We start from the raw sequence: 115,343 nt of genomic DNA, 5'->3' as shown, positions 1-115,343 counted from the left end.
TCCAACTATATTTACAAATCCTGCTTTGTGCATAAAAATATTATTACGAACTGCAAAGTTAGTAAAAACAAAATTGGTCTTAGAGTGAATCTCCATATTTAAAAAGAAAAAAGAGACTTATTTGGCTTTATGCAGCATTACAAAAAAGAATTTTTAAGGGGAACCTGATAAGAAAAATGACATTCCTCTGCTTATTGAGGCATCCGATTAATCATTAGATCAGCCAATGGACTATCATCCCAAGGATATAATACATCAAGAATTTTATCAACTTTTATTCTTCTTTATATTTCAAAAAAATTATAGGATTATTTTGCATTACATTACTTAAAACCGATACTTTTGAATATTAGAATTCATATGTATGAATATAGACCAGATTCTTGATCAGATTTACCTCCTTCCTGAAACCTCAAAAAAAAGTTTAAAAGAACATATTACCGAAGTTTCTCATCCTAAAGGTTTTTGCTTGATGGAAGCCAATAAAGTAATCCCTTACCTTTATTTTATCCGCAAAGGTATTGCCCGTGCTTATGCCAGTACTTCAGAAAATGACATTACATTTTGGTTTGGCAGTGAAGGTCAGTGTATCCTTTCCATGAAAAGTTATGTAGAGGATAAGCCTGGTTACGAGAGTATTGAACTTCTTGAAGACTGCGAATTGTACCAGCTGGAAACCGAAAGTTTAAGAAAACTGTTCAATGAGGATATCCACATTGCCAACTGGGGAAGAAAATTGGCGGAAGCTGAAATGATCAAATCTGAGGAACTGATTATTTCCAGACAGTTTAAAACATCTTTGGAGCGCTATAAAGATCTTATGTTTTATCAATCTGATTTACTCAAAAGAGTTCAGCTTGGCTATATTGCTTCTTACCTCGGAATTACTCAGGTAAGCCTGAGCCGGATACGGGCAGAGATCAAGTAGCTTAAAGAAGGAGTAAGCTACAAGTCCATCCTTTTCTTATTTCAGGTACTCAACTTTTTCATCATATTCCTCAATCCCGGAAGATTGAAATCAATTATTTAAAAAATCTATATACTTCCTTCTTCCAGTCTCCGACTTCTTTCTGTATAATATCCCCCGATCTCATTTTTTAACAATTGTAAAATTTTGTTTGCTTTAAAATTCTGAAATTTGCAGTAGAAAAATTAACAAAAATGAATTGGATCATATTAGTTATCGCAGGATTATTTGAAGTTGCCTTCGCGTCATGTTTGGGAAAGGCAAAAGAAACATCAGGAACGGAAATGTACCTTTGGTATACCGGATTTCTGATCACGATGACTATAAGCATGCTTTTGCTTATCAAAGCCACTCAGACCTTACCTATTGGAACGGCTTATGCCGTATGGACTGGAATTGGAGCTGTAGGAACAGCTTTAATGGGAATTTTCTTCTTTAAGGACCCTGTAAGCTTCTGGAGAGTATTTTTTATTGTAACGCTTATCGGTTCTGTAGTAGGATTGAAAGCTGTTTCTTCTTCACACTAAGATTCGACCTTAAAAAAGCACATAAACTTCTATCTATATTTAAAAATGGAACCGTCTTCTATATGAAGGCGGTTTCGCTTTTCTCACCCTTATTTTCAGTATTTTCATTTTAGCTTATCCATAAAAAAACCTGCCAAAGATAGGCAGGTCTTATTTATTTTTTGAAAACCAACGGTAAGATTTCGTTCTCTCTTAATCCGTATTTTTTGATTTCTTCCTGGGGAAATTTCTGAGAATAGAAATTCACTTCTGTTTCGAAACCTGCTTTTTGCAAACGATCAAAATAATCCATCCCATACCAGCGGACATGGTCATACTGCCCAAAATGTTTCTGGCGTTCTTTCGGATCTTTAATGGTAAAATCTTCATAGGTTTTTTCCAATGAATTTTTCATCGGAACCTGAAGTATTCCCCATCCTCCGGGTTTCATTACTCTGTACAATTCACTCATTGCTTTGGCATCATCTTCAATATGTTCCAAAACATGATTACAGAAGATAATATCAAAACTTTCATCCTCAAAAGGTAAGTTCAGGATATCCGCCTTTACATCTACAATCGGAGAATATAAATCCGCTGAAATATAATTCAGATTGCTCATTCTCTTAAATTTCCTTAGAAATTCCTGTTCAGGAGCAATATGCAGAACTTTATAGCTTTTAATAAAAAAATCAGTTTCATTCTGAAGGTAAAGCCACATCTGGCGGTGTCTTTCCAGACTCAGTGTTCCCGGAGAAAGAGCATTCTCTCTCTGCTTTCCATACCCGTAAGGCAGAAATTTCCGATATGACCTTCCGTCTATAGGATCAAAGAACTGATCTCCTTTAAAAAACTGATAAATAAGCGGCCTCGCCCAGATGCTCATTTTGATAAGCATAGGACGTGGAATTTTATTCAGTAAAAGTTTCGTTATTTTTTTCATTAAAAATCCAGCTGGAACTGCTTTTCTTCATCGCTTTGAATCCCTAAAGCTTCGTAAATATATTGGAATGTAGAAAGCAACACAGGTTTACCATTGATTACAGCCACATCATGTTCAAAGTGAGCAGAAGGTAAGTTATCTAAAGTAGTTACAGTCCATCCGTCATTATGGAATTTCACTTTTTCAGTTCCAAGGTTGATCATCGGTTCAATAGCAATAGCCAAACCGTCTTTAATCACTTTTCCGCTTCCTTGTCTTCCATAGTTGGGCACCTGTGGGTCTTCATGCATTTTTCTCCCTAAACCATGTCCTACAAGCTCTTTTACCACTCCATATCCTTCTTTTTCACAATGAGTCTGAATAGCATGGGAGATATCTCCGATTCTTTTCCCTCTTACACACTGTTCAATCCCTTTATAAAGAGATTCTTTACTCACCTTCAATAATTTTTTTACTTCCGGTTTTACTTCACCAATTTCAAAGGTATAGGCATGGTCTCCTACAAAACCATTCAGGATTACCCCACAGTCTACAGAAAGCACATCGCCTTCTTGTACGATATCATTGTTGGGAAAACCATGAACTACCTGATCATTCGGAGAAATACACAGTGAGTTCGGGAAACCTCCATATCCTAAAAATGCTGGTTCTGCCCCATGATCCTTAATAAAATCGTGAGCCAGTTTATCTAAATATAAAGTGTTTATTCCCGGTTTAATTTCTTTAGCCAACATTCCCAATGTTTTAGAAACCAATCGGGCACTCTCCTTCATAAGACGCAGTTCGTCTATCGTTTTTAATTGAATCATTGTTGTATAGATGTTAGATTAGATGTTGGAAGTCCGATTACAGCTTTGTAATGGTTGACTTCCCATGATCTATAAACTCTTCTGATAATACGTAGAAACTTTTAGTAATGACGTTATAATCTCGTGTTACTAAGTTCTATTCTACCAGAAAAGTCCTTTTTTCTTTTCTTTTTTTAGTTTTGAATAGGCAAGAACTTCTCTTCCTTCTACACGGAATTCTATTCTTTCCTGAATAATATTGTAGATTTCACCCCATCCAGGAAATCCTCCTAAGTTTCTGTCATCAATAAACCAGTCTGCATCCAGTTTTCTGGATTGATTTGCAGAATCGAAAACTTCTCCTTCAAAGCTTGAATTTACTGCATAAAACTCTACTCCGTTTTTTTTGCAGAATTCTACTGCTTCATCTAATGTTTTTCCGTGTCTGTATGTCCAAAGGATAAGTCTGTATCCCTCTGCCTGAAGTTTTTTTAAGGTTTCAAAAGCGAAAATTTTCGCTTTTCCAATTGCCGGATATGCATCATCTACAATCGTTCCGTCAAAGTCAACGGCAATCTTTTTATTATTTAACATTTTGTTCTTTTTTTAGCTTTGCAAAGATAAGAAATAAAAAAGAGTGCCAAAAAGAAAGGCACTCAATACTTTTATAATTTAAAAAATTCTATAGAATTTAGCTCTTCACCCAGTTAAACTGGAACTGAAGATCCGGTGTAGAAACTCTGTCTGTAATTTTCTGTAGTCTTGCAGGAAGTTTCATTAAATACTCCTGAGCTTTTTCTGCTTTTTCTGTAAGACCTTTTACGTGCTCAATTTTCCACTCATCCAACAGATCTTTCATAATATTGATATAATCATTACCTGTATACACCATACATCTTTGTGCAGCATCTGAAAAATGTCCCCAAAGTTCTCCTGCCTTTTGTCCTGACTGTCTCATCAAGTGAGCCGGCATTACAATTTTCTTACGCATCATATCTTCAAAGGCAAGAATCATTTCTGAAGGGTCAATTTCAAGAATTTTAGCCACGAAATGTTTGTATGCTTTAGCATGTCTTGCTTCATCTGCAGCAATTACACCACACATTTTAGCCAGTTTTCCGTTTCCAGATTGCTTTGCCAAAGTACCAACTCTTCTGTGAGAAATATTAGTTGCTGTTTCCTGGAAACTTGTATAAATGAAGTTTCTGTAGGGATCCATACTTGTTCCTAAGTCGAACCCGTCATTGATCAAATACTGAGTTGTGATCTCCACTTCTCTCATATTCACTCTTCCACACAGGTATAGATACTTATTCAGTAAATCTCCGTGTCTGTTTTCTTCTGCAGTCCAAGCTCTTACCCAATTCGCCCAACCTACTTTTTGTTCCTGGTTTACTCCGTCTACTCCCATCAACCAAGACTCATAAGAAGGAAGAGCCTCTTCCGTAATACAGTCTCCGATTAGAGTTACAAATAAGTCGTAAGGCATTTCACGGGCAAAAGTCTGAATTTCCTCTAAATCATGTTTAAAGTCATCGCTTGATGGATCTGGCAGGTAATCGGAAGGCTGCCAAATTTTTTCAATTGGCGTTAAAAATTTATCAAGAAAAGAACCTACTTCCTTTTCCAATATTCCCATTACTTCTTTCCTAACAAGCTTTTGATACATTTTACTATTCAGTTTTTAATTAACAAAGATATGATTTATTTATTATTTAACGCATAATAAAGTATGCAAGTCATACCTTATCTGATATATATCATAAAAAATGCCACTATATCATTATAACGGCATTTTTTTATGAATATTATTGAATTTTAACTAATCAAAACCTCTCCTGTCATAGCATCCGGTATTTTCACACCCATTACATTAAGGATGGTAGGCGCTACATCACCCAGTTTACCGGGTTTTAAATTCCAGGTATTGTCTTTATCCATGACGATAAAAGGGACAAGGTTGGTAGAATGCTGTGTGTTTGGAGTTCCATCAGGATTGATCATTACATCCGAGTTTCCGTGGTCTGCCAGTATAAAAACAGCATATCCGTTTTCATAAGCAGCTGTTGCCACTTTTTCAATGCACTGATCTACTACCTCAGCAGCTTTTACAGCAGCTTCAAAAACACCTGTATGACCTACCATATCTGTATTGGCAAAATTCAGGCAAACGAAATCCGCAGTTCCATTTTCTAATTCCGGTACAATAGCATTGGTAATATCATAGGCTGACATTTCCGGCTTTAAATCATAGGTAGGAACATCTTTTGGGCTTGGACAAAGTAATCTTCTTTCTTCCTTAAACTCTTCCTCCCGTCCTCCCGAGAAGAAAAAGGTAACGTGAGGATATTTTTCCGTTTCAGCAATTCTGATCTGAGATTTTCCGTTTTTCTCCAGTACCTCTCCCATTGTTTCTGTTAACACATTTTCGTCAAAAACAACCTGAACATTCTGGAATGTTTTATCGTAATTCGTCAACGTAATATAATAAAGGTTGAGTTTACGCATAGAAAAATCCGGAAAATCTTTTTGTGAAAGAACTTCTGTAATTTCTCTTCCTCTGTCTGTACGGAAATTGAAACAGATCACGACATCATTATCTATAATCTTCGCTACCGGTACTACATTTCCTGTAGCTGTAGTATTCACTAAAATAATAGGCTTCAGGAATTCATCCGTTACATTATGATCATAAGAATCTTTAATAGCGGCCAGGGCATCTGTAGTCTCTAATCCTACTCCATCCACAAGAGCATCATAAACTAATTTTACACGCTCCCATCTCTTATCTCTGTCCATTGCAAAATATCTTCCTACTACTGTGGCTAATTTCCCTGTAGTAGCTTCCATATGCTTCTGAAGCTCATCTATAAATCCCAGTCCTGAATGTGGATCACAGTCCCTACCGTCTGTAAAAGCATGAACAAATACATTTTCGTTCAACCCGAATTCTTTGGCAGCAGATAATAATCCTTTTAAATGATTGATATGGGAGTGTACTCCTCCATTGGATACCAATCCTATAAAATGTATTTTTTTATTCTCTCTTTTTGCATATTCAAAAGCATCCTGGATCACTTTTTCCTGTCCCAATGTTCCGTTTTCAACGGCCATATTGAGTTTTACCAGGTTTTGATACACTACTCTTCCGGCGCCCAGATTCATGTGGCCTACTTCAGAGTTTCCCATTTGTCCTGCAGGAAGTCCCACTGCTAAACCACTTGCTTCAAGTGTTGTGTGTGGAAATTTTTGATAACAGCTGTCTATAAATGGTGTATTTGCTTTATCTATGGCAGAAACATTTGGGTTGGTTCCCAATCCCCATCCGTCAAGGATTGCCAGTATTGCTTTTTTCGACATTTTGTATAACTTTTGTACTACAAATTTACCTAATTTCCTATGAATAGAAGAATTTGAAGGCTCGAATTTTATTGATTATTGATCATCAGGATGATATTGCACGTAATCCAACCATGTCAAGGTTTAAAACCTTGACATGGTGTATTAAATAATTCGGAAAATGATCAGATGAATTTCTATCGAATGAAAAAAGATCATTTTTATCATAAAATTTCAGCTTCAATTCCCTTCATAAATCCGTAAATCTTTTTAATTTTGCGGTATGGATTTACGAGATCAATTGAAGAATCTTTTTCCTGATCATGATGAGCAGGATTTTGAAATGCCTGAAGAACAGTTCAAGCAGAAAGAACCTTTGGTATGCAAGTTTGAAAAAAAGGGAAGAAACGGAAAGCCTGTAACAATTGTTGAGGGTTGGGAAGGCAGTGAAGAAGACCTGAAGAAAATTTCAAAGAAAATAAAAACCACCTTAGGAATAGGCGGTTCTGAAAAGGATGGGACAATTATCATTCAGGGTGATAACCGTGATAAAATCATGAGTATCCTTAAAGATATGGGCTATAAAACCAAACGTGTTGGCGGATAGGTTTAGAAATAAACCTGAGCTTCCGGCAATAAGGTTTTTAATTGTTCGATTTTAGATTTCTCTATAGGGTTTCCTATAAGAATCAGTGTTTTAAGATTTTTTAAGTGTTTAATTTCTACAGGAATATCTGTCAGGTTATTATGAGCCAGATTCATGCTGACTATATTTTTTAATCCTTTTACTTTGGATGAAATCTCGGTAATATGATTATCACTTACATTCAGAAATTCCAGATGCTGAGATTTATATAGATTTTCCGGTAATTTTGTAATGGCATTCTGCTGAAGTTCAAGATATTTTATATTCCTGGGAAAAGACAGATTTCCAAGATCATTGATCTGATTATCAGAAAGATTTAAAAATTTCAGATTTTTAATCTGATCCAGACGGTCTCTAATAAAACTGATCTGATTTCCCTGGAGATTGATTTCTTCTAATGTAGGAATTTCCATCAATGCTTCCGGAAAAACATTCAGGTTATTGGCATCAAGATGAATGGCTTTTAAATTTTGAAGTTTGGCTACATTAGGATTAACGCTTGTCAGGCTATTCAAATTGATAGAAAATGTAGTGAGCTTTGTAAGTTGGCCAATTTCATCCGGAATATATTTAATACTGTTTTCATTAACATTCAAAATCTCCAGTTCTTTGAGTTCAAACAGCTCCTGATCCATTTTTTCAAATTTATTACCCATTATATTCAGAAAAAATATTGAATTCAGCCGGGTGATCTGAGGAGGCAGATTAAATAATCCTTTTTCCCTGAAACTCATACTGTAAACTACTTTTTTGCTATTTAAAGCATCTTCAATATTCGTGAAGGTAGGATATTTAACGGGATCGATCTGGGCCTTTGCCAGAACGAGAGAGAAAATGGAAATAAACAGTATCGATTTTTTCATAGATAAAAATGTCCGCCGGCAATACTACCGGCAGACAAAAGTTTAATAATTTATTTCTTTAAAAGTTTTACCGTCTTCTGGAATCCTCCTTCTGCTTCAATATTTAAAATTAAAACACGGGATGCTTCCAGCTGTGATGTGAAGTCAAGGTCCAATACTTTGTTTAACCCGTTAAACTTCTTTGTATAAACAATTTTTCCGTCCATACTGTAAGCGGTCACAGCAATATCTTTCAATCCTTTTTCAGAGTTTATTTTAACAATTCCTGAAGTAGGGTTTGGAGCTACGTTTACTGTAGTTTCTGCAGTTTTATTCTCTATAGTTCCCAAAGATCCTTCTATTCCTAAGTTTTCTTTAAGTGCAATCACAATTGTTGCAGATTTTCCTTTATAGTTGATTGTATTTCCAGTCGCGTCAATATCTGTAGAAATAGTAGAATCCGGATGCTGGATAGAGAAGAATCCAAATTTGTGATCAGGTGTGAATGTAAGCCCTGTAGGTTCTGAACCAGACGGCATAGAAGCAAAGAGTTTTACTTTAGGATTAGCCTGTGTATGGTCAGGAGCAATAACCCAGATATAGTTTTTCCCACCATCCTGAAGAACCCAAAGGTTTCCAAGCTCATCAAAGGTAAGGTTATCATTTCCGTCTCCCCAAGCTTCAGACATTGTTCCCTGAGCTGTATTGAAAGAATATGATGTAGAAGCTCCTCCTACAAATGTTTCCACCTGAGAAGCTGTAGTTCCGTTATCCTGTAAACGGTATACTTTGTCTAATCCTTTTGCTGTAAAGTAAATCTTACCGTCTAATGGGCTGATATCTACATCTTCCACTCCATTGAATTTTGTTCCTCCATATGTTTGGGCAAGATTATTGGTATTGTTCTGGTCAGCCTTAGTTTTGTTTGGGATCTGAACCCATGTTGCTGTAGTGCCCACCGGATCTCCCGATGTACTAAGTCCCTGATCTAATTTCAATACATAAAGGTTTCCTGAAGCCAGGTTGTTCGGAGTATCCATTACATATTTGTATACCATGTGCGTTCCTCCATCTTCTCCGTAATAAGCAACAGTTCCGGCTGTGTTGATCACAACATTTTCATGGTTCATGATTCCCATCTGCCAAAGTTTACCCTTAGTTCCATCCTGATTTTTAGAAATCACCTGAGCTGTGGCAGGATCAATTTCCACAAGCCATCCGTAATCTTTATATCCGTCATTGTTCACATCACTGGAAGTAACAGATTCTTCAGCTGTAACCACTGTTCCCCATGGGGTAATTCCTCCTGAACAGTTTCTGATCGTCTGTACCAGACTAGGATCTGAAAAACTTACAGCTCTGGATTTTGTCAGCTGCCAAAGTTTGGTAGAAGCATTATAGTTGATTTCAGCCATAGTAACACCTCCAGGGTTGGTTTCATGGTTTACTGAAAGATATCCGTTTGTACTGCTTCCGGTTTTTGGAACATAAGCTGTAAAGTCGTTCTGTCCTCCTACGAATCCTCCTCCTTCGGTATAATTATCTCCTTCTTTCAGGATAAGCTGGTACTTATGCGCTGTAGGAATAATAAGCTTGTTGGTTTGTGCTGTAGGAACGATAGATGTAAAACAGCTGATATGGGTTCCGTTACAAGTGGTAGCAGCAGGTATTGTCTTTAAATAAGCATCAATTCTAAGATCAGAACTTCCTGTGCTTCTATTGTGTAACTCTACAGAAATTCTGTTCACTCCATTTACAAATTTCGACTTTGGAATAGAGAAAACATTGTATACACTTTCTGCAGCACCATCAACGATTGTACTTGAAAGTGTATTAAAAGTGATAGCACCAGCAGGCATATTATCTCTTACTACTTCTTCACCATTAAGATATACTACAATCCCGTCATCTCTCATTACCCCCAATTCCATATGATCAGAAAGCGTAGATAAATCAACGGTGAAATCTTTAGCAAAATAAGCCGTGGTAAGCCCTGTAGCACCATTATGTATGGTAGTGGTTACAGGATCACCATATCCTAAAGGACCATTTCCTGTGGCCCATGAAGAAATATCATATGTTTTAGTTTTCCATGCATCCGGCTGAGCCTGATCAAGGTCTTTATAGCTCCAGGACGAGTTTTTATTAAAAACAAAAGTCTGCGCCTGAACAGAGGAACCGGCAAGTAAGGCCAAAGCTCCCAATGTGAGTAATTTTCTCTTCATTTTAATTTGATTTATTAGACGTTGCAAAACTATTTTTTTAAAACTACCCTTCTGTTAATAGGACTTTAAATATAGTTCTGTCAATATTAATTAATCAATAACCCAATGTTAAGGGAGTTAAATTATCATTAAATAATGCAGGATAAGGGGTTATGGGGGTAATCGTTTTGCTAAACCTTATAGGTTTTTGAAACCTATAAGGTTATGGACTATACTAAACACTAACGATCAACATCTTACAACTTTTACCCCGAACTTCAAACTCTTATTCTTTCGCTTTACTCACATCAGTAAGAGCGTTCAGGAAAGCAATAATCTGTTTAATTTCTGTCGGGGTAAGATTCAGTTTATCAGGAGCTAATGTTTGATTTTTCATTTTTAATCCTAAGCCTTCTCCTCCACCTTCGTTATAAAAATCGAGAACTTCTTCCAGCGTATTGAAAGCCCCATTATGGAAATAAGGCTTGGTAAGGGCAATATTTCTTACTGTAACAGTCTTGAATGAATAATCATAAATCCATGATTTCTCTTTTTTCACCGGGCTTTTTCCTCTTCCAAGATCGGAGTCTAATTCTACAGGAAGCTGATTAACAGGTTTTGTTGTGATTCCTAATACTTCAGATTCATTTTCATTGAAAAGCGGTGGTACCAATCCTGAAAAATGAGGGGCAAAATGACAGGTCGCACAATTGGCTTTCCCCATAAATAAATTAAAACCTTTTTTAACATCTTCGGAAACCTCTTTTTCATTTCTCATAAAACGGTCAAAATCACTGTCAAAAGAATATAGCGAAGCCACATAAGAGCTTAAGGCTTTTGAGAAATTTTCTTTATTGATTTTACCGTCTTTAAAAGCATTACGGAATTTCTTTTTGTATTCAGGATCTGTTTTTAATTTGCTGATGATATTTTCATAGCTGGTATTAAATTCTTCTTCATTATAAATGACATGTTCAGCCTGCTGTTCAAGATAAAAAGCCCTAAGGTCATAGAAAAATCTTTTAGCAAAAACAGCATTATAAAGAGAGGGTGAATTTCTTAAGACTGTTTTTCCTTCGATATTGCTTGGAGATTTTGCCTTAAGGTCTGTAAACGCATTGTCCTGAAGATGACAGGTAGCACAGCTCATTTTTCCGTTACCACTAAGGTTCTGATCATAGAAAATGGATTTTCCAAGGTTTCTAAGGGAAGGATTGTCTTCCGAAGATTTTAATAAAGTATAGAAATAAGGATCTAAGAAATCACTGCTAAAGAGGTTTTTGTTACCTACATTCCAGCCTGAGAATTCTTTCAGATCGTCGGGTCTTCCGTCCCATCTCCCCAATTCTTCATATAAAGGCTGTATATATTTTTTGTAAAATTCTATCCTGTCAAAAGTTTCGAAATCTTTATGGGAAGACAGATAGCTGATCCCTTCAGCCAGAATCTGATGGGCTTTCTCTGTATTGTAATTTTTAAAATAGAGATCGTCACTGATATATTTTTTGATTCCCCAAAATGCTGAACGGGCTTCTTCAGAAGTATTCAAAGAACCTGGAGTATCAAATCCCGTCACTCCCAATGTATAAATTCTGATCAGCTCTATACGCAAAGGCAGAGTTTTATTATTTCCTCTGCTTACTCCATTTTTCACGGTACTCAGATAGAAATTTGAGTAGCTATTGTATAAAAAGTCAGTAATGGTTTTGATCTTTACTTTTTCATTCCCAGCATCTTCGGAGAATATAAGTTCATCCAAAACCTGCAGTCCTTCCGGCGGAAGTGTATAAGCCGATGTCCCAGCTGCTTCAATATGGAATAGAGGCGCTGCGTTAAGGTGAGTTTTTGTATATTCAGGGTAATGATAGGCAATATAAAATTCTATTTCTTTGAATGAATTTCTGGTACTGCTCAGAGATTTCTGCAGTTCTTCAAGGGAAATCTTATCTTCTGAAAACCGGTAAACATCTGATTTCAACTGTTCCAGCTTGCCTTTAAAGTCTGTTAAACCTTTATTGATAAATGTATTTTCGTTTTCCTTTCCTTTGTAAACCGGATTAAAAGACATTACTGCAAATCCTATTAAAAGGATCACAACAAGCAATGGGTAAGATCTCATTAATTTTTAACGGCAAAGCTATTCATCAAATATTATCTTAACTTTAATAGGAGATTAAAAAATGTTTATATTTTAGATAACGGATTTTTTACTAATTTTAAACCCCGAAATCAAATTCATTATTCTAAGGAAGACGGTTTATTCTAAAAACCAATAAAAAATAATGGTGAGGGTTATTGGGAGAGGATTTTTTAATTTAATTCAACAAATCAAAACTAAAATAATAATATGAAAACAAAGTTATTGTTTGCTTGTATGGCCAGCCTGCTTTCTCTTTCTGCTTTTTCGCAAAAGAAAAAACAACAGGAAATGGCTGTGTATGCAGAGAAGAAAGGTAATGATTATTACCTGGTCCGTCTGGAACAAGGCAAAGATATTCCCAATGTCTATGTTTATTCAAATGGAATCACAAAACCTTATAAAAATTATACTGAACTAAAAGATGTTGTTATGGAGTTTCCCGGAATGATGGAAACCAACAACTCAACTAAGGAGGAACTCGTTTCTGTTCTCAAAAAAGATGATCATTTCTATGAGGTTACCTCACAAAGGAAAGATCCTAAAAATTTTGAGAAAACAATTATTACGGTATACGAAGTAATTCAGGGTCAAAAAAGAATCGTTGAAGAATACGATACGATCTTCGATCTTGCCGGGTCTCCTTATAAAGACGCAATTTTCATTAATTAAAATATAAAAATATACATTATGCTCAATAAACTTGCTGCCTCAGAACTTGTTCTGAATGAAGACGGAAGTGTATACCACTTGAACCTTTTACCTGAAGATATCGCTGATAAAATCATCCTTGTAGGTGATCCCGACAGAGTAGCGAAGGTTTCAAAATATTTTGACACAGTAGAAATCAAAAAAAATAAGAGAGAATTTTATACGCATACAGGAACTCTTCGCGGAGAAAGAATTACAGTAATGTCTACAGGTATCGGAACTGAAAACATCGATATCGTGATGAACGAACTGGATGCTTTGGTTAATATCGATCTTAAAAATAAAGAGTTCAAAACTGAACACAAAGCTCTTGAATTATTCCGTATGGGAACTTGCGGAAGTGTAAACCCGGATGTGCAGGTTGATAATATGCTGGTTACCCAAAATGTAGTGGGACTAGACGGATTAATGCATTTTTACCAGGATTACAACTTTGAAAATGAGTTTTCTAAAAGCTTCATGGAAAAATTCCCTTATGAAAAAATTAAGCCAATGCTTTATTTCTCAGACTGGGCAGAAGAAATGGGAGACTATTATAAAGATGCCAAATATCACGGAAATACAGCTACATTCCCGGGGTTCTATGCTCCACAGGGAAGACAGCTTCGTTTAAAAGCAGTAGATGACAAATTCCTGGAAACTTTAAATGATCTGGGAATCACGAATTTCGAGATGGAAACTTCTGCCATCTATGCGCTTTCAAAATTATTAGGCCATAAAGCCATTACAGTAAATAACGTAATTGCTAACAGAAGACGTGGAGAATTCTCCGCAGATCACCATGCTTCTGAGAAAAACCTGATTGAATGGGTATTGGAAAGAATCATTAAATAGTTAAGATTATAACTATAATACATACAGAAAGCTATTCTCATTGAGGATAGCTTTTTTATTTTTATCAGGTTTTGGCTAAAGCTTTCTTTGGTAAACGGGCAAAGCTTCGTTTCTATTGAATATACTCTTATCCGTTCATCTTCTTCAGGATTTTTTCAAAAGTATTGGTATTCCTGCTTGTAAACCGGTCTTTAAGGCTTTTTTTGCCTAAAATCTTTCCAAAAGTAGAATCTAAGGTATTTCCTTTTGGAACCTGCCAGTAAAATATACTGTTGATAATTTCTGCCTTTTCATCTTCAGTATGGGAAGCTTTTTGAAATTCTTCCATCAAAACATCTTCCACACCTGAAACGCCCACAAAGGCATAAATATGAAGGTTCTCATTCTTTTCAAAAGGGATACCACTCCAGAATAATTCTACTTCCTCCTTTGCTTTAACAAACAGAAAAGCTTCATAAGAAAAATGTCCGGACATAGCTTTTTCCAGAATTTCCTTTAATTCTTCAACAGCCTTATCTGAAGAGAACACAATATTTCCGGAAGCAAGTATGGAACTTACCTCTTCCATTCCGGCATCTTTAAAAACCTGGCATACATCAGCCATTTTCATGTTTGTTCCTTTTACATTGACACCACGGAGAAAAGCACAGTATTTCATAGATTAGATTTTAGAGAGTAGGTTGCAGATACTGGATGGAGGGTTGGAGAGTCGGAGGGTTTTGGAGTTTGAGTACGTCTACCCTTTCAACTTCTTATTCTTTATTCTTTATTCTTTATTCTACCTTAATATATAAATTATAATCAGTTCCGGAAGGCTTCAGTTTATAGATTTTTTCCAGTATTTTATGGTCACTTTTCAGATGATCTTTCACTCTGAACTCTTTCAAAAGTTTATAGTGAGTCTGATAATACACAGCATTAGCATCATTCCCCTCATATAAATTTTTATAAGAGAGAAGATATTTCGGCTTTCTTGTTTTTACGGTATTGATCCAATAATTCACTTTATCCTTTTTGATTTCTTCCTGAATCTGTTTATCTACCAAACCTACTTCATCAATGGTTTTTAAGCCTGAGAAATAAGGGACATAGCCCGCCGGTTCCAATAAGATCCATTGATTTTTATCTTTTTCATATTGATTTAAAAATACACCGATTGTTCTGCGGTAATTCCATTCTCCGTTTCCTGTAGCAATAGCATGAATGGTTTGAAAGACAAGCATGGGAACAATATAAAATATAGTCAATAATGACAGCCACAGGTTTCTTTTCTCTTTCTGCTCTAAAATAAAAATAAGAACAGGTACGAAAAGCAGAAGCTGCGGAACCCAGTAATACCAATCGAATAAACTCTTCTGAGAGATAAAAAGAATCTGTTTTACCCATCCGAAAATAAAGATCATCCACAGGAAATAATTTCTGTTATTTCTCTGTCTGATCAAATAAATAAAACACAGGACTTCAAAAATCAGTACAACAACCGTTACGGGATTAAAATTCCCGGGTACTTTTAGCATTCCCCAGAAATTTCCAAAACTCACAAAGAAATAGCTGATGTGCTGCTGCAATGTAAAACTTTGCTCATATAGTAATTTCTTTGCTGTAATGGTATTATTAACAAGTTCACCAAAGTAGAACCAGTTGAAAGCCACAGTAAATAAAACACCCCAAATTCCCCCAAAAACATAAATCCATCTGATTTTTTTATTCCAGAAAAGGTCAACCAGAAAAACAATTCCCAGGAAGATCACCGTATCTATTCTTGTGAACATGATCAAAACAGGAAGCAGGGCCAATACCCATTTTTTTCCTTTGTAAAAACCATAATACAGTAATGACATCTCCAGAAAAAATAATAATCCATACTCCATTCCAAGGATTGAAATTTTAATGGAAGGTGGAAGAATACCTATTAAAAAGATGAAAATAGCTTTATGCCAGGGATTTTTAAGAACCAAATGAGAAAGAAACAATGTCCCTATTGTAAAAAGCAGGGAATTGAAAATCAAAAGAGGTTCAATAAAGTTTTCTTTTCCAAAAACAAAGTTGAAAATATAGGATACAAAAACATACAGATGAGTGGTAGAAGCTGAGATTTTAGTATCTCCGTTGAAACCGATCACTCCGTAGTCCAGTAAATTCTGGGCAACCCTCCAGGTGATAAATGCATCTTCCTGAATATAGTGCGTTAATAAAAAAAGGAGTTTAAAAAGTACTGTAAAAATTACAGCATAGATGGGGAACCTGCTATTCTTTGTTTCAGACATTCTGTATTTTTAGTTTCACAAATATAATCTTAAAATTCAGGATTCCCAATAATAAAAAAACGGAACCGAAGTTCCGTTTTTAAAATATTTTATTGTGTTACCTTGATAATTGCTGTGGTAATCTGATTTTCTTTTTCTTTCGAATAGGTAGAATCAAAAGGTTCCATGATATCAAATAGGTACTGATAGAATGGAGTGATCTGTTGAACATTTTCAGATTCCTTCATTGCTTTGTCTTTACCCATCTGCTGAAGTTCTTTTACAAAAACATTGAATTTCTTATCAATAGGTTCAATGGATTTTACCAGATAAGCATATGCTTTTTCTTTCTGTCCTATTCTTGTATAAGCATCCGTAACCGCAGAAACTACAAGAGAATATTCCATAGGTTTTGTTCTCATCTGTCTTCTCAGATAGCTCTGATCTGCTTTTGAAAGGCTTAAATAATAATCATATTCTTCAAAAATTCCTTTTTTAAGCACTTCTGCCAACTGAAGGCCTTTCTGCTCCTGCCCTGCAATAATGTATCCTGATACAATTGAACTTAGGGAACGGGGATCATTATATTTTTCTGCAGGAATTTCTTTAGCTGCAAGATCCAGAATTTCCAATGCCTTCGCTTTCTGATTGTTCAATGCAAGTGCTGAAGCAGCTCTGCTTGCTGACATTCTGTAGCTGATAATATTGGATGTAGCCGTCTCATCAAAGTGAGCATTTAAGTTTTTAAAGTTCCCCCATCTGAAGTTTTTCACTACGTTATAAAGAGAATTAGGATCTACTCTTCCCATATCTCCATCCGGAGTCTGAGGGGTGTGAATTGGTATTAGCCTGTAGCTGAATCCGTCAAACTGAAGATATTCGTTAAGGTAGAAAATATTTTCACTGTCATAGATTCCTCCTGAAGAGAAGTTAATCGGACGTTTCCAATCGAAGTTTGCCAATAGATCTAACAGGATCAGGTTGTTCTTATAAAGAGTGTTTCCTTTGTAAGTGATCATAATCTGATTCGCTACATTCGGAAGATCTTCCGGATTGATGATTCCTGCTTTCAATGCATTATCTTTATTGACAGGAAGGATAAATTTGTTAACCGGAAGAATATTATATTTTTCATATTTCTCCTCTCCGAAATACATTTTTAAAAGCTGGTCTTTTTCAGGAGACTTGAACTTAATAAACTCAATAGCCTGCTTCAATGTTAAAGAATCCTGTGTAAGATATTTTCTGAATGACTGGAATTCTGTTTCCGGAGCTCCCTGTTCTTTCAACATAGAGAAAACTCCTTCCCAATCTTCTTTCTTCATCATATAGATCTGGTCATTGACACCGTCTCTGTAATCATCATGTGTTAACTGACTTGGGATCCCCATTGCATTATACGTTCTTCTTTTCACCTGATCTAAGTTCCATGGTGTAGAGGCCAGGGTAAAGTTAACTACTTTCACATCATCTCTGAATCTCTCAGTTTCCTGAATCGCCCAAACCGGGTAAGTATCATTATCCCCATATACAAAAAGGATATCATTCTTAGGCAATGATTTTAATACAGAATAAGCATAGTCATACGCGGTATATCTATCGCTTCTGTCGTGAACATTATAGTTCTGGAAGCCCATCATAAATGGTACTCCCAATAAAACAACTCCTAATGCTATATTAGCTCCGTTAGATTTTATTTTGGATTGTAAGAACCATAGAATAGCTCCAGCTCCCAACCCTATCCAGATAGCAAAAGCATAGAATGAACCTACCATGGCATAATCTCTTTCTCTCGGTTCAAAAGGTTTTACTCCTGTATAGAAAACAATTCCTACACTGGTTAAAATAAATAAAGATAACAAAGCATAGAATCTTCCGAAGTCTCTGTTCAACTGGAAAAAGAATCCAATCAATCCTAAAATCAATGGAAGGAAGAAAAAGGCTACGGTACTTTCATTTTTAAACTTAGCAGGCATTTTATCCTGATTTCCTACTAATGCATTATCTATAAAAGGAATCCCTGAAATCCAGTTTCCTTTTGTGCTTTCCATATTTCCTTCAAGATCATTCTGTCTTCCCACGAAGTTCCACATCAGGTATCTTACAAAGTAATATCCATTCTGGAAAGAAATGAAATAATCCATATTCTGAAGTAATGAAGGCTTTTGAACATTGATCAGGTTATATGGTTTTACTTTCAGATAATCTGCCGCAGTAATTGATTTGTCTTCATATTTTGTTCTCATCTCATCGAAGATCTGCTTAGCCTGTGGGTTATCAGCAACATCTTCATTTCCGTAATTGAATGTAAAATCAGGAGCTCCGTACATAGCAATATAATTGGCCATTACATCTTTATCCTCACTAAACATTCTCGGCATTAAGCTTATCTGAGACTTATTGAATACATAATTGAACCGGTCTCCGGTTTTTCTATAGGTTCCGGTTTTTTCATCTTTTTCGTAGATTTCACCGGTTTTCGTTGTTTTAAAACTTCCGTCTTCATTTTTCTCAATACCGTTAGCATCAAGAAATGCCGTATAGTTTTGTCCGTAGATCGTTGGCCAGTCACCATACTGCTCTCTGTTATAATAATCCAACATACCAATAGCGGTATCAGGATCATTAAGGTTCATCGGCGGATTGGCATTTGCTCTGATGGGAATAACCATCCAGCAAGAAAACCCTATCATCATAAAAACCACAGATAAAGCTACCGTCTGGTATACGTTTTTCTTTGCTCTCCTTGCATATTTAATAATAAAATAGCAGATCGCTACCATTATGATAAATGCAACAATAGTTCCTGAGTGGAAAGGAAGTCCAAGCCCATTTACGAAGAAAATCTCCAGTCTTCCGAACATTGTCATGATCAAAGGGAAAATAATTTTGAAAACAATAATCAAAATTCCCAGGGTAATAAGGTTTGCCCAGATAAAGTTTTTCCAGGTAAACGTATAATTTCTTGCATAATATACAAGGCATACGGCAGGAATCGCCAGCATACACATCATGTGTACCCCAACAGAAAGTCCTAAAATAAAGAAAATAAGGATAATCCATCTCTCACTGTCAGCTGCTTTATACTCATTTTCCCATTTTGTGATCAACCAAACCAGAAGTGCGATAAACATGGAAGCCATTGAATACACCTCTCCTTCCACTGCAGAAAACCAAAAGGTATCTGAGAAAGTAAAGCAAAGTGCTCCTATTGCTCCAGCAAATAAAATAGAGATTTCCTGATGTTTAGTAATCTCTTCAAAGTCTTTGTTTAACAGTCTTCTTACAAAATGTGTAATGGTCCAAAACAAAAATAAAATAGTCAGCGCACTGAACAATGCAGACATCGCATTAATTACGATAGAATAATTTTCGCCTTTTCCTAATGCAAAAATGGCTGCCACGGCACCCACAATCTGGAATAAAGCCGCTCCCGGGGCGTGCGTTACTTCAAGTTTTACTGCAGAAGAAATGTACTCCCCACAATCCCAAAAACTAAAATTGGGTTCTATCGTGGACAAGTACGTAAAAAACGCAATGACGAAAATCACCCATCCTAAAGCGGTGTTCCATTGCCTAAAAGTCCAATTTTTCATAGTATTAAATCAATTATGCGAAAATAAGGCTTTTATATTATTTTATATTGTTTTTAACAAAATTTAAAAATTTGGCGTGGAATTTGCGATCGTACTCCTGCTAAAACTGTAAATAAGAAAATAGGTTTTCTAAAATAGACTCCTAGAATTCAAACAAAAGTTTAGTAATTATTTATTTTTTTGTATTTTTGCAGTCAGATTTTTATTGAAAATAACAAGTAATGAGTAATGTTTACGATAATATTCTTGGCCTGATAGGACATACTCCTATGGTGAAGCTAAATACCGTCACAAAAGATATTCCAGCAACCGTTTATGCCAAGTTAGAATCATATAATCCTGGACATTCCACCAAAGATAGAATTGCACTACATATTATAGAAAATGCAGAGCAGAGAGGTTTATTAAAAGAAGATTCTGTAGTTGTAGAAACTACTTCCGGAAATACCGGATTTTCTATTGCAATGGTATGTATCATAAAAGGATATAAATGTATTCTCGCAGTAAGCGACAAAACGAAGCCTGAAAAAATTGCTTATCTAAAAGCTTTAGGAGCAACGGTATATATATGTCCGGCCAATGTAGCAGCGGATGATCCAAGATCATACTATGAAGTAGCTAAAAGAATCGCTCAGGAAACCCCTAATTCCATTTATATCAATCAGTACTTTAATGAACTGAATATTGATGCCCACTATCAGACTACAGGTCCTGAGATTTGGGAGCAGACAGAAGGTAAGATCACTCACCTTTTTGCATGTACAGGAACAGGTGGTACCCTATCAGGTTCCGCGAAATTTTTGAAAGAGAAAAATCCGGATATTAAAATTATTGGGGTGGATGCTGATGGATCTATATTAAAAAGCTATCATGAGACGGGAGAAATCCATAAGGAAGATGTACATCCTTATCAGATTGAAGGTATGGGAAAAAATTTAATTCCTTCTGCCCTTCTTTTCGATAAAGTAGATGAGTTTGTAAGAGTAAATGATGAGATGGCTGCGTACAGAACCCGCGAAATTGCTTTAAAAGAAGCCATTATGGGTGGTTATACTACAGGAGCTGTAACGCAGGGATTAATTCAATATGCCCAATCTCACAACCTTACTGAAAATGATGTCATTGTTTTAATCTATCCTGACCACGGTTCAAGATATATTACTAAGGTATACAGTGATAAATGGATGGCTGAGCAAGGATTTGTTAATAATTGTGTTCACAATTATGATGAAGTCTTCAAGACAGAGTTTATCAAATAATAATATATAATCACAATATAAATTAAGCCTTTTGCGTGTTCTACAACAAAGGCTTTTTTACTTAAAAATTACGATATAATGTTGGATATTTTTGAAAGAATAAAAGAAAATCCAGGACCTCTTGGACAATTTGCAGATTATGGTGAAGGATATTTTATTTTCCCAAGGTTGGAGGGCCCAATTGGTCCGAGAATGCAGTTTCAGGGTAGAGAAGTAATTTTCTGGAGTGCCAATGACTATTTAGGTCTTTGTAATCATCCTGAAGTGAAAGAAGCGGATGCCAATGCAGCTGCAGAATATGGAATGTTTTATCCAATGGGTGCAAGGGCAATGTCCGGAGAGACAGATCAGCACCTTCAGCTGGAGAGAGAATTAGCAGACTTCGTACAAAAGGAATCAGCATATTTATTAAACTTCGGTTACCAGGGAATGGTGTCTACTATTGATGCTTTGGTCAACAGAAATGACGTTATTGTTTATGATGTAGACTCTCATGCCTGCATCGTGGATGGAGTAAGACTTCATTCGGGTAAAAGATTTACCTACAGACATAACGATATGGAGAGTCTTGAAAAAAACCTTCAGAGAGCTACCAAAGTTGCTGAAGAAACAGGAGGTGGTATTTTGGTAATTACCGAAGGAGTTTTCGGAATGAGAGGACAGCAGGGAAAAATTAAAGAGATCTGTGACCTTAAATCAAAATATAGCTTCAGACTTTTAGTAGATGATGCACACGGATTTGGAACACTGGGTACAACAGGTGCCGGAGCAGGTGAAGAACAAGGCTGTCAGGATCAGATTGATGTATACTTCTCCACTTTTGCCAAATCAATGGCTGGTTTCGGAGCATTCCTTGCGGGGGACAAAGAAATTATCAGATACCTGAAATTCAACCTGAGATCTCAGATCTTTGCCAAGTCTCTGACTATGCCAATGGTTATCGGAGGATTGAAAAGATTGGAGCTTTTAAGATCGAAACCTGAGATCAAAGCTAAACTTTGGGAAAATACCCACAAATTACAGAACGGATTAAGAGAGAGAGGATTCAACATCGGTGATACCAATACTTGTGTAACTCCGGTAATGATGCAGGGAACTCCGGTAGAAGCTACCCTTCTTGTAAAAGATTTAAGAGAGAATTACGGTATCTTTACATCAGTGGTGGTATACCCTGTAATTCCAAAAGGAATGATTCTATTAAGGTTAATTCCTACTGCCTCTCATACGGATGCAGAGATTAATGAAACTCTGACCGCATTTGAAGCTATTCATGATAAATTAGTAAGTGGTTACTATAAAGAGCAGGAACAGCTATTACTGCAGGAACAAGGATTAAGTTTTAAACCGATTTAATCATCAACATAAAAAAAACCACTGAATTACTTCAGTGGTTTTTTATTTAAAAACTATAAAAGCTATAAAAACGAAATGAAACTCAGAGGATATATGTTAGGAACACTGTCAGCTGTTTCCTATGGATTGATTCCTATTTTTATTCTGCCCATCAAACAAGCGCATTTTTCAGTAGATGTAACCTTATTTTACAGGTTCTTCTTTTCTGCTTTACTGGTAGGTGGATATCTCCTTTACTCCAAAGAGAGTTTCAAAATCAATAAGAAAGAAACACTTATATTAACCGTACTAGGAATCTGCTATGCATTGTCTTCAGAATTTTTATTCTTAGGCTATGACTTTCTTACTCCGGGTATTGCCTCTACTGTTTTATTCATTTATCCCGTTATCGTAGCTTTAATTATGTTCTTTTTTTATAAAGAAAAACTCAATAGACTGTCCATAGTATCCTTACTTTTTGCCTTTGCAGGAGTTATTGTTTTATGTTTAAAAGGAAGTGGCCTGGAAATCAATTTTACGGGATTGGGAATTGTGATGCTAAGTTCTCTTTTTTATGCATTATATATGGTTATTGTCAACAAATCAGATCTTAAGGTTTCCGGATTTAAGCTGTCTTTTTATTCCATGCTTTTTACATCCCTGTTTTTTATGACAAAGACAGGTCTGGAGGGACAGTCTTTAACGATAACTTCCCTGTCTCTATTTTTTAATTTTCTCATTTTTGCTTTTCTGACTACTGTTATATCCAGTTTATGCCTGGTATATGCCATTAAATATATAGGATCTACCCCCACAGCAATACTTGGAGCTTTGGAACCTGTAGTTGCCGTAATGGTAAGTGTGTTAATGTTCCATGAAAAGTTCACCCCCAATCTGTTCATAGGCATTACGCTGATTCTTTTAGGGGTTACGCTTAATGTGATTGCAGACAACAGGAAGGCGAAACTTAATCAGTGCACAAGCTAGAAATGGCCGATTGATCTATTAGTAGTTCATAACAAAATTTTTATACTATATTTACCCAACAAATTGATGGGTAAATATAATATGCAAATTATTCCAAAGATCATTTTTTCTCTTATTACAAGAATCTTCTTATGTCTAGTTTTATTGTTCTCAGAACCGGTATCATGGCAATTTAGATTTCTATGTGTGATCATTTTTTGCATTCCCTGGATCAGATTTTTCATAAATGACAGCGACAGGAAAAATATAGATCAGTCTATTTATTACAAGCTTTTATCTCTTACCACACCTATATTATATATTTTTATAGTTTGGAAAATCTTTGAACTGTATCATTTCAGTTTAATGACCCAGTTAGTTTTATTCTCTTTACCGGTAATAGCAGGACTTTTTATAGAATCGAAAGATAAAGATTTGTCAAGCAACACTCAACATATCTTACAGACTATGAGTTTCTATTCTATCCTTTTCTTTTTAGCGGTTAATGCATCTTTTGATTTTTCCAAGCCGTTATCCAAAGGATATTTAATTACCGATAAAGCCATTTATATAGAAGAAAAAATGGATTCGGATGGTTACTCTGAAATTACAAACTATCAGTTTAAGACAATTCCCAAGGAAAAAATGAACCCGGTTCCATTTTGGAAGCAAATATCAGCAGCGGAACATGCAGACATATATCCAAAGGCAGATCGTTACAATCCCTCCAAAGTATTTCTTAACATTCAAAATAAGAAATATGAAATTCTTGCCAGAAAATTTAAAATTATCCGGGATAAAAATAATGATGGATATTTACGCTTATACTATCTCAAAGAATATACAAAGCCTGATGTAATCAATGTAAGCCGCAAAACTTATAATCAATTTGGAAAAGGAGATTATCTCGATATTGAAACTTATTCCGGATTATTTGGTTTGGAATGGACCTACAATCACTGGAAACATAATCATTGATATGAATAAGGTATAAAAAAATACTTTTGAAGTTTTCGTCAAATAATCAGTAAAAATCTTTGCTCTTTTAGATTTAAAACTTATAACTTTGCAAAAATTTTCTGTTGAAAGATCTGCTTCTTATCACCCCACCTTTTACCCAACTCAATACTCCTTATCCCGCAACAGCTTATATCAAAGGATTTTTGAATACCAAAAATATTTCCAGTTATCAGCTTGATCTGGGAATTGATGTTATTTTAGAATTATTTTCAAGAGACGGGCTTCAAAAGGTTTTTGATAAAAAGATTGACCTTCCGACGACTACTGAAAATACACAGAGAATATTTGCTTTAAGAGAAGAATATTTAAAAACCATCGATCAGGTAATTTCTTTTTTACAGGGCAAAAATCCAACGTTAGCCAGACAGATCTGCAGCATGAATTTTCTGCCTGAAGCTTCCCGTTTCAACCAACTGGATGATATGGATTTTGCTTTCGGAAATATGGGTTTACAGGATAAAGCTAAACATTTGGCTACCTTATATCTGGAAGATATCTCAGACTATATTATCGAAAATAATGATGCTGATTTCGGGTTCAGCAGATATGCGGAACGCCTGGGGAAAAGTGCGAATTCTTTTGACGAGCTCTATTCAAAATTAGCAGGCCCACAAACATTTATCGATGATTTTACATTAAAAATTCTTCAGGATAAAATAGAAAATATACAACCTAAACTGATTTGTTTTTCAATACCTTTTCCCGGAAATTTATACTCTGCTTTTAAGTGCGCTCAGTTTATAAAAAAGAACTTTCCTCACATCAAAATCGCCATGGGAGGTGGATTTCCCAATACAGAATTAAGAGAGGTCAAAGACCAGAGAGTTTTTGAATTTTTTGATTTTATCACCTTAGATGATGGTGAACTTCCTATTGAGTTACTATGTCAAAGTGTATTGTATCCCACAGATGAATTGGAATATAAAAGAACTTTTTTACTTGAAAATCAAGAAGTTGTTTATAAAAACAATTCTAAAAGACATGATTATAAGCAGGCTGAAATTGGTACTCCGGATTATACCGATTTAAAATTAGATCAGTATATTTCCGTTATTGAAATCGCCAATCCCATGCACAGTCTATGGAGTGATGGGAGATGGAACAAACTGACAATGGCTCATGGATGCTACTGGGGTAAATGTACTTTCTGTGATATTTCTTTAGATTATATTAAAATCTATGAACCCATCTCTGCCAAAATTTTGGTAGACAGAATGGAAGAGCTCATCAAAACAACCGGCGAAACCGGTTTTCATTTTGTAGATGAAGCAGCTCCTCCAGCTTTAATGCGGGAAGTTGCCCTGGAAATTCTCAGAAGAAATCTTGTTGTAACATGGTGGACCAATATCCGTTTTGAGAAAAGTTTCACCAGTGATTTATGCTATCTCTTAAAATTATCAGGATGTGTTGCCGTTTCAGGTGGACTTGAAGTCGCCAGTGATCGCTTGTTAAAATTAATTGATAAAGGAGTTTCTGTAGAGCAGGTTGCCAAAGTAACGAAAAATTTTACCGAAGCAGGAATCATGGTTCATGCCTATCTGATGTATGGCTACCCTACCCAAACTGTTCAGGAAACAATAGACTCACTGGAGATGATTCGTCAAATGTTTGAAATGGGAATTCTTCAAAGTGGATTCTGGCACCAGTTTGCAATGACTGCCCATTCACCTGTAGGAATCAATCCCGAAGATTTCGGAGTTATTCCGGTAAAACAGGAAATTCTATTCGCAAACAATGACATCGACTTTAAAGATAAAACAGGAATCGATCATAATAGATTCAGCTTCGGATTAAAAAAATCCCTCTTCAATTATATGCATGGAATTAATTTTGAAATTCCCCTTCAGGAATGGTTCGATTTTAAAATTCCAAGAACAACAATTCATCCTGACCATATTCATGACTGTCTTTTAGAAGATGACGCATTTACTTTTAAAGGAAACTCAAAAATTGTATTTTTAACCAAAAATGTAATCGCTGAGAATCGCGTAAAAACAAAAAAGAAATATTCTGGTACGTACACATTAATTACATTCCATTTAAAAACCAATATTGTGAAGATCGAGCTGGAGCAAGATAAAGCAAACTGGTTACTGAATGTATTGGAGCAGAACTCTATAGAAAATCCGAAAAAGATTACAGCTCAACAACTTAAGAATCATTTCGAAGAAAATTTTGAGGATTTTGAACTATTCTGGTTTTCAAAACCTATGCAGCAACTAAAGGAAAATGGAGTGATTTTAAGTTTATAAAATTTTTTAGTTTTTTCTCAGGGATTTTAAAAATTCCACAGATTTTCCAATTGCCAATTAATTTTTGAAATTATTAACGAACGAGCTAAATTCTTATTGGATACAACTTTTGCAGATCAAGCAGTTTTTTATTACATGGTAAAAACGCTTAGTTTGTCATTCCGGAGGATCCAGATTATTTTTTCTTATAATAATATTGAGATTCCTACGGAATGACAAAGACTCTGCTAGGTTTTGGATAAAGTACAATTTTTACTGAAGATAATACGCTCGCAAATTTTGTGGAGCATGCTGATCTTTTTTATTACATGATAAAACGCTTAGTTTGTCATTCCGGAGGAATCCAGATTATTTTTTTATAATAATGACGTTGAGATTCCTACAAAATGACAAAGACTCCGGTAGGTTTTGGAAGAAGTTCAATTTTTACTGAAGCTAATACGCTCGCAAATTTTGCGGAGCATGCTGATCTTTTTTATTACATGGTAAAACGCTTAGTTTGTCATTCCAGAGGAATCCAGATTTTTTTTTATAATGAGGTTGAGATTCCTACGGAATGACAAAGGCTATGGTAGGTTTTGGATAAAGTTCAATTTTTACTGAAGGTAATACGCTCGCAGATTTTTGCGGATCCTGCAGATTTTTTTATTATACGATAAAAACATTTTGTTTGTCATTCCGGAGGAATCCAGATTATTTTTTTATAATAATGACGTTGAGATTCCTACGGAATGACAAAGACTCTGCTAGGTTTTGGAAGAAGTTCAATTTTTATTGAAGATAATACGCTCGCAGATTTTGCGGGGCATGCTGATCTTTTTATTATACGATAAAAACCTATTTCTATTGAATGTTTTCTAATTAGATGTATCTTTTACAACAGGGCCAACAGATACTTTTTCCTGCGTTTTAATAAAATTGGGATCCATAATAGCCATGCGTTCTGCAAGTGCTTTATAGGTTGGGAATTTTAAAATAGAGGCTCTGCCAGACATTTCCCGGTAAATCGTAAAAGATTTACCGCCAGCACTTTTCAATTGCTTTGTAGTTGTAATATACCGTCCGATATATTTACTTTTGGCATCGTAGATTTCGATATCTATAAAAGTTTTATCCATGATGGTATCATCCGACCCGAAACTTACTGGCAAATTAGTAAAATACCCTACCGGAACACCATTACTTAGGATCTCGCCTACTTTATTGACCTCAATATTCAGCTTATCAATCTTTTTTCTGATGGCATAAGCTTCTTTTGTCTTACTGTCCAGCTTTCTTTTCGGCATGTTCGAAAACAGCTCATCGAGATTCTTTACATTGATCCCTTTGTTATCAATTATTTTAAGACCATTCACGGAAGTATAAACGGCAGATTTTTCTTCCCCGGAAAATGCCGATGGTGAAATATAATCCAGTTCTATTACTTTATCCCTGTTATATACTCTATTAATTTCTATATAGCTGTCTCTCACAGAATCAACAATACTTTTATCTATAAATTTTATAGTGTATAATGGTGTCTCCTTTAAATCCATAAAAGTATAATTACTGGATTTATTGGAGAGTTTTGCTACCGGGATTCCGTCTAAGTTGATAATTCCTCTTTTGGTCTTAATATTCTGGGCATTGAGGAAAACTCCCAGAAGTGTAAAGAATATAATAATACTTTTCTTCATAGAACCAGCCTTTTACATAAAATAAAAAAAGTGTAACACAAAGTTACACTTTCTTGAAAATATATTTAGCTTTTCATTTAATTATTCACAAAGGATAATTCCTTTATTATGATTAAATTCTACAACACCGCTTTTGATAGAATAAGAAAAAACAGAGTCTTTCTCATTTTCTTTAGCAAAGTTTTTAGCAAAAGCATCATCAATTGAATTAGCAAAAAGCTTTACTTTACCACCGACTAAAGAAGAAACAATTCCTGCGTGGTTTTGCATGATGTGAAATTCACCATTTTTTCCAGGCAACAATACTGAGTTTACTTCTCCTTCAAAAACTACGTATTCTGGTGTTAAAATTTTTATATTCATTTTAATTTAGATTTGAAGATTTCAGATTTCAGATTTCAGACAACCTTAAAGTCTCATGTCTAGTATCTGATATCTTTATGTCTAATTTATTAAGCGTTTTCAGCTAACATTTTTTGTCCTGCTTCGATAGCTTCTTCGATTGTTCCTTTCAAGTTGAAAGCAGCTTCTGGTAAGTGATCTAATTCACCATCCATAATCATGTTGAAACCTTTGATAGTATCTTTGATATCTACCAATGATCCAGGAATACCTGTAAACTGTTCTGCTACGTGGAAAGGCTGAGATAAGAATCTCTGAACTTTTCTTGCACGGTATACTACAGATTTATCTTCTTCAGAAAGTTCTTCCATACCAAGGATTGCAATGATATCTTGAAGCGCTTTATATCTTTGAAGAATTTCTTTTACTCTTTGAGCACAGTCATAATGTTCGTGACCGATAACTTCCGGAGCAAGGATTCTTGAAGTAGAAGCTAGAGGATCTACCGCTGGGTAAATACCTAATGAAGCAATCTTTCTGTCAAGTACCGTTGTTGCATCTAAGTGAGCAAACGTTGTTGCAGGAGCCGGGTCAGTTAAGTCATCCGCAGGTACGTATACCGCCTGTACTGAAGTAATTGAACCATTTTTAGTTGAAGTAATTCTTTCCTGCATCGCTCCCATCTCAGAAGCAAGAGTTGGTTGGTAACCTACCGCTGATGGCATACGACCAAGAAGTGCAGATACCTCAGAACCAGCCTGTGTAAAACGGAAGATGTTGTCTACGAAGAAAAGTACATCTCTACCTTGTCCGCTTTCACCACCATCTCTATAATACTCAGCCAATGTAAGACCAGAAAGTGCTACTCTAGCTCTTGCACCTGGCGGCTCGTTCATTTGTCCGAAAACGAATGCTGCTTTAGAATCTTTCATAGCTTCTAAGTCTACTTTAGAAAGATCCCAACCTCCGTTTTCCATAGAGTGCATGAAATCATCACCATACTTGATAATTCCTGATTCCAACATCTCTCTTAAAAGGTCATTTCCTTCTCTCGTTCTTTCACCTACTCCGGCAAAAACTGAAAGACCTCCGTGTCCTTTTGCAATATTGTTAATCAACTCCTGGATCAATACTGTTTTACCTACACCGGCACCACCGAACAAACCAATTTTACCTCCTTTTGCGTAAGGCTCAACTAAGTCGATTACTTTAATACCTGTAAATAAAACTTCTGCAGAAGTTGAAAGTTGATCAAATTTTGGAGCTTCTCTGTGAATTGGAAGTCCTCCCTCTTTAGAAATATTCTGAAGTCCGTCGATAGCATCACCAACAACGTTGAATAGTCTTCCGTTTACAGCCTCTCCGATTGGCATAGTAATAGGATTTCCGTATCCAATTACTTCTTGACCTCTCTTAAGACCATCAGTAGCGTCCATTGCGATACATCTTACTGTATCTTCGCCAATATGTTGTTCTACCTCTAAAACTACTTTTTCACCGTTTTCTTTTGTAATTTCTAACGCGTCATAGATGCTAGGAACAGATTCCACATCTGTGAAGACAACGTCGATTACCGGACCAATAATTTGAGAAATTTTACCTTTAATTTGGTTTGCCATTGCTAAATTTTTTCTTGGTGCAAATATAGTGATTCTTCATAAACCTACAATTGGTAAAAAAAAGATTTTTATCATGCTTTTTTCAGTCATGTAGCAATATAACATTTTAGTAATGTAACAATATTTATCATTGAAATTATTGATACACTGTTATATTGATAGATTGGCACATTATTTCTATATTTGCAGTCAAAATTTTTCCGTTTTGAAAGTTTTCAAAAATTTTACAGATTATTCTTCTCAAAAGCCTTTAGCATTGTCTTTAGGTATGTTTGACGGGGTACATCTTGGGCATAAAAGCATCATTGATGAATTGATAACAATAGGTACAGAAAACAATCTGGAAACAGCAATTCTTACTTTTTGGCCACATCCCAGGTTTATTTTTAATCCTAATGAAGATCTAAAGCTTCTGAATACATTAGAAGAAAAGAAGCAGCTTATTGAAAAATATGGTATTGCTCATTTATTCCTGAAAGAATTTGATGAAGAGTTCAGAAATTTAACCGGCGAAGAATTTGTGCGTCAGATTTTAATTGACAAACTCAATGTTAAGTACCTGATTATAGGTTATGACCATTCTTTCGGAAAAAATAAAAGCGGAAATTTTGAATTGCTTCAAAAATTATCCAAAGAACTGGATTTTGAGGTTGAACAAATGGAAGCAATCAATATTCACGAAAATAATATCAGTTCAACGAAAGTACGTAATGCTCTTTTAACAGGACATATTAAAGAAGCCAATGAAATGCTGGGGTACTCCTACTCTGTTTCCGGAACTGTAGTTCACGGAAAAAAGATCGGAAGAACCATTGGTTATCCCACAGCCAATATCGACACAGAATCAATCAAGCTATTACCTAAAAAAGGAGCTTATATTGTTGAAGTTGAAGTAAAAGGAAATCAATATAAAGGGATGTTGAGCGTTGGAACCAACCCAACGGTAAACGGAGAAAAGTTAACTGTTGAAGTGTATATCCTTGATTTTGACGGAGATATTTATGATGAGAAAATTACAGTCAGGTTCAGAGACTTCCTTCATGATGAAATAAAATTTGAAGGGCTGGAAAAACTGATTGAAAGACTGGATGAGGATAAAAGATTAACCGAAGAATTTAATTTTTAAAATAAAAACTGTTTCATACAATGTGCATGAAACAGTTTAATAGATTTTATTTTAGTATTTTTAAATAGACCTTTTGTGGTTCACCGTTCAATTTCACATTGGGGAATTCTTTATCATGGTCTATATAGATATCTCTTTTTTCACCCGCTTTACCGTTTCCGTCAGAATCCCATTCTATTGAGACATAATATTTCATACCTTCTGCAGCTTTGGGGTCAATACGGCTTGCAGCATCTTTAGGTATAGGCAGGTCAATAGTAAAAGGAACCGATGTTTGCTCATACTCCTTTTCTGTAATTAATGTAGCGGGAGCATCAGCTAGAAGCGGATCATGGGCATATAAACTCACCTTCAATTTTGGGTTTTTGATGGTAAAATGATCTGTACCCGTAAATTCTAATTTTAAGTTTTCCTGATTCTCAGACGGATTTGATTTTTCAGATTTTGCCTCAGTATTCTCAGAAAGAGGTTTCTTATCACTCTTATTACAACTGAATAGTGTAACGGATAATACTCCTGCAGCCATTAGTAATGTAAGATTTTTTTTCATTTAAATTTTATTTTGTGAATATGATTTTCAAGTATTTACTGGGAAGCAGACAACAAAATGCATGCCTTAAAAAGAATATTGGACACCTTATTCTCCGTCTTATAAAGACTCATTAATTGCATTCTGAGCCTTCTTGGTTAAAGATTTAAATACCAATTCATAGGAATGATCTATTAACTTTAAGATGAGTTCTCTTTTTAAGCCATCTAGTGAAACGGAATTCCAATGGGTTTTATTCATATGATAAGCTCCTGTAATCTGAGGATATTGCTCACGAAGCTCTGCACTCCACTCAGGATCTGTTTTCACATTAATGGCTAATGGCTGTCTTTCAAGTCCCATAAGCAGAAACATTTTAGTGTCCACTTTCATCACAAGAGTTTCGTTATCAAAGGGAAAACTTTCCGTAACTGCTTTTTTGGCAAGACAATAGTCTAAAATTTCGTTGGCATCCATGTTTTTCGTTTATAGGTAGCAATATAATAAAAATGATGATGTTCTGAGATGTTATTTAATAACATAAAAAATGTATAAACTTTAAATCAAATTTAGTAAATTTAAGAAAGGAAAATACCATCACCTCAAAATAGATTGTTATGAAAGCTCTAGTAATCGGTGCTACAGGCGCTACAGGAAAAGATTTAGTCAATCAGTTACTCAATGACAAGGATTTTGAGGAAGTGGATATTTTTGTAAGAAAACCTGTTGATATTGAAAATGAAAGGCTTAAAGTTCATGTTGTCAATTTTGAAAAACCTGAGGAATGGAAAGAAATGGTGAAAGGAGATGTTGCATTTTCCTGTCTGGGAACTACTTTAAAGGATGCAGGAAGCAAGGAAGCCCAGAAAAAGGTAGATTTTGATTATCAGTATGAATTTGCCAAGGCAGCCAAAGAAAATAATGTAGAGGATTATATTTTGGTTTCTGCTTATGGAGCTAGTCCTAAGTCTAAAATCTTCTATTCCAAAATGAAAGGAGAGCTCGAAGAAGCTGTAAGGCAATTACATTTCAATAAAATCACCATTTTTAAACCCGGAATGCTTGAAAGAAAAAACTCTGGAAGAGCAGGAGAAGTCTTGGGCAGCAGAATTATAAAGTTCGCTAATAAACTTGGATTATTGGAAAGCCAAAAGCCCTTGCCTACGGATATTCTGGCAAAGGCAATGATTAATTCTTCAAAGATTAAAAGTAATGGGTACTCCAGTATAAAACTGGGTAATATTTTTTGTTTCGCAGAGAAAACTAATGAATAGCGATTATTAATTGAGGAGCCTTACGCATTATTTTGTCGTTTTACTCTTCATCTTTTGCCCCAATTTTTCATATTCAATGTCGTTAGGTTCCCAAAGCTCTATTTTATTTCCTTCAGGATCCATGATATGAACAAACTTACCGTATTCATAGGTCTCCATTTTATCAACGATTGTTACATTTTCTTTTTGAAGTTCTTCCACGAGTTTTTCAAGATTTTCTACCCTGTAATTAATCATAAAGTCTTTTTCCGAAGGTTGAAAATATTTAGTTTTTTCATTGAAAGGACTCCATTGACTAAATCCTTTTTTAGAGTTATCAGCTCCCTGATACCACTCAAAAACAGTTCCATATTCATTGGTTTCAAAACCCAAATGCTCTTTGTACCAGTCTCTCATTTTTTTAGGATCTTTGGATTTAAAAAAGATTCCGCCGATACCGGTCACTCTTTTCATATGATCAGATGTATTTTCTGTACCTGCTTTAAATGCAAATCCTAACATAAAGGAAGCCAGGATAGAAATGGTAAAGATTATTTTTTTCATGGAGGTATAAATTTATTTTAAAATAAAAAAAGTGGATGTTAACTCAACATCCACTTTGTAAAAATATACTTTTTTATCTTTATTTCAGATACTTTGTAATAGCATCATCTGTAGGTTTTGTAGTACTTACAAAAGTATCTACCAACTTTCCATTTTCATCAATTAAGAATTTTGTGAAGTTCCAGAGAATACTTGTATTTTTCACTCCATTTAATTCTTTTTCTGTCAAATATTTAAAGATAGGCGCTGTATCATCTCCTTTTACAGAAACTTTTGCTGCCAATGGAAAAGTTACTCCATAATTTTTCTGGCAGAAAGCACCGATTTCCGTATTGGTTCCCGGTTCCTGACCTCCAAAATTATTGGCAGGAAAACCTACGATTACCAATTTATCTTTGTACTGCTCATATACTTTTTCCAGATCCGCATACTGTGGGGTAAAACCACATTCTGAAGCTGTATTGACAATAAGGATTTTCTTCCCTTTGAAATCTGCAAAATTAATTTCTTTGCCATCCAGACTTTCTACTTTGAAGTCATATATTGTTTTTCCCATAAGTTCTTTGGTTTTAGCTTGAGAAAGTTCGCTTTTTTGATTCGTGCAGCTTTGCAGAAATGCTATAAAAGAAAGCATTAGTAAAAAAATATTTTTCATTTTTTATAGATTTTTTTGCAGCTAAACTGCGTTAATTTAAAACTTAAAAATATTAGCAGGAAAAACTTTGTTGATATCAATTTTATTGAGCAACATCACATAATCGCCATCTTTTTTAGAACTTGAAGATTCTATTCTGAATGGCATTGTAAGATTTCCTACTTTTTTATAATCTGAATATACCATCGTTTCATCTTTCTTAACTTCTTTTAGAAGCATATAAGTTTTTGCATCAAAATAATACATATTCTTATTGACATTCTTTGTAAGCTCAACTTTATGACAGTAGATCTCTCCTACTTTTTCTTTTCCCAGGTATTTAGCATCAAAACCTTTGCTTTCCCAATCAATGAAATCATTATCAAAACTTTCAGAAACATATTCAGGATATTCCTGAAGTTTGTTGGTCGCATAGTTCATTGCATACCCTTTATTCCCATCAAACCCTTCTATTGCCGTATCTTTTCCGTTGATGGTAATCACTGTTTTGGTGAGATTTGGGCGCTGTTGATAAATCTTTATAGCATATTCATCTTTAATTCCCAAAACTACTTTTCCCTGAAGCAACACTGAGTTTAAAAGTTTCCAATTGGTTAATCCTCCGGACAATTCAATGTTTTTATCTATAATTTCTTTTGCGGTCTGCGCAAAAGTAAAATGCGAGAATATCAGGGCAAATACAAAAAGTAATTTCTTCATTAATTTTATTTATAAATTCAAATATAAGGGGATTTGACCGAAAAAGCAAGAAGCCCAATAAAGCAGAGAAAGTGAATCAACTCATTGGAAATTCACTAATCCGCTGGTTTTCTTTATTCATTTTTCAAATGACTCGATTCTCAAATTTTAAATTAATTTTCTCGCTTTTTCCAAATCTTCAGGAGTATCAATGCCTACTCCAATGAAGTTGGTTTCTATCATTTTAATCTTCATTCCGTATTCAAGATAACGGATACATTCAATTTTTTCTGATATTTCAAGAGGTTTCATCTCCAGTTTTGAAAACTGCAGCAGCGCTTCTTTCCGGAATGCATATACTCCGATATGTTTAAAATAATCTATGTGATAAGAAATTTCTCTGTGAAAAGGAATTACAGATCGGCTGAAATACAAAGCAAAACCTTTATTATCTGTAATTACCTTTACATTATTGGGATTTTCAATTTCCTCTTTTTCCCGTAATTTTATTTTTAAAGATGCTAATGAGATTTCATGCTGATCATCATTTTTAAAGACCTCGATCAATTGCTGTAAAGGTTCCAGTTTTAGGAAAGGTTCATCACCCTGGACATTGATTACAATATCGCAATCAATAGCCTGTACTGCTTCTGCAATACGGTCGCTTCCCGTCTCATGCTGTCCTGTCATTACAGCTTTTCCTCCATTTTTTACAATTTCATCAAGGATAATTTGAGAATCTGTTGCTACAAATACCTCATCAAACAGACCTGTCTCCACAACATTCTGATAAGTTGTGGTAATAACGGTTTTTTCTCCTAAATTCTGCATTAATTTTCCCGGAAAGCGGCTTGCTTCATATCGGGCAGGAATGACAGCGATTATTTTCATTAAGTAAACAATTAAGTATTATTAAGAAGTTAACATCTCCCTTCTCAAGGAGGAAGAATAATAGTTTATATTCTGATCAAAAGTAATAAAAAACTTTCTTATGGCACTGTTTTTATGCAATAACTCAGCTTTATTAAATCAAAAAGAAACTTTCACTCCTACCATATTATATTCCCATTGGCGGGATGCAAGAAAATCGAGTTTATATCTTGTATTTTTAGCATGAGGATCCGAAACCGTAAATCTGCTTCTTGAAATTGTTTTTCCGATGAAATAGCCCATCAATAAGGCTAAAGGATAATCTGAGGCCCAGTGAACCTTACTCTGCATCATTTGAAAACATAACGCTCCTGCTAATGTATATCCTACAGGCTTTATCCATTTTGCATCGGGATAATTGTCTGCAATAACCGTTAACCCGGCCATAAATGTCGTTAAATGCCCGGATGGCATAGCATCATAGTTTGAGGTATATTTTCCAAATGCTGAGAAGCTTGGAAATGGATTCCAGGCACCTCCTTTATTGCCATTGGCTTCCGCTATAAATGGGCTCTCTCTTCCGGTAACTCTTTTGATTGTTTGGGTAAAGACTCCTGAGAGGATTAAACTTTCCATTAACCCGCTTGCCGTAGCCTGGGCCCGGTAATCATTTTTGATTACACCATAGACTCCAAAACCAATCCCTGCCAATACTACCGTAGACCCATTTCCTATCAGGTATAAGGTAGATCCAATATCTTTAGGAATTTTGAAAACACCCCCTACTTTGCTGTAGGTATTATCTTCGCTCATCCCCCATTTCTCGGCAATTTCTCTCGAATTATCCGTTAATTTCTGATCCACAGGTATCAGAATCAGGGTTGCTGCAAGTGCACCCCCTAAGTAATAGACATGATCTTTTGCGACAAAGTCTTTATTGGTATTGATAAAGTTTCGGGGTAATTTGGTTACAAAATCCAGCAGTTTAGGTTTTGGATAGGTTCTGACAGAACCGTCTTTTAAAGTATACGTTTGAACTTTTGCCCGTTCTTCAGGTAATTCCTGAATTTTTAAAGTATCAACCTCTTGTGAGCACACCCATATTGACGCCGGTAGCAACAGAAATCTCAGTTTTTTCATCCTTGTTATTTTCAAGCCTATTTTATTCTTATAAAGCCCCCCAAAGGTAATCCCAAGTCCGTTTTAAGCAAAATGTTTACTTAATTTTTAATATTTATTTAATTTTTTTCTATAAAATAAATAATCGATATTAATTCATGTATTTAATCAAATAAATAATTCCATACATCCATGAGACGTACAGAAAAGAGTAGAAAAAACCGAATCCAAAACTTTTTAATATATCCCCTTTACATTTCCCTGAGTTCTTAAATACCTGACGTAAAGCACGAAAGAAAATCCAATATAACATGGCCGTAAAAAAAAGCAATGCAGACCAAAAGAAGAGTCCAACAAAATAGGAAAGAAACACAAGGACAATGGAAAATACAATCCATAAGACAATAGAAAGTATAGCTCCTCCTATTCCATCACCTACAGAAGGCGGATCAAATTCAAAACCGTCAAATGTCGGAGTCTTATCAGAAAATCGTTTTAATCTTTCTTTGTTTAAGATACTTCCAACATTGTCTTTTAATTTCAACCCATAATACAGCCCTAAGCTGATAAACAGGAAAAATGATCCTGCCAAAATTGAAGTTGAGAGTATAGAGTTTTGAAACAAAGAACGGTGAGAACTTTTTCCCGAAAACCAAACACATGCAATTACCAGACTGATAATAGTCAGTGTTGAATAAAACAAGATCTTGCTTTCAAGAAAAGTTTTTCTGGGAAGTTTCATAGTAACTGTGTTGGTAAAAAAACTTCAACTCTGCGCAGTGTGACATTGCTAATACTTAATACTAATTTTAACTATGCTACACTGACAGAGTCGAAGGAATTATTTTTTGGGTTATGAGTTATGAATTTTTACTTTTTGTTGTCAATATAATACTTCGTATTATTTTTAAAATTTCTGAAGCCTGGTTGTTAAATCTTCAAATTCTTCTTCAGAAATATACTCTGTAGTAAATAAGAGCTCCAGCCAATATATTGTTTTATCACATTCCTTTTGAGAAATTGAGAGTTTATGAATAAAATCCCTTTTACTCTGACGATTCAAAGCTTCTCTAATATTTGCTCCAACAAAAGTTTCTGAGTGCAATATTTGTTTGGAAAGAACAAATTCTTTTTTATCAGCAACAAACTTTTTATAAATTGTAATAATATTTACTGCCAGCTCAAAACTCTTTTCCCCAACAATACTTTCACTTATAACTTATAACTTATAACTTATTTTAAAGCATTCAATGCATTTTCCAGTTTTGGAAGCATCACTTTAATTTCATCAATGGCAAGCCCTCCTACAGAAGCACGGAACCAAGGTTCAGATTTTTCTTCTCCAAATGCTGAGAATGGCACCAAAGCAACCCCGGCATCATTGATTAGGTAGAATACAAGATCAGAAGAGTTTTCAATAACTTCTCCATCCGGTTTTGTTTTTCCGATATAATCTAATTTAATGGTAAGATAAAGTGCTCCCATCGGCTCAATACTGTCTACAGCCAGTCCTTTTCCTTTTAAATCCTGGATTCCCCCATGAAGAACTTTTAAACTGTTTTCAAGCTTTCCTTTGAAATCTTCCACGAAAACATTTACATTTTCCGGGTTTTCATAGAATTTAGCAGTCGCTTCCTGTTCTGGTTTTGGTGCCCAGGCTCCCACGTGTGTAAGAAGTGCTTTCATTTTATCAATAATATGAGCTGGTCCGAATCCCCATCCCACACGTACTCCTGTTGCAGCAAGGCATTTAGAGATACCATCGATATAGATTGTATATTCTTTCAATTCCGGGAAAAGAGAAACCGGATCTACATGCTCAGCTCCAAAAGTAAGGTTAGAATAGATTTGGTCATACATCAGGTATAACGGTTTTTCATCTGCTCCTCTCTTCTTGTTTTCAGCAATCACCAATTCACAGATCTCTGAAAGCTGCTCTCTTGTAAACATTGTTCCGGTAGGATTCAATGGCGAGCAAAGTGCCAGTAAAACGGCCCCATCCAAATGAGGTTTTAAATCCTCTGCAGTAGGAAGGAAGTTGGTTTCAGGTTTTGTTTTTACCTCCACAGCATTGGCAGAAGTAAGATACGCATAATGGTTGTTGTTCCATGAAGGAGTTGGATAAACGATTTTATCACCTTCGTCCACAATGGTTTTGTAAACGGCATAGATCAAAGGTCTTGAGCCTGCGGTGATCAAAATATCGTTGGGCGCATAATCCAGATTCCATCTGGTTTTCAAATCTTTGGAAACTTCTTTTCTTAAAGATAAAAGTCCGTTTGCAGGTGGATAATTCGTCAGATTATTCTGATAGGCTTTCTGAATTTCTTCCTTCAGCAATGCTGGAATAGGATAGATATTAGAATTCAGGTCACCAATAGTAAGATTGGCAATTTCTGCTCCTTTTGCTTTTAGATCATTTACTTCGTTACCAATTTTTACAATTTCAGAACCGATCAGGTTCGCTGCTAATTTTGAAACTTTCACTTTTATTCTTATTTAAAATTTACTAATATTATCTTCTTAAATTGAGCTTCTCACCTATCTGATCCTCAGGGGTATGAGCATCATAAGCGGCTATTAGTTCTTTAGTTTTTTTTGCGGTCCTGGAGTTAGGATATTTTTTGATAATTCTGTTGTATTCTTCCATTTTGTCATCAAAAATTTTTCCTTCTTCACTGTCATAAATCAAATCACTATCCATTCCCAGAAGATAATCTGATAAATAACTATAATAATTATCTGTTATTGATTTAATTAATTGACTTTTAGGATATTTATTCATTAAATTTTCCCAAACGATCAACCGGTCTCCCAATTCTTCCCAGGTTATCATCAGACCTCCGTTTATAGCGTAATTTTCCTTGTTATCTTTCGCCATCTGCGAAATATAAGCACTATAATCAGGGGTTACTTTATTCTTAAAAACAGACTCATAATATCCTGGCAATGAATGAATTTCGGTAAACCCTTCTCCCATTTCACGGAACTCAAGACCTGCTTTATTCAGTTCGGCAGCCATTTTCTTTATATTATCCGGCAGATTATAGGTATCCGGTCCTGTATGATAATCAACATACTTATCGAGTATCTCAGTTTGAGAATCATTAAAACAATCCGTGTATTTGTCTCTGATTTTCACATAATCTTCATACACTTTATTGTTCTGCTCCGGACTGTTTCCTGCAATCTCTTTGTCTACTTTAGTACGATACCATTGTAAAGCTGTAATATAATCCTCAGTCTTATTTTCTGAAGAACATGCTGTATCAATCGGTTTATACTGATCTTCGGGGGCTTCGTTTTTGCAATCGAATCGTTTACCGGCTTTATGTCAGAAACTGCAGTCTCTTTCTTACAGGAAACTACAGCTGCCGACACCAAGCAAACTGCTATAATTTTTCTTATCATTGCTGTCAATGGGATATTAATCCAGTTTTAAATCTGTTTTAACGGCTCCAATTTTAGCTTCTAATGATGTTAATTTGTCTCTGAAATCTGCTTCTGAAGTAACAGAATCTTTTACTGAAACATAAAACTTGATCTTCGGTTCTGTACCTGAAGGTCTTACGCATACTTTTGTTCCATCCTGGGTGTAATAGATCAATACGTTAGACTTTGGAATATCATTCATCACCGTTTTCTCATTCTTTGAAACGTTAAAACTGGTCTGCTCTTTAAAGTCTTTAACTTCTTCCACTAATGAACCTGCCAATTCTTTTGGAGGATTTTCACGGAAGTTTTTCATCATATTCTGAATCTCTTCAGCTCCTTCTTTTCCTTTTCTTACGATGTTTACCAACCCTTCATAGTACATTCCAAGATCCTGATAAATCTCAATCATGTATTGATACATTGTTTTTCCATTCGCTTTGCACCATGCAGCAATTTCACAGGCTACAAGGATACTTCCACAAGAATCTTTATCACGTACGAAATCTCCTGTCATGAATCCGAAACTTTCTTCACCACCACACACAAATTTCTGTGTTCCTTCTGCTTCACGGATCATTTTTCCGATCCATTTGAATCCTGTAAGACCTACTTTGCATTCTACACCGAATTTCTGAGCGATATCAAAGAAGATATCCGAAGTTACAATGGTAGACCCGATGAATTCTTTCCCGGTAATTCTTCCCTGTTTTCTCCATTCATTTAAGATATAGTAAGTAAGGATTGTATTGGTTTGGTTTCCATTCAGCAGCTGCATTTCACCGTCAAGGTTTCTCACGGCAATTCCAAGTCTGTCACCATCCGGGTCTGTTCCGATCACAATATCAGCATTGGTAATTCTCGCCAGATCCATTGCCATTTCCAAAGCAGCCGGTTCTTCAGGGTTTGGAGAATCTACGGTTGGGAAATTAGGGCTTGGAATCATCTGCTCTTTAACAAGATCTATTTTTTTAAATCCTGCTTTTTCCAAAGCTTTTGGAACGGTGGTATATGTTGTTCCGTGGATAGAAGTGAAAACAATATTTAAATTTTCTTTTCCTACGTTCTGATACGTAGAGTTTTCAATACATGCATCGATATAAACATCATCCTGCTCCTCACCGATCCACTCGATCAGATCATCATTTCCATTGAATTTAATTTCGTCAAACTTCACAGAATATACTTCATTGATAATAGCTTCATCATGTGGCGGAACAATCTGCGCTCCGTCATTCCAGTATACTTTATACCCATTATATTCTGGTGGGTTATGAGATGCTGTCAGCACAATTCCCCCATTACAGTTTTTATCACGAACAGTGAAAGATAATTCCGGAGTAGGTCTGTGATCTTTGAAAAGCAGGACTTTAATTCCATTGGCAGTCAAAACATCAGCAACCAATTTTCCGAATTCTTTTGAATTGTGACGAACATCATAAGCAATTGCCACTTTAATTTCCTCTCCTTTGAACTGCTTCAGCATATAGTTGGCAAGCCCTTGAGTAGCCTGTCCCAGTGTATATTTATTTAAGCGGTTGGTTCCTACGCCCATAATGCCACGCATCCCTCCTGTTCCAAATTCCAGCTCTCTGTAAAAAGAGTCTTCAAGATCAGGCGAATTGCTATCAATCAGTGATTGTACTGCATCTCTTGTTTCTTTATCGAATGTATCATTTAACCAAAGTTGCGCTTTTTCTAATGTTGTCATATTTATGTCTAATTTTTTTAAGCTAGAAGAGGGAAGCTGGAGGCAGGAAGTTATATTGTGCCTGGCTTCAAAATTCCGGCTTTGTTTTTATTTTTTAAATTTTTATTTTTAAACTTGGGAAGCAAGCTTCTAATCTGGATAGCAAAAGTATGAAAAACTAGCACGACTCCCTTCTTCCAGCTTCCAGCTCTATTCTATTATTTTATCTGATTCCTAAAAGCAATTATCTGGTTCATCAAATTATAGCTCTCCTGATATAATTTATTAAATTCTTCCTCTGTAATATATTCTCTATTTTTTGCTTTATATAAACAAGTTACTGTTTCTGCTAAAGATCGAATCGAGTATCCTAAAAATTTTTTAAACTCTAATTTTGATTGCAAAATACTTCCCTCTGAAATATTCAGTGCAATCGAATCGGAAGCTCGTCTTATTTGTGAAGTTAAATTAAACATTTCATCCTTTGGAAATTTTTGAGAAATTTTAAAAATAAACTCTCCAAAATCCATAGATTTCTGCCAAATTATTAACTTTTCAAATTTAAAACTCATATTCCATTTAAAGCTGGAAGAGGGAAGCTGGAGGCAGGAAGTTATATTATGCCTGGCTTCAAAATTCCGGCTTTGTTTTTATTTATTTAATTTTTTATGCTTGGAGGAAAAATTTTCAATATGGAAAACAAGAAGTTTAAAAAACTACCATTACTCCCATCTTCCAGCTTCTGCCCTCCAGCTACAATTACTCTAATTTTTTATTCTCAACTTTCGTTGTTTTATCAATTTTAAAAGCTCGGATCGGATCGTTATAATAGATGAATTTTGCTGTATTCTGCACATGTCCTTTTAAAGAGTCTTTTACATTCACTTCAGCATAATTTCCATTTTTAGAATCAATATTCAGATTGGTAATTTTCCAGTAAGGAGCAATTAAACTTGCTGTATCTGAAATTTTAATCACCGCTTCTTTGGTCAATCCTAAAAAGTTGGCTCTGCTTCTGTTATGCATTTCCACTTCAGCCCTTCTTGTATTGACAGATCCCATAAAAGTAGCATTATTTTTCATGCTAAGTCTGAAATTATCTGTCTTTATTTCACTTGAAATATTCATTTCTACAGAATCAGAAACAGCTACTTTTTCAAGATTGTATTTTGAATAAATGGTCACATTATAAAAATCTACACCTTTTGTACCTCTCTTTTCTTTGATGGTAAGTGTTTTATTGTTTACATCCACATCAAGATTACTGGCTACATTGGGATAGGTTTCTATTTCTACAAAATTTTTCGGGCCTCTGGCATAAAACACCCTGAATTTTCCTTCCAAATCCAGATTGACAAACTCTGAAACCTCCACATCCTTCTTCTCAATATTTCCTTTTGGAGAAACTTTCCCACAGGAAACTACTGCTACCAGCATCAATGTGTACAATACTTTCTTCATATTTATTTTTAAAATATTCTATATATTAATGGTAATGATCAGGCATGATCATTCTTACTGAAATTTCCTGAGGTTATTTTCATACCCAATTCAGGAACTCACAATAATATTATGTAACAAAAATAGGATTAAAATTTTTAAAAAACTTTGTCATTTGACAATAAAATACCTGATAATTTTCAATTTTTTGACTTTTTTGGGGTCCACCTATTCTTCAGCCCTTTTTTGATTCAGTTTTTTATACAACCAGGTTTTAGGATTTTTAGTCATTGAGAATAGAAGCAGGTAATCGTGGTTGATATAAGTAATCTTCATTTGTGCTGTATCTTTTAAGTCATTATATTTCATTTTCAATATATTCTTCTTCTTTTGGTATACCCCGCTATCATCCATTGAAGAAAAAGACCTGTTTTTGTGAAAAGTAAGAACCGCTGTTTCATGTTGAGAAGTCTTTCCTTCTTGAATCAATGGACGTACCTCCTGCTTTTCGCCATCATAAACATCTAAAAATTGCCATGAACCAATGAGTTGTTTAGACGAACAGGAAAACATAAGAAACAGGAGAAAGAAAACGGAAAGAAGTCTGAATTTCAGCATTTGATTATTAATTTCTGCAAAAATAAAAAATACCTCAGAAAATTTCTGAGGTATTTTTTATTTTATTGAGATAGAATATATATTGGACCACCCGTCAAATCTACGATTTGCCATCTCTCCAAAGGAAGGGAATGGTCATATATCAGATGATTGTTTTAAAATAAACATTATAATTACACATCATCAAATATATTATCCTTATATCACATCATCAATATTATAATTCTTATGCTCACGGTTGGTTCTGATGATCATTTCTCCCAAGAACCCTGCCACAAACAGTAAGGTTCCCATGATCATCATTGTTAATGCAATATAGAACCAAGGATTATTGGTAATTAAATGTCCATAAATTCCTCTGGCCACATCAATCAGCTTTGAAACTCCCAGCCACAATGCTGAAAGAAAACCGAAAATGAACATTACCGTTCCTACGGCACCAAAGAAATGCATAGGTCTTCCTCCAAAACGACTTACAAACCAAAGGGTTACTAAGTCCAGGAAACCTCTGATAAATCTTTCTGTTCCAAATTTGGAAGTTCCATAAGGTCTTGCCTGGTGCTTTACTTCTTTTTCTGTAATTCTTCGGAATCCTGCATTGGCAGCCAATACCGGAATATAACGATGCATATCTCCATATACGTCGATGGATTTTACCACTTGTCTTTTGTAGGCTTTCAAACCACAATTGAAATCATGAAGTTCAACTCCGGAAACTTTTCTTGCTGCCGCATTAAACAGTTTTGATGGGATATTTTTTGTCATCACATTATCAAAACGCTTCTTCTTCCAACCGGAAACAATATCATAATTATCATTAATTACCATATTGTAGAGTTCAGGAATTTCTTCGGGAAAGTCCTGTAAATCGGCATCCATGGTGATCACCACATCTCCGTTTGTTCTTTCAAAAGCAGCATGAAGTGCCTGTGATTTTCCGTAATTTCTGGAAAATTTAATTGCGTGGATCTGAGGGTATTGTACTTTTAAATTCTCAATAATACTCCACGATAAATCCGTACTTCCATCATCTACAAACCAGATCTCATAAGATAGATTACCGGTTGTGCAGACCTTATCAATTCTTGAAAAAAGCTCTTCCAGAGAGTCTTCTTCGTTCAGTAACGGAATAACTATAGATAAATTCATTTAATTTTTAATAAAAATTAGGCTTGATTTGTTTCTTCTGGCTGAATTGTCTTTGTTCTGAAAAACGCACCGAAAAACACCGACAAAACTACGTAAAATATAAGAATTGCTGCAAAATATCCTGAAAAATGACTTGCGGTAAGCATATCTTTTCCTTTTACAGCCTCTGGAGTGAAGCTTTGTAACCTCTCTTTGTATTTCTGATCCAGCTCATCAATGTCTTTTTGATGTTTTAAAATCTTTCTTGCAGAAGTATATTCTGTATCCAATTCTGATTTTTGTCTTTGGACATATTGGTAATTCAGCAGCTTTTTAGCATCCGTATCTGCAAAATTTAAGAAAGCATAAATACTGAAAATAGAAAGGATTCCTCCGATAAACATCGGAACAAATGCTCTCTTGAAAGCTTCTCTAAAACCCATTTTATGGTTATTCCAATATGATTTTACAGACCAGAATGCTGTAGCAGCATAGATGACAGGCAACACGAAAGCATTGGCTTTCAGTGATATATCAAAATAATTGATTCCTGAGAAAAATGAATACACTACAAAGAAAATGATCATTGTAGCGATAAAAAGTATAATTCCTAATGTTGATGGACTTTTCGTCATATTTAATTTTTTAAGAAAAAAGTTGAAAAATTATTCTCCTAGATGTCAGCTGTTTAGCTCTACCACTGCATTTTTTCAACAAATTTTCTTTGATAAAGTTTTGAAGTTTATAAATTATTCCTACCTTTGCAACGGCAAGTCCTAAACAACCAGCTCCTGAGAATCCTCCAGGGTGGGAACGCAGCAAAGGTAATCGGTCGTAGCGGTGTGATTTAGGTAGCTTGCCATTTTTTTTTGGTTTAAGTTGAGAGAGGTAATTTGATAATTATCTTTTTTTGTTTTTAATACCTTACACATCATTTTCTAATTTTCAGATTACCCCAATTTTTTAAAATTCGAACTCCTCTCCCAATTTTGGTAAAACAAGTTCTACATTTCTGTCTGCAAAATGCTTTAATGCACTTTCATGATTAATTTCAATTGCAGGGAAAGTATCAAAATGGCAACCGATTACTTTTGGTGTCTTTAATAATTCTGCTGCTGCAAAAGAAGCTTTTCTCGGACACATCGTGTAGTGGCTCCCAATAGGAAGTATGGAAAGATCTATATTCCCGTATAATCTTGGAAACAGCTCCATATCAGCCATTACTCCTGTATCACCAGCCAAATAGATGTTTTTACCCTCAGGAAGTCTGAAGATATACCCTACAGGAACCCCTCCATAGCTCCCATCCGGAAAAGAACTCGTATGGTGAGCCGGAACCATGGAAATTTTAAGATCGTCGATTTTTGCCGATCCTCCTAAGTTGACATCGTCTGTATTTTTCGCTGATTTAAAATAACCACATACTTCAGGAACTCCAATTATGGTAGCTTCCGGATAATATTGCAACACTTCACCCACATCAGCGATATGATCACCATGAGCATGTGTCAACAGAATATAGTCGATTTTTTGAGCAGTAATGTCAAATCCTGACTCCGCTTTTTTGTAATTGTAGAAAGGGTCACTCAAAATTGTTTTGTCCTTATAGGTGAACAAGAAGCAATTTTGCCCTAAGAATTGTATTTTCATTTTCAATTTAATTTTCAATTATTATTCAACACAAATGACTCAAATGATTTTCACAAATAGCACAATATTATGCTAGTGACCTTTGTAAAAATATTCTTGTCATCTGCGTCTTTTTAATTTAAGAACATCCCATTGGTGATTTCAAAAAAAACTCATAAATCAACAGGCATGTTGGTATTATTATTAAAATCTGGAGTACCAATAATGGTTTCATTGGTTGTAATTTTCCAGCTAATACATAAAACCCTAAAACGGCATTAGAAATAATTATCAAGGTAATCAAGGCGGGAATAAAATCAATTTCAAGCATTGACATACCTCCCATTAGCTCTTGAATTAAATAATAAACAAGAGATAAGGCTAAAGCGATAGATATACAAGAAGTTACTTTTAAAACGGTCTTCATATTGTCTATTTTTGAGGAAATTTATCCTCAATCAGCCTCAGGTTGATTCCATGTTCCAGGTAAGCTTTACAGCCATCTAAAACTGTGGTAAAACCACCTGTATTATCATTGATTATTTTTAAAAGATCTTCGCCGGTTTGGCTGAATCCATAGCTTTTAATAACAACAAGGGTTCCTTTTTCCATTACTCTGAATTCATAATCTACATGCGTTGAAGGCTCTCCCCATTCTGTTTTAATCAGTTGGTTAGGAATAATCTGATGAACTTTCACCTCGGATTTTACGCCGTACATTTCCCATTCCCAGATTATGGTTTTACCCTCTTCTAATTTTCCGGTAGATTTTGTAAACCAAAAATTAGTCGTCAATTCAGGATTGATGAATGCTTCAAAAACATCTTCAATCGATTTTCTGATAAGCATTTGCGCTTCAACATAGATTGTAGAACTCATGATAATATATTTTTAGATTTAGTGAAATAAATTAAGCCCTGCTGCCGTAAGGATTGCCATAATGAAAGTCATGATACCCACCTGCTTCAGATACTGATCTAATTCTTTAGGTTCTTTTACCGACATTATACTTCTCCTTAATTTTGCAAGCGGAAACAACAGGATCATTACAATAAATACATAATAGTTCTGAGCCTGTATAAACCCGTTAACTCCTAAAAATATAAGGATCAATACCAAAGGAAGTTGTAAAAGGATCATTTCATAGATCATTGCATTTTTAAACCCGATCCTTAAGGCAAAACTATTTTTTCCTGATAGTTTATCGCTTTCAATATCCCTCATATTGTTAAGGTTTAAAACAGCCATACTCATCATCCCTACTGCCGTTCCCGGCAACAGCATATCCCAGCTGAATGTTTTGGTAAACAGGAAATAGCTTCCGCATACAGAAACCAGCCCAAAAAAGATAAATACGAAGATGTCTCCCAATCCCATATATCCGTAAGGTTTTTTACCTACTGTATATCCAATAGCAGCTAAAATACTTGCGACTCCCAGTCCTATGAAAATATAGAATTCGTTCATATAGTTTGGAATGAAAGCTACATACAGCAAAGCGACTGTAGCAATGAAAGACAGTGCTGCAAAAAGAATGACTGCATTTTTCATCTGCTTGGCCGTAATTTTTCCTGAGGCAACAGCTCTTGATTCAGCTTCATTGATTCTCCTGGCATCTGTTCCTTTTACTCCATCGCCATAATCATTGGCATAATTTGACAAAATCTGATATAAAAGTGTTACCAGAAGTGCCAATGCAAAAATTTTCCAGTCCCAGGTTCCCCCTTCTCTGTAAAGCCTCCATTTTGCAATAAAAGCTCCCATAATAATTCCGCTTAAAGAAAGCGGCAGTGTTCTTAGCCTTGCGGCTTTTATCCAATCAGTCATAATTTGTATAATGTAAAATGTATGATGTACAAAGTAAAAGTCTAATGTGTTGAATCATTAATACATTTTACTTTGTACTTTTTACAGTTTATGATATCCATTGATCTTCTCCGAAGTTCGGTTTTCTTTTTTCAAGGAAGGCATTTCTTCCTTCTTTTGCTTCTTCCGTCATATAGGCAAGACGTGTAGCTTCACCGGCAAAAACCTGCTGCCCCACCATACCATCGTCAGTAAGGTTCATTGCAAATTTCAGCATTCTGATAGAGGTTGGAGATTTCTCTAATATTTCCTGTGCCCATTCATAGGCAGTATCTTCTAATTCCGCATGTGGAACTACTTTATTAACCATTCCCATTTCAAGAGCTTCCTGAGCAGAGTAATTTCTTCCTAAAAAGAAGATTTCACGAGCTTTCTTCTGTCCTACCATTTTAGCAAGGTAAGCAGATCCGTACCCGCCGTCAAAACTTGTTACATCAGCATCTGTCTGCTTAAAAATTGCATGTTCTTCACTTGCTAAAGTTAAGTCACATACTACGTGAAGAGAGTGGCCTCCACCAACAGCCCATCCCGGAACAACCGCGATAACTACTTTCGGCATAAAACGGATCAAACGCTGAACTTCAAGAATATTCAAACGATGCCTCCCGTCTTCTCCCACATATCCCTGGTGTCCTCTTGCTTTTTGGTCTCCACCACTACAAAAAGCCCAGCCTCCATCTTTCGGGCTTGGTCCTTCTCCTGAAAGCAATACCACCCCTATAGAAGGATCTTCATAGACATCATAAAAAGCATCATATAATTCTGAAGTTGTTTTAGGTCTGAAAGCGTTACGTACTTCCGGTCTGTTGAAAGCAATTCTTGCTACTCCATTACATTTTTTATAGGTAATATCTTCGTATTCTTTGACGGTTTTCCACTCAATCATCTTATAAAAATTTTTCTCAAAGATACGGAATTACAGAGAATTTTTGGGGTGAAATTTATCGATCTCTGCTACAAAAAATAAGGACTTTGTGGTCCTAAAAAAATAAAGCCGGAACATTTCTGTTCCGGCTTTATCATTATTTTCTTTACAGCTATTATTTCGCTTTAGCACTAAGCTCAGTTTCTTTAGCTTTCATTTCTTTTACTTTATCTATATTCTTTGTAACAACATAGATTTCTTTTAGTGCAGAAACGGCATCCAGACTTTGAGGTGCTGCTTTGTACCATGCTTCAGCATAAGGTAAAGCTTTAGCAAATCTCTCTTTTCTAGCATCAATCAATTTAGTAGCTTCATCCGGCTTATCTTTTCTCAAAGCATTGATCTCAGTTACAATCTTAGAATCATCCCCAATAGTAGTATACACAAGGTTTTGGTGTGCTTCTGCCATAGTAGGTTTAACCTCTATTGCTTTTTTGAATGATTCAATGGCATCTGCTGTTGTTGCTGGATTCTTAGACTGCATTACCCCAAGGTTATACCAGTTTGTAGCATCAGCAGGGTTTTTAGCCAACTGTTCTTTTAGAGTCCCAATAAACTTTTCAGTATTTCCAGACTGGAAATAAGCAGTACTTTGAGCTTCTTTAAGCTTAGCGTTATTAGGATATTTAGCCAATCCTTTTTCTATAACAACAAGAGCTTCATCTGTTTTCTTTGCACTAAGAAGTAATGAAGTTAAAGTTTCATACAGATCCGGCTCTATACTTTTTGACTGCTCAGTTTTAAAATCTGAATAATCAGTATTTTTTTTCATTAGCTCCCAGGTAGCCTTATCTAAATTAACAACCTGTCCGGATTTCTTATCTTTTGCAGTATAAGTAGTCTCTACTCCAGTAAATCCGGAATTGATAAGATCATTATATATTTTAATTGCAGGATCAGTATTGTTTGCCAGTGCATGACTAAGCCCTGCATAATACATATAGATCTTATTATCCTGACCGTTAGCCTTCAATAAGTCATAAACTTCTACAAACTTAGGGGCAGCAGCTGCATAATTTTTTGCATTATAGGCATCCATAGCAGCTGTATTAGCCGCCTGAAGCTGAGCGTTTACATCTTTTTTCTGTCCAAAAGCAAAAGAAGATGCTACGATAGCCATACCTAAAATAAGTTTCTTCATAATAACTATTTTATATTAATTGTACAATTTATTCTTCAGAATCAGAATTCTCATTTTCCTCTGCTGTATTTTCTTTTTCAGCCTGAGGTGCTCCATCATTTTCCTGGTTATCAGTTACAATTTCTATTCCTTCTTCTCCCTCTTCAATTTCTTCTTCTACATCTTTATCCATTTCTACTTTTGCAATTGCTGCAATTTCGTCATTCTTCTTAAGGTTGATTACTTTTACTCCCTGTGTATTTCTACCCATTACTCTCATTTCATCCATTCCCATTCTGATAGCAACTCCGGATTTATTGATGATCATCAATCCATCTTCATCTGTTACATTCTGAATAGCAATCAGATTTCCTGTTTTCTCGGTAATGTTTAGGGTAATAACTCCTTTTCCTCCTCTGTTTGTAATTCTGTAGTCTTCTACTGCAGTTCTTTTTCCGTATCCTTTTTCAGATACCACAAGTACTGTTTCGTTCTCCACATCATTCACAACAATCATACCAATTGCTTCGTCACCTTCTTCAAGAGCAATTCCTCTCACCCCGATAGATCCTCTACCTACTTCTCTTACTTTTTCTTCAGGGAAACGGATACACTTACCATTTTTGGTAGCAATCATAATCTGGGAAGTACCATTTGTAAGGTAAGCTCCTAATAATTGGTCATTATCTCTGATCTCAATAGCGTTAACCCCATTAACCCTTGGTCTTGAATAAGCTTCAAGTGACGTTTTCTTAATGGTACCGTTTTTAGTTACCATCACTACGCTCATTTGGTTTACATATTCGGAATCTTTCAGGTTGTTGGTTCTGATATACGCTTTGATTTTATCATCCGGTTCAATGTTGATAAGGTTTTGTACCGCTCTTCCTTTTGAAGTTTTAGAACCTTCAGGAATTTCAAATACTCTTAACCAATAACATCTTCCTTTTTCTGTAAAGAACAGCATATATTGGTGGTTGGTAGCAGAAACAATGTACTCCAGGAAGTCTTCATCCCTTGTCGTTGCGGCTCTGTTTCCTACACCTCCTCTACTTTGAATTTTGTATTCTGAAAGTGAAGTTCTCTTAACATATCCTGCGTGCGAAATAGTAAGAACGACAGACTCATTTGGAATAATATCTTCAATAGACATTTCTCCTCCTGAATAATCTATCTCCGTTCTTCTTTCGTCACCATATTTTTCTTTGATCTCAAGTAATTCTTCTTTGATAATTTCGAATCTTCTTGGCTCATTCGCTAAGATATCTTCCAAATTCTGAATCTCTTTCATAATGGCATCATACTCATCACGGATTTTATCAAGCTCCATTCCTGTTAAACGGGCTAATCTAAGATCCAGAATCGCCTGAGCCTGAATTTCTGAAAGCTCAAATGCCTCGATTAGGCCTTCTTTTGCTCCCTGAGGATTGGCACTATGACGGATAATAGAAATTGCTCTGTCCAGAGCATCCTGAGTTCCGATCACTTTCATGAATCCTTCCAAGATATGAGCTCTTTCTTTAGCTTTTTTAAGCTCAAACTGAGTTCTTCTTACAATTACTTCATGTCTGTGCTCTACGAAGTGGTGAATGATATCTTTAAGATTCAGCTGTTCCGGTCTTCCGTGTACCAAAGCAATATTGTTAACACTGAAAGAAGTCTGAAGTGCTGTATATTTGTACAATAAGTTTAGGACAACATTCGGAATAGCGTCATTCTTCAATTCATAAACAACACGAAGTCCGTTTCTGTCTGATTCATCTCTGATCTCATAGATACCAGGGATTTTATCATCTTTAACGAGTTCAGCAGTTCTGGCAATCATTTCCGCCTTGTTCACCTGATAAGGGATCTCAGTTACAATAATTGCATTTCTGTTTCCAATTTCATCAAAGCTTACTTTAGCTCTCAAAACAACTCTACCTCTTCCTGTATGGAAAGCATCTCTTACCCCGTCATATCCATAGATAATTCCACCTGTAGGAAAATCCGGAGCAATGATATGCTGCATCAGCTCATCAATTGTTATTTCTCTGTTATCAATATAGGCACAGATAGCATCTATAGATTCTGATAAGTTATGAGGTGCCATATTGGTGGCCATACCTACTGCAATCCCTGAAGTTCCGTTTACCAAAAGGTTGGGAACTTTAGTTGGCATTACTGTTGGCTCCTGTAAACTGTCATCAAAGTTATTCTGAAAATCAACTGTTTCTTTATCAAGGTCTGAAAGAATCTCATCAGAGATCTTCTTTAATCTTGCCTCAGTATAACGCATTGCTGCTGGTGGGTCACCATCCATTGAACCGAAGTTACCCTGGCCATCCACTTGAGGATAACGCAAGCTCCAGTTCTGAGCCATTCTCACCATTGCATCATATACAGAGGAGTCTCCGTGCGGGTGATATTTACCTAAAACATCCCCAACAATTCTTGCAGATTTTAAATATTTTCTATTAGAAAAAACCCCTAATCCATACATACCGTAAAGTACTCTTCTATGAACGGGTTTCAAACCGTCTCTTACATCCGGTAACGCTCTTGAGACGATAACAGACATCGAATAATCGATATAAGACGATTTCATTTCATCAACGATGTTGATAGGAATCAGTCTTTCTCCTTCTTTTTGCATAAACAAATTTTATTATAATGATAGCCAGACCTTTAGCTGTATGTCTGAAAATTATTTATTTCGAATTTTTATTAACGGGCTAATTTACGAAAAAATTGCCGATTTTTGTGGTAGAATTTATCCAAAAAATCTTAAAAATTCATAAAATATGAGCATATTAAGTATAACTTTCCATTGCACGAAAAATAATCTAGAGGAATGGGAAAATTATATTGATGAAACACTGGTTGTAATGACTGAAAACTTAATGGATGTAAACAAATATATCCTTTCTGAGGTACACAGTGATTATATTGAAGATGGAAAAAATTACAATCTTCTTTTGGTCTTCGATAATGATGAACTCAGAAATGATTTTATTGAAAGTGAATTAAAAAATATTGCTGAACGTGTCGAAACAAAATTCGGACAGGAAGTTATCATCTTCAATACTTTTTTGAATCCTAAGAAATCCAGATTTTAATATCAATAAAATGGACAGAGGCTGTTCACCAGCCTGATATGAATCTATAATATATTTTATAGTCAGAACATAAAAAAAGAGGTTATTATTTTAACCTCTTTTTTTTATTCATTATCTGTGATGGCCATGACCACGACCTTTATGATGACGACCGCGACCTCCATCTTCATAAATATATACTTTTTTTACCTGGCCGGGAGCATAATATCTTGCGCTTCCTCCATACATCTTCTTTGCCTGTCCCGGCGGAAGCCTTCTTCCGTGGTGTTCATGGACCACACAAGACGTTAACATCAGCATGACCGCACCTGCTCCCATGATTTTAAACATACTTTTCATTATTTTCACTTTTTCAAACTTAGTTGCCAAAAGATAACAAGGTTAATGCCAAATTGTTTAAAATTCCAGATTCCGGATATAAAGCGTAAAGTCTATAATGGATAAAACAGTTTTATCAGTGTTGATATTTTGTTAAATTATTTCACTTCTTTTTTCAAACATTATAAGATCTTTCCATTCTCCGTTGAGCTTTCCTATTTTCTTGCGAACTCCCACTATTCTGAAGCCGTTTTTCTGATGGAATTTGATAGACATCTCATTTTCAGGAAAGATATTGGTCTGTAAAGTCCAGAATCCGTGATCCTCGCTATCCAAAATCATCTTTTTAAGCAATACCGACCCCAATCCCTTACCCTGATAATCTTTATCGAAATAAATGCTTACTTCTGCAACTCCTTTATAACATTCTCTTTTACTCACCAGTTTCAAGGCACACCATCCTACGATTTCGTTATTCTCATTTTCCAATACCCAGCGACAGGCGTTGAAGTATTCCATATCCCAGGCTTCTACAGTAGGAACTTCTGTTTCAAAAGTGGCGATACCACTATCAACTCCCTGCCTGAAAATCTCAAGTACCCGAGCCCCATCATTGGGAAGCATTTCTCTTAATTCGTAATTCATTCTATTTAATGGTATTTTCTTTTATTTTTTCTTTTGATTCTCGTATAATGAGTCTGTTTGCTTTTCTCATCTTCAGAAACCACACTGATGTTTCCGTCAACTTCCAGCACAGACAGCTTTACCTTCTCTATTTTATCAATGCCATGTTCTCTGATTGCTTCCTCCAGTTCACTTTCAGTAATCTTCACTCTGTTCAAGGCGATCTGATCTACAATTCCATCTTTGATAAGAACTACCGGATCATCTTCCATAAATGTTTCAAAGGAATGATTGGAAAACATCAGTCTTTTTAAAATGAAGTTAGCCAAAAACAGGACCAATGCAGCAATAAGGCCTCCCTGCAAAGAAGTATCCTGTCCCACCATTGCATTCTGAACAGCATTGGAGATCAGCAGCAACAAAACAATATCTCCTGCATTAAGCTGGGATAATTGGTTTTTTCCAAATAAACGAATGGCAATCACCATGAAAAGGTAAACGCAAAGGGAACGAACTACAACATTAAGAATAGGATCCATCATTTTTTTATCTATTCAAATGTATTGATTTTTTGGTATTGATGAGAAAAGTATTTCTTTGGTTATGGAAGATTGTGTGCATAGCTCCTTCGTTAACAACAAAGAGTATATTTTACAAAATAGGATCATATTATTCTTCCTGCCAATATTCAAAATCTGTTGGCTTTTGAAGAAGAATTCTACCTTCCCATTTCGGAACTACAAAGCCTTTGGGAAGAGTGTATTTTGAAACATCATATTTTCTAGTTTCATTATTAAGCTTGGCTAATCGAAACTCCATAATACGTTCTTTTGAAGTGGAACCTTGTAACCATATTGTTCCAAACGTATAATTTCCAGAAGGATTCAACTTATCCATCACATACACAATATGAACATTTTTATTCTTTTTATAAAATGACTCAAAAGTATTTTGAAAATCAACAGGGAAAACAATCTCTCCTTTATACCATTGCTTATCATCTTCTGAGATCCATTGAACTACTGTATGAACAGGCAGCTTGCCTTCTTTCACACCGTCCGTAATATGATTAGATAACCAATCCTTGTAAGGAATAATAAATTGATTCTCATTTAGAAATATATAACTACCGTCTTTTGAAAAAGCTGTAACCGATTCGTAAAAATCACGATTCTCTTCACTGCTAAATCCTATATCATATTGGTATGTTTTTTCTCCTTTTTCCCAAACTGAATAAGGTACACCATGCAGATAACGATATATGTTAACTTCTGAATTAATAAATTTTTCTGAAGAAAGAATCTCTTTTTCAATCTTTTCTGCCTCTTCACTTTCTTTCCAAACTCCTTTATTTTTGGCTTTAAAGTTTATTATTTCTTTATTATTTCCTTGCCCAGACACCCAAACCGTTACATTCCCTCCAGGAGCAAAACCTGCTATAATCTGAGTATAATTTTCTTTTTCTCCCTTAGAATTCCAGCCATTTCTAAATAAGCTCAACATTTTATCTTGGGGAAGTCTAGATCCACCTTCATATCGATAACCATCTATGGCACAAATCCATTTTACAAAAACACTATCTGGAACAGGTTTAAAAATGTCTCCCCCTGCATAACCGCCACTCGTTAAGCCCCAACCAGGATCTGCTCCAATACTGGCAGAAGCTCCAGCAATACTTTTTCCCTGATAAAAAAATTCAACAAACGGACCACCATTTCCATAAAATTTAGGTGCTGACCATGCTGCATTCCATTCAAATTTATCTTTGGGGTGACAGCCTACTATTTGCAATAGCAGAACCAAGGTTAATGAAAATAATAGTGCGTTTTTTGCTTTTTTCATCATTAAAAAACATTATTCTTCCTGCCAATATTCTAAATCAGTTGGCCTTTGAAGAGGGATTCTGCCTTCCCATTTGGGAACTACAAAACCTTTGGGGAAAGTGTATTTTGATATCTCATATTTTCTAGTTTCATTATTAAGCTTGGCTAATCGAAACTTCATAATACGTTCTTTTGAAGTGGAACCTTGTAACCATATTGTTCCAAACGTATAATTTCCAGAAGGATTCAACTTATCCATTACGTACACAATATGAACATTTTTATTCTTTTGATAAAAGGATTCAAAAGTATTTTGAAAATCAACAGGGAAAACAATCTCTCCTTTATACCATTGTTTATCATCTTCTGAGATCCATTGAACTACTGTATGAACAGGCAGCTTGCCTTCTTTCACACCGTCCATAATATGATTAGATAACCAATCCTTGTAAGGAATAATAAATTGATTCTCATTTAGAAATATATAACTACCGTCTTTTGAAAAAGCTGTAACTGATTCGTAAAAATCACGATTCTCTTCACTGCTAAATCCTATATCATATTGGTACGTTTTTTCTCCTTTTTCCCAAACTGAATAGGGAATACCATGAAGATAAGTGTACTTCAAAATATCTTTTGCTTCATCTCCTGTTGATGTCCAAAGAGTTACTGAATTAGGATCATCTTTATCAGTCTCTCCTACACGTTTAGCCTTAATTCTTGTAATTTCTTCATTTCCAAATGAACCAGAGAGCCATACCGTTACGTTTCCTCCAGGAGCCATACCTGTGATAATTTGATTATAATTTTCTTTCTTCCCTTTAATTTCTTTTCCTCTTTTAAATAGCTCCAGCATTTTTTCTCTTGGAAGTTTTGCCCCAACTTTATATTCAATCAAATCAAGGCCACAGCGCCAGCTAACAGAAATACTATCAGGAACAGGTTTAAATATTTCGCCTCCTGTATAACCGCCACTTGTCATTCCCCAACCAGGATTTATTCCTACATTCGCAGATGTACCTGCTACCCCATTTCCTTGATAAAAATATTCCACAAACGGGCCTCCTGAGATATAATTTTTTGGTGCGGAAATTCCTGCATTCCATTCAAATTTATCCTTAGGTCCACAGCTTATTATTAGCAATAAGTTTAGTAACAATAATACTATACTTTTAATTTTATTTATTTTTATCATACATTCTTATCTAAGGGTACCATTTTTCTCTCTCATAATAGATATTACCATCTTTATCCACTTTAGGAGCGACTGGTTGGTTGACAAAACCAACACTTTCCAAAAGATGATGGTCTCCCGTTTTTACACCTATTGCAGCAAGTCCTCCAAAGTTAGCAGAAAGATGGATATAATGGTTACAAATATGCTGATACATTTCTGAAGATATTGTATAATTTCCAACTCCTTCTTTTTTACTTTCCTCCAGCATCACATCCATATACTGCTTCAATACTTTATATTTATCTGTATCTGGAATTTCATATTCAAATTTTTTCTTTACATCTGGTGATTTATTATAATCATCATAAAAAGGTACTTTATTATCTATTCCTTTTTGCAACATCATATACATGGCCACTAAACTGTATTTATTAGAAATATATCGGGAATCTTCCAGAATATAATGGTCTGATTCTTTGGTTTGAAATATTTGGTAATAGGAACTTTTGGATACTGTTTTTTCTTTATCCGGGAAATCCGGCTCTGCTTTGATCTCCCGTGTTCCCACTCCTGCGCTCGTTATTGTTGTTTCTTTTACATGATCGTACGTATTTCTAAATGCAATCTCTTTTTCTGTAGAGATACGCTGATTGATATAAAACTGTCTTATTTTTTCCTTTTCTTTAAGGGTTTTATCATCTCCTACTTCCACATCAAAATAATCCAAAACGGCAGTGTATTTATCCAGATGGGCATAGCCGCCTCCTATATCCGAATGGGCGCCCAGCATCGATATCGTATAACCTTCTTCTGTGGGAGTTAATGCAAAATTTTTCCGCCATTCATTATGGGCGGTAATATGGAAAATCTTTTTGATTCCCAATCCTGATACTTTCGTTTTAATGTCCTGAAGCGAAGCCTGCCCTAGAAATGCGGCAATACTGTAAGGAACAGTTAAAGGATTTTTAATCAAAACTCCCGCTACTTTATATCCTATATTTTCTTTCACGACCATATCGGAAACCACTGTATCAAATACTCCCAGAAAACGGATTTCTATAGTAAAGGTATCTCCCACCGGTTGATATCCTGCTTTGCGCAGTTTTTTTCCAAAGAGACCACCTGCATGTTCTGAAACATAAGAGATCTTGGGGCGTCCCATTTTAATATCCATTTCATCCCGCATCACCGTATCGTATTTTGCAGACTTTTTGACTTCATTACAAAAATGTCTTGCTGCTGCAGCTCCCCGGCTGAATCCGAAAACGTCAAATACAATCTTATTAATTTTTTTATTTTTAGAAATACCCTTAAACTCATTTTCTATTACAGTTTTAATCCCTTCCTCTACCCTGCCAATCACTCCCCAATCTCCTCTTCCTGCACAGGAACCAGCAATATCATCTTCTTTATCCTGTTTCGTTCCTATGCCTTCTACATATTGTTTTAAAATAGCATATTCCCCATATTCCGGATATTCATCATCTTTGGCTGCTTCTAATTTCTCTTTATAAAGATCAAACAGTTTGGCAACGTTGGAATATGGATTCCAGTAACTATCGCGGTCTGAAATTTTAATCTTTTTTTGTTTTCCGGTTTTGGGATCTTTTATGGTTTCGTAATATTCCTGAGGAACAGTATCATTTTTATAATAGGTTTCCCCAGAGTTGATCTTACTGTAGTAGGTTTTATCAGAATTATACCTGTTATTTCCAGTGCCATCAAAAAACATCCCGATAAAAACATTTACAGAGTCTTTAGGCTGATATGCCGGAGCTTTTTCCACCGCAGAGCCATGATGAATATCTTTATCTGCATTCAGATTATTCAAACCTAATGCATTAATATTGGTATTTCCTTCAGAGTACAGGTTATACCCTTTTTCGGTTACTTTGGTATATTTCCCGTTGACAATTCTTGTTCTGCTCATAGGAAAAATATTAGTGATTATGTCCTTTTTCGCCACTGTTCATATGGATCGAACTTTTCGTATGGCTTGTAAAGTTTTCTTCGGTACTGAAATTCATTTCTTTTCTTGAAATTTCATTACGTTCCTGTTTTACTTCACTGTGAACGTCTCCTTCTATAAATTCAGTAAGCTTTCCTGTGATGAAAACCTGAGAATCTCCTATCACGGAAGAAGTTTTTATCATACCTACACTTTCACTATGATTCATCGTCACCATATCCATTTTATTCATTCCAACGCTGGTAGACATATTTTGCCCCACATTGATATTGAAGTTTCCTCCTGCATTGAAGTTGATATCATTAGGTGCGGATACTGTTATGTTTCCTTTTCCGTCCATAAAATAATTGTTACCACTTGGATCTACAATATTCACACTTCCTTCGGCATCATTCATCAGAATACGGATACCACTTCTGGTCTGAATAGATTTTAAATGGTTATTCACACCACCACCAAGGGCAACTCCGCCATGGAACATTCCGCCCATCACGAAAGGACGGTCCGGATGGTTATGTACAAATCCTACCATTACCTGGTCTCCCACTTCTGGAATGGCTACATATCCTCTGTTTTGGGTAATCTGATCTGTTCCGCCTGCATCCGGGCTCATCACTCTGATAAAATCTGTGGTTTCATTAAGCTGCCACAGAAATTTTACTTGTACACGTCCTTGCCCCAAAGGATCTTCGTTGGAGATCACTACTGCCGGCTGTGTTTCCGCAAAAGGAGTTGTAAATTCAGGTTTGGGAATATACCCAGTATCTGAGGCAATGGCTTCAAAACTTCCTTTATAATGTCCTAAAGTATCTATTTCATGGGTAACTTCTGTCATCATGAGTTTTGTGAAATACCCTGTTTTGTTGGAATCTGGTTTTCTCAGATAAAGATCTGCTGTACAGCCGGGATATAGAAACGGCATCGTGGTATCACCGGATACTACAAACACATCTACCCCTTTACTGCCCCATGCGCCAGTTTGGGAATTCACCACATCCATATCGGTAGCTGCCTTAATAGGAGCCGACTGAAGTGAAGGGGTCTTGAAAATGCTTTCATTATTTGTATAAGCGGTCTTGGCAAGGCTTCCCATATGTTTTAAAGGGGTTTCTCCTGAAGTCAGCATGGTATTTTTACTACTGTTATATCCATAATAAGCAGGATGAGTATGAAGTGCTCTAAGTTCAGTATGAACATTTGAGGCATTACTTCCACTTATCAATTCAAGGGGAGCTGCCGGAGCCGGCATATTTCCGAAATGCAGGACTTCTCCGTCATAGAAAAACTGTTCTCCATAAGCTTCTGCCAATCTGCATAAATAATTATAATGGGTTTCATTGTACTGGGAGCTGTAGACAATTTGCGACGAGGCTTTGGCATTTACCCTAAAGTCATACCAGAAAGGATCTATCCCTTGTTTAATAACCTCATCCGCTATAATTCCTGTATTCACAGGCTGGGACCCCCCAAAACTCTGTGTATGAGGAGCGCCATCCAAAAGAATGGTAGGACTGAATCCTTTTAAAACAATATTTCCCAAACTGTGAGCTTCCTGACTGAAACCTACTTTGGTAATGATTCCTACGAAAACTCTTTCAGGACTGTTTTTGGTTTCGAAATCTTTGTAAGCAATTTTAATGGTAAGGCGTTTTCCTAAAAAAGCATTGGCCTGTTCCAGCTGATGTCCCTGCTTTTCGGATAAAGCATCATGGGCCAATGTTAACTCAAATTCGTGATGGGTTACTGCACTTTGCTTTAATTTAAAATGTTTAAAACTTGAAATGATTTCCCCGTTAATTACTGCGGAAAGTTTGACAATACGGTTGATTCCTGCTGTGTTATTTTCTTTCACTGCCTGAGCATTATCAGGCGCACGGTATCCATCAATAAAGGATACACGTTCTGAAGTCGTGTTTTTTTTCATGTTGTGTTTTTTGTGCTAATCAGGATCTAATTATCACAAATATAGGAAATATTTTAAAATTAAATATTGGTAAGTTTTTTATCAGAAATTGTTCAACGCTTGAATACTTGGTATATCTTTTGAATTTTCAAAAAACAATAATTCTATACTATGATACGACTACTTTTTATATATGTAAGCTTCTGCTTTATTACTTGTAGTAAAACAGCAACTCCATCGACTGAAAAAAAAGAGATCACCGAAAAAGTAAACCAGCTTTACAGCCAATATGGAAAATCCAATGAAGCTGTATATAACCAGCCTATTCCGGATGATTTATTTTCCCCGGACCTAAAAAAGACTTTGCAAAATGCCATAAATGCATCAAAAGCAGATATCGAAAAAGTAAAAAAAAGTGATCATCCAGATGAGAAACCGCTGATATTTGAAGGGGCTATTTTTTCAAGTTTGTATGAAGGCTATACTGCTTACAAGATCCAATCTATGGACATTCACAATGCTTCAGCCCAGGTGCTCGTCCGTTTTGAGTACAATATGACCTCTCCTACAGTATCATGGACAGATACCATACATTTGGTGGAACGTGATGGGAGCTGGAAAATTGATAATATCACCTTTGATTCTATCGGAAATTCTAAAGATCTTAAAACAAGAATGAAAGAGTTTGTACAAAGTACCCGTTAAAAGAAAAACCGCTTTTACAAGCGGTTTTTCTTTTTATGGACATTGAACGATTGGAATCTCACTGCAAAAAACTTTATTTGCCCATTCGCAATACGTACAATATTGTTTTGGCTCTCCTCCGTACACTGATTTCAAATCTAATTTAGTCAGTTTCTTTAAATTTTTCATATCGTTTTAATTTTATGGTTGAGCAAAATTAAACGAATCTTAGTAATTGTTATTACAATTTAATATTCAAAATTTTCATTATTTACATCTTTTTTAGATGAAAACCATAAAAAAGTCTGCCTTGTTTTATTTACAATAGGCTGTGAGTACTATCTGTTATTAATTTCTACGGTTACAGGCATTACATACGTATAGGCAACCATATTGTCACTTATTTTTTTGCGGTCTACTCTATAATCAAGTTCGCTTAGAACAGACTCAATTTCTTTGCTTACACTTTTGCAATCGCCACTGGAATGGACATTCACAATTTTTCCGTTTTTTGCAATATCAAATTTTACTACTGAATTCACTGTTCCTTGTTTATATTCAGGATTGGTAAGATCAAAATTAGCGATCAGCTGAGTCCTGATGTCATTAAAAGTTTCGCTTTTATTCAATTGAATTTCCTGGATTGTATTATGATCTGTCGTTTGTGCCTGAGCAATATTCACTACCGCAGAAAATCCAACAACGAAAAGTAAAGCGGTCAATATTTGAATTTTATTTCTCATAACTATTTGGTTTTAAAGATTATATTTGGATTTATTCTCTATCTCTTACTCAAAGTTATTAAAATAATTCATACTAATTTCACATTGAGTTAACATTGAGTTAACATTGAAATATAAACAATTGATTTACAGTAATATAAAATTTAAAAATAGGTGAAAATTTAATATTGGAAGGTAGATTATAGCATTAAATCCTTATTATTTAGCATTATTTCTTTGATCTTATAATTTTTTTTAGCCTGAAATCCCCATATTTAAATAAAAAAAGAATCTGCTTTTGCAGATTCTTTTGTATGATTAAATTGTTTTTTTATTATTCAAGTTCCCTTTTCAAAAATTTTCCTGTCAGACTTTTCTTAGACTTTACAATTTCTTCAGGAGTTCCCTGGGCTACGATCTGTCCTCCATATTTTCCTCCTTCAGGTCCTACATCGATAATATGGTCTGCCAATTTAATCACATCCATATTATGTTCGATGATGATAAATGAGTTTCCTAATTCCACTAATTTATTAATGGCTTCCATCAGGATTTTCACGTCTTCAAAATGCAGTCCGGTAGTAGGTTCATCCAGGATATAAAGGGTATTTCCAGTTTGTCTTTTTGCCAGTTCCGTTGCTAACTTGATACGCTGTGCTTCTCCTCCGGAAAGGGTTGTTGACTGCTGTCCCAAGGTAATATATCCTAACCCTACATCCTGTAATGTTTTTACTTTTGCAAAAATCTTAGGAATGGGCTGGAAGAAATCTACCGCTTCATCAATGGTCATATCCAGTACATCGGAAATGGATTTTCCTTTGTAGCGGACTTCCAGGGTTTCTCTGTTGAAACGTTTTCCGTTACAGGTTTCACAATGAACATATACATCCGGAAGGAAGTTCATTTCAATTACTTTTAATCCTCCACCCTGGCAGGTTTCACATCTTCCCCCTTTTACATTGAAAGAGAATCTTCCCGGTTTGTACCCCCGGATCTTACTCTCAGGTAATTCTGCAAAAAGATTTCTGATGTCTGTAAACATTCCTGTATAGGTTGCAGGATTGGAACGTGGCGTTCTTCCAATCGGAGTCTGGTCTACATCTACAATTTTATCAATATTATCCAGACCTTCAATTTTTTTATAAGGTAAAGGTTCCTGAACTGCTCTGTAAAAATGTTTATTAAGGATTGGATATAATGTTCCGTTGATCAGTGAAGATTTTCCGCTTCCTGAAATTCCGGTTACCACAACCAGTTTTCCCAGAGGAACATCCAGAGTTACATTTTTAAGATTATTTCCTGTAGCTCCTTTTAACAGTATATTTTTTCCGCTTCCGGCTCTCCTTTCCTCAGGAATGGCGATTTTTCTTTTTCCATTGATATACTGAGCGGTTATGGTATCCGCTTTCAATAAATCTTTAGGTTTCCCCTGCCAAAGAATCTCTCCTCCGAATTTTCCGGCTTTAGGACCAATATCCAGCACCTCATCGGCTTCAAGAATCATATCTTTATCATGCTCAACCACCAGTACAGAGTTTCCAATATCTCTAAGGTTCTTTAATGAGTGAATCAGCCTTTCATTATCTCTTTGGTGAAGACCAATACTTGGCTCGTCCAGAATATACAATACATTAACGAGCTGGGACCCTATCTGTGTTGCCAGACGTATCCTTTGGGATTCTCCTCCGGAAAGGGTTTTCGAACTTCTGCTCAAACTTAGATAATCCAAACCAACATCCAGCAAGAACTGAAGCCTGGTTTCAATTTCCTTTAAAATTTCGTGAGCAATAATTTTATTTTTTTCTGAGAATTTATCTTTTACATCAATTAACCAATCTTTTAAATCAGCTAAGCTTAACCCATTGACCTCAGCAATATTTTTACCATCTATTTTAAAGCTTAAGCTTGAAGGCTGAAGACGGCTTCCATTACATTCAGGACAGGTTTCTTCCGTAGTAAAATGTCTTTCCAGCAAGATCGCCTCATAAGATTCTCTTTCGTCAATAATTTCTTCCATAAACGGAATCAAACCATCAAAGCTGATCTTTATTTTTTTGGTAATTCCTGCATACTTAAGATCTTTATTAAATTCTTTGTGGCAGCCATTGTAGATATAATTCAAAGCTTCTTCCGGAATATCCTGCAAAGGTGTTGTCAATCCCAGTCCGAAGATCTCAAGGATATTTTTAATCTGCGCAAGAATCCATTTATTTGATTTGATATCTTCTAGGGGTAATAATCCACCCTGATTGATTGATAATTTTGGATTGTCTGTAAAATAATCTGTATTGATCTTTTTGATCATCCCCAGTCCTTTACAGTTTGGGCAGCTTCCTTTCGGAGAGTTGAAGGAAAAAGTATTAGGTTCCGGTAATGCTAAGGAATGTCCTGTTTCAGCATCCATTAAATTTTTGGAAAAATATTCAATATCTGTACTTCCCAACTTCTGGATTCCGATGATTCCCTCACCCATTTCCATTGCTGTACGCAATGATTTTTCCATTCGTGTCTCTGACGCACTTTCCCCAATGATCCAACGGTCGATAACAATATCAATATCATGGGTTTTATAACGGTCAAGCTTTAAATCATATTCAATATCCTGTAATTCTCCATCAATTCTAGCCTGTCCATAACCCTTTTTCGCCATCTGTACGAAAAGCTCATGGTAATGTCCTTTTCTGGATCGTACTACGGGTGCCAGCAGCATTATTTTTTCTCCTTTATAGTTTTCCTTGATGGTTTCAAGAATCTGATCTTCTGTATAGCTTACCAGCTTTTGCCCGGTAGACAAAGAGTAAGCATCAGAAACCCTTGCATATAAAAGACGCAGAAAATCATACAACTCTGTAACAGTTCCTACAGTAGAACGCGGGTTTTTATTGGTTGTTTTCTGTTCAATAGCAATGACAGGAGAAAGCCCTTCTATTTTATCTACATCCGGACGCTCCAGCCCACCCAGAAACTGGCGTGCATAGGCAGAGAATGTTTCGATATAACGACGCTGGCCTTCTGCAAAGATGGTATCAAAAGCCAGTGAAGATTTTCCACTTCCGGAAAGCCCGGTAATTACCACCAGCTCGTTTCGCGGAATTTTAACGTTAATATTCTTTAGATTGTGCTCACGTGCTCCGTAAACTTCTATATATTCTGTTGATTTGCTCATAATTCAGAGTGACTTTGCCTGAAAATCACAACGTGCAAAATTACGGAATTTTATGGAAATTTATTAATCGTAAAAGGTATAAAAGTTTAATCTTTATTAAATTGAGTGATACAGAAGTACTCAGGGAAATCTATAAAAGATTTTGTGGATTCTTTCAGAAAAATAAAAAAAGACCAATACAGTTTATATTGATCTTTTTATCGTTTATAGTATGTATTATTATTTTACAAATGAATTGTATGAACTTAATACAGATTCATAAGATGAGTCAATTTGCTGGATATTGCTATCCGGTATTTTACCTGCTGCTTTAGAATCCCTGATTAATTTTCTGTACGAGTCTAAAAAGTTTGAAGCATTTTTATTAAAACTTTCAAACTGAGATTTTTTATAAGCATACTGTGGATCTTTCACATCGAAAACCAATTTTGAATTGGCTTCTACAGCTTTAGCGAATTCATCATACTTTTTCTGTGCATCAGCTTCATTAAATTTTCCGGTATATTGCTTACCAAGCAATTCTACCACAGAATCTAAAGAATTCATCACACTTTTGGAAGATATGATATAGTCTTTCAACGGATGATCTTTAAGAATTACTTCTTCAGCGGCATCTGTTGCAGGCTTAATCTTCATCATAATATTCTCCCCTGATAAATAGAGCGCATTAGCTTCAGTTTCAAGCTCTTTTCTTAAGCTCTCAGCTTTGGCACCTTTATCATCTTTATAATCTTCGGAATTCATATAAGATTTAAACTCCTCAAACTTCTTTTCTATTGTTTCTTTTTTCGTTTTGTAAATATTGAAATCTGATTCAATAGCGGCTTTATCTTTTTCAAATCCGGAAGGAACACCTTTGATTTTTGAAAAGCTATAATCCATCGAGCTTATTACAATAGGCATTATGAGGACTTCTTCCCCTTTGGATTTCGAGACAGCAGCATCTGCATACTTTAAGATCCCTTCTATATGTTTAGAAGTGCTTTTATAGGAGTCTAAAAAGTTATTATTAAAATCAATAATAGCATTTGCATCCTGTTCTCCACCCAGATTCAAAACAGCATTTCCCAGCTTATCAGCTCCCTTTTTACAGCTTATATTCACTACTGTCAGGGATAAAGCCATGGCCAGTATTATTATCTTTCTCATATTTTTTGGTGTTCGTTTAGTTTTACATATCCTGAAATTCAACATCCTCATTGGTGATTTTCACCAGATATTCAATACCATCTATGGCTTTGGCAATAATTTGATTTCTAAGAATATTAGACATATTTTCCCAATATGCTCTTCCATAGAAGGAATAGTTTTGTGGAACAATCTCCACTTCTACTGTTCTTACAAAACCTTCTTTAGGTCTGTTGCTGACCATCGTTCCCCTTCTTACCCTTACGTCTCTCATTTCATCTTTCAGAACCATCCTGCAGTAATTCTTAACGTCTTCAAGTGAAATGATCTTATCTCTTGTTGTCAATGCATATTTATAAGCCTGGATGCTGTCTGTTCCTTTTTGTTCTTCCGCTCCTCCCAGAGTTTCAGCAAGCAAAACAATAGTCTGAGATTTCAGCTGATTAGACAGCTCTGTTCCGGGACGCATATGGTTAGCTAAAGTACAGTGGGTTACCCAGAAAGAAGCATACGTATGGTCTGTTTTTTCTACAGGCTCCATAATGACATAATTCAGTTCCTGTCTGATATTTCTTTTGGCATTATTCACTTTCTGTACCATAGATTTCATCTTATCAGACATTTCACTCAATACTCCTTTTACATTATCTCTGTTGAGAAGAGAAAAAGCAGCAATCTCATCCCGGGTCAGCTCCAGAACATTGGCAATCATATCTACAGCATTCCTGCTGGTGAAACGTTCCATTCCTCCTTTTCTTACAGTATATAAACCTTTTTTAAGGTCATCTGCCGGTGTAAAAGGAATTTCTGTATATTTTCTTCCGTCTCCGTCCTGAACATCATCTACATATAGGAAATGCTCTCCTTCGTCAGTAACCAGAGGAATATTATTTCCCATGATATCTAAACTGTATTCTGTTTTCTTCCAACCTCTGTTGTAGATGGGAAACGCATTCAGTACAAATGAAAAGTTATCCAGGATTTCAGCTGAAAACTGGGGTGGAAATTCAAAAGTTAGCCATAGAAACTTTTTATTCTCCATATATTTCACAATTTCTTCTTTTCCGTGAAGGAATTCAAGATTTTGCGGAAGTTTTCCGGGCTCTGAAAATAAACTGTTGGAAATTCCTGTAACCTCAATAAATTTATGACGGTAGATACTTTTAATATCTTCAATCACTTTGTTTCGGATAGACTGCTCTCTGAACATCTGTTCGTAACCATCCGGCTGGTTTTCCGTAAGATAACTCAGCCCCTCTCTTACAAACAATGGATTGCCATTACTGGTAACGCTGATATAAGGTAATAATTTATAGACAAAGTCTAAATGCTCAAATGCAGGATTGGAGCAAAAGATGCTTAAATATTTAGGAAAATTTTCGTTCGTATATTTACTGACATCAATCCCTACTGTAATTTTTCTATAGTCTTCGGGTTTTCCCGGAAATCTGGCAATAGGAATTTTATTGAAACGGTCATCTATACTGTAACATGTATTTCCTACAAACATAATTGAAGTATGAACTTTATTAATCCTTACATTTCCTACCGGAGTAAAGGGAATATTCAACTGCTTGTCTGATTCCGACTTTATGGTAGAAGTCATCTGTTTACGGAAGAAAAACTCCGTATGTTCCAGTAAGACTTCGGAAGACTCATAAGGTTGTGTAAAAGCTACAGAATGAGCCGGAATAGGATGTGTATAAATGGATGGCGTAAGAAGTTTTGCCAGTTTTTCTAAAATACGGGCATTAACCGTCTGAATTTCGTTATTAGCCTTAAAGACCTCTGTACTGAATGCATCTATCAGTAGTTTTACAAAAGGATCTAAAGATTGAGGGCTTTTGAGTCCCCATACTTTAGTTGCATTCTGAAGCATTCTGGCTTTTACAGATTCTTTGGAATATATATTCTGATCTAAATTCATAAATTTTTGGTGCTGTTAAAAAAAACATTTAATCAATAGACATAGGGCTTAGAAACAATTCTGTTGAAAAACTGAAACGTTCTCCCGTTGCTTCCATTTTTGCATTGATGGCAATTCTTACTTTCTTTTTGATTTCTGTGTGCTCTTTGGTATCGTAGCTGTGTTCTACAAATTGTATATTGGCATCTACCTGTGGCTGTACAATTCGGGGTTCGTACTCCTGAATCTGTCTTTTAAGACTCTTAACAAAAACATTTTCCCAGATCGCGCTGGTAACTCCGTTATCGAACTCCAGGTTCCAAACGTCATTACCATAATTTTCATCATATCTGTTCTCCCCTTTTTTAGTGGTAATCAGCAACATGATATTGTGGGCAATACTTTCCCCCATATCGCAGGTATCAATGCTTCCGCCTTCAGTCATTAAAGTTGAAGGTACAAAAGGCATTCTGTAATTTGGTGTATCCATAATCAACTTCTTATTTTTACTTCATGGTTAGGTTTACTTAAAAACGAAATACCAAAATACACATTTTCACTAAATAAATGTTTAATAATTTAAAATATTATTCAAAAACAAAGGCCTTCAAATTGAATTGAAAGCCCTGCTGCTATTATATCTTATTATGATATCAGTTTGTTTTTTTCCGGTTGATAAAATAATAGACCGGAAGTCCCAGGACAACCATGATCAACCCCGGCCACGTATATTGCTGTTTATATATTAAAAGCAGAATACAGAATCCCGTTCCAATCACTAAATAAATAATTGGAGTAACTGGATACAGCCATGTTTTATAAGGTCTTTCAAGGGCAGGCTGCTTGATTCTTAAGTAGATCACTCCGAAAACGGTAATCATATAAAATAAAACGATTACAAAAGAGATCATATCCAACAGATTTCCATACTGTCCGCTCAAACAAAGAAGTGAAGCCCAGACTCCCTGCATCCATAAGGCATTTTCAGGAACCTCATTGTTGTTATTTTTTTCTGCTGATTTAAAGAACATTCCATCTTTTGCCATAGTCTGAAAAACTCTTGCCCCGGCTAAGATTAATCCGTTATTACATCCAAATGTAGAAATCATAACCAGCAAAGCAATAATAATTGTTCCGGCGCTTCCAAAAATGTTCTGTGACGCCGCTACTGCTACCCTGTCATTGGTTGCAAAAGCAATTCCTTCTCTGTCCAATGCGTTTAAATACACAAAATTCACGGCAATATAAAGGAGCATTACAGCAGAAGTTCCATAGATCATAGACTTTACTACGTTTCTCTTCGGATTGTCAATTTCTCCGGAAACAAAGGTTACACTTTCCCAGGCTACAGAACTAAACACGGAACCTACCATAGCGGCAGCAATTCCTCCCAGTAAAGTCATCCCGTTAATGGGTTCCCAACCTTCTTTAAGGAAGTTGCCACTAAAGTCTTTTTTTAGATTATTAAATGAGTCCGTACCTAAGCTGAAGTTTTCAGCCATATGCGAAAAATCAACCAGTATAAATCCGGCTGCAATCAATCCCAGTAAAGCAATAATTTTAGAACCTGTAAATATATTCTGAAGCACTTTTCCACTTTGTACGCCTCTTGTATTGATATAGGTAAGCAGGAGAATGACAGCAATCGCTAAAATCTGTATCCAGGTAATTTTAAATTCTCCACTTTGAAAAATAGGTGCAGCATCATTAAGTGACGGAATAAGGTAGGCTGTAAATTTACCAAAAGCCATTGCCACCGCTGCAATAGTTCCGGTTTGTATTACCGTAAATAGCCCCCATCCATAAAGGAATCCCATCTTTTTTCCGAAAATCTCCTTCAGATATGTGTATTGGCCTCCAGCTTTTGGAAACAGGGCGGAAAGCTCTCCATAGCTTATGGCAGCAGCAACAGTCATCACTCCTGTTATAATCCAGACAACAATCAGCCAGTATCCGGATCCCAGATTACGCATCATATCAGCGCTTACAATGAAGATCCCACTTCCAATCATAGAGCCCATTACCAGCATAATGGCGTCCCATAGTTTCAATTTTTTTTGCATAGTCAAGTATAGGCGTCAAATATAAACAAATCTGCCTTTTATTTTAAATTTTATTGCAAATTCGATAACGCACATGTTTTATATCAACTTTTAATTGATTTTTGATTCAATATTAATTAGTACTTTTGGGAAAAATAATAAAATGAAATTCAAGACAATCATATTTGCAGCTGCTATAAGTGCTTCTTCACTGGCTTTTGCACAGGAAGTGGGACCTCCGGCAGGGAACGCTTTAGTAGGTGATACTTATGGAGCAAGCGTAGCATCCGGAGCTGAATCTAAAGCTGTTACTGTAGACCAACTGGGTAAACAGCTTAAAAAAGAAAACAAAAAGCTGGAAAACGTAGCTATCAAAGGTAAAGTAACTGATGTATGTGATAAAAAAGGATGCTGGCTTACTATTCAGACTGAGGATAATTCTAAATTTTTTGTAAAAATGAAAGATTATGCATTCTTTGTACCTACAGCTTTAAAAGGTAAAAACGTTGTATTGGAAGGCAATGCAGAAAGAAAAGTAACTTCTGTAAATGAGCAGAAACATTATGCGGAAGATGCTAAGAAACCACAGTCAGAAATTGACGCCATCACTCAGCCTAAAGAGGAAATCAGATTTGTAGCTAACGGAATAAAAGTCGTTAACTAAGGCTTCTGTATATAAAAACTAAATACGGCAATCAAGAGATTGCCGTATTTTTTAATCTTCTATCGTAAAACTTACTACTGCATCCAGTTTGGGATATTTCGTTTCAGAAATAAATTTCTTTCCTGTACAATCTATTTCCAGCCAACCTTTTCGTTTTTTCACATCTCCTACTTCCATTACAAAAGGGATAAAAGAAATCTCATCTTTTCCATCTTCTTTTATTTCTCTGTACTGAACAGCAATGTCCAGAATGCATTCATGTTCCGTATTTAGTTTTACATTTCTGTAGACTATATCGTAATGGGTTTCTTTATTTTCAGGAATTTCAAGATAAGCCTCCCATCCTGTAGTTTCAGAATTGAGTTCGCTTATTGCTTTCAAAGCATAAAAAAGGGCCACTGTATAATATTTCCTGGTTCCCTGTCTGGTATAATCATCTATGAAATGTCCTCCTTCAAATAAAATAGTCGGCATCCCGGCTTTTATAAAATTGTCTCCGGTTGATGTAGGATAAAACTCATCAGAATATCTTCCAATCTGATTAGGGATTATTTCTTTTAAATGATGATAAATACTTCCAATAACTGCCATACATTTTTTCCTGTTTTCAGTGACGGTACGTTCTACATTTTCAGAAGGTGCCAAAAAAGAGAGTGTAGCAGGATGAATGCCGTCGGTAGTAAAAATAGTTCTCTGCTCATGAAGGTTCAAGGCATAATCGTATTTTTTAGAGGCAGCAGCATTTTTAAGGAACTTAATCTCTTTACTGGCTTCATTGTGAAAATCTCTGTTCAGGTCAATATCCGCAGCATTCAGCCTTGTCCACTTTTCTGACCCGTCAGGATTAAGCATAAAAATAAAATCAAGTGTAATCTTACTGAACAAATCTTCTTTCATCTCAGGAGCCTTATCCAAACTTACCAAAAGATCCAGCATAGCATGAGTGGCATTAGATTCGTTTCCGTGCATTTGCGACCATGCTAAAATATGAATGTCACCGGTTCCGATGCTCAATTGATATATAGGTTTCTCTAAATATGATTTTCCGATCACCTGAATATAATCGACGAGATTCGTCTGTAGGTAAGAAAATAATTTTTCAGGGGAAATATACCGATTAGGAAAATTAGGGTGTTGGGAATAGATCTGTTCAAAATTCATTGTTGGAATAGTTTACAAAAATCAAATTTAACCATTTTAAGGCATAAAAACCAGATTAACATCTGTAAACAACTGTAAAAACAGTAAAAATTTGAAAATTTTCTCATCTTATCGATTTGTTTACATGAGTGAAATAGTTCAATTTAAAGAGATCAAAGTCTATTAACAGATGTAACATTGTTAAACAGTATGAAGAGCCATATTGTCTGTTGATAAAATTGTGGATTGCGAATAATTTAATTCAATATATTTAAATAACTACAATTCAACACTTTACGAAATCTATCTCAATCATGTTTATAAAGATACTTGAAGTGAATAAAAGCTTGTTTTATAGTAAATAGGCATAATTTTATTAAACATATCTAATGTGGATAAGTCCGTATTTTACATTGCTATACATTTGTAAATTAGCGAAATTCCGGGAATTTTATCAGAAATGGAGTCCCATTTTTATTAGTAAAGAGTTTTATCCAATGAAATAAAATTGCTTTGGTGGGCACGGAGATATTTAGCTCTAAAAAGCTTATAAAAGTGGTATTAATCCCCTATTTACATTCTTAATTTACCATTGTACACAATAGAAAACCTTGTTATAAAGCATTACAAGCCAGTATTGGGTCTTATTATATCTTCTTTGTAAGAATATAGCAGATTAATAATGTAAATAGTAAAAAATAGAAAATTATCTCCCAAAATACCCTGGAAAAGTCTTATAATTTACATTTATAATCAAGCTTTATTGGGAAAAAACGGTTCAAAATAGACAATATCATGGAGCTTAATGTACGCTGTAAATAATCAGATTATTATCTAGATACAATTGTAATTAATACGTATCATACTGTTTTACTATTAATTACATGCGGTTTACATTTGTATTCAATAAAATAAGCTCTTAATTTACACTTGTAGTTTGTTTTTGTAAATTATAATATTTACATTTGTAACATAATTAAAAGCTTATTTTTATGAGTTTAAACGAGAGAATTTCACAAGTTATAGAGTATTCTAATTTTACGCCTTCCGAATTTGCTGATGAGATTGATGTACAACGATCATCCATTTCACATATTACCTCAGGCAGAAATAAACCCTCTCTGGAGTTTATCATAAAAATAAAATCACGTTTCCCGGAACTTCTTTGGGACTGGCTGGTTACCGGTGAGGGAGAGATGCTGAAATCTTCACTTCCTGAAATAACAGTACATGAAGAAGAGGCTCATGATGATGAAAAAGAAAAAGGAAGGCCAACACCTCTACCCGATCTTTTCACTATGATGAATACCGATGATGAATTTGGAACTGACGAGATGGAAGCAGAGCTTCCCGGGGAAGGCCCTGCAGAATCGGTTATACCGGCCCAAAGTAAAGCTCAGGAAAAAATATCGGATTCTCAGCGATTAGAAAATTCAGCAGATCAAATTATCAGCCAAGCTATTGGAAATCAAACGAATAAGATAAAACGTATTGTTTTGTTCTATGAAAATGGAAAATTCGAAAGTTTTGAGCCTTAAAAAAAACCTGACCAAAAAAATGGTCAGGCTAAAAAATATTTGAAGAAGAAAACTAAAGCTATTGCTTTATTTTATTTTTAAAAATTTACGAATCCGTATTTTTATATTTTCCTGTTTTTTGATTAATCATACTCTATTCAGAGATGATACCCCGTCCAGCTATAATTAGAAAAATAATGAAACTGATCCCGGAGTAAAACTATCATCAGTAGGGGTAATCAGTGGAAAGTATTTTCATGCATTAGTTTTTTATTATTAACCAAATATAATAATTTAAAATTAAATCAACAATAAAAATAAAATTATTTTACGATATATATAACACAAACAAGAATTAGGTTTAATATCTTTAATTTGGATTGTTTTTTCAAACTTAATAAATTGACATTAAATCTGTTATACTTCTTATACCAGCATCATAAAAAAAGCCCACATTTCTGTGAGCTTTCTATTTGTTTATAACAACTGTTATTTTTTTCTTCTTTCCAGTTCCTTTTTAATAAGTCCCAGTTCTCTCCCTGTTTGCCCAGCCACAGAAGTGTTCTCACGAGCTCTTCTTGTCAGATAGGGAACAACATCCTTTACAGGTCCATATGGAAGGTATTTAGCCACATTATAGCCCTTATCAGACAAATAGAAAGTGATATTATCACTCATTCCGTAAAGCTGTCCAAAATAAACGTGAGGATTGTCGCTGTTCAAAGATTTGGCTTTCATTTTATTCATAATCAGTTCTGAAGAAACTTCGTTATGGGTTCCAAAGAAAGCAGAAACTTTATCCAGGTGATTCATTACAAAATCAATTCCTGCGTTATAGTTTTTATCTGAAGCATCTTTGGTAGGCTGAATCGGATCTGCATATCCTTTTTCTTCTGCTCTGGCTCTTTCTTTCTCCATATAAGCACCACGAACAATCTTGTAGCCTATGAAATAGTTCTTTTCTCTTGCTCTCTGAAGGTTTGCTTCCATGTATTCCAGTCTTCCAGTTCTGTACATCTGGATGGTATTCCAAACGATAGGTTTTTCCTGGTTATACTTCTCCATCATTTCTTCGCAAAGGTGATCTGCTGCGTCCTGCATCCAGGTTTCTTCTGCATCTACCATTACTTTTTTATCATTTTCGTGGCAAAGGCTGCATACCTCATCAAATCTCTTTACCACTCTTTCCCATTCTTCTTTCTGGCTTGTAGTAAGCTCTGCTCCTTTTCCAACGGCTTCATACAAATCAATCCTTCCAAATGCTGTAGGCTTGAAAACAATAAAAGGAATTGCCGGATTTCCTACTGAGAACCTTACAATATCCTTAATCTCTTTACACACCGCATCAAAAGTTTCTTCATCTTCCTTCCCTTCAATAGAGTAATCGAAAATACTTCCAACTCCTCTTTTGAAAAGCTGCTTTACAACTTTCATACTTTCTTCACGGGTTTCTCCTCCACAGAATTGAGCAAACAGAGTGTTTTTTACAATTCCTGTTACGAAAGGAAAATTATTGTGTACTGTAAAATTAAGGACAGATGTTCCAAGGCTGGTAAGTGCAGGCTGTTCAATCATTTTAAACATCCAGTAAGCCTTTCTCAGTTGTGCATCAGATTTATCTGCAAATGCAACTTTAGTATCATTAAAAATGGGCATTCCTATTTATTAAATTTAGTTTTACAAAGGTAATAATAACCTCAGTTTATTTAAAGAATTTTTTTTATAATTTACTCTCAATTCCGTTCAAAAGCATTGCAATAATTCCTACAAAAACCCAAAAACGTAATATATTAATTGTAAAGAAGTTACTTCTCCTTGAAGAATTTAAAAGCAGATAAATACAAATAATCATCACAAATAATCCACCGGCAAAATAATAAGCCATAAAACCGGCCACCCCTGTTTTGGTAATGATTTTCATTGAAACAGCCATTGTGATCAGCAGCAGAGAGATAAGAATGGCTTTTGTATTCTTAGTTTTAAAATAGTTTGGAATCGTGGTATACCCGAATGCTTTATCTACGCTTCTGGTCAATGTATCTTTTACAATATCAATACAAAGAAGGATCAGAAAAAGAAACACAGCCATCAGAATTATTTTTCTGGAAAAAGTTTCATAATATACCATCATTCCAAAGAAAGGGTATAAGGTAAGGCTTACAAAAGTGAGATTGTTGAGTATCAGTATTCTGCTCAGTTTATGGCTGTAGAACCACATAAAAAACTGGTATACCAGAAAAAAGAAGAAAACATTATGGGAAATCATCCAGGCTACTCCCAAAGAAATAACACTTAATACCAGATAAGCATATAAAAAGTATTTCTGCTTAATAAAGCTCTGAATTCTGGTTCTGAAAGGTTTTACAATATGATCTTTCTCCAGATCATAAAACTGGTTGATAATTCCACCGGCTAAAATGGTAAGAACGGTACAGAAAATAATGCCATGAACTTTGAAGTCAAATACAAAATTCCTGAATGTTTCATCCTGATTGAAGAGGAAAAAAGTGGAAACATAGAGGGCAAATGTCAGCAGAGCGGCTACAAAAAAGCGGGCTCCGAGCATAAAGCCCACGAATTGTGAGAATCTATAAAATAAAGATTTAGAGATATAATTTTCAGATTGGAAAGTTTCTTTTTCAGAATTCATTCCAACCTGTTTAAAATCTGTAAATCACCTCTTTTTGGAAACCATCAAGCATTTTTTCTGCTTTTTCATAGTCTTTGGTAAATCCTAAGATATACCCGCCTCCACCACTTCCGCAGAGTTTAAGGTAATAAGCATTGGAATCCAGACCTTTTTTCCAGATATTAAAAATACTTTCAGGAATCATAGGACGGAAATGTTCATAGGCCCAATGAGAAAGTTTCTTTAAATTTCTAAAGAACGGATTCATATCTTTTTTAAGGAAAGCTTCTATACATGCGTTATTGTAACGAATAAACTCTTCTTTCAGTGTTTTACGGAAACCTTCCGTTTTCATTTTTTCAAAGAAAATTTGAATCATGGGTCCGGTTTCTCCTGTTATTCCTGAATCGATAAGGAAAATAGCTCCTTTGCCTTCTTCGCCATTAGGGATTGATACCCGGTCTAAATTCTCTTTATTTTCGATCAGTATAGGTAAATTCATATAGCAGATCAACGGATCCATTCCTGAACTTTTACCATGGAAATAACTTTCCATTTCTCCGAAAACTGCCTTTAATTTTTTAAGATTATCTTTTGAAATGCTCTCAGCATTCAGCTTACTGACTGAATATTTTTCAAAAATAGCAGCTACTAAAGCGCCTGAACTTCCTACTCCATATCCCTGAGGAATATTGGAATCAAAGAAAAGTCCGTTTGATATATCAGTCTTAAAGCTCTTGATATCTAATTTAAAATCGTCGGAAAGATCAAGTACGGTAAGGTAATCAGCATATTTCTGCAGATGTCTGTTTGATTTAAGCTCAAATTCAGAGCTCAGATCTGAAAATTTTAAAGTTCCTTTATAGAAGCTGTAAGGTACTACAAGCCCCTGGGAATCTTCAATCATTCCATATTCTCCAAACAGGATTATTTTTGCATAAAATAGAGGGTTCGTCATGTTGACAATAAATCTTTTTGCAAAGTTAAAATTATTCTGCTGAATATAAGCAAAACTTGGACCGAATTCAGATTTATTTAATGCTGAACCCCTGGTTTTCGGCTTTCCATCATTCTCATAAAGCAAAGATGTTGACATTAATATAACAAAAAGCCTGATCAAATCAGGCTTTTTGTTGTATTTTTAAAATTATTGTTTTATCAGTTTCTTATTTACCGTCTGTTTCTCAGTTTCTATGCTGATTACATAGTTTCCTGTCTGTATGGAAGAGAGATGTACTTCTGCTTTATTTCCTTTTAAAGAAGACGCTGAAGATACTAACCTTCCTGCTTCATCAAAAATTTTATAGGATTTTAAATTTTCTTTTGATGAAATGATGATCATTGTTTTAGCAGGATTCGGATAGATTGAAATGGTATTATCTTTCACCGCTATATCTTCCACTCCTAAGAATTTACACAGGAATCCGGCATTCCATCCATTACCTGTACCCGATTCATTAGAGAAAAACTCAACTGTAATGGCCCCGGTAGGATCTGTAGATACAAATGGCCCCGGAGGTAAAGTCCCTGTAAGGTTATTTCCGTTTGGAAATAGTGGAGAACCTGCTGAAGGTCCATTATACACATACATATAGTCTTTAAAATTTTCCAAATTAAATTCGCTAAAAACCAAGGTCAGTTTGGAGTTGGACAGAGGATAAAAAGTTTTGGTCAGCTTTTCATTATTAGAATATCTTCCTGAAGCACCTCCTGAATCTGTAAATCGTGCCCCTGCACACCAGTCTCCGTCTGTTAAAAATGTTCTGTATTTCTGGTAAGCTGACGAACCTGAGCATTCACTTCCAACGGATAAATTATAATAGGTATTCGGATCCAGGTTGTTTATATTAAAACTATTGGAATTAACAGTTCCTGACTGTACAATAGTTCCGTCCATTTTGGAGAGTCTATATTTCCATGTTGACGAAAATCCATCAATAATAAAGGCACTTGCTGAATTCTGTGTGATGTCGGTAATACTTACATCCAGCACAGTGACTTCACAGGAAGAGGTACAGTTGGTACCCAGACAAGCTTTTGAATTAATTGTATTCCTTATGAACTCAGCGGGCTGTGGTCCAAATCCATTGGCAAAATTGATTCCCACTCCGCCCACCAAGTGGCAGTAGCTCATTATAGTACCTCCTCCAGATCCCGGAATTGGCCCTGCACATGCATTTCCCTGATTTCCACTTTGAGTGCCACAGCCATCAATGGCTGTATTATTACCATTCCAAACGCAGGCATGGGTATGCTGAGATCCTAGTCCATGCCCCATTTCGTGGGTAGTTACGTTGACCGTCCAGGAATACATTGGAAACTGCTGATAATTGATTTGAACCGGTGCGTAACAATATTTCAAATCTGAACATAGAGAATTGATGTAGGCATATCCGGTAGCTGTAGGTGAGGTCACCAGCTGGGCAATATCACCGTTAAAATAAGGTCTGCCATTTCTGAACACTCCTAGATCGGGATCATAATTGCCTGTATAAGGATCCGGTGTGGTCCACACATATATTTCACTTAAGGAGACTTTAATATCATCATTAAAGTAAATGGTTTCTAAACTGTTATGAATAGCGGTCATCCAGTTAATGGTAGCGGTTATATTGGAACCATTACCCTGATAAGGTTTGTAGCCTACTTCATAAAATATTCTTACACAATTATCAGTCATCGTTCTTCTTGTGAGCTGCCCCGGATCAGGTGCTGTTTTTTGAATTTTATTTTCCTTCAATTCATCTGCACCACAGATAAAACTGTTTTGCACGGTCAGCTTAGATTCTGAATAACTTACGAAATCGCTTGAATTCTTCATCTTTCCCAGCACGATATTTCCCAACGCTGGTGTTGAGATAATTCCTACCACATCATTATCAAAGAAGCTGAAAGATACAATAGACTGATCATCTCCTTTTACAATGCCGCGATAATAAATTCCCGGATGGTAAGGTACAAGTTCATCTTTTTTGGTTTTTACTTTAAAATCTGCGGTGAAAATCTGCTTTTTATACAGTTGAACGGTGATTTCTTTGTCTCCGTCAAAAGGAAAAGAGACCTCAAGGAATTCGGGACTTTCGGCAAGTAACCTCATTAGCTTGGGTACATTCAGGTTAAAAACCGTGGCGTCCGGTGCTATTTTCTTTAGATCAACCAGATTATCAAGGTTTTTCACATCAAATAGGCCATACCTTGGAGCACGGTAGTTTAATTTCTCATATTCATGGACTTTTCTGGCTACAGGTTTAATCTCCTGAGCAAAACTGAAAAAATTCCAAAACAACACAGTAAACATTAGAATTTTCTTAATCATTATTAATTTTTTGTTAAAAATATAAATAAATACACACATATCACTGCATATCTATACATAAAGAAGAATAAAAATCATCAATGTATAAAAAAACCACAGTAGAAATAATTTCACTGTGGTTTAGCTATTATTTTATCATAGGAGAACCCATTATGTTATTGCTTTATAAGTTTTTTATTTACCGTTTGCTTTTCGGTCTCAATACTGATTATATAATTTCCTGTTAGTATGGAAGAAAGATTTATTTCTGTTTTATTCCCTTTCAGAGAAGATGCCGAGGTTACTACTCTTCCTACCTCATCAAAAATTTTATAGGATCTTAAATTTTCTTTTGATGAAATGATGATCATTGTTTTGGCAGGGTTTGGATAGATTGAAATGGTATTATCTTTTACATCGATATCTTCCACTCCTAAAAATTTACACAGGAATCCTGCATTCCATCCATTAGCTGTACCAGTAGCATCAGAGAAGAATTCAACCGTAATTGCTCCGGTAGGATCTGTAGACACAAATGGTCCGGGAACAATATAGCCGGTAAGATTATTCCCATTTGGAAATAAAGGCGATCCTGCAGAAGGGCCATTATACACATACATATAGTCTTTAAAGCTTTCCAAATTAAATTCGCTAAAAACCAGGGTCAGTTTAGAATTGGACAGTGGGTAAAAAGTTTTGGTAAGCTTTTCATCATTAGAATACGTTCCTGAAGTACCTCCCGAATCTGTAAACCGTACTCCTGCACACCAGTCTCCATCTGTTAAAAATGTTCTGTGTTTTTGGAAGGCTGAGGACCCGGAACAGTCTGTTCCTATATATAAATTGTAATAGGTATTGGGAGCTAAACTATTTAAATTAAAACTGTTTGAATTAGTGGTTCCTGACTGCACAATGGTCCCATCCATTTTAGAGAGCCTATACTTCCATGATATGGAAGTACCATCTATAATAAAAACGCTCGCTGTGCTTTGCGTTATATCCGTAATACTAAGATCCAATATAGTGGTTTCACATGAAGAAGTACAGTTCGTACCCAGACAGGCTTTTGAATTAATCATATTCCTTATTAACTCGGCTGGTTGCTGCCCAAATCCGTTGGCAAAATTAATTCCAACTCCGGAAACCGAACCGCAATAACTCATAATAGTACCTCCTCCCGGTCCCGGAAGTGGCCCTGGGCAAACACTTCCCTGAGATCCACCTAGGGCTCCACAGCCATCAATAGCTGTATTATTACCATTCCAGGCACAGGCGTGAGTATGAGGAGAGCCTAATCCATGCCCCATCTCATGGGCAATAGTATAGATCGTTATTGAAAACATTGGAAATTGATCATAATTTATGGCAACAGGAGAAAAACCATATTTCAGATCTGAACACAATGAGTTGAGATATGCCATGCCCTGACCTCCAGGAACAGTTATGAGCTCTGCAATATCGCCATTAAAAAAAGGTCTGTTACTTCTGAACATTCCCAGATTGGCATCTGCCCCTCCTGTATATGGATCCGGCGTTGTCCACACATATATTTCGCTTAAAGAGATTTTAATATCATCATTAAAATATAAGGTTTCAACACTGTTATGAATAGCAGTCATCCAGTTAATGGTAGCAGTTGTATTGGATCCATTACCCTGATAAGGTTTGTAGCCTACTTCATAAAATACCCGTACACAATTATCGGTCATGGTTCTTCTTGTGAGTTGCTCAGGGTCAAGTGATGGCCTTTGAATCCTATTTTCCATCAATTCATCTGCCCCACAGATAAAACTGTTTTGTACAGTCAGCTTAGATTCTGAATAACTTACGAAATCGCTTGAATTCTTCATCTTTCCCAGGACGATATTTCCCAACGCTGGTGTCGAAATAATTCCTACCACATCATTATCAAAGAAGCTGAAAGATACAATAGACTGATCATCTCCTTTTACAATGCCACGATAATAAATTCCCGGATGGTAAGGTACAAGTTCATCTTTTTTAGTTTTCACTTTAAATCTGCGGTGAAAATCTGCTTTTTATACAGCTGAACAGTGATTTCTTTGTCTCCGTCAAAAGGAAAAGATACTTCAAGAAATTCGGGGCTTTCAGCCATTAATCTTTTTAATTTTGGCTGATCAAGACCAAAGATGGTAGCATCAGTTGCTATTTTTCTGAGATCAACCATATTATCAAGGTTTTTCACATCAAATAGGCCATACCTTGGCGCACGGTAGTTTAATTTCTCATATTCATGGATTTTTCTGGCTACAGGTTTAATCTCCTGAGCAAAACTGAAAAAATTCCAAAACAACACAATAAACACTAGAATTTTTTTAATCATTATTAATTTTTAAATTAAAAATACAAATAATACCCACATATTAAGGTAAACTCATAAATAAAGATTAATAATGTATAAAAAAACCATAGCAGAAATAATTCTACTATGGTTTATCTATTATTTTATGATCTCTACTTCTATATCATTATGAGAACACTTTTTATTATTGTTTTATCAGTTTCTTGTTTACTGTCTGTTTCTCTGTTTCTATACTGATTACATAGTTTCCTGTCTGTATGGAAGAAAGGTTTACTTCTGTTTTATTCCCTTTCAAAGAAGAGGCTGAAGACACCAACCTTCCCGCTTCATCAAAAATTTTATAGGATTTTAATGTTTCATCGGATGAAATGACAATCATATTTTTTGCAGGGTTAGGATAGATGTTTATTGAGTTATTTTTCGTGTTAACATCTGCCACTCCCAAAACATTACAGGAGAAATTCACATTCCAGCCATTTGCGGTAACTCCTGCATCAGAAACAAATTTTACAGTTATAGCACCGGAAGGATCTGTTGATGTAAACGGACCGGGAACGGTATTTCCTGTCAGATTATTTCCATTAGCAAATACTGGTGAAGCCGTAGAAGGCCCATTATACACATACATAAAATCATAATCTTCTTCAAGGTCAAATGCTGTAAATGTCATGGTCATAGAGGAACCTGAGGCAGGATAAAATGTTTTTACCAGTTCTTCATTGTTTTTATAACTTCCGGCAGAACCTCCCGTATCTGTAAACGGCACTCCTCCACACCAATCTGCATCGGTAAGAACCAGACCTGATTTTTGATAATATGTTTCATTTGCACATGGACCTACAGCGTCAACTTTATAGTATGTTCCCGGCTGTAGATTTGCGATACTGAAAGAGGGAGAGTTTGTATTTCCTGTAGTCACATTAGTTCCATCCAATTTAGAAACTTTATACTTCCATGAGGAAGATATAGCATCCGTAATGAACATATTGGCAGAATTCTGTGTAGTAGAAGTGGGCGCTATAGAAGAAATACTTGGAACACATGATGTTGTACAATTGGTACCAAGGCATGGTTTGGAGTCTATTGTACTTCTAATTAAAGCTGCCGGCTGGGTACCAAAACCATTACTGAAATTAATCCCGATGTTTGACATCAGATGGCAATAGCTCATAATGGTACCTGATGGTGGCAGAACATTACTGGTACATGTAAGTCCTTCGCTGTTTATGATGGAAGGCATTGCTGTGGGTCCACACCAGTCAATGGGAGTATTATTTCCGTTCCACGCACAAGCATGAGTATGCGGAGACCCTAAGCCGTGTCCCATTTCGTGAGTCATCGCCTGAATAGTCCATGAATATACCGGCACATTATTATACGTCTGAGAAATCCCGGAATACGCATGTGCGTAGGTTTTACACAGGGAATTCAGAAAAGCAATACTTGTAGTACTCGGAGTATTAATTAAATGGGCAAGATCACCGTTAAAAGTTTGTCTGGCAGCTGAAAATTTATTTAAATTACTGCTTGGGCTTCCTGTATAAGGATCCTGGGTAGTCCAGATATAGATCTCGCTTAGGGCTGTTTTTATATCGTCATTGGTATATAACGTAGCAATGTTATTATGAATAGCTGTAAGCCAGTTGGTAACGGTTGTTGTATTGGAACCGTTATTCTGATAGGGCTTAAAACAAACTTCATAATAAACCCGAACACAATTCTGAGTTAATGTTGTATTCTTATTTGCATTCGGATCGTATGATATTTTTTGATCATTGTTTTCTTTCAATTCATCAACACCACAGATAAAAGGGTTTGTCCCTGTCAATTTAGAGTCTGAATAGCTTACAAAATCTTCAGAATTTTTAGCTTTTCCAACGACTATATTTCCCAGTTCCGGGGTAGAAGCTACTCCTACAACGTCATTATTAAAAAAACTAAAGGCCACAATGGAATTATTATTTCCTTTTACAATTCCCTGATAATAAACTCCCGGAGTATAATTGACTGTTTTCCCGGTATTGGTAACCACTTTGAAACTGTTGGTGAAAATCTGATTTTTATACATTTCTACGGTAATCTGCCGTCCTCCGGCAAAAGGAAATGTAATTTCAATAAGGTCAGGCTTGTCATTAACGAGTCTCTTCAGCTCGGAAGATTTTAGGGAAATAACACTAATATCTGTTGCAGACTTTCTGTATTCTGCCAGCTTATCCGTGTTGTTATTAACTTCAAACAGGTCATACGTTTTAGACTCTATTTTACCATTATGATATTCCGAAATTTTCTGAGCAACCGGTTTCAATTTCTGGGAAAACCCCAAAACAAAACATTGCATGAAGCAAATCAATAGAACTTTTTTCATGATTTTGATAATTTTATTCACTCAGCAAATAAACAAAAAAAATCAAAACGTAGTGAAAAATTAATGCTAATTTCTAATAATATTTTAAAATATCGTAATCCGTAAATTAAATTATAAAAAAAAGACGTTAAAATTAACGTCTTTTATATTTTTATAAGGTATCTCTCTCTTTTCGCATGGTAACCTTCAGGAAGCGGATCAATACGAGCCCTGCTCCAAAGAATACAGTCATTGATAAAGCTGCGATACGCATATTGTTGAAATGCTCAATAAGAGTGGCAAAGATAAATGTACCGATGATAATCGCAATTTTCTCCAATACATCATAAAAGCTGAAATAAGTGGTATTCTCCATAGAGTCTACCGGAAGCAGTTTCGAGTAAGTAGATCTGGACATGGCCTGAAGACCACCCATTACCAATCCTACTACTGCAGCAACACCGTAGAACTGATATTCCACTGTAGGGTTTTCTTTATTTAGGAAATAGGCCCACAGACAGGCTACAATCCATAATACGATAGCAATGGAAATTACATTTTTATTACCAATTCTTTTGGATAGCCTTGAGAATATTACAGCTCCTATGATGGCTTCAATCTGAATCACCAATAAGGTACCGATCAGTTTATCCTGTGCCAGGTTGATCTCACTTTTCCCAAATAATGTTGCCATCAGGAAAATGGTCTGCATTCCTACACTATAAAAGAAGAAACTTGATAAAAAGAATTTAAGGTTTCTGTCTTTAAAAAGAACTCCACCCACTTTAAACAATTCATGAAAACTTTCTTTGGCAATATCTTTATAAAAGCTCATATTGTCTTTTAATACCTCAAAAAAACCTCCCTGCTCTTCATGCTTTTTAAAGATGTTTTTATAGTTTAACAAGACAAGGTCCTTAGGTAATTTATCTTTCACATCTCCAAATTGGGGAAGATGCTTGAACGTGTACTGAGAGAAACCGAACCACCATGCCCCGGTCAGTAAGAAGCTTATTCTTGTAAATAATAACTGTTGAGCTGCTCCTTTTGCAAAAACCTGGATTAATATTAAACAAATTACTACCAAGACTACAGATCCAAGATAACCATATACATATCCTTTTGCAGAAAGAGCATCCTGTTTATCTTGTGTGGCAATATCAGGCAGAAATGAGTTGTAGAAGACCAAACTTCCCCAGAACCCTATACTGGCGGTTATACTGAAAAGAAGGCCCAGAAATACATTGTGCATTCCTGTAAACATCGCTAATCCCATACATGAGGTAGCTCCCAGATAACAGAAAAACTGCAGGAATGATTTTTTATTTCCAATGGTATCAGCCAATGAGGACAAAAATGGAGAAAGCAATACCACTACAAAAAATGATATCGTTAAAGAATATCCATACACGGCATCCGGTTGATATTCTTCTCCAAAAATTTTGATCATGTGCCTTACCGGAACATCAATCCACTTTTTTGTTTCTGCTACATATTCCTTTTTTTCATACGCAGTGGTAAGAATAGAATAATAGATAGGAAAAATAGTAGAAGTAATAACCAAAGAGTATACAGAATTGGCCCAGTCATATACTGCCCAGGCTTTCATAATCTTTGGATTATTTTTTATGTTTTTAGGCTGTCGATTCTCAGTTTCAGACATTTCAATTAAATATTAGTAGCACAAAAATAGAAAAACCATTAAGAAATGAATAAGTTTTTAAAAAAATTATCCATTCCTTAATGGTAATGTATTACTATACAGAATATTAGATATTCTCAATCACGATTGCAGAAGCACCACCACCACCATTACAGATAGCTGCAGCACCATATTTTGCATTATTCTGCTTCAATACGTTGATCAATGTAACGATAATTCTTGAACCAGAACTTCCCAGTGGGTGTCCCAATGCAACAGCACCGCCATTTACGTTTACTTTAGAAGCATCCAATCCCAAAATTTTATTGTTAGCCAGTCCTACTACAGAGAAAGCTTCATTAAATTCGAAGAAATCAATATCTGAAACTTCCAATCCTGCTTTCTTAAGAGCAATAGGCAATGCTTTTGCTGGAGCTGTTGTAAAGTTTTCAGGTTCGTGTGCTGCATCAGCATAAGAAACGATTTTTGCTAGAGGTGTAAGCCCCAATTCTTCCATTTTCTCTTTAGAAACAAGAATTAAAGCTGAAGCACCGTCATTTAATGTAGAAGCATTAGCAGCCGTTACCGTACCATCTTCTTTCTTGAATACAGTAGGAAGCGTTGAAATTCTGTCGAAATTCACAGCTTTATATTCTTCATCTTCTGCAAAGATGATAGGTTCTCCTTTTCTTTGAGGAATAGAAACCGGTACGATTTCGTCATTAAATTTCCCTTCGCTCCAGGCTTTTGCTGATCTTTTATAAGATTCTACTGCAAAATTATCTTGTTCTTCTCTTGTAATATTATAGTCAGCAGCACATTTTTCTGCGCATACTCCCATATGTACTTTATTGTATACGTCTGTAAGACCGTCTAATACCATACCATCCAGCATTTTGATATCACCCAGTTTTGTAGCTACCCTTGCATTATAGTAATGAGGTACTAAAGACATATTTTCCATACCACCAGCAACAATTACCTCAGCGTCACCTGCTTTAATAGCCTGTGCAGCCATTGTTACAGCTTTCATTCCTGAAGCACAAACTTTATTTACAGTAGTAGAAGGTGTATGTATTGAAAGACCCGCTCCCAAAGCTACCTGACGAGCTGGTGCCTGACCTTCTCCAGCCTGCAGTACATTCCCCATATAGATCTCCTGAACATTATTAGGATCAAGACCAATTTTATCTAATGCTCCTTTTACTGCAGTAGCTCCCAACTTTGTAGCCGGAACTGTTGATAAGCTTCCCATAAAACTCCCCATCGGAGTTCTTACTGCGGAAACAATGAATACTTCTTTCATGTGTATAATTTTATTTTGATTTTGCTTTTGCATATATCAGCTCTATCTGAGAGTTCCCGATACGTGTCTGTATTTGTAAATAGTTGTCCTGAGTCTTCGTAATGATATTGCTGAAGACATCACCAACCTTTATGCGATCATTTTGAGCTGTTTTCTCTATGACTATGGCTTTATAACTACAGTCATTCAAAAAAACAAGCGATGATTTTATATATTCTTTACCATTATTAAAATATTCCGTTTGAACATTGTCTTTAATGGTCATATTCCAAATTCCGGCAGGATAGTCTACGCGAACGAATCTTCCTTCTTTTATACTGGCACATTTGGCCGGGTTATCCGGTTTTTTCAGTTCAAATCTCTGAGCTTTAACCTGTGAAACACCCAGTAATATCATCATTACCGGAAAAATTTTAAAAAATCTCATATCTGTGTTCTATTATTTACTTTTTTACTCCTTCCTCCGGCGATCATCAGTAAGGCTCCCAGAAACTCTACTCCCCAGCCCCATTTCAGTTTTACGACCCCTGCAAAGGTTTCTCTCCATGATTTAAAAGGTAAAAAGCTGAAATAATCTAAAGACTGCATTTTCACTGCGATCAATGTGAATATAAAGAATAGGATCAGCAGAATACCAAAAAACCTTACGATCTTCGTATTGTTATTTACGATTCCAAAGACGGCACATGCTGCAAAAAGCCAGCACGTGATGGCTAAATAGTGGTCAAGTTTCCAATAGTTCCAATTTCCGATAATAGGTACATGTACCAAAGGTAAAAAACTCCCTATAACCACTAATAAAAGTCCTAATAACTGAATGTTTTTCATATTTACTAAAGTGCCAAAATACGAAAAAAAACACATTTCCAAATGATGTATTTCAAAAACAGAACATTCACATAAAAACAATAATTAATAACAAATATTCTTTGCTTAAAATATCTATTTAATAATAAAATGGTATTTTTATTATCAAAAGAGAAAATTAAAATTGTAATTTATCATGCAATTTTCATCCCTGATTAGCAGTTTACGGGAACCAAACTTATTCCCTAAAAGGTCTTTAATAAAAAATTGCACTTTCATGACAAAAGTGCAATTTTTATTTTTTATGATTAATTGAATTAATGTTTTATTGAAGACAGCTCTTCCGGATTGTGCTTATGTCTAAACAGTATAGCAAAAAATATAGCAAGTACTAAGGCATAAATAGCAAAAGAAAGCCATATCTGCTGCCAGTCTTTCACCATAACCACTGAAGAAAGCGTTCCATCAGAATTCACAACTGCATTAAAACTTGTTTTTAAAATCTCCAGGAAAGTAGGATTGTCAGCTGTTGTATCCAAGTACGCAGAAAGATCTGAAGCAGTGGTAAACTTATGGGTAAAGAATCTATCTATAGCCCACCCTGCAATATAACTTCCAAAAACAGCTCCAAATCCATTGGTCATCATCATAAATAACCCCTGAGCAGAAGAACGGATATTCTTATCTGTAGTGGTCTCCACAAAAAGAGATCCTGAGATATTAAAGAAGTCAAAAGCCATTCCGTATACAATACAAGAAAGGATGATTAATGATAATCCATAGCCATCCGGAACACCATAGGCAAAGAATCCAAATCTTAACACCCATGCCAGCATAGACATTAACATTACTTTTTTAATTCCAAATTTCTTCAAGAAGAAAGGTATTGCCAAGATAAACAGGGTTTCTGAAACCTGAGAAATAGACATAATAATAGTAGATCTCTGTACTACAAATGAATCTGCATATTTTGGAAAATGGGCAAATTCACTTAAAAATACATCACCATATGCATTTGTCAGCTGAAGTGCTGCTCCCAAAAGCATTGAAAACAAAAAGAACAAAGCCATTTTATAGTTCCCAAAAAGCTTAAATGCATTAAGCCCTAATTGCTCAGATAAAGGAGCTGTTTTGTCTATTAATTTTTGTGGCGGGCATTTCGGTAAAGTAAGGGCATAGATTCCTAAAACAATTGCTATTGCCCCTCCGATATAAAACTGTCCTTCAGTTGCTTTATTCCCTGTAAGATTTGTAATCCACATAGCCACAATGAAACCAATAGTTCCCCACACACGAATTGGTGGAAAATCTTTTACTACATCCAAATTATTGTTTTTAAGGATGGTGTAGGAAATAGAGTTGGCAAGGGCAATGGTAGGCATATAAAAACACATTGCCACAAGCATCACCGAAAAGAAAGAATTAGGATCAGCAGAATGCGGCAAAATGAAAAGAATAGCCCCGTAAAGGATATGCAAAACTGAGAAAATACGCTCGGCGTTTACCCAACGGTCAGCAATAATCCCAGTAATGGTAGGCATAAATATGGAAGCAATTCCCATTGTTCCGAAGACAGCTCCAAACTGTGTTCCTTCCCAATGTTTTGTGCCAAACCAGAAGTTAGCCATCGTAATCAGCCATGCTCCCCAGACAAAAAACTGGAGAAAACTGAGGATGGTCAGTCGTAATTTTAAATTCATAGTTTATATAAAGTATCTCTTTTAATCAATTTTCTTTTTCCTCCTCTTAATTTCTTCCTGAATTTCAAGAGCAGTATCATAATCTTCTTCTCTAACGGCATCATCCAATAATTTCTGAAGTTCCTCCATAGAAAGGGATGTTAAGTTGTCTTCATTCTGCACAGTTTCTGAAAAGCCCTGCTCTTCTTTTGCTACATCTTCCAGTTCCAGTAAAATTCCGGCTTCGTTTAAGACCTGCTGGGTCGTAAAAATAGGCGCATCAAATCTTACTGCCATTGCAACAGCATCAGAAGTTCTGGCATCAAGGATTAATTCTTCCTCAGTCGTTTTACTTTTAAAATTGATGTTTGAAAAGAAAACACCATCTACAATCTGATAAATAATAACAGAAACCAATTCATAATTGGCAGAAACTATAAATTTTGTGAATAAGTCATGGGTAAGAGGACGTGGCGGATGAATATCTTTTTCCAGTCCTAAAGAGATAGACTGGGCTTCGAAATTTCCTATAACAACAGGTAATTTTATGTGTGTTTCTTCATGCTCCAATAACAATGCGTAAGCCCCCGATTGGGTCTGACTATACGATATTCCGCGAATAATTAGCTGCTTATAATCCATAGCTACAAATATAGATTAATTTTTTATTGTGATTTTACTTTTTCACACAAAAATAAAAGCCCGGAAAGCCGAGCTTTTATTGTATTGTGTATGACGATCAATGGTCAATAGTTAGGGTTACGCTGCAAGTGAATTATTACTATTAACAAGCAGAGCTCCCAGGCTATTTTCCATTCATTTTTATCCTTTTAATGCTTTGATTTTCTCTGTTAGTGCAGGGATAATCTGGAAAGCGTCTCCTACTACTCCATAGTCTGCAGACTTGAAGAAAGGTGCTTCAGCATCACTGTTGATGACAACAATAGTTTTTGAAGAGTTTACTCCAGCCAGATGCTGAATAGCTCCCGAAATCCCTACAGCAATGTAAAGATTAGGTGCAATAGCTTTACCTGTTTGTCCTACGTGCTCTGTGTGAGGTCTCCATCCAATATCAGAAACAGGCTTAGAACATGCTGTAGCAGCTCCTAAAACATTAGCCAGCTCTTCAATCATACCCCAGTTTTCAGGTCCTTTCATACCTCTTCCCGCAGAAACTACAACTTCTGCTTCTTTAAGGTCTAATTTCCCTGAGCTCTGCTCGTGAGAGATCACTTTAGTATCTTCGTTAGCTACTGAAAGGTTTTTCACTTCTTCTGAACCGGATACAGCATTTTCTTTTACTCCGAAAGCGTTCTGAGAAACAGTAACAATAACTCCGTTTCCTTCAGCTTTTGCATGCATAAATCCTTTTCCTGAGAATGCTTTTCTTTTTACCTGGAAAGGTGAAAGACTTTCGGGAGCTTCCAAAGCGTTAGTAAGTAAAGAATAGTTCTTCATTACTGCAAGCATTGGAGCAATTGAAGAAGCGTCAGTAGTATGAGGGAAAACGATAATATTTCCGTCTAATACTTCACTTACAGCCTGAGCATATGCTTTTGCTGAAAAGCTCTTAAGACCTTCGTCTTTGATATTGATTACATTAGATGCTCCATACTTATATAATAAATCTGAAGAATCAGTAGGGTTTACGGTGATTGCTGTCACTGTATCTCCAGCTTTATCAGCAACAGCTTTAGCGTAAGAAACCGCTTCAAAAGCTGCTTTTTTGTAAACTCCGTTTATATTTTCTGCGTATACGAATACTGCCATTTTTAAAATAATTTAAAGATTAAAATAAGGGTTTAGATTAAGGCTAAGGATTGAGTGGGACCCAAACTTTGCCTCTACCTCAATACTAGATTACTTTAGCTTCTTCGTGAAGTAATCTTACCAACTCATCTAAATTGTCCGGAGAAACCATTTTTACAGCAGCTCTTGGAGGAACGCTATCATAAGATACTCCCTGAACTTTCACTTCAGAAGAAGTAGGTTCTACTACCTGTAAAGGTTTTGTTCTTGCAGACATAATTCCTCTCATATTCGGAATGATAAGGTCTTTTTCATCTACTAATCCTTTCTGACCTGCAATAATTGCCGGTAGCTTTACAGAAATAGTTTCTTTTCCTCCTTCAATTTCTCTTATAGCAGTTGCTTCGCTTCCATTCACGTCTAATCCTACTGACGCGTTAACGAAAGGCTGGTTTAGCAATTGAGCAACCATTCCCGGAACTGAACCACCGTTATAGTCGATAGATTCTTTCCCGCAAAGGATAAGGTCATATCCTCCGTTTTGAGCTACAGCAGCGATTTCTTTCGCTGTAGAATAGCTGTCTTTAGGATCAAGGTTTACTCTTACAGCATCATTTGCACCAATCGCCAGAGCTTTTCTGATTACCGGTTCTGTAGCAGCGTCTCCTACGTTAATTACAGTTACAGTAGCTCCTTGAGATTCCTGAAGCTTAACCGCTTTTGTTAACGCAAATTCATCTAAAGGGTTAATTACCCACTGAATTCCGTTTTTGTCGAAAGCAGATTTATCTGCTGTAAAGTTAATCTTCGAAGTAGTATCCGGAACACTACTAATACAAACTAATATTTTCATGTGTACTATTTTATTTTTTCCCTTTTACGCACAAAACCAACAACGGTTTATGCAGAGATTTTGTTTGAATTAATTTTTGCTAATATAAATAAAAAATATATTATGCATGCATAATACTTACTAAATTATTATTCAATACATTAGAAGTATTTACTTTCCTGGTTTTGTTGCTCTAAACTCTATTTTACTTGGTAAAACTCTAGGATTCATCTTTAAAATATCCAATATAAGATTTCCCATATCTTCCGGCTGAATCTTCCAGCTGTCTTTTTCGGATGGGGTATTTCCGTTAAAATGAGTGGCCACTGATCCGGGCATAATGACGGTAGATTTAATATTATATTTTCTTAAATCAATCATTGCTGCCTGAGTAAATCCTACGACTCCAAATTTTGAAGCATTATAACCTGTTCCATTTTCAAAAAAGTTAGCGCCTGCCAAACTTGAAATGGTAATATAATAACCTTCTGTCTTTTTCAGTTCTTCAACAGAAGCTTTTAGGGTATAGAAAACACCGGTAAGGTTGGTTTCTATCATATCATTCCATTCTTCAGCTGTCAGCTCATCTACCGGCTTAAAAATACCTAATCCGGCATTGGCAATAACAAAATCCAGTCTACCGAATTTTTCCAAAGTATATTGTATAGCTTCCTGTTCGCTTTCAAGGCTTCTTACATCAGAAACAATCCCTAACACATTTTCAGAATACTGCTTAAGCTCTTCTTCAGCTTTCAGAACATCATCTCTTTTTCTTCCTGAAAATGCCACCGAGATACCATTTTCCAGCAATATTTTCGCAATCCCAAAGCCTATTCCTTTAGTTCCTCCTGTTATATAAGCTGTTTTATTTTCTGACATAGCATAAAAAATTTAATTCTCTAAAATAACAAAAACGCTCCAATTGGAGCGTTTACTGATACTAAGATTTATCAGGTATTATTTTTTTATAAATTTCTGACTGGTTTTTCCTTCTTTTGTTTCTATACTAAGAATATAATTTCCTGACGGCAAATTCTTTATATCAATCTTATTGCCGTCTAGCTTTACATTGATTACTTTTCCTGATACATCTGAAACAGAAATATTTTTAATATCTGAAGAAGTGAGAATATTTAGAATATCCGAGGCCGGATTCGGGAATAACTTCACTTTTGTAATAAGTTCCTTTTTATCATTTGCTTTATCGGGTTGTATATTCCTTAAATTCAAACGCATATTATCTTTTAAGTTTTGACTTTTTGCCTCAACCTCACCTCCCGAGCATCTGCAATCTTCTATTTCCGCTAAATATTGAGCCCCTTTCTCGATATAAGTATCAGGAAGAAGACTAATACTATTTCCTGCCTTCATCGTGATATTCTGAGTTGAATTCACTTTATAATTGAGCTGTGTAGTAATGGTATTACTTGCATGATAAGTATAAGGTGTATTATGCATCTCGGCAGTAGTTAAATCATATGACGTAACACAAGTACCTGTTCTTTTTGAAAGTGTAGGAAGTAATTGAGGAAAGCTGTTGGAAGCTCCCACATAAATCATAGCACTAGGATAATTCAGGACGTTAAGATTAATTGAACTTTGCCCATAAACATCGGGATTTACTATTTGGCTCAGACTTTGTCCTGCATTATAGTTAACCATATGAAAATAAATATCTCCTTTCGAGTTCCTTTGGATAGTACTGGGATAACCTAGACCACCTGTTCCCCACATTCCGTTATAAATTGGAGTGTATACCACATTGGAATTCGTAGAATTGAGCAGATCTACAGCATAGAAGGTAGTAGTATTCCCAACTCCATAATAACCACTTACGTACAGTATATTAGCATATTGATTGAATTCGGCATTAAAAGCATCTGTTCCTGCAATAGACAAATTGTAATCTGTAGTAATCAATCCTGAAAAATTATCAAAAGAGCGTACCATTCCTTCGTTTTCTTTTGTACCGGGATTGGAATTGTTTATACATATAAAGTGTGAATAATTACATGAACTCTTTATCTCAGGAGAGGCCTTCATAGAAATTCCGTCATAACCGGTTAAAAAACCTGAAGTACCTAAATCATTCACAACCGGCGTTGTACTTAATCCTGAACTGCTTAGGCGATAGGCGTATAATTTCTTCCCATTAGTTACTAAAACCCAATAAGAATTACCATCTCCGTGTGGAACAACTGTTACTGCTCTCGCATCATTAATTTCATTTCCCTGATCATCTAAAACAGGAACTTTTATAAGATTTTGCACGACATCACCCAAGGGCTGCCCGTTTGATCCGATACCTCCCAAAGACATATCAACTACTGAATACCGGATTACCCCATTATTATACATCCATGTTGCTGCAAAAATATAATATAAATTAGGATTCGTAGGATGCTTTACAGTAGCCAGCTGACGCCCACCATGCTCAATAAGCCCATTAGGCATTATCTGATGTTCTCTGTTCCAAACCTCACCCCCATCACTATAAAACAACAAATTTCCACTACTATCACTTACTGTTGCTGATGAATTTAAATTATTCATGGCACTGCCATTTACAAACTGAGGAGCACTCCCTGAAAAATTAATTCCTACCTGATAACCGAAGTACCAGTTATTGTTTTCACCCTGGGCATATGCCAGAAATGAGGCAACCAAGCCCATTGATAAAAAAAGTTTTTTCATAAATAATACTTAGTTGGTTGATCAATTATTTACATGTTTTTTCTCCAGGATTTCAATACGCTTATTCTGTTCATCCATAAACTTTTGCTGCTTCTCCATTTGGTTCTGCTGTTGCAATGTATACAAGGTCAGTTCTTCTACTTTTTTAAGAAGAAGAATATTCATTTCCTTAAGTTCTATACCATTTTTGATAGCTTCTTCCGTAGTAGGCACTTCCGGCAGGTGTCCTTTATCATCAATATAGGCCTGCAATTCTTTTAAAGGCATCAGTTTATAATCTTTGGCAAAAACATAATCAGCCCAGCCGTTATTAGCTGCAATTTCAACTTTTAATTTCTCAGTTTTAATACCATCTTTTACAAACAAACGATAGTCGTCACAGTCTACACAGGTCAAAGTATTGGTTCCCATCCCTATTTTAGAGGTAGAAGAAACAAAGAAAACCTTGCTTTCGGAAGGAACATCATTTATTGGGCTTAAACCGGAGTGAGATGGATATATATAAAGTCCATTAGCGTTAGAACCCGATAGACTTCTAAAATTCTGTATAGTAAAATAAGAATCATGATTCACTCCTATTCCCGGTGTAAAATAACCAAATTTAACAGCTCCATCTACCATTCTTAAATTTCCTTTACCTACAGTAAATTTATCATAAGATTGAGCTGTCCCTACACTTACAGAACCTCCTCTGTAAATAGGATCCGTATTCGTGTTATTACCTGTCCATTGTTGAGAAAATAGAGAATTCGCACCCAATAGCGCGAATAAAATTACTGTTATTTTTTTCATGTTATTAATTTTTTTCTTTAATTATAAAAATATATAGAATAATTTTAATACACAACCCGTGAAAAGAAAAAAATATCTTCATACATTATATAATAAAACAGTGATATACTATGAGTTGATAATTTTCTCTATACATATTATAAAGTTTTTAATTTCAGCGTGCTCACCATCATAAAAGCATGATTAAATTGTATACAAAGGACACTATACTATATAACAAAAACGCTCCAATTGGAGCGTTTATTAAGATTAAGATTTATCAGGTATTATTTTTTTATAAATTTCTCTGTCGTTTTACCCTCTTTCGTTTCAATATTAATGATATAGTTTCCCGCATTCAGGTTTCCAACATTTACTTTATCTCCGTCTAGATCTGCAACTACTTTTCTTCCGCTGATATCATAAACTTCCACTTTATTTACTTTTTCTTTAGATTTAATCGTAAGAACATCGGATACAGGATTAGGATATAGAGAGGTCTCAACCTTAGATATCTTATTTTCAGCAGTGCCCAGTGTTCCTGTTTGTGTAATTTTAATATTGTCTACTATCAAAAGGTTTTGATCATTAGTATTAAAATGTCTAACATAGAGTTTTACACTCTGGCCAGCCAGATTACTAGGAATCGTTGCCGTTTTGGCTATTGCTGTTTTACCTGCTGTTACAGTTCCTTCAATCAAAGGAGTCTCAGTACCTGTAAATGCTGTAGCACTACTTGGCAACACATAAGCTGCGTAATGTTCTGCAAAAAACTGAGAATCAGAAGATCCTACTAGAAAACTCAATGATAAAGTCCCAGTTGCAGGAAGTGTTATTGCTGGTGAAATTAATAAATTATCAGGAGTCAATGCTCCCACAGCTGGTAACCACGATGCTGAACCTGCAACATTCCCAGAAAATCCCCAGCCATCAGTAGTTGCACTTCCTGTATAAAGCCCCCAGTTCCTTGTATCCCCGTCTCTATCAATTACGGTCCATCCAACAGCGGTATCAAACGTTTCTTGAAACACGACTGTCTGTGCATTTAATAAAGTTAAACCTAGAAATGCACTCAATAGTAAAATTTTTCTCATCATAATTTTTTATTTTACAACAAGTTAAGTACACCTATATTCTATTCCAAATTTAAAATAATAGATTTATAAAATAATCAATAAAAAGCCAAAAACCACACCATTCACTTATAAAATTGCATGAAAAAGAATAAATTAGTTAATAAATTCATTAATATTCTTTGTGCAATTTGGTTTAATAAAAGAGTATTTATACTTTTCAGAATTGATTACAACAAAAAAACGCTCCAATTGGAGCGTTTACTGATACTAAGATTTATCAGGTATTATTTTTTTATAAATTTCTCTGTCGTTTTACCGTCTTTGGTTTCAATATTAATGATATAGCTTCCTGCATTCAGGCCTCCAACATTTACTTTATCATTATTGATGTCAACATTAATTTTTCTACCGCTCATATCAAAGATTTCAACCTTATTTATCTTTGCTTCTGCTTTAATGGTTAAGACATCTGAAACCGGGTTAGGATAAACAGATACAGGAGCTTTTGCAGAAACAGAAACATCCGCAGTTCCAAGGGTTGCAGAGTTTCCATACATAACGTTAACATTATCTACGAAAGCCTCATTTGCTACAGTATTTCCTTCATCTGTCGATGAAACAAAATCAAGCTCAGCCGGGACTAAACCGGTAGAAACACTATACCCCGGATTTGTGGCATTTGTGAAATTAAATGTTCCTTCAGGATACGTCCAGGAATATGCACCCGTTGTTTTATTATATGTAAATGACACTGATACCCATGTATTAGCCGCATAGGTTGCAGATCCCAATCCAATACTGTAAAATCTTGCTGTACTTCCCGCTGGGGTTAATCTTCCCATACCACTAATGGTTTTTGTAGAATAATCATAATTTATTCCAACAATTCCAGCACCGGCAGCATCATACATTGCACATTGGATTTTACCAGCACCCGTTGCCGGTCCTGTATAAATATCCAAAGTTCCTTTCAGGATATTATTTCCCGCTGTAGCAGTTGTGGTGATTGATTTAAAGGCAAATCTCACATTTGAGGAATTGTCAAGATCATCATACCCTGCACCACTTTTAATTTTTAAAGAATTACCATGGGCTGCATCCAGTGCTGCTACCTGATAATCACTTCCTACTCCACCATAGATATAAAAGCCTCCCTGCCCTGGTAAACTTCCCGTTGCATCAGTGGCTAAATTCCCTAATGTTAAAGCATTAAAATTCTCATTTAAAACTGTTTGCGCTGAAACTCCAATTGAAAATGCAGCTCCACACGCAACTAGTAAAAATTTCTTCATGATATTATTTATTTTTAATTCGACGCAAAAATAGAATATTTATTCTAAAAAAAACATCAAACACCTAAAAAAAACAAGTAATAATCAACTATTCAGCGTTTTTATATAAAAATACCGCATTAAAAATCATCAATTAAACACATTAAAATAATATTAAAATAACATCATAAAGTTAATTTTTTAAACAAAATATCACTTTTTACTAAATTTTATTTTCATTCTTCATCATGCCTTCAATGGTTATTTTTTTACAAACTTTTCCGTAAAGGTTCTATCTCCTGACTGTATGCTCATAAAATAAAGCCCTGGTAAAAGGTGCTTTACATCTATTGTATTATTCTGTAATCCTATATTCATCTTTTTTCCGGCACCATCATACACCTCTACTTTATCTATTACATCCAGCGTATTTATTTTTATAAAATCTGTTGTTGGATTAGGATATAATGATACTGCATGATAGCCCGTCTTATCATCTTTAACCGTCAGAATGGTCTCGGAATTGATCTTAATCTGATCAATATAAGCTGTTCCTAAAGCATTGTCATGTACAAAACGAAGCTGATCTATATTGAGTGAGCTTACAGCCAATCCTGTATATATCAAAGTGTCATTGAGATAATATCTGATATCTGAGGCTGTTCCTATAACTTTAAACCTATACCAGGTATTTGGAGACCAGGTTTCAGGAGTAGAAACAAGCTCCAAAGAGCCGGAAACCTTGTCTAAAACTTTTATGGCACCTGTCTTATCAAAATCAAGCCTTACGACCAACTGCTCTGCAATACTGTCAACTCCCTGGAATCCAAAAACAGAGCCATCAAGCTGAGAGATATTAATATCAAATGAAACCGAAAAAAGGGTATACAGAAGTGGTGTCGGCAAATTATAAAAACCACCGATGATAGGTTCTGATTGGGTTCCATAAGTATTTTCTTTGACAATTTTCAGGGAAGCATTTCCGTTACTGGCATAATCCTGACTAATAACCTGATTCATAACATAAGCTGGGTTTCCGCCTGTAGGAGTACTTATCCAATTATTTTGCCCGTGGATATTGGCGGCTAAAAAACCTTCGCTGTCTTCAAAGGAAATAGATTGCTGAGCGAAAGAAAATACTGAAAGTAAGACACATGCGATTGAGTAGTATTTTTTCATAGTAAAGTTTAAGTTTCGGAATAAAAATAAAAACTTCAAAGAATTAAAAAAATACCATTCATCAAGCAGAAATCCGATTATTGTCACTAATTTACAACCCCTAAAAAACATAACAGGGCAAGGTGTTTGATACAAAAGCGGTTTACAATTTTACTATAAATCTCCACATAGTAAACCAGAGGAAAAAATGATTGGGTTCCTGTTTAATTGAGCATTGTCTTTCAGATTTGTATGGGGAATTTTCTAAGTGTGAATCCTTTTTTTTAACGAACTTATTTAGATATATAAAAAAATCAAGCGCTCCTGGAAAGAAGCGCTTGAGATATTGATATAATAAGTCTATTATTTTGAATAATTTTCAAAGAACAACGGGATACTTTCAATTCCTTTATAGAAATTAAACAAACCATAATGCTCATTTGGAGAGTGAATAGCGTCAGAATCCAATCCAAAGCCCATTAATACAGACTTAGCTCCCAGAACTTTCTCGAACATCGCTGTGATCGGAATACTTCCCCCACTTCTGTACGGCAGCACTTCTTTACCAAATGCTGTTTCCATAGCCTGTTTAGCTGCTAAAAACTCTTTGGTATCACTTTGTAACACATAAGGCATTCCTCCATGGTGAGGAGTAACTTTAACCTTTACAGTTTCCGGAGCTATTTTTTCAAAATATTTTGTGAATTTTTCGGTAATCTCTTCAGGAGTCTGATAAGGAACCAAACGCATTGAAATTTTAGCAAAAGCTTTTGAAGGAATTACTGTTTTAGCACCTTCTCCTGTATATCCTCCCCAGATTCCATTACAGTCTAATGTAGGACGAATAGAGGCTCTTTCAAGAGTTGTATACCCTTTTTCACCTTCTATACCGCTTAATCCGATTGATTTCTTGAATTCTTCAGGATTGTCTTTCAGCTTGTTCATTTCAGCTCTGTCTGCATCAGATACTACTTCCACATTATCATAGAATCCATCAATTGTAATATGACCGTTTTCATCAATCAGATTAGCAATCATTCTTGAAAGTACATGGATAGGATTGGGAACAGCCCCTCCGTAAAGTCCGGAGTGTAAGTCTCTGTTTGGACCTTCCACTTCTACTTCTACATAGCTTAGCCCTCTTAATCCTGTTGTTACAGTTGGCTGTTCATTGCTATAGATATGGGTATCTGAAATAAGAATACAGTCACACGTCAGTTTTTCCTTATTTTCATTAACGAAATCTCCTAAACTTACAGAACCTACTTCTTCTTCACCTTCTAAAATAAATTTAACGTTACATGGAAGAGTGTTTGTCTTCATCATAGCTTCAAAAGCTTTCAGATGCATAAAGAACTGTCCTTTATCGTCTGCAGCCCCTCTTGCGAAGATAGCTCCATCCGGGTGAAGTTCTGTTTTTTCAATATAAGGTTCGAAAGGTGGTTTTCTCCATAGTTCCAACGGATCTGCCGGCTGCACATCATAATGTCCATACACCAATACTGTTGGTAAATTTTTGTCTATGATTTTTTCACCAAAAACAATAGGGTATCCTTTTGTTTCACATATTTCAACATTGTCAGCCCCTGCATTTTTAAGGTGCGCTGCACATACATCCGCACATTTTAATACATCATTTTTATAAGCCGGATCTGCAGAAATGGAAGGAATTCTCAGTAACTCAAATAATTCATCAACGAAACGTTGTTTGTTTTCGTTAATGTAATTTAATGTCTCTTGCATTGTAAAAATTTATTTTGTTAAAATTAAAAAAAATGCCTCTCAGAGCCAAGTAAAAACACAGGATTTTCCATACGAATTACTTATTCTCCCAACATTCATTTTTTTAATAAAAAATGCCCTGTAGAAACAGGGCACTTGTACGTCTTATACTTATAATTAGTGTTCAGCTTTTGGAGCTTCAGCCGTTTTCGGAGCTTCAGCAGATTTTGCAGCAGCGCTATCTGTTTTTGGAGCTTCAGGTTTTGCAGCAGCTTCTTCCTTGTGCCCTTCAGCAGCAGCCTCATGACCATGAGCTTTTCCACCTTGTGCATCATCAGAATATCTCTCTACTCCTTCTTCAAGTTTTAAAGTACCTTTATTCCCTCCTGCTGATACTTTTTTACAGCTTACAGCTACAGTTGCAATCGCTAAACATATAACTAATTTTCTCATGCTTAAATTTTTGATTGCCCAAAATTAAGAAATCCTGCTTTTTTCGGCAACATTTTTAGACTGATTTTAAAATTATTTTCCCTTTTTTGGATTGTGTAAAAATAAGGTAGTACTCTCCTCCGTCTTTTAAACCATATTTCTTTTTAATTTCATCAGGCTTTAAAGGATGGTTTTTTGAAATAACATTGAACTGCGATTTCTTTTTAATACTTTTAGAATCAATCAGTTCCATCTCTAAAATCCTTCCCGGGAAATTCTCTTTTTTTTCAGATGAAGTATAAATATGGGTATTAGGATGAAGTTTTTTAAGTCCAAATTTTTCTGAGACCAAATTAAAGATTCCTGCTTTTAAAATGGAATTATTGGGGATATAAATAAACTTTTCGGGTTCAGAATATTCTGAACGGGCATTTTCTTCTTCCCGAAACATAAAATTAAAAGGTGATTCTCCACTTTCAAGATTTACACAATAGCATTTGATTTCGTTTACTTTTTCATTTGACAGGAAGATGACAATTTCCTTTACATCATTTTTCAAAGCAACAATATCAATCCTGAAAATATCCGGTACAACAGAAATAAGGTATTTCAGATCAATCAATGGGGAAAGCTTGATAATCACCTGTTTAGAAATAGATAATAACTTTTCCTGAATTTCAAGGATATTGGGAGACAAATCCTCCAAAAGAAAAACTTTATTCTTTTGGTGATCTCTTCTGGCCGGATCTAAATAAATGGTATCAAAATGCTCTTTATTCTCAAGTAAGAAATCCTCCAGTTTTTGATTCACAAAATTTGCTTTCTTCCCTATAACGCTCCAGTTATGTTCCACAACTTCCAGAAGTTCAGTATTTTGTTCCACTAAGGTAATATCATCAAAATTTTTTGACAAATAGTAAGCATCAATTCCAAAACCACTTGTGAGATCAATAAATTTTTCCCCCTTTATAATTTCTGATTTATAAAAAGCTGTTTTTTCGGATGATGACTGCTCTAAATTGAGCTGTGGTGGAAAAATAATCCCTTCTTTTAAGAGAAAAGGAAACTTTTTCTCTGCCACCTGTCTTCCTTTGATCTGCTGTACAATTTCCTGGGCAGAAACTTCAGGAAAAGGAGATTTTTTTAACAGCAATGCATGTAAATCTGTATGCAGATTGGCATTAATATAATGTTGAACTTCTTGATTTAATAGTTTATTTTCCACAAATTTCACAGATGATATCCCATTAATATTTCCGTTTATTTTTCAATTTATTGTATATAGAAAATATAGACTTCGTCCAATCAACACTATATACATTAAAACCTTATACAAAAATTCACAGAATCATTATGTAGTCATCTGTGAAAGTCTGTATAGTTTATGATTAAAAGCAGTTTATTCAAACATTTCTGCCCAACGTACCGCTTTTATTTCTTTTTCGTTGTATAACTCGTCAATGGACTTTTTAACGTCTAATTTGGGATATAAATTAACGCCAATCAGTTTTATTTTTCCTTCTTCCACCCATTGCTGCTCTTTAACAGCATGATCATAGATTTTTTTCTGAACCACACCCTGCTTTAAAAGCTCCAGATAGCCTCCCGCATCTTCTATCTCAACAAAAAGGTCCCAGGCTTTCTCTGCCAGTTGTCTGGTAATATCTTCTATATAATAACTTCCATTGGAAGCATCTTCAAATACATTGATAATACTTTCGTAGGCCAGAACGATTTGTTGTTTAAAAGAAATTTCTTCTGAATTTTCAGTGCTTTTTTCTACAAGGTAATTATTGGTAAAAACAGCATCAGCACCACCAATCATAGCTGAAGCAAGCTCCAGTGTAGAACGGATCAGGTTATTTTCATTATCAGAAACGGCTTTATTTCTTAAAGAGGTTTCTGCAAAAATATAGGGAACTTCATCTAAGCCATACTCTTTGGAAAGCTGATTGAAAACAATTTTAAACGCTCTCAGTTTGGCCATTTCAAAGAAGTAATTTCCTCCTACAGCCAGTCTGAAAATCAGTTTGTTTACAATCTCAGGACCATAGTTTTCTATAAGTTCTTTAGTTTTAGCAAGGGCAATACCAAGCTGCTGGTAGATGGCTGCTCCGGCATTCTGATGCAATGAGATATCAACACAGATGTTTCTTTTAAAATCTTTTGCCAACAGTTCTTTTGCCAGCTGATCATCAATACCTCCATCTTTTTCGTTAAAAACGTCAATCAGGGAAAAGTACTGATCTTCTTCTTTTGGGCTGATATGGCCGGCCAGTTCTTTATTATTAACGAAAATTGTTTTCTCTTCCAGATTTTCTACATTCCGGTCTAATAAAAATGCAAATACTTCGTCTTCCAGACTTTCATGGTAAGAAGCTACCAGATGGGTACTTTCTTCAACTTTAGGTAAGTTTACCAGAGGTTTCTGAACTTCTGTGTAAAACGGTTTTACCTCTATTCCTTCCAGATTTTCCTTTTCTAAAATAGGGTAAATATCCTCTGTTTTAAGTTGTTTTTTGACTAAGTTTTCCCAGTTTGGAAGTATGTTATTTGACATTAGTTTTATGTATTTGTGATGTGAACTGTCAATGGTCAATTTTACCGTGCATGTGAATTTCAATGTAAAGAATTAACATACTCATTGAATTGACTTCATTATTGACTTATCCTATTCAACTTTTATTATTTCTTGGCGACTTTTGCGCTATCAACAACCAAAATGAAGATCTCTTCATTCGGTTTTTTCATAAAATAATTTTCCCGTGCATATTTTTCCTTTTCCGACTTGTTGTTCATCAGTTTTTTATAGAAAGCATCATTCTTTTCGTATTCTTTTTTATAATACTCCAGCTGATCTTCATATTTACTGATCTCACCATTCAGTTCATTAATGACGAGAAATGAGGTTTTATCAAAGAAAACCATCCATACCAAAAACATACAGATTGTAATGGTATATTTATTCAAGATATACTTCTGGATCAGCTTCAATGTTTCAGATTTCGGCTGAATGTCTTTGATAAGGTTGTTTTCTTCCATTTTTAATGTTTTCTCAACGAGTTTTTAATAACAGTAGTTAAAAAATCAATCGCTACGGAATTCTGTTTCATATTTGGGATAATAAGATCGGCATCATTTTTAGATGGCTCGATGAATTCCTGGTGCATTGGTTTCAGGGTAGTCTGGTAACGGTGTAATACTTCACCAAGGTCTCTTCCTCTTTCCTGGGTATCTCTTCTGATCCTTCTGATCAATCTTTCATCAGAGTCTGCATGAACAAATACCTTCAGATCAAATTCTTTCAACAGTTCTTTGTTGGTAAGAACTAAAATTCCTTCTACTACCAATACGTTCTTAGGTTCTACAGTGACATGATCTCCTGTTCTGGAATGCGTTACAAAGCTATAAATGGGCTGTTCAATAGACTCATTATTTTTTAAAGCTTTAACATGTTTTATCAACAGTTCAAAATCTATAGACTTCGGATGGTCATAATTGAGAGCCTCTCTTTCTGTCAGGGTTAGATTTTGGTTATCATGATAATAATTATCCTGAGAGAGGATATTCATTCCCTCAATATCAAGCTGTTGAAGTATTTTATCAACAACTGTAGTTTTGCCGGATCCCGTACCACCAGCAATTCCTATTACAAGCATTCTTTTTTGTTTCTTTATAGTTGGTACAAATATACTATTTTAGATAAAATGTAGCAATGTAAGAATATTGAGAAATTAAAAGATTAAAGGATTAAAAATTGAAAGATTCTCCGGGAAGCCTGCTATCCTTGTCATGCAAAGCTTATTACTCGGGTTCCATCTCCGGATTTAATAAAAAAAACCGGTAAATTCATTACCGGTTTTTTATTATACTATTTCGCTTGTTAATTCTCTTGAAATTAATTTTTCATGCATAGGCTTCAAAATATCCATTGAGCCTGTTTTTACGGTGCATTTGCCCTTGTAATGAACAAGCATCGTGCATTGCTCTGCCTGCTCCAGGGTATGCTTGCATACTTCAATAAGACTGTCTATCACATAATCAAATGTATGAATATCATCATTATGCAGCACCAGTTTATAGACATCATCCGTATCATCCAAAACGAGAACTTCTTCTTCATATTGACGTTTTGGATTTTCATAGTCTTTTATGCTATTATAAAAATTCATTTGTAAGCTGTTTTTTAAACTTCTCCGATTTTATCTGCCAAATTATCTATAGCATTAGGTTCCTGATATACCAATTCCACAAGCTCTACGCTCTTATTGTTCATTTTCAAAATTTTGAAATGGTAATTCTCAAGGTCAAACTCCTGATTCTCTTCAGGAATCTCTGCCAATGCATTAAGGATAAATCCTGCTAATGAATTATACTCGCTTTCCTCAGAAAGAGGCAGCTTTTTAGGAAGGAATTCATTGATTTCATCCAAAGGCTGTGTAGCCTGCACCCAATAGGTATTATCTGCTATTTTATCAACAATTTTTTCTTCGTCATCTTCCTCATCCTGAATTTCACCTACCAGCTCTTCCAGAATATCTTCAAGCGTAATAATCCCTTCTGTTCCTCCGAATTCATCGATAACAATAGCAAGGTGCTGTTTTTTCTGCTGGAAAATCTTCAATAGATCTGAAACTTTTTTACTTTCCACTACGAAAAATGCATCACGCATCAGATCTCTAAGGTCATCATGATCAAGATCTCCTTTTCTTTTAACAAATTCTCTGATAATTTCCTTGGTATAGAAAATTCCGATCACATTATCAATGGAATCTACATATACAGGGATACGAGAATAACCGCTATCCATGATCTTATTGATCATTTCATTAATATCTTCTTCAAAATCAATTGAGGTAATATTCTGTCTTGGAACCATGATCTGCTTGGCAGAATGATCTGTAAAATCAAATGCATTTTTAATGATCTCATAGTTTTCTTCTTCAATCTCTCCACTATCTGCACTTTGTTTTACCAAAAGCTGAAGTTCTTCTGTAGAGTGAATTTCCTGTTCTGAAGCAGGGTGAATTTTAACGAGTCTTAGGAATGTATTTGACATTAAGTTCATCAACCAGATAAACGGTTTAAAAACCGTATAGAAAACCCTCAATGGAACTGCTGTTGCCATTGTTGTAGCTTCTGATTTTCTGATTGCAATTGATTTTGGTATAAGCTCACCGAAAACAATATGCATAATGGTAATTAATACAAAACTGGTCACCACTGAAATTGTGGTAATTGTTGTTTGGGTCAAATCTACATTTAAAGAGTGGAAGATACTTTCAACCACATGATGTAGCGCGCTTTCCCCTACCCATCCTAAAGCCAGGGATGCCAATGTAATACCTAATTGTGTAGCAGAAAGATATTCATCCAGATGCTTGATGATATGCTCTGCCTGCTTTGCCATAGAATTACCTTCTGCGGCTTTTATTTGGATTTGTGAGTAACGAACTTTAACAATTGAAAATTCTGCGGCTACGAAAAAGCCATTTAGTAATACAAGAAATAAGGCCAGCAAAAGCCTGACTATGTCCGAGTCCATCTAGAAGTTGTATAAATTTAATTGACTACAAAGATATACAAAATATAAATAACAAAAAAAAGCATCGATAAGATCGATGCTTAATATTATGTTAAAATAATTCTTTATGAATTTTTCAAAGCTTCTGCTCCTGAAACGATCTCTAGGATTTCGTTTGTAATTGCAGCCTGTCTTGCTTTGTTGTAGAAGATCTTAAGATCATTTCTCAAAGCTTCGGCATTATCTGTAGCTTTGTGCATTGCTGTCATTCTCGCTCCGTGTTCTGAGGCTACTGAATCCAAGATAGCTTTAAAAATCTGAGTTTTAATAGACTTTGGAATCAAATTATCAAGAATTTCAGCTCTGTTAGGTTCAAAGATATAATCTGTTTCTACCTCTCCTTCTGTACTTTCAGGCATTGAGATAGGAAGAACCTTTTCTGTAGTCACTTCCTGAGTAGCGGCATTAACGAATTTGTTGTAAATAACATAAACTTCGTCAAATTTCCCTTCTCTGAAACTGCTCATTACTCCTTCAGTAACATTAGCAACCACATCAAAGTTCAGATTATCATAAACAGAACTTGCATTAGTATATACTGAACGGTTTCTTCTTACAGCATCGTATGCTTTTTTACCTACAGGAAGAACTTCAATCTCATACTGAGAATTGTTCTGAAACTGAAGGTTAAGCTCCTTAACAATAGAAGAATTAAAAGCTCCCGCAAGACCTCTGTTTGAAGTAACAGCGATGAAAAGTATTCTTTTAACCTCTCTTTTCTGAGCATATACAGAAACCTGGTCAGGATCAGAGCTAGAATTTACATTCTGGATAAGTTCCTGTAATTTTTCAGAATATGGTCTTAACATAACGATTGCATCCTGAGCTTTTTTAAGTTTCGCTGCGGAAACCATTTTCATAGCACGGGTAATTTGCATCGTAGATGAAATTGACGTAATTCTGCCTCGTATTTCTTTTAAGTTTGCCATTAATTTGAGTTAGTTGTTGGTTGTCAGTTGTCGGTTGATAATTTTAGAAAATTCTGTAAACTATCAACCAACAACCATCAACTAATTTTAGTTATATTTAGAAGCTAAATCGTTAGCTGCCTGCTTAAGAACGTTTGTAATATCGTTATCGATTTTTCCAGCCTTAATTGCAGCCATTGTATCAGGGTGCTTAGATCTTAGGAATTCGATATATTCAATTTGGAATTCTTTTACTTTTCTAATAGGAACGTTTCTTAATAAGTTCTCAGTTCCTGCATAGATCATAGCAACTTGGCTATCTACAGGAAGTGGAGAATTTACCGGCTGCTTAAGGATCTCAACGTTTCTTTCTCCTTTAGAGATAACTGCTAAAGTAGAAGCATCAAGGTCAGAACCGAATTTAGCAAACGCTTCTAATTCTTTATATTGAGCCTGGTCTAACTTCAATGTACCAGAAACTTTTTTCATTGATTTGATCTGAGCATTACCTCCTACTCTCGATACAGAGATACCTACGTTGATCGCAGGACGAACCCCAGAGTTGAATAGATCAGACTCCAAGAAGATCTGTCCGTCAGTAATAGAGATTACGTTGGTAGGGATATATGCAGAAACGTCACCAGCTTGAGTTTCAATGATTGGAAGGGCAGTTAATGAACCTCCTCCTTTCACGATTGGTCTAAGAGATTCTGGCAAGTCGTTCATTTGCTTAGCGATGTTGTCATCAGCAATTACTTTTGCCGCTCTTTCCAATAGTCTTGAGTGAAGATAGAAAACGTCTCCAGGGTAAGCTTCACGGCCCGGTGGTCTTCTTAAAAGTAGAGAAAGCTCACGGTAAGCAACAGCTTGTTTAGATAAATCATCATAAACGATCAATGCCGGTCTACCTGTGTCTCTGAAGAATTCACCGATAGCAGCACCTGCCATTGCAGAATATACCTGCATAGGAACTGGATCTGATGCGTTAGCAGCAACTACCACAGTATAAGCTAAAGCTCCTTTATCAGCAAGAGTTTTAACAATTTGTGCTACTGTAGATGCTTTCTGTCCGATAGCAACATATATACAATATACTGGATTACCAGCTTCAAAAAATTCTTTTTGGTTGATGATCGTATCGATTGCAACAGTAGTTTTACCTGTCTGTCTGTCACCAATAATAAGCTCTCTTTGTCCTCTTCCTACAGGGATCATAGAGTCGATAGCCACAATACCAGACTGTAAAGGTTCAGTTACCGGCTGTCTGAAGATAACTCCAGGAGCTTTTCTTTCTAATGGCATTTCGTATAACTCTCCAGAAATAGGACCTTTACCATCGATAGGGTTACCAAGAGTATCTACTACTCTACCTAACATTCCTTCTCCTACTTTGATAGAAGAGATTCTGTTTGTTCTTCTTACTGTATCACCTTCTTTTACTAATTTACTTTCACCTAGTAAAGCAACACCTACGTTGTCTTCTTCAAGGTTAAGTACAATACCTTCTACATCACTAGAAAATTTCACCAACTCTCCGTATTGTACGTTTTCTAACCCGTATACACGAGCAATACCATCACCGATGGTTAAAACTGTACCTACTTCCTCAACATTTGATTGAGTATCGAAGTTGGCCAATTGCTGTTTTAAGATCGCAGATACTTCTGCCGGATTTATTTCTGCCATTGTATGGTTGTTTTTCTTAATTTAATTGAAAATCTTTTTTAACTTGGTTCAGTTTAGTCTTTACAGACGCATCTACCTGCTGGTCACCTACTCTTAGAATATATCCCCCAAGAATTTCAGGTTTTACATGTAAGTTGATATCAAAATTTGAATCTGCTTTTACCAGGTTGGTAGATCTTAAAATCTGATCAAGGTTCTCTTTAGAAAGCTGTGTCGCTGTAGTAAGAGTGATTCTCTGTACTCCGTTGATATCTTCTACTTTATTGATGAACTCCTGAGCGATATTTTTCAGTTGATTCTCACGTCCGTGCTTGATCACTAGTCTGATCAGGTTCAGTGAAGAAACTGAAAAATCTTTAAAAATCTGGTCTGCTACCTCTATTTTCTTTTTTGCATCAATGTAAGGAGTAAGGAAGAATTTGTTTAAATCCTGAGATTCAATCATAATCTTCACTACATCTTTCATTTCAGAAAATACAGTAGCCGTTTGGCCTGATTCATTTGTAAAATCAAGCAAACCTTGTGCGTATCTTTTAGCTACTTTAGATGTAAGCATTATTAGTTAAGGTTAGATTTGTTTAAATAATTTTGAACTAATTCGTTTTGAGCTTCGCTGTTGTCTAATTTTTGTTTCAAGATAGACTCGGCAATGTTTACAGATAAAGTACCAATTTGAGTTTTGATATCTGCCATAGCTGCATTTTTCTCAGCGTTGATAGTCTGCTTAGCAGCTTCGATTAATTTATCTCCTTCAGATTTTGCAGCATCTTTAGCTTCTCCCACGATTCTGTCCTTAATTTCTCTAGCTTCTTTAAGGATAGCATCTCTTTCGATCTTAGCTTCACGAATGATTCTTTCGTTGTCTTCTTTTAAGGTCTCCATTTCTTTTCTAGCTAATTTAGCTTGATTAAGAGCGTCAACAATAGAAGTTTCTCTGTCATTGATAGACTTTAAAATAGGCTTCCAAGCGAATTTACCTAACAGAAATAATAATGCTAGAAAAATAACAGACTGGATAATAAATAATCCTGATGAAAACTGATGAATTAATTCCATTATATAAATGTATAAATAATTATTACTTTTTTAAAGAACCATTACCTGTAACCAACCGTTACAGATAATGGTTTGATTTTAATTAGTTTACTGCGAATAGAGCAGCAAACGCAACACCTTCTACAAGGGCAGCTGCGATAAGCATAGCTGTTTGGATTTTTCCAGATTGCTCAGGTTGTCTAGCGATAGCTTCAAGAGCAGCAGCTCCGATTTTACCAAGACCGATACCTACACCTAGTACTACGATACCAGCACCTACAATTTTAGGGATTTCCATAATATATAATTTTAAAAAATTTGTTTAACTATAATTTTAATTTTCAATTAGTGAGCTGCGTGGTGTTCGTGCTCATGCTCGTGCTCCTGTACAGCCATTCCGATAAATAAAGCGGATAACATCGTAAAGATATAAGCTTGTAGGAATGCCACTAATACTTCTAGTAAATAGATCACTAATGTTAAGAATGGGAATGCAACACCTGCTGCAAAATTCTTAAACACATAGATCAGCCCGATCAAACTCATTACTACAATGTGACCTGCAGTCATGTTTGCAAAAAGTCGGATCATCAATGCAAATGGTTTAGTAATAGTTCCTAACAATTCAATAGGAAGCATAATTAATTTCATTGGCACCGGTACTCCTGGCATCCAGAAGATATGTTTCCAGTAATCTTTATTTGCAGAGAATGTTGTGATCAGATAAGTAAGGATAGCCAGGAAGAATGTCATGGTAATATTACCTGTAACATTGATTCCAAAAGGCATCAATCCTAGAACGTTAAGGAAAAGAATAAAAAAGAATACAGTTAATAAGTATCCCATAAATCTTTTATACTTGTGTCCGATATTTGGAATAGCCACTTCGTCTCTTACAAAGATGATTAAAGGCTCTAAAAATCTTGCTGCTCCGGTAGGAACTACAGATTTCTTATAAGACTTAGCCATTCCTGCAAATACTACCAGCATACAGATTGATACTAATAAAAGGATAAGTACACTCTTCGTAATAGAAAGATCCAAAGGTCTTTCGTTAGTAGGGAAACCATCTTCACCAAGTGTTAAAGTTCCCGCTGCATCCGTTTTGAAAATTTTCTCGTGGTGCAGTTTATAATAAGAACCGTCTACCTCAGTAGTTTCACCATGCATGAAACCTTCTTTACTGTTGCTCATAAAAGCGTGGATTCCGTTGTCATAGAAAATAACCGGAAGAGGAAAACCAATGTGGTGACCATCTTTATCAACCATCAATGTAAAATCATGTGCATCTAATAAGTGATGATCGATGAACTCTTTGTTTTCTTTACTTGCTTTGTCTTTTTCTGAAAGCTCTTGGGTAGGAGCTGCCCCAGCAGCAACCTCACCGTGCTGTGCAGACACTAAGTTTAATACAAAAATACTGTAGAATAAAACTGCGAATTTCTTAAACATTGATAGGTTTTTTTCGTTGTGCAAAAATATGATATTTTTTCTATTTTCAATAAATAATTTTACTGTTTTTTATCATGATTAATTAGCTTGATCGCATAGTACGTAAGCAGCGTTGTCAGGACAAAATATGGGATTATAAAATGAAATTTATAGCCTGGGATGACTTCAAAGTTCAGTTTTTTTCTGATTAAGTACATCAAACCGAATTTTAAAAGGATCAATCCGATCACCGATAATCCTAAAAACTCCGGCGCTACTCTGTTAATTAAAATAAGAAGTGTTACCATCATCATAAACATAACACTCAGGAAAAGGTAAAATTTTACGATAATAATTTCGTCCAGATGAAAAACAAATTTCCAAAGAGAAAAATGAATTAGAAATGTCAGAAAGAACAGGACGACAATTAAAATATTAGGATTAGATTTCATTTTATAATTTACTTTCACCTTGTCTTACTATATCAAGTTTTTTTTTAGCTGATCACAAAAATAGACTTTTTCTATCGTATTATAATACGATTTGATATATATCATTTTTTCTCTATATATAATATTACGTGTATAGACTCTTTAGATATGCTAAAAATTCCTTATTTTTGCAAACCTATAATTTACAATACATATGTTTAATAGTTTACAGGATAAATTAGACAAGGCATTACATAATATTTCCGGACGTGGAAAAATTACCGAAATCAATGTAGCGGAGACCGTAAAGGAAATCCGTAGAGCATTGGTAGATGCTGACGTTAACTATAAAGTAGCAAAAGATCTTACTAAGAGAGTTCAGGATAAGGCATTAGGAGAAAATGTACTGACTTCTCTTACTCCGGGACAGTTGATGACCAAAATTGTTCATGATGAATTGGTAGATCTTATGGGAGGTTCTCAGGAAGGAATTAATCTTTCAGGAAAACCTACTGTAATTCTTATTGCCGGTCTTCAGGGATCTGGTAAGACTACATTCTCAGGAAAGCTTGCTAATTATTTACAGACAAAAAGAAATAAAAAACCTTTATTGGTAGCTTGTGACGTTTACCGTCCTGCTGCTATTGATCAGCTGAAAGTATTAGGAGGGCAGATTAATGTTCCTGTTTATACTGAAGAAGGTTCTACTAATCCGTCTACGATCGCTGAAAATGCAATCAATTTTGCAAAAGCCAATAACCACGATGTGGTTATTGTGGATACTGCAGGTCGTTTAGCGATTGATGAGCAGATGATGAACGAGATCAAGTCTGTACATTATTTCATCAAGCCACAGGAAACACTTTTCGTAGTAGACTCTATGACAGGTCAGGATGCTGTAAATACAGCAAAAGCATTCAACGAAGCTTTAAATTTTGACGGAGTGGTGCTTACCAAATTAGATGGTGATACAAGAGGGGGTGCTGCATTAACGATCCGTTCTGTAGTAGAGAAGCCAATCAAATTTATTTCTACAGGAGAAAAAATGGAAGCTTTAGATCTTTTCTACCCTGAAAGGATGGCAGACAGAATTCTGGGAATGGGAGACGTTGTTTCCTTAGTAGAAAGAGCTCAGGAGCAGTTTGACGAAGAGGAAGCTAAGAAACTTCACAAAAAAATTGCTAAAAATGAGTTTGGTTTCGATGACTTCCTTAAGCAAATCAACCAGATCAAGAAGATGGGTAACATGAAGGATTTGATGGGAATGATTCCTGGAGTTGGGAAAGCAATCAAAGATGTAGAAATCAGCGATGATGCATTCAAGCATATTGAGGCTATCATCTACTCTATGACTCCTGACGAAAGAAGAAGACCTTCTATCATTAATACACAAAGAAAGAGCAGAATTGCTAAAGGTGCAGGAAGAAAGATAGAAGATGTGAATCAACTGATGAAACAATTCGATCAGATGGGTAAAATGATGAAGATGATGCAAGGGCCTCAAGGAAAGCAAATGATGCAGATGATGAGCAAAATGCCTAATATGCCTGGAATGGGTGGCATGCTTGGAAAATAATTCAAATAACAATATGCATAAAAAACCTCTCAGAAGAAATTCTGAGAGGTTTTTATTTTATTTAGTGTCTAGTCCTGAAATATCGATACACAAAAAAAGCATCGTTATGGAAGAGCATTTAGAAACCCAGTACGTCAAGCGTACACAGCGAGATTACAATTTGAGTTTAAAGCTTCAAATTGTAAAAGAAATTGAAGCGGGAAAATCAGGAATT

107 protein-coding genes and 1 other RNA gene (1 of these 108 running past the window's edge) are annotated in these 115,343 nt (G+C 35.5%); 18 read left to right on the top strand and 90 right to left on the bottom strand.

Going from position 1 to position 115,343, the window contains the following annotated elements; translation table 11 throughout:
• On the bottom strand, positions 1-33 hold the 5' portion of the coding sequence (era, locus tag DRF57_RS12950; RefSeq protein WP_047495683.1) for a GTPase Era. The gene continues 843 nt to the left of window position 1, outside the view; only the first 33 of its 876 coding nucleotides appear in the window; it begins with the start codon at positions 31-33; its stop codon lies off the left edge, out of view.
• Positions 34-364: 331 nt separating this feature from the next.
• On the opposite strand from era, the gene DRF57_RS12945 reads away from it, so the two are divergent.
• A complete protein-coding gene (locus tag DRF57_RS12945; protein WP_115918856.1) occupies positions 365-928 on the top strand; it encodes a Crp/Fnr family transcriptional regulator in 564 nt (187 codons plus the stop codon).
• Between the two features lie 233 nt (positions 929-1,161).
• Entirely contained in the window at positions 1,162-1,494 is a 333-nt protein-coding gene (locus DRF57_RS12940) for a DMT family transporter (protein WP_027375222.1), read from the top strand.
• A gap of 154 nt (positions 1,495-1,648) precedes the next feature.
• Here the strand turns inward: DRF57_RS12940 and DRF57_RS12935 are convergent, their stop codons facing one another.
• From DRF57_RS12935 to gpmI, 5 genes are all read right to left on the bottom strand, one after another.
• Positions 1,649-2,416 (bottom strand): class I SAM-dependent methyltransferase, encoded by a 768-nt coding sequence (locus tag DRF57_RS12935; RefSeq protein ID WP_047495689.1) that lies wholly within the window; start codon positions 2,414-2,416, stop codon positions 1,649-1,651.
• Positions 2,416-3,225, bottom strand: coding sequence for a type I methionyl aminopeptidase (map, locus tag DRF57_RS12930; protein ID WP_115918854.1), 810 nt, complete (start codon positions 3,223-3,225; stop codon positions 2,416-2,418). The genes DRF57_RS12935 and map overlap by 1 nt, the downstream gene beginning before the upstream one ends.
• 141 nt (positions 3,226-3,366) lie before the next feature.
• Positions 3,367-3,798: a BT0820 family HAD-type phosphatase gene (locus DRF57_RS12925; RefSeq protein WP_047495696.1), complete on the bottom strand. Its 432-nt coding sequence runs from the start codon at positions 3,796-3,798 to the stop codon at positions 3,367-3,369.
• 97 nt (positions 3,799-3,895) lie between these two features.
• Positions 3,896-4,873 (bottom strand): acyl-ACP desaturase, encoded by a 978-nt coding sequence (locus DRF57_RS12920; protein ID WP_047495699.1) that lies wholly within the window; start codon positions 4,871-4,873, stop codon positions 3,896-3,898.
• Positions 4,874-5,022: 149 nt separating this feature from the next.
• Positions 5,023-6,564 (bottom strand): 2,3-bisphosphoglycerate-independent phosphoglycerate mutase, encoded by a 1,542-nt coding sequence (gene gpmI / locus DRF57_RS12915; protein WP_115918852.1) that lies wholly within the window; start codon positions 6,562-6,564, stop codon positions 5,023-5,025.
• A gap of 262 nt (positions 6,565-6,826) precedes the next feature.
• On the opposite strand from gpmI, the gene DRF57_RS12910 reads away from it, so the two are divergent.
• A complete protein-coding gene (locus DRF57_RS12910) occupies positions 6,827-7,150 on the top strand; it encodes a translation initiation factor (RefSeq protein ID WP_047495705.1) in 324 nt (107 codons plus the stop codon).
• 2 nt (positions 7,151-7,152) lie between these two features.
• Here DRF57_RS12910 and DRF57_RS12905 read toward each other — a convergent pair whose 3' ends face one another.
• The 3 genes from DRF57_RS12905 to DRF57_RS12895 form a co-directional block, all read right to left on the bottom strand.
• Positions 7,153-8,052 carry a leucine-rich repeat domain-containing protein gene (locus DRF57_RS12905; RefSeq protein ID WP_047495708.1) on the bottom strand — a complete coding sequence of 300 codons (900 nt, stop codon included), beginning with the start codon at positions 8,050-8,052 and terminating at the stop codon, positions 7,153-7,155.
• A gap of 50 nt (positions 8,053-8,102) precedes the next feature.
• Positions 8,103-10,256 carry an alkaline phosphatase PhoX gene (locus tag DRF57_RS12900; protein WP_084083970.1) on the bottom strand — a complete coding sequence of 718 codons (2,154 nt, stop codon included), beginning with the start codon at positions 10,254-10,256 and terminating at the stop codon, positions 8,103-8,105.
• A gap of 265 nt (positions 10,257-10,521) precedes the next feature.
• Positions 10,522-12,354 (bottom strand): cytochrome-c peroxidase, encoded by a 1,833-nt coding sequence (locus tag DRF57_RS12895; protein WP_115918850.1) that lies wholly within the window; start codon positions 12,352-12,354, stop codon positions 10,522-10,524.
• Positions 12,355-12,582: 228 nt separating this feature from the next.
• On the opposite strand from DRF57_RS12895, the gene DRF57_RS12890 reads away from it, so the two are divergent.
• Positions 12,583-13,044 carry a hypothetical protein gene (locus DRF57_RS12890; protein WP_047495718.1) on the top strand — a complete coding sequence of 154 codons (462 nt, stop codon included), beginning with the start codon at positions 12,583-12,585 and terminating at the stop codon, positions 13,042-13,044.
• Between the two features lie 18 nt (positions 13,045-13,062).
• Entirely contained in the window at positions 13,063-13,917 is an 855-nt protein-coding gene (locus DRF57_RS12885) for a nucleoside phosphorylase (RefSeq protein WP_047495721.1), read from the top strand.
• A 127-nt stretch (positions 13,918-14,044) separates the two neighbouring features.
• Here the strand turns inward: DRF57_RS12885 and DRF57_RS12880 are convergent, their stop codons facing one another.
• The 3 genes from DRF57_RS12880 to DRF57_RS12870 form a co-directional block, all read right to left on the bottom strand.
• Entirely contained in the window at positions 14,045-14,575 is a 531-nt protein-coding gene (locus DRF57_RS12880; RefSeq protein WP_084083966.1) for a DUF1697 domain-containing protein, read from the bottom strand.
• Between the two features lie 115 nt (positions 14,576-14,690).
• Entirely contained in the window at positions 14,691-16,184 is a 1,494-nt protein-coding gene (locus DRF57_RS12875) for an LTA synthase family protein (RefSeq protein WP_115918848.1), read from the bottom strand.
• A gap of 89 nt (positions 16,185-16,273) precedes the next feature.
• The gene (locus tag DRF57_RS12870; RefSeq protein WP_047495730.1) at positions 16,274-19,759 is read right to left on the bottom strand and encodes a glycosyltransferase family 117 protein; all 3,486 of its coding nucleotides are present in this window, start codon (positions 19,757-19,759) and stop codon (positions 16,274-16,276) included.
• Positions 19,760-19,980: 221 nt separating this feature from the next.
• On the opposite strand from DRF57_RS12870, the gene DRF57_RS12865 reads away from it, so the two are divergent.
• The 5 genes from DRF57_RS12865 (at position 19,981) to DRF57_RS12845 (ending at position 26,588) form a co-directional block, all read left to right on the top strand.
• The gene (locus DRF57_RS12865) at positions 19,981-21,018 is read left to right on the top strand and encodes a PLP-dependent cysteine synthase family protein (protein ID WP_047495732.1); all 1,038 of its coding nucleotides are present in this window, start codon (positions 19,981-19,983) and stop codon (positions 21,016-21,018) included.
• 81 nt (positions 21,019-21,099) lie between these two features.
• Positions 21,100-22,371, top strand: coding sequence for an aminotransferase class I/II-fold pyridoxal phosphate-dependent enzyme (locus DRF57_RS12860; protein WP_174772376.1), 1,272 nt, complete (start codon positions 21,100-21,102; stop codon positions 22,369-22,371).
• A gap of 75 nt (positions 22,372-22,446) precedes the next feature.
• On the top strand, positions 22,447-23,337 hold the full coding sequence (locus DRF57_RS12855; protein ID WP_115918846.1) for a DMT family transporter: 891 nt from the start codon (positions 22,447-22,449) through the stop codon (positions 23,335-23,337).
• Positions 23,338-23,682: 345 nt separating this feature from the next.
• Positions 23,683-24,294, top strand: a complete 612-nt coding sequence (locus DRF57_RS12850) for a hypothetical protein (protein ID WP_123863320.1) — start codon at positions 23,683-23,685, stop codon at positions 24,292-24,294.
• A 104-nt stretch (positions 24,295-24,398) separates the two neighbouring features.
• Positions 24,399-26,588: a B12-binding domain-containing radical SAM protein gene (locus DRF57_RS12845; protein WP_115918842.1), complete on the top strand. Its 2,190-nt coding sequence runs from the start codon at positions 24,399-24,401 to the stop codon at positions 26,586-26,588.
• A gap of 857 nt (positions 26,589-27,445) precedes the next feature.
• Here DRF57_RS12845 and DRF57_RS12840 read toward each other — a convergent pair.
• From DRF57_RS12840 to atpD, 3 genes are all read right to left on the bottom strand, one after another.
• A complete protein-coding gene (locus DRF57_RS12840) occupies positions 27,446-28,264 on the bottom strand; it encodes a hypothetical protein (RefSeq protein ID WP_047495750.1) in 819 nt (272 codons plus the stop codon).
• Between the two features lie 81 nt (positions 28,265-28,345).
• Positions 28,346-28,627, bottom strand: coding sequence for a FoF1 ATP synthase subunit delta/epsilon (locus tag DRF57_RS12835; protein WP_047495753.1), 282 nt, complete (start codon positions 28,625-28,627; stop codon positions 28,346-28,348).
• 89 nt (positions 28,628-28,716) lie between these two features.
• Positions 28,717-30,225, bottom strand: coding sequence for a F0F1 ATP synthase subunit beta (gene atpD / locus DRF57_RS12830; protein ID WP_047495756.1), 1,509 nt, complete (start codon positions 30,223-30,225; stop codon positions 28,717-28,719).
• Positions 30,226-30,430: 205 nt separating this feature from the next.
• On the opposite strand from atpD, the gene DRF57_RS12825 reads away from it, so the two are divergent.
• Positions 30,431-31,351 carry a bifunctional riboflavin kinase/FAD synthetase gene (locus tag DRF57_RS12825; RefSeq protein WP_047495759.1) on the top strand — a complete coding sequence of 307 codons (921 nt, stop codon included), beginning with the start codon at positions 30,431-30,433 and terminating at the stop codon, positions 31,349-31,351.
• Positions 31,352-31,397: 46 nt separating this feature from the next.
• On the opposite strand, the gene DRF57_RS12820 is transcribed toward DRF57_RS12825, so the two are convergent.
• Both DRF57_RS12820 and DRF57_RS12815 read right to left on the bottom strand, forming a co-directional pair.
• On the bottom strand, positions 31,398-31,901 hold the full coding sequence (locus tag DRF57_RS12820) for a hypothetical protein (RefSeq protein ID WP_228450380.1): 504 nt from the start codon (positions 31,899-31,901) through the stop codon (positions 31,398-31,400).
• A gap of 99 nt (positions 31,902-32,000) precedes the next feature.
• Positions 32,001-32,357, bottom strand: coding sequence for an MmcQ/YjbR family DNA-binding protein (locus DRF57_RS12815; RefSeq protein WP_047495765.1), 357 nt, complete (start codon positions 32,355-32,357; stop codon positions 32,001-32,003).
• A gap of 140 nt (positions 32,358-32,497) precedes the next feature.
• Here DRF57_RS12815 and DRF57_RS12810 point away from each other — a divergent pair, with 140 nt between their 5' ends.
• On the top strand, positions 32,498-33,154 hold the full coding sequence (locus DRF57_RS12810) for an NAD(P)H-binding protein (RefSeq protein ID WP_047495768.1): 657 nt from the start codon (positions 32,498-32,500) through the stop codon (positions 33,152-33,154).
• Between the two features lie 27 nt (positions 33,155-33,181).
• On the opposite strand, the gene DRF57_RS12805 is transcribed toward DRF57_RS12810, so the two are convergent.
• The 15 genes from DRF57_RS12805 to DRF57_RS12735 form a co-directional block, all read right to left on the bottom strand.
• Positions 33,182-33,697, bottom strand: a complete 516-nt coding sequence (locus tag DRF57_RS12805) for a VOC family protein (RefSeq protein ID WP_307724827.1) — start codon at positions 33,695-33,697, stop codon at positions 33,182-33,184.
• A gap of 79 nt (positions 33,698-33,776) precedes the next feature.
• A complete protein-coding gene (locus DRF57_RS12800) occupies positions 33,777-34,352 on the bottom strand; it encodes a glutathione peroxidase (RefSeq protein WP_084083954.1) in 576 nt (191 codons plus the stop codon).
• A 36-nt stretch (positions 34,353-34,388) separates the two neighbouring features.
• A complete protein-coding gene (locus DRF57_RS12795) occupies positions 34,389-35,051 on the bottom strand; it encodes a histidine kinase (RefSeq protein WP_047495774.1) in 663 nt (220 codons plus the stop codon).
• A gap of 147 nt (positions 35,052-35,198) precedes the next feature.
• Positions 35,199-35,921, bottom strand: a complete 723-nt coding sequence (gene kdsB, locus DRF57_RS12790) for a 3-deoxy-manno-octulosonate cytidylyltransferase (protein WP_047495777.1) — start codon at positions 35,919-35,921, stop codon at positions 35,199-35,201.
• Between the two features lie 138 nt (positions 35,922-36,059).
• Positions 36,060-37,040 carry a phosphatase PAP2 family protein gene (locus DRF57_RS12785; protein WP_115918840.1) on the bottom strand — a complete coding sequence of 327 codons (981 nt, stop codon included), beginning with the start codon at positions 37,038-37,040 and terminating at the stop codon, positions 36,060-36,062.
• Positions 37,041-37,170: 130 nt separating this feature from the next.
• Complete coding sequence (locus DRF57_RS12780; protein ID WP_115918838.1) at positions 37,171-37,761, bottom strand: hypothetical protein; 591 nt, start codon at positions 37,759-37,761, stop codon at positions 37,171-37,173.
• A 165-nt stretch (positions 37,762-37,926) separates the two neighbouring features.
• Entirely contained in the window at positions 37,927-38,178 is a 252-nt protein-coding gene (locus DRF57_RS12775) for a four helix bundle protein (protein WP_307724829.1), read from the bottom strand.
• 74 nt (positions 38,179-38,252) lie between these two features.
• Entirely contained in the window at positions 38,253-39,506 is a 1,254-nt protein-coding gene (locus DRF57_RS12770) for a pyridoxal phosphate-dependent aminotransferase (protein ID WP_047495781.1), read from the bottom strand.
• A gap of 28 nt (positions 39,507-39,534) precedes the next feature.
• On the bottom strand, positions 39,535-40,161 hold the full coding sequence (locus tag DRF57_RS12765; RefSeq protein WP_123863319.1) for a hypothetical protein: 627 nt from the start codon (positions 40,159-40,161) through the stop codon (positions 39,535-39,537).
• Between the two features lie 285 nt (positions 40,162-40,446).
• The gene (locus DRF57_RS12760; RefSeq protein ID WP_047495791.1) at positions 40,447-42,162 is read right to left on the bottom strand and encodes a phospho-sugar mutase; all 1,716 of its coding nucleotides are present in this window, start codon (positions 42,160-42,162) and stop codon (positions 40,447-40,449) included.
• A 197-nt stretch (positions 42,163-42,359) separates the two neighbouring features.
• Positions 42,360-42,713: a four helix bundle protein gene (locus DRF57_RS12755; RefSeq protein ID WP_047495793.1), complete on the bottom strand. Its 354-nt coding sequence runs from the start codon at positions 42,711-42,713 to the stop codon at positions 42,360-42,362.
• A 187-nt stretch (positions 42,714-42,900) separates the two neighbouring features.
• Positions 42,901-43,602, bottom strand: coding sequence for a GIN domain-containing protein (locus tag DRF57_RS12750; RefSeq protein WP_047495796.1), 702 nt, complete (start codon positions 43,600-43,602; stop codon positions 42,901-42,903).
• A 207-nt stretch (positions 43,603-43,809) separates the two neighbouring features.
• Positions 43,810-44,199 carry a hypothetical protein gene (locus DRF57_RS12745; RefSeq protein WP_047495798.1) on the bottom strand — a complete coding sequence of 130 codons (390 nt, stop codon included), beginning with the start codon at positions 44,197-44,199 and terminating at the stop codon, positions 43,810-43,812.
• Positions 44,200-44,397: 198 nt separating this feature from the next.
• Positions 44,398-45,348: a glycosyltransferase family 2 protein gene (locus tag DRF57_RS12740; RefSeq protein ID WP_047495800.1), complete on the bottom strand. Its 951-nt coding sequence runs from the start codon at positions 45,346-45,348 to the stop codon at positions 44,398-44,400.
• A gap of 17 nt (positions 45,349-45,365) precedes the next feature.
• Positions 45,366-45,962, bottom strand: coding sequence for a DUF4199 domain-containing protein (locus DRF57_RS12735; protein ID WP_047495803.1), 597 nt, complete (start codon positions 45,960-45,962; stop codon positions 45,366-45,368).
• Positions 45,963-46,094: 132 nt separating this feature from the next.
• Here DRF57_RS12735 and ffs point away from each other — a divergent pair.
• Positions 46,095-46,192, top strand: an RNA gene (ffs, locus tag DRF57_RS12730) — signal recognition particle sRNA small type.
• A gap of 98 nt (positions 46,193-46,290) precedes the next feature.
• Here the strand turns inward: ffs and DRF57_RS12725 are convergent.
• From DRF57_RS12725 to gyrA, 7 genes are all read right to left on the bottom strand, one after another.
• Complete coding sequence (locus tag DRF57_RS12725; RefSeq protein WP_047495806.1) at positions 46,291-46,977, bottom strand: metal-dependent hydrolase; 687 nt, start codon at positions 46,975-46,977, stop codon at positions 46,291-46,293.
• Positions 46,978-47,095: 118 nt separating this feature from the next.
• Complete coding sequence (locus DRF57_RS12720; protein WP_047495809.1) at positions 47,096-47,383, bottom strand: hypothetical protein; 288 nt, start codon at positions 47,381-47,383, stop codon at positions 47,096-47,098.
• A 5-nt stretch (positions 47,384-47,388) separates the two neighbouring features.
• Positions 47,389-47,835 carry an SRPBCC family protein gene (locus DRF57_RS12715; protein ID WP_047495812.1) on the bottom strand — a complete coding sequence of 149 codons (447 nt, stop codon included), beginning with the start codon at positions 47,833-47,835 and terminating at the stop codon, positions 47,389-47,391.
• Positions 47,836-47,853: 18 nt separating this feature from the next.
• The gene (menA, locus tag DRF57_RS12710; RefSeq protein WP_047495814.1) at positions 47,854-48,783 is read right to left on the bottom strand and encodes a 1,4-dihydroxy-2-naphthoate octaprenyltransferase; all 930 of its coding nucleotides are present in this window, start codon (positions 48,781-48,783) and stop codon (positions 47,854-47,856) included.
• 88 nt (positions 48,784-48,871) lie between these two features.
• Positions 48,872-49,708: a 1,4-dihydroxy-2-naphthoyl-CoA synthase gene (locus DRF57_RS12705; RefSeq protein WP_047495817.1), complete on the bottom strand. Its 837-nt coding sequence runs from the start codon at positions 49,706-49,708 to the stop codon at positions 48,872-48,874.
• A gap of 154 nt (positions 49,709-49,862) precedes the next feature.
• Positions 49,863-50,888, bottom strand: coding sequence for a tetratricopeptide repeat protein (locus DRF57_RS12700; RefSeq protein ID WP_047495819.1), 1,026 nt, complete (start codon positions 50,886-50,888; stop codon positions 49,863-49,865).
• A 28-nt stretch (positions 50,889-50,916) separates the two neighbouring features.
• Complete coding sequence (gyrA, locus tag DRF57_RS12695; protein WP_047495822.1) at positions 50,917-53,502, bottom strand: DNA gyrase subunit A; 2,586 nt, start codon at positions 53,500-53,502, stop codon at positions 50,917-50,919.
• Positions 53,503-53,650: 148 nt separating this feature from the next.
• Here gyrA and DRF57_RS12690 point away from each other — a divergent pair, with 148 nt between their 5' ends.
• Positions 53,651-53,965, top strand: coding sequence for a DUF4286 family protein (locus DRF57_RS12690; RefSeq protein WP_047495825.1), 315 nt, complete (start codon positions 53,651-53,653; stop codon positions 53,963-53,965).
• A 111-nt stretch (positions 53,966-54,076) separates the two neighbouring features.
• On the opposite strand, the gene DRF57_RS12685 is transcribed toward DRF57_RS12690, so the two are convergent.
• From DRF57_RS12685 to DRF57_RS12655, 7 genes are all read right to left on the bottom strand, one after another.
• Positions 54,077-54,304, bottom strand: a complete 228-nt coding sequence (locus DRF57_RS12685) for a hypothetical protein (protein WP_047495828.1) — start codon at positions 54,302-54,304, stop codon at positions 54,077-54,079.
• 132 nt (positions 54,305-54,436) lie between these two features.
• Entirely contained in the window at positions 54,437-54,928 is a 492-nt protein-coding gene (locus DRF57_RS12680) for a GNAT family N-acetyltransferase (protein ID WP_047495831.1), read from the bottom strand.
• Between the two features lie 5 nt (positions 54,929-54,933).
• Complete coding sequence (locus DRF57_RS12675; RefSeq protein WP_047495833.1) at positions 54,934-55,446, bottom strand: DUF421 domain-containing protein; 513 nt, start codon at positions 55,444-55,446, stop codon at positions 54,934-54,936.
• 130 nt (positions 55,447-55,576) lie between these two features.
• Positions 55,577-56,752 (bottom strand): DUF2931 family protein, encoded by a 1,176-nt coding sequence (locus DRF57_RS12670; RefSeq protein WP_081989216.1) that lies wholly within the window; start codon positions 56,750-56,752, stop codon positions 55,577-55,579.
• A 9-nt stretch (positions 56,753-56,761) separates the two neighbouring features.
• Entirely contained in the window at positions 56,762-57,925 is a 1,164-nt protein-coding gene (locus tag DRF57_RS12665) for a DUF2931 family protein (RefSeq protein WP_081989217.1), read from the bottom strand.
• A gap of 10 nt (positions 57,926-57,935) precedes the next feature.
• Positions 57,936-59,837 (bottom strand): phospholipase effector Tle1 domain-containing protein, encoded by a 1,902-nt coding sequence (locus DRF57_RS12660; protein WP_047495841.1) that lies wholly within the window; start codon positions 59,835-59,837, stop codon positions 57,936-57,938.
• A gap of 10 nt (positions 59,838-59,847) precedes the next feature.
• Positions 59,848-61,800 (bottom strand): type VI secretion system Vgr family protein, encoded by a 1,953-nt coding sequence (locus tag DRF57_RS12655; RefSeq protein ID WP_047495844.1) that lies wholly within the window; start codon positions 61,798-61,800, stop codon positions 59,848-59,850.
• Between the two features lie 150 nt (positions 61,801-61,950).
• Between DRF57_RS12655 and DRF57_RS12650 the strand changes: the two genes are divergently transcribed.
• Positions 61,951-62,484, top strand: coding sequence for a DUF3828 domain-containing protein (locus DRF57_RS12650; RefSeq protein ID WP_052188792.1), 534 nt, complete (start codon positions 61,951-61,953; stop codon positions 62,482-62,484).
• Between the two features lie 33 nt (positions 62,485-62,517).
• Here DRF57_RS12650 and DRF57_RS24260 read toward each other — a convergent pair whose 3' ends face one another.
• From DRF57_RS24260 to DRF57_RS12615, 7 genes are all read right to left on the bottom strand, one after another.
• Positions 62,518-62,652 (bottom strand): bacteriocin-like protein, encoded by a 135-nt coding sequence (locus DRF57_RS24260; RefSeq protein WP_081989218.1) that lies wholly within the window; start codon positions 62,650-62,652, stop codon positions 62,518-62,520.
• A 149-nt stretch (positions 62,653-62,801) separates the two neighbouring features.
• Positions 62,802-63,206, bottom strand: coding sequence for a hypothetical protein (locus DRF57_RS12640; protein WP_047495847.1), 405 nt, complete (start codon positions 63,204-63,206; stop codon positions 62,802-62,804).
• A gap of 313 nt (positions 63,207-63,519) precedes the next feature.
• The gene (gene uvrA / locus DRF57_RS12635; RefSeq protein WP_047495856.1) at positions 63,520-66,351 is read right to left on the bottom strand and encodes an excinuclease ABC subunit UvrA; all 2,832 of its coding nucleotides are present in this window, start codon (positions 66,349-66,351) and stop codon (positions 63,520-63,522) included.
• Between the two features lie 219 nt (positions 66,352-66,570).
• On the bottom strand, positions 66,571-67,500 hold the full coding sequence (locus DRF57_RS12630) for a DUF6845 domain-containing protein (protein ID WP_115918835.1): 930 nt from the start codon (positions 67,498-67,500) through the stop codon (positions 66,571-66,573).
• A gap of 22 nt (positions 67,501-67,522) precedes the next feature.
• Positions 67,523-69,406 (bottom strand): type VI secretion system baseplate subunit TssF, encoded by a 1,884-nt coding sequence (locus DRF57_RS12625; RefSeq protein ID WP_047495862.1) that lies wholly within the window; start codon positions 69,404-69,406, stop codon positions 67,523-67,525.
• 28 nt (positions 69,407-69,434) lie between these two features.
• Positions 69,435-69,875 (bottom strand): GPW/gp25 family protein, encoded by a 441-nt coding sequence (locus tag DRF57_RS12620; protein ID WP_047495934.1) that lies wholly within the window; start codon positions 69,873-69,875, stop codon positions 69,435-69,437.
• A 163-nt stretch (positions 69,876-70,038) separates the two neighbouring features.
• Entirely contained in the window at positions 70,039-71,448 is a 1,410-nt protein-coding gene (locus DRF57_RS12615; RefSeq protein ID WP_115918833.1) for an APC family permease, read from the bottom strand.
• Between the two features lie 142 nt (positions 71,449-71,590).
• On the opposite strand from DRF57_RS12615, the gene DRF57_RS12610 reads away from it, so the two are divergent.
• The gene (locus tag DRF57_RS12610; protein WP_047495868.1) at positions 71,591-72,091 is read left to right on the top strand and encodes a DUF4920 domain-containing protein; all 501 of its coding nucleotides are present in this window, start codon (positions 71,591-71,593) and stop codon (positions 72,089-72,091) included.
• Positions 72,092-72,142: 51 nt separating this feature from the next.
• Here DRF57_RS12610 and DRF57_RS12605 read toward each other — a convergent pair whose 3' ends face one another.
• Positions 72,143-73,252 carry a M14 family zinc carboxypeptidase gene (locus DRF57_RS12605; protein WP_115918831.1) on the bottom strand — a complete coding sequence of 370 codons (1,110 nt, stop codon included), beginning with the start codon at positions 73,250-73,252 and terminating at the stop codon, positions 72,143-72,145.
• Positions 73,253-74,223: 971 nt separating this feature from the next.
• On the opposite strand from DRF57_RS12605, the gene DRF57_RS12600 reads away from it, so the two are divergent.
• Positions 74,224-74,769, top strand: coding sequence for a helix-turn-helix transcriptional regulator (locus DRF57_RS12600; protein ID WP_084083914.1), 546 nt, complete (start codon positions 74,224-74,226; stop codon positions 74,767-74,769).
• Between the two features lie 468 nt (positions 74,770-75,237).
• Here DRF57_RS12600 and DRF57_RS12595 read toward each other — a convergent pair whose 3' ends face one another.
• The 36 genes from DRF57_RS12595 to DRF57_RS12420 form a co-directional block, all read right to left on the bottom strand.
• Complete coding sequence (locus DRF57_RS12595; RefSeq protein WP_115918829.1) at positions 75,238-76,404, bottom strand: proline dehydrogenase family protein; 1,167 nt, start codon at positions 76,402-76,404, stop codon at positions 75,238-75,240.
• Positions 76,405-76,468: 64 nt separating this feature from the next.
• Entirely contained in the window at positions 76,469-77,398 is a 930-nt protein-coding gene (locus tag DRF57_RS12590; protein ID WP_115918827.1) for a UbiA family prenyltransferase, read from the bottom strand.
• Positions 77,399-77,408: 10 nt separating this feature from the next.
• On the bottom strand, positions 77,409-78,335 hold the full coding sequence (locus tag DRF57_RS12585; RefSeq protein WP_047495939.1) for a mevalonate kinase family protein: 927 nt from the start codon (positions 78,333-78,335) through the stop codon (positions 77,409-77,411).
• A 189-nt stretch (positions 78,336-78,524) separates the two neighbouring features.
• A complete protein-coding gene (locus DRF57_RS12580) occupies positions 78,525-80,693 on the bottom strand; it encodes a T9SS type A sorting domain-containing protein (RefSeq protein ID WP_115918879.1) in 2,169 nt (722 codons plus the stop codon).
• Positions 80,694-80,848: 155 nt separating this feature from the next.
• The gene (locus DRF57_RS12575; protein ID WP_115918825.1) at positions 80,849-82,684 is read right to left on the bottom strand and encodes a T9SS type A sorting domain-containing protein; all 1,836 of its coding nucleotides are present in this window, start codon (positions 82,682-82,684) and stop codon (positions 80,849-80,851) included.
• The gene (locus DRF57_RS12570) at positions 82,681-83,016 is read right to left on the bottom strand and encodes a hypothetical protein (protein WP_115918823.1); all 336 of its coding nucleotides are present in this window, start codon (positions 83,014-83,016) and stop codon (positions 82,681-82,683) included. The genes DRF57_RS12575 and DRF57_RS12570 overlap by 4 nt, the downstream gene beginning before the upstream one ends.
• Positions 83,017-83,179: 163 nt before the next feature.
• A complete protein-coding gene (locus tag DRF57_RS12565; RefSeq protein WP_228450379.1) occupies positions 83,180-85,360 on the bottom strand; it encodes a T9SS type A sorting domain-containing protein in 2,181 nt (726 codons plus the stop codon).
• A 151-nt stretch (positions 85,361-85,511) separates the two neighbouring features.
• Positions 85,512-87,002 carry an MFS transporter gene (locus DRF57_RS12560; RefSeq protein WP_047494829.1) on the bottom strand — a complete coding sequence of 497 codons (1,491 nt, stop codon included), beginning with the start codon at positions 87,000-87,002 and terminating at the stop codon, positions 85,512-85,514.
• 106 nt (positions 87,003-87,108) lie between these two features.
• Positions 87,109-88,287, bottom strand: a complete 1,179-nt coding sequence (locus tag DRF57_RS12555; protein ID WP_084083908.1) for a thiolase family protein — start codon at positions 88,285-88,287, stop codon at positions 87,109-87,111.
• Positions 88,288-88,297: 10 nt separating this feature from the next.
• Positions 88,298-88,687 (bottom strand): hypothetical protein, encoded by a 390-nt coding sequence (locus tag DRF57_RS12550; RefSeq protein WP_123863318.1) that lies wholly within the window; start codon positions 88,685-88,687, stop codon positions 88,298-88,300.
• A gap of 23 nt (positions 88,688-88,710) precedes the next feature.
• Positions 88,711-89,115 carry a hypothetical protein gene (locus DRF57_RS12545; RefSeq protein WP_115918821.1) on the bottom strand — a complete coding sequence of 135 codons (405 nt, stop codon included), beginning with the start codon at positions 89,113-89,115 and terminating at the stop codon, positions 88,711-88,713.
• A gap of 296 nt (positions 89,116-89,411) precedes the next feature.
• Positions 89,412-90,794, bottom strand: coding sequence for a nucleoside permease (locus DRF57_RS12540; protein ID WP_047494844.1), 1,383 nt, complete (start codon positions 90,792-90,794; stop codon positions 89,412-89,414).
• A 21-nt stretch (positions 90,795-90,815) separates the two neighbouring features.
• Positions 90,816-91,415, bottom strand: a complete 600-nt coding sequence (locus DRF57_RS12535) for a bifunctional nuclease family protein (protein WP_047494847.1) — start codon at positions 91,413-91,415, stop codon at positions 90,816-90,818.
• A gap of 180 nt (positions 91,416-91,595) precedes the next feature.
• Positions 91,596-92,543, bottom strand: coding sequence for an electron transfer flavoprotein subunit alpha/FixB family protein (locus tag DRF57_RS12530; RefSeq protein ID WP_047494850.1), 948 nt, complete (start codon positions 92,541-92,543; stop codon positions 91,596-91,598).
• A gap of 85 nt (positions 92,544-92,628) precedes the next feature.
• On the bottom strand, positions 92,629-93,375 hold the full coding sequence (locus DRF57_RS12525) for an electron transfer flavoprotein subunit beta/FixA family protein (protein WP_047494853.1): 747 nt from the start codon (positions 93,373-93,375) through the stop codon (positions 92,629-92,631).
• A 150-nt stretch (positions 93,376-93,525) separates the two neighbouring features.
• Complete coding sequence (locus DRF57_RS12520) at positions 93,526-94,233, bottom strand: SDR family oxidoreductase (protein WP_047494855.1); 708 nt, start codon at positions 94,231-94,233, stop codon at positions 93,526-93,528.
• A 78-nt stretch (positions 94,234-94,311) separates the two neighbouring features.
• Complete coding sequence (locus DRF57_RS12515) at positions 94,312-96,048, bottom strand: T9SS type A sorting domain-containing protein (RefSeq protein ID WP_115918819.1); 1,737 nt, start codon at positions 96,046-96,048, stop codon at positions 94,312-94,314.
• A 21-nt stretch (positions 96,049-96,069) separates the two neighbouring features.
• The gene (locus tag DRF57_RS12510) at positions 96,070-96,840 is read right to left on the bottom strand and encodes a hypothetical protein (RefSeq protein ID WP_047494861.1); all 771 of its coding nucleotides are present in this window, start codon (positions 96,838-96,840) and stop codon (positions 96,070-96,072) included.
• A gap of 266 nt (positions 96,841-97,106) precedes the next feature.
• A complete protein-coding gene (locus DRF57_RS12505) occupies positions 97,107-97,895 on the bottom strand; it encodes a T9SS-dependent choice-of-anchor J family protein (protein ID WP_206607191.1) in 789 nt (262 codons plus the stop codon).
• Between the two features lie 284 nt (positions 97,896-98,179).
• Entirely contained in the window at positions 98,180-99,187 is a 1,008-nt protein-coding gene (locus DRF57_RS12500; RefSeq protein ID WP_047494867.1) for a T9SS type A sorting domain-containing protein, read from the bottom strand.
• 240 nt (positions 99,188-99,427) lie between these two features.
• Positions 99,428-100,345, bottom strand: coding sequence for a T9SS type A sorting domain-containing protein (locus DRF57_RS12495; protein ID WP_157969891.1), 918 nt, complete (start codon positions 100,343-100,345; stop codon positions 99,428-99,430).
• Positions 100,346-100,687: 342 nt separating this feature from the next.
• Positions 100,688-102,067, bottom strand: a complete 1,380-nt coding sequence (locus DRF57_RS12490) for a dipeptidase (RefSeq protein ID WP_047494870.1) — start codon at positions 102,065-102,067, stop codon at positions 100,688-100,690.
• A gap of 156 nt (positions 102,068-102,223) precedes the next feature.
• Positions 102,224-102,499, bottom strand: coding sequence for a hypothetical protein (locus DRF57_RS12485; protein WP_047494873.1), 276 nt, complete (start codon positions 102,497-102,499; stop codon positions 102,224-102,226).
• Positions 102,500-102,554: 55 nt separating this feature from the next.
• A complete protein-coding gene (locus tag DRF57_RS12480; RefSeq protein WP_115918875.1) occupies positions 102,555-103,703 on the bottom strand; it encodes a class I SAM-dependent methyltransferase in 1,149 nt (382 codons plus the stop codon).
• A gap of 174 nt (positions 103,704-103,877) precedes the next feature.
• Positions 103,878-105,038 carry a methylmalonyl-CoA mutase family protein gene (locus DRF57_RS12475; protein WP_115918813.1) on the bottom strand — a complete coding sequence of 387 codons (1,161 nt, stop codon included), beginning with the start codon at positions 105,036-105,038 and terminating at the stop codon, positions 103,878-103,880.
• Between the two features lie 125 nt (positions 105,039-105,163).
• Positions 105,164-105,520, bottom strand: coding sequence for an FtsB family cell division protein (locus DRF57_RS12470; RefSeq protein WP_047494884.1), 357 nt, complete (start codon positions 105,518-105,520; stop codon positions 105,164-105,166).
• Between the two features lie 2 nt (positions 105,521-105,522).
• The gene (gene udk / locus DRF57_RS12465; RefSeq protein WP_047494887.1) at positions 105,523-106,137 is read right to left on the bottom strand and encodes a uridine kinase; all 615 of its coding nucleotides are present in this window, start codon (positions 106,135-106,137) and stop codon (positions 105,523-105,525) included.
• Positions 106,138-106,344: 207 nt separating this feature from the next.
• On the bottom strand, positions 106,345-106,650 hold the full coding sequence (locus DRF57_RS12460; RefSeq protein WP_052188768.1) for an ATP-dependent Clp protease adaptor ClpS: 306 nt from the start codon (positions 106,648-106,650) through the stop codon (positions 106,345-106,347).
• A gap of 14 nt (positions 106,651-106,664) precedes the next feature.
• Positions 106,665-108,023, bottom strand: coding sequence for a hemolysin family protein (locus DRF57_RS12455; protein WP_084083891.1), 1,359 nt, complete (start codon positions 108,021-108,023; stop codon positions 106,665-106,667).
• Positions 108,024-108,127: 104 nt separating this feature from the next.
• Positions 108,128-108,991, bottom strand: a complete 864-nt coding sequence (gene atpG, locus DRF57_RS12450; RefSeq protein ID WP_047490908.1) for an ATP synthase F1 subunit gamma — start codon at positions 108,989-108,991, stop codon at positions 108,128-108,130.
• An 87-nt stretch (positions 108,992-109,078) separates the two neighbouring features.
• A complete protein-coding gene (atpA, locus tag DRF57_RS12445; protein ID WP_047490910.1) occupies positions 109,079-110,656 on the bottom strand; it encodes a F0F1 ATP synthase subunit alpha in 1,578 nt (525 codons plus the stop codon).
• A gap of 16 nt (positions 110,657-110,672) precedes the next feature.
• The gene (gene atpH, locus DRF57_RS12440) at positions 110,673-111,212 is read right to left on the bottom strand and encodes an ATP synthase F1 subunit delta (protein ID WP_047490913.1); all 540 of its coding nucleotides are present in this window, start codon (positions 111,210-111,212) and stop codon (positions 110,673-110,675) included.
• Positions 111,213-111,214: 2 nt separating this feature from the next.
• Positions 111,215-111,712: a F0F1 ATP synthase subunit B gene (locus DRF57_RS12435; protein ID WP_047490916.1), complete on the bottom strand. Its 498-nt coding sequence runs from the start codon at positions 111,710-111,712 to the stop codon at positions 111,215-111,217.
• 82 nt (positions 111,713-111,794) lie between these two features.
• Complete coding sequence (gene atpE / locus DRF57_RS12430) at positions 111,795-111,989, bottom strand: ATP synthase F0 subunit C (protein ID WP_002979108.1); 195 nt, start codon at positions 111,987-111,989, stop codon at positions 111,795-111,797.
• A gap of 47 nt (positions 111,990-112,036) precedes the next feature.
• Entirely contained in the window at positions 112,037-113,143 is a 1,107-nt protein-coding gene (gene atpB / locus DRF57_RS12425) for a F0F1 ATP synthase subunit A (RefSeq protein ID WP_084083886.1), read from the bottom strand.
• Positions 113,144-113,202: 59 nt separating this feature from the next.
• The gene (locus DRF57_RS12420) at positions 113,203-113,574 is read right to left on the bottom strand and encodes a hypothetical protein (protein WP_115918811.1); all 372 of its coding nucleotides are present in this window, start codon (positions 113,572-113,574) and stop codon (positions 113,203-113,205) included.
• Positions 113,575-113,767: 193 nt separating this feature from the next.
• Between DRF57_RS12420 and ffh the strand changes: the two genes are divergently transcribed.
• The gene (gene ffh, locus DRF57_RS12415; protein WP_115918809.1) at positions 113,768-115,129 is read left to right on the top strand and encodes a signal recognition particle protein; all 1,362 of its coding nucleotides are present in this window, start codon (positions 113,768-113,770) and stop codon (positions 115,127-115,129) included.
• Positions 115,130-115,343: the final 214 nt, after the last annotated feature.

This window comes from Chryseobacterium rhizosphaerae, assembly GCF_003385455.1.
Taxonomy (GTDB): Bacteria; Bacteroidota; Bacteroidia; order Flavobacteriales; family Weeksellaceae; genus Chryseobacterium; species Chryseobacterium rhizosphaerae.
The sequence above is the reverse complement of the archived record's forward strand: the minus strand, read 5'-3'. Positions and strand labels throughout refer to the sequence as shown.

Coding starts and splice junctions, on each gene's coding strand:
- DRF57_RS12945 (WP_115918856.1), top strand. CDS start 365: ATGAATATAGACCAGATTCTTGATCAGATTTACCTCCTTCCTGAAACC.
- DRF57_RS12940 (WP_027375222.1), top strand. CDS start 1,162: ATGAATTGGATCATATTAGTTATCGCAGGATTATTTGAAGTTGCCTTC.
- DRF57_RS12935 (WP_047495689.1), bottom strand. CDS start 2,416: ATGAAAAAAATAACGAAACTTTTACTGAATAAAATTCCACGTCCTATG.
- map (WP_115918854.1), bottom strand. CDS start 3,225: ATGATTCAATTAAAAACGATAGACGAACTGCGTCTTATGAAGGAGAGT.
- DRF57_RS12925 (WP_047495696.1), bottom strand. CDS start 3,798: ATGTTAAATAATAAAAAGATTGCCGTTGACTTTGACGGAACGATTGTA.
- DRF57_RS12920 (WP_047495699.1), bottom strand. CDS start 4,873: ATGTATCAAAAGCTTGTTAGGAAAGAAGTAATGGGAATATTGGAAAAG.
- gpmI (WP_115918852.1), bottom strand. CDS start 6,564: ATGTCGAAAAAAGCAATACTGGCAATCCTTGACGGATGGGGATTGGGA.
- DRF57_RS12910 (WP_047495705.1), top strand. CDS start 6,827: ATGGATTTACGAGATCAATTGAAGAATCTTTTTCCTGATCATGATGAG.
- DRF57_RS12905 (WP_047495708.1), bottom strand. CDS start 8,052: ATGAAAAAATCGATACTGTTTATTTCCATTTTCTCTCTCGTTCTGGCA.
- DRF57_RS12900 (WP_084083970.1), bottom strand. CDS start 10,256: ATGAAGAGAAAATTACTCACATTGGGAGCTTTGGCCTTACTTGCCGGT.
- DRF57_RS12895 (WP_115918850.1), bottom strand. CDS start 12,354: ATGAGATCTTACCCATTGCTTGTTGTGATCCTTTTAATAGGATTTGCA.
- DRF57_RS12890 (WP_047495718.1), top strand. CDS start 12,583: ATGAAAACAAAGTTATTGTTTGCTTGTATGGCCAGCCTGCTTTCTCTT.
- DRF57_RS12885 (WP_047495721.1), top strand. CDS start 13,063: ATGCTCAATAAACTTGCTGCCTCAGAACTTGTTCTGAATGAAGACGGA.
- DRF57_RS12880 (WP_084083966.1), bottom strand. CDS start 14,575: ATGAAATACTGTGCTTTTCTCCGTGGTGTCAATGTAAAAGGAACAAAC.
- DRF57_RS12875 (WP_115918848.1), bottom strand. CDS start 16,184: ATGTCTGAAACAAAGAATAGCAGGTTCCCCATCTATGCTGTAATTTTT.
- DRF57_RS12870 (WP_047495730.1), bottom strand. CDS start 19,759: ATGAAAAATTGGACTTTTAGGCAATGGAACACCGCTTTAGGATGGGTG.
- DRF57_RS12865 (WP_047495732.1), top strand. CDS start 19,981: ATGAGTAATGTTTACGATAATATTCTTGGCCTGATAGGACATACTCCT.
- DRF57_RS12855 (WP_115918846.1), top strand. CDS start 22,447: ATGAAACTCAGAGGATATATGTTAGGAACACTGTCAGCTGTTTCCTAT.
- DRF57_RS12850 (WP_123863320.1), top strand. CDS start 23,683: ATGACCCAGTTAGTTTTATTCTCTTTACCGGTAATAGCAGGACTTTTT.
- DRF57_RS12840 (WP_047495750.1), bottom strand. CDS start 28,264: ATGAAGAAAAGTATTATTATATTCTTTACACTTCTGGGAGTTTTCCTC.
- DRF57_RS12835 (WP_047495753.1), bottom strand. CDS start 28,627: ATGAATATAAAAATTTTAACACCAGAATACGTAGTTTTTGAAGGAGAA.
- atpD (WP_047495756.1), bottom strand. CDS start 30,225: ATGGCAAACCAAATTAAAGGTAAAATTTCTCAAATTATTGGTCCGGTA.
- DRF57_RS12820 (WP_228450380.1), bottom strand. CDS start 31,901: ATGAAAAAAAATCTTACATTACTAATGGCTGCAGGAGTATTATCCGTT.
- DRF57_RS12815 (WP_047495765.1), bottom strand. CDS start 32,357: ATGGATGCCAACGAAATTTTAGACTATTGTCTTGCCAAAAAAGCAGTT.
- DRF57_RS12810 (WP_047495768.1), top strand. CDS start 32,498: ATGAAAGCTCTAGTAATCGGTGCTACAGGCGCTACAGGAAAAGATTTA.
- DRF57_RS12805 (WP_307724827.1), bottom strand. CDS start 33,697: ATGAAAAAAATAATCTTTACCATTTCTATCCTGGCTTCCTTTATGTTA.
- DRF57_RS12800 (WP_084083954.1), bottom strand. CDS start 34,352: ATGAAAAATATTTTTTTACTAATGCTTTCTTTTATAGCATTTCTGCAA.
- DRF57_RS12795 (WP_047495774.1), bottom strand. CDS start 35,051: ATGAAGAAATTACTTTTTGTATTTGCCCTGATATTCTCGCATTTTACT.
- kdsB (WP_047495777.1), bottom strand. CDS start 35,921: ATGAAAATAATCGCTGTCATTCCTGCCCGATATGAAGCAAGCCGCTTT.
- DRF57_RS12785 (WP_115918840.1), bottom strand. CDS start 37,040: ATGAAAAAACTGAGATTTCTGTTGCTACCGGCGTCAATATGGGTGTGC.
- DRF57_RS12780 (WP_115918838.1), bottom strand. CDS start 37,761: ATGAAACTTCCCAGAAAAACTTTTCTTGAAAGCAAGATCTTGTTTTAT.
- DRF57_RS12760 (WP_047495791.1), bottom strand. CDS start 42,162: ATGACAACATTAGAAAAAGCGCAACTTTGGTTAAATGATACATTCGAT.
- DRF57_RS12755 (WP_047495793.1), bottom strand. CDS start 42,713: ATGAGTTTTAAATTTGAAAAGTTAATAATTTGGCAGAAATCTATGGAT.
- DRF57_RS12750 (WP_047495796.1), bottom strand. CDS start 43,602: ATGAAGAAAGTATTGTACACATTGATGCTGGTAGCAGTAGTTTCCTGT.
- DRF57_RS12745 (WP_047495798.1), bottom strand. CDS start 44,199: ATGCTGAAATTCAGACTTCTTTCCGTTTTCTTTCTCCTGTTTCTTATG.
- DRF57_RS12740 (WP_047495800.1), bottom strand. CDS start 45,348: ATGAATTTATCTATAGTTATTCCGTTACTGAACGAAGAAGACTCTCTG.
- DRF57_RS12735 (WP_047495803.1), bottom strand. CDS start 45,962: ATGACGAAAAGTCCATCAACATTAGGAATTATACTTTTTATCGCTACA.
- DRF57_RS12725 (WP_047495806.1), bottom strand. CDS start 46,977: ATGAAAATACAATTCTTAGGGCAAAATTGCTTCTTGTTCACCTATAAG.
- DRF57_RS12720 (WP_047495809.1), bottom strand. CDS start 47,383: ATGAAGACCGTTTTAAAAGTAACTTCTTGTATATCTATCGCTTTAGCC.
- DRF57_RS12715 (WP_047495812.1), bottom strand. CDS start 47,835: ATGAGTTCTACAATCTATGTTGAAGCGCAAATGCTTATCAGAAAATCG.
- menA (WP_047495814.1), bottom strand. CDS start 48,783: ATGACTGATTGGATAAAAGCCGCAAGGCTAAGAACACTGCCGCTTTCT.
- DRF57_RS12705 (WP_047495817.1), bottom strand. CDS start 49,708: ATGATTGAGTGGAAAACCGTCAAAGAATACGAAGATATTACCTATAAA.
- DRF57_RS12700 (WP_047495819.1), bottom strand. CDS start 50,888: ATGAAGAAACTTATTTTAGGTATGGCTATCGTAGCATCTTCTTTTGCT.
- gyrA (WP_047495822.1), bottom strand. CDS start 53,502: ATGCAAAAAGAAGGAGAAAGACTGATTCCTATCAACATCGTTGATGAA.
- DRF57_RS12690 (WP_047495825.1), top strand. CDS start 53,651: ATGAGCATATTAAGTATAACTTTCCATTGCACGAAAAATAATCTAGAG.
- DRF57_RS12685 (WP_047495828.1), bottom strand. CDS start 54,304: ATGAAAAGTATGTTTAAAATCATGGGAGCAGGTGCGGTCATGCTGATG.
- DRF57_RS12680 (WP_047495831.1), bottom strand. CDS start 54,928: ATGAATTACGAATTAAGAGAAATGCTTCCCAATGATGGGGCTCGGGTA.
- DRF57_RS12675 (WP_047495833.1), bottom strand. CDS start 55,446: ATGGATCCTATTCTTAATGTTGTAGTTCGTTCCCTTTGCGTTTACCTT.
- DRF57_RS12670 (WP_081989216.1), bottom strand. CDS start 56,752: ATGATGAAAAAAGCAAAAAACGCACTATTATTTTCATTAACCTTGGTT.
- DRF57_RS12665 (WP_081989217.1), bottom strand. CDS start 57,925: ATGATAAAAATAAATAAAATTAAAAGTATAGTATTATTGTTACTAAAC.
- DRF57_RS12660 (WP_047495841.1), bottom strand. CDS start 59,837: ATGAGCAGAACAAGAATTGTCAACGGGAAATATACCAAAGTAACCGAA.
- DRF57_RS12655 (WP_047495844.1), bottom strand. CDS start 61,800: ATGAAAAAAAACACGACTTCAGAACGTGTATCCTTTATTGATGGATAC.
- DRF57_RS12650 (WP_052188792.1), top strand. CDS start 61,951: ATGATACGACTACTTTTTATATATGTAAGCTTCTGCTTTATTACTTGT.
- DRF57_RS24260 (WP_081989218.1), bottom strand. CDS start 62,652: ATGAAAAATTTAAAGAAACTGACTAAATTAGATTTGAAATCAGTGTAC.
- DRF57_RS12640 (WP_047495847.1), bottom strand. CDS start 63,206: ATGAGAAATAAAATTCAAATATTGACCGCTTTACTTTTCGTTGTTGGA.
- uvrA (WP_047495856.1), bottom strand. CDS start 66,351: ATGAGCAAATCAACAGAATATATAGAAGTTTACGGAGCACGTGAGCAC.
- DRF57_RS12630 (WP_115918835.1), bottom strand. CDS start 67,500: ATGAGAAAGATAATAATACTGGCCATGGCTTTATCCCTGACAGTAGTG.
- DRF57_RS12625 (WP_047495862.1), bottom strand. CDS start 69,406: ATGAATTTAGATCAGAATATATATTCCAAAGAATCTGTAAAAGCCAGA.
- DRF57_RS12620 (WP_047495934.1), bottom strand. CDS start 69,875: ATGGATACACCAAATTACAGAATGCCTTTTGTACCTTCAACTTTAATG.
- DRF57_RS12615 (WP_115918833.1), bottom strand. CDS start 71,448: ATGCAAAAAAAATTGAAACTATGGGACGCCATTATGCTGGTAATGGGC.
- DRF57_RS12610 (WP_047495868.1), top strand. CDS start 71,591: ATGAAATTCAAGACAATCATATTTGCAGCTGCTATAAGTGCTTCTTCA.
- DRF57_RS12605 (WP_115918831.1), bottom strand. CDS start 73,252: ATGAATTTTGAACAGATCTATTCCCAACACCCTAATTTTCCTAATCGG.
- DRF57_RS12600 (WP_084083914.1), top strand. CDS start 74,224: ATGAGTTTAAACGAGAGAATTTCACAAGTTATAGAGTATTCTAATTTT.
- DRF57_RS12595 (WP_115918829.1), bottom strand. CDS start 76,404: ATGCCCATTTTTAATGATACTAAAGTTGCATTTGCAGATAAATCTGAT.
- DRF57_RS12590 (WP_115918827.1), bottom strand. CDS start 77,398: ATGAATTCTGAAAAAGAAACTTTCCAATCTGAAAATTATATCTCTAAA.
- DRF57_RS12585 (WP_047495939.1), bottom strand. CDS start 78,335: ATGACGAACCCTCTATTTTATGCAAAAATAATCCTGTTTGGAGAATAT.
- DRF57_RS12580 (WP_115918879.1), bottom strand. CDS start 80,693: ATGATTAAGAAAATTCTAATGTTTACTGTGTTGTTTTGGAATTTTTTC.
- DRF57_RS12570 (WP_115918823.1), bottom strand. CDS start 83,016: ATGATTAAAAAAATTCTAGTGTTTATTGTGTTGTTTTGGAATTTTTTC.
- DRF57_RS12565 (WP_228450379.1), bottom strand. CDS start 85,360: ATGAAAAAAGTTCTATTGATTTGCTTCATGCAATGTTTTGTTTTGGGG.
- DRF57_RS12560 (WP_047494829.1), bottom strand. CDS start 87,002: ATGTCTGAAACTGAGAATCGACAGCCTAAAAACATAAAAAATAATCCA.
- DRF57_RS12555 (WP_084083908.1), bottom strand. CDS start 88,287: ATGAAAGAAGTATTCATTGTTTCCGCAGTAAGAACTCCGATGGGGAGT.
- DRF57_RS12550 (WP_123863318.1), bottom strand. CDS start 88,687: ATGATGATATTACTGGGTGTTTCACAGGTTAAAGCTCAGAGATTTGAA.
- DRF57_RS12545 (WP_115918821.1), bottom strand. CDS start 89,115: ATGAAAAACATTCAGTTATTAGGACTTTTATTAGTGGTTATAGGGAGT.
- DRF57_RS12540 (WP_047494844.1), bottom strand. CDS start 90,794: ATGAATTTAAAATTACGACTGACCATCCTCAGTTTTCTCCAGTTTTTT.
- DRF57_RS12535 (WP_047494847.1), bottom strand. CDS start 91,415: ATGGATTATAAGCAGCTAATTATTCGCGGAATATCGTATAGTCAGACC.
- DRF57_RS12530 (WP_047494850.1), bottom strand. CDS start 92,543: ATGGCAGTATTCGTATACGCAGAAAATATAAACGGAGTTTACAAAAAA.
- DRF57_RS12525 (WP_047494853.1), bottom strand. CDS start 93,375: ATGAAAATATTAGTTTGTATTAGTAGTGTTCCGGATACTACTTCGAAG.
- DRF57_RS12520 (WP_047494855.1), bottom strand. CDS start 94,233: ATGTCAGAAAATAAAACAGCTTATATAACAGGAGGAACTAAAGGAATA.
- DRF57_RS12515 (WP_115918819.1), bottom strand. CDS start 96,048: ATGAAAAAACTTTTTTTATCAATGGGCTTGGTTGCCTCATTTCTGGCA.
- DRF57_RS12510 (WP_047494861.1), bottom strand. CDS start 96,840: ATGAAAAAAATAACAGTAATTTTATTCGCGCTATTGGGTGCGAATTCT.
- DRF57_RS12500 (WP_047494867.1), bottom strand. CDS start 99,187: ATGAAGAAATTTTTACTAGTTGCGTGTGGAGCTGCATTTTCAATTGGA.
- DRF57_RS12495 (WP_157969891.1), bottom strand. CDS start 100,345: ATGAAAAAATACTACTCAATCGCATGTGTCTTACTTTCAGTATTTTCT.
- DRF57_RS12490 (WP_047494870.1), bottom strand. CDS start 102,067: ATGCAAGAGACATTAAATTACATTAACGAAAACAAACAACGTTTCGTT.
- DRF57_RS12485 (WP_047494873.1), bottom strand. CDS start 102,499: ATGAGAAAATTAGTTATATGTTTAGCGATTGCAACTGTAGCTGTAAGC.
- DRF57_RS12475 (WP_115918813.1), bottom strand. CDS start 105,038: ATGTCAAATAACATACTTCCAAACTGGGAAAACTTAGTCAAAAAACAA.
- DRF57_RS12470 (WP_047494884.1), bottom strand. CDS start 105,520: ATGGAAGAAAACAACCTTATCAAAGACATTCAGCCGAAATCTGAAACA.
- udk (WP_047494887.1), bottom strand. CDS start 106,137: ATGCTTGTAATAGGAATTGCTGGTGGTACGGGATCCGGCAAAACTACA.
- DRF57_RS12460 (WP_052188768.1), bottom strand. CDS start 106,650: ATGAATTTTTATAATAGCATAAAAGACTATGAAAATCCAAAACGTCAA.
- DRF57_RS12455 (WP_084083891.1), bottom strand. CDS start 108,023: ATGGACTCGGACATAGTCAGGCTTTTGCTGGCCTTATTTCTTGTATTA.
- atpG (WP_047490908.1), bottom strand. CDS start 108,991: ATGGCAAACTTAAAAGAAATACGAGGCAGAATTACGTCAATTTCATCT.
- atpA (WP_047490910.1), bottom strand. CDS start 110,656: ATGGCAGAAATAAATCCGGCAGAAGTATCTGCGATCTTAAAACAGCAA.
- atpH (WP_047490913.1), bottom strand. CDS start 111,212: ATGCTTACATCTAAAGTAGCTAAAAGATACGCACAAGGTTTGCTTGAT.
- DRF57_RS12435 (WP_047490916.1), bottom strand. CDS start 111,712: ATGGAATTAATTCATCAGTTTTCATCAGGATTATTTATTATCCAGTCT.
- atpE (WP_002979108.1), bottom strand. CDS start 111,989: ATGGAAATCCCTAAAATTGTAGGTGCTGGTATCGTAGTACTAGGTGTA.
- atpB (WP_084083886.1), bottom strand. CDS start 113,143: ATGTTTAAGAAATTCGCAGTTTTATTCTACAGTATTTTTGTATTAAAC.
- DRF57_RS12420 (WP_115918811.1), bottom strand. CDS start 113,574: ATGAAATCTAATCCTAATATTTTAATTGTCGTCCTGTTCTTTCTGACA.
- ffh (WP_115918809.1), top strand. CDS start 113,768: ATGTTTAATAGTTTACAGGATAAATTAGACAAGGCATTACATAATATT.